108 protein-coding genes (1 of these 108 running past the window's edge) are annotated in these 115,343 nt (G+C 55.0%); 74 read left to right on the top strand and 34 right to left on the bottom strand.

Annotated elements, in window-relative coordinates; translation table 11 throughout:
• Window positions 1-779, top strand: the 3' portion of a protein-coding gene (locus F3J30_RS20785; RefSeq protein ID WP_166718414.1) for a 4-aminobutyrate--2-oxoglutarate transaminase. 487 nt of this gene lie to the left of the window's left edge; the window shows 779 of its 1,266 coding nt (coding positions 488-1,266); its start codon lies off the left edge, out of view; its stop codon occupies window positions 777-779.
• 229 nt (window positions 780-1,008) lie between these two features.
• Window positions 1,009-2,109 (top strand): branched chain amino acid ABC transporter substrate-binding protein LivJ, encoded by a 1,101-nt coding sequence (gene livJ, locus F3J30_RS20780; protein WP_074392736.1) that lies wholly within the window; start codon window positions 1,009-1,011, stop codon window positions 2,107-2,109.
• A 99-nt stretch (window positions 2,110-2,208) separates the two neighbouring features.
• Here the strand turns inward: livJ and panM are convergent, their stop codons facing one another.
• A complete protein-coding gene (panM, locus tag F3J30_RS20775; protein WP_014072162.1) occupies window positions 2,209-2,592 on the bottom strand; it encodes an aspartate 1-decarboxylase autocleavage activator PanM in 384 nt (127 codons plus the stop codon).
• Between the two features lie 423 nt (window positions 2,593-3,015).
• Between panM and livK the strand changes: the two genes are divergently transcribed.
• From livK to ugpQ, 10 genes are all read left to right on the top strand, one after another.
• Entirely contained in the window at window positions 3,016-4,125 is a 1,110-nt protein-coding gene (livK, locus tag F3J30_RS20770) for a high-affinity branched-chain amino acid ABC transporter substrate-binding protein LivK (protein WP_166718411.1), read from the top strand.
• 46 nt (window positions 4,126-4,171) lie between these two features.
• Complete coding sequence (gene livH / locus F3J30_RS20765) at window positions 4,172-5,098, top strand: high-affinity branched-chain amino acid ABC transporter permease LivH (RefSeq protein ID WP_014072160.1); 927 nt, start codon at window positions 4,172-4,174, stop codon at window positions 5,096-5,098.
• On the top strand, window positions 5,095-6,372 hold the full coding sequence (gene livM, locus F3J30_RS20760) for a branched chain amino acid ABC transporter permease LivM (RefSeq protein WP_166718409.1): 1,278 nt from the start codon (window positions 5,095-5,097) through the stop codon (window positions 6,370-6,372). The genes livH and livM overlap by 4 nt, the downstream gene beginning before the upstream one ends.
• Complete coding sequence (livG, locus tag F3J30_RS20755; protein ID WP_166718406.1) at window positions 6,369-7,136, top strand: high-affinity branched-chain amino acid ABC transporter ATP-binding protein LivG; 768 nt, start codon at window positions 6,369-6,371, stop codon at window positions 7,134-7,136. Before livM ends, livG begins: the two co-directional genes overlap by 4 nt.
• 1 nt (window position 7,137) lies before the next feature.
• The gene (gene livF / locus F3J30_RS20750; RefSeq protein WP_014072157.1) at window positions 7,138-7,851 is read left to right on the top strand and encodes a high-affinity branched-chain amino acid ABC transporter ATP-binding protein LivF; all 714 of its coding nucleotides are present in this window, start codon (window positions 7,138-7,140) and stop codon (window positions 7,849-7,851) included.
• 269 nt (window positions 7,852-8,120) lie between these two features.
• Complete coding sequence (gene ugpB, locus F3J30_RS20745; RefSeq protein ID WP_166718404.1) at window positions 8,121-9,437, top strand: sn-glycerol-3-phosphate ABC transporter substrate-binding protein UgpB; 1,317 nt, start codon at window positions 8,121-8,123, stop codon at window positions 9,435-9,437.
• A 116-nt stretch (window positions 9,438-9,553) separates the two neighbouring features.
• Window positions 9,554-10,441, top strand: coding sequence for a sn-glycerol-3-phosphate ABC transporter permease UgpA (ugpA, locus tag F3J30_RS20740; RefSeq protein WP_014072155.1), 888 nt, complete (start codon window positions 9,554-9,556; stop codon window positions 10,439-10,441).
• Window positions 10,438-11,283 (top strand): sn-glycerol-3-phosphate ABC transporter permease UgpE, encoded by an 846-nt coding sequence (gene ugpE / locus F3J30_RS20735; RefSeq protein ID WP_166718403.1) that lies wholly within the window; start codon window positions 10,438-10,440, stop codon window positions 11,281-11,283. Before ugpA ends, ugpE begins: the two co-directional genes overlap by 4 nt.
• 1 nt (window position 11,284) lies before the next feature.
• On the top strand, window positions 11,285-12,355 hold the full coding sequence (locus F3J30_RS20730) for a sn-glycerol-3-phosphate import ATP-binding protein UgpC (protein WP_014072153.1): 1,071 nt from the start codon (window positions 11,285-11,287) through the stop codon (window positions 12,353-12,355).
• A complete protein-coding gene (ugpQ, locus tag F3J30_RS20725; protein ID WP_014072152.1) occupies window positions 12,352-13,101 on the top strand; it encodes a glycerophosphodiester phosphodiesterase in 750 nt (249 codons plus the stop codon). The genes F3J30_RS20730 and ugpQ overlap by 4 nt, the downstream gene beginning before the upstream one ends.
• Here ugpQ and F3J30_RS20720 read toward each other — a convergent pair.
• Window positions 13,082-13,462: a DUF2756 family protein gene (locus tag F3J30_RS20720; RefSeq protein ID WP_014072151.1), complete on the bottom strand. Its 381-nt coding sequence runs from the start codon at window positions 13,460-13,462 to the stop codon at window positions 13,082-13,084. The two genes, ugpQ and F3J30_RS20720, sit on opposite strands and share 20 nt — an antisense overlap.
• A gap of 126 nt (window positions 13,463-13,588) precedes the next feature.
• On the opposite strand from F3J30_RS20720, the gene ggt reads away from it, so the two are divergent.
• Window positions 13,589-15,331 carry a gamma-glutamyltransferase gene (gene ggt, locus F3J30_RS20715; RefSeq protein ID WP_166718401.1) on the top strand — a complete coding sequence of 581 codons (1,743 nt, stop codon included), beginning with the start codon at window positions 13,589-13,591 and terminating at the stop codon, window positions 15,329-15,331.
• 108 nt (window positions 15,332-15,439) lie between these two features.
• On the opposite strand, the gene yhhY is transcribed toward ggt, so the two are convergent.
• Entirely contained in the window at window positions 15,440-15,928 is a 489-nt protein-coding gene (yhhY, locus tag F3J30_RS20710) for an N-acetyltransferase (RefSeq protein WP_166718399.1), read from the bottom strand.
• 427 nt (window positions 15,929-16,355) lie between these two features.
• Here yhhY and F3J30_RS20705 point away from each other — a divergent pair, with 427 nt between their 5' ends.
• The 5 genes from F3J30_RS20705 to gntU all read left to right on the top strand — a co-directional run bounded on the left by F3J30_RS20705 (window position 16,356) and on the right by gntU (window position 21,306).
• Window positions 16,356-17,393, top strand: a complete 1,038-nt coding sequence (locus F3J30_RS20705; protein WP_166718396.1) for an oxidoreductase — start codon at window positions 16,356-16,358, stop codon at window positions 17,391-17,393.
• Between the two features lie 123 nt (window positions 17,394-17,516).
• The gene (locus F3J30_RS20700) at window positions 17,517-18,212 is read left to right on the top strand and encodes a pirin family protein (RefSeq protein ID WP_014072147.1); all 696 of its coding nucleotides are present in this window, start codon (window positions 17,517-17,519) and stop codon (window positions 18,210-18,212) included.
• Window positions 18,213-18,312: 100 nt separating this feature from the next.
• Complete coding sequence (gntR, locus tag F3J30_RS20695; protein ID WP_014072146.1) at window positions 18,313-19,308, top strand: gluconate operon transcriptional repressor GntR; 996 nt, start codon at window positions 18,313-18,315, stop codon at window positions 19,306-19,308.
• 126 nt (window positions 19,309-19,434) lie between these two features.
• Window positions 19,435-19,962 carry a gluconokinase gene (gene gntK / locus F3J30_RS20690; protein WP_014072145.1) on the top strand — a complete coding sequence of 176 codons (528 nt, stop codon included), beginning with the start codon at window positions 19,435-19,437 and terminating at the stop codon, window positions 19,960-19,962.
• Window positions 19,963-19,965: 3 nt separating this feature from the next.
• Complete coding sequence (gene gntU / locus F3J30_RS20685) at window positions 19,966-21,306, top strand: gluconate transporter (protein ID WP_010436459.1); 1,341 nt, start codon at window positions 19,966-19,968, stop codon at window positions 21,304-21,306.
• 121 nt (window positions 21,307-21,427) lie between these two features.
• Here the strand turns inward: gntU and yhgN are convergent, their stop codons facing one another.
• A complete protein-coding gene (gene yhgN / locus F3J30_RS20680) occupies window positions 21,428-22,021 on the bottom strand; it encodes an NAAT family transporter YhgN (RefSeq protein ID WP_014833576.1) in 594 nt (197 codons plus the stop codon).
• Window positions 22,022-22,198: 177 nt separating this feature from the next.
• Here yhgN and asd point away from each other — a divergent pair, with 177 nt between their 5' ends.
• The 6 genes from asd to glgP all read left to right on the top strand — a co-directional run bounded on the left by asd (window position 22,199) and on the right by glgP (window position 32,905).
• Window positions 22,199-23,302, top strand: a complete 1,104-nt coding sequence (asd, locus tag F3J30_RS20675; RefSeq protein ID WP_014072142.1) for an aspartate-semialdehyde dehydrogenase — start codon at window positions 22,199-22,201, stop codon at window positions 23,300-23,302.
• Window positions 23,303-23,536: 234 nt separating this feature from the next.
• Window positions 23,537-25,723 (top strand): 1,4-alpha-glucan branching enzyme, encoded by a 2,187-nt coding sequence (gene glgB, locus F3J30_RS20670; RefSeq protein WP_166718394.1) that lies wholly within the window; start codon window positions 23,537-23,539, stop codon window positions 25,721-25,723.
• Window positions 25,720-27,693, top strand: coding sequence for a glycogen debranching protein GlgX (gene glgX / locus F3J30_RS20665; RefSeq protein WP_166718393.1), 1,974 nt, complete (start codon window positions 25,720-25,722; stop codon window positions 27,691-27,693). Before glgB ends, glgX begins: the two co-directional genes overlap by 4 nt.
• Window positions 27,694-27,710: 17 nt before the next feature.
• Window positions 27,711-29,006 carry a glucose-1-phosphate adenylyltransferase gene (gene glgC, locus F3J30_RS20660; protein ID WP_166718392.1) on the top strand — a complete coding sequence of 432 codons (1,296 nt, stop codon included), beginning with the start codon at window positions 27,711-27,713 and terminating at the stop codon, window positions 29,004-29,006.
• Entirely contained in the window at window positions 29,006-30,439 is a 1,434-nt protein-coding gene (glgA, locus tag F3J30_RS20655; RefSeq protein WP_014072138.1) for a glycogen synthase GlgA, read from the top strand. Before glgC ends, glgA begins: the two co-directional genes overlap by 1 nt.
• Window positions 30,440-30,457: 18 nt before the next feature.
• Window positions 30,458-32,905, top strand: coding sequence for a glycogen phosphorylase (gene glgP / locus F3J30_RS20650; RefSeq protein ID WP_166718391.1), 2,448 nt, complete (start codon window positions 30,458-30,460; stop codon window positions 32,903-32,905).
• A 91-nt stretch (window positions 32,906-32,996) separates the two neighbouring features.
• Here glgP and glpD read toward each other — a convergent pair whose 3' ends face one another.
• Entirely contained in the window at window positions 32,997-34,505 is a 1,509-nt protein-coding gene (gene glpD, locus F3J30_RS20645; RefSeq protein ID WP_014072136.1) for a glycerol-3-phosphate dehydrogenase, read from the bottom strand.
• 250 nt (window positions 34,506-34,755) lie between these two features.
• Between glpD and glpE the strand changes: the two genes are divergently transcribed.
• From glpE to F3J30_RS20630, 3 genes are read left to right on the top strand one after another with little or no spacing between them, the layout of a single operon-like run.
• Window positions 34,756-35,088, top strand: a complete 333-nt coding sequence (gene glpE / locus F3J30_RS20640; RefSeq protein ID WP_014072135.1) for a thiosulfate sulfurtransferase GlpE — start codon at window positions 34,756-34,758, stop codon at window positions 35,086-35,088.
• 52 nt (window positions 35,089-35,140) lie between these two features.
• The gene (glpG, locus tag F3J30_RS20635) at window positions 35,141-35,971 is read left to right on the top strand and encodes a rhomboid family intramembrane serine protease GlpG (RefSeq protein ID WP_166718390.1); all 831 of its coding nucleotides are present in this window, start codon (window positions 35,141-35,143) and stop codon (window positions 35,969-35,971) included.
• A gap of 16 nt (window positions 35,972-35,987) precedes the next feature.
• A complete protein-coding gene (locus tag F3J30_RS20630) occupies window positions 35,988-36,746 on the top strand; it encodes a DeoR/GlpR family transcriptional regulator (protein WP_008503060.1) in 759 nt (252 codons plus the stop codon).
• Window positions 36,747-36,898: 152 nt separating this feature from the next.
• Here F3J30_RS20630 and malT read toward each other — a convergent pair whose 3' ends face one another.
• Complete coding sequence (gene malT, locus F3J30_RS20625) at window positions 36,899-39,604, bottom strand: HTH-type transcriptional regulator MalT (RefSeq protein WP_166718389.1); 2,706 nt, start codon at window positions 39,602-39,604, stop codon at window positions 36,899-36,901.
• A 583-nt stretch (window positions 39,605-40,187) separates the two neighbouring features.
• On the opposite strand from malT, the gene malP reads away from it, so the two are divergent.
• Complete coding sequence (gene malP / locus F3J30_RS20620; protein WP_014072127.1) at window positions 40,188-42,581, top strand: maltodextrin phosphorylase; 2,394 nt, start codon at window positions 40,188-40,190, stop codon at window positions 42,579-42,581.
• 9 nt (window positions 42,582-42,590) lie between these two features.
• Window positions 42,591-44,675: a 4-alpha-glucanotransferase gene (gene malQ / locus F3J30_RS20615; RefSeq protein WP_166718388.1), complete on the top strand. Its 2,085-nt coding sequence runs from the start codon at window positions 42,591-42,593 to the stop codon at window positions 44,673-44,675.
• A gap of 80 nt (window positions 44,676-44,755) precedes the next feature.
• Here malQ and gntT read toward each other — a convergent pair whose 3' ends face one another.
• The 3 genes from gntT to gntX form a co-directional block, all read right to left on the bottom strand.
• On the bottom strand, window positions 44,756-46,072 hold the full coding sequence (gene gntT, locus F3J30_RS20610) for a gluconate transporter (protein ID WP_014072125.1): 1,317 nt from the start codon (window positions 46,070-46,072) through the stop codon (window positions 44,756-44,758).
• A 380-nt stretch (window positions 46,073-46,452) separates the two neighbouring features.
• Window positions 46,453-47,028, bottom strand: a complete 576-nt coding sequence (gene nfuA / locus F3J30_RS20605; protein ID WP_014072124.1) for a Fe-S biogenesis protein NfuA — start codon at window positions 47,026-47,028, stop codon at window positions 46,453-46,455.
• A gap of 61 nt (window positions 47,029-47,089) precedes the next feature.
• Entirely contained in the window at window positions 47,090-47,773 is a 684-nt protein-coding gene (gntX, locus tag F3J30_RS20600) for a DNA utilization protein GntX (protein WP_166718387.1), read from the bottom strand.
• A 36-nt stretch (window positions 47,774-47,809) separates the two neighbouring features.
• On the opposite strand from gntX, the gene bioH reads away from it, so the two are divergent.
• Both bioH and F3J30_RS20590 read left to right on the top strand, forming a co-directional pair.
• On the top strand, window positions 47,810-48,583 hold the full coding sequence (gene bioH, locus F3J30_RS20595) for a pimeloyl-ACP methyl ester esterase BioH (RefSeq protein ID WP_014072122.1): 774 nt from the start codon (window positions 47,810-47,812) through the stop codon (window positions 48,581-48,583).
• Window positions 48,584-48,695: 112 nt separating this feature from the next.
• Entirely contained in the window at window positions 48,696-48,965 is a 270-nt protein-coding gene (locus F3J30_RS20590; protein WP_014072121.1) for a YdgH/BhsA/McbA-like domain containing protein, read from the top strand.
• Between the two features lie 37 nt (window positions 48,966-49,002).
• Here the strand turns inward: F3J30_RS20590 and feoC are convergent, their stop codons facing one another.
• The 5 genes from feoC to greB all read right to left on the bottom strand — a co-directional run bounded on the left by feoC (window position 49,003) and on the right by greB (window position 55,020).
• Window positions 49,003-49,239 (bottom strand): [Fe-S]-dependent transcriptional repressor FeoC, encoded by a 237-nt coding sequence (gene feoC / locus F3J30_RS20585; protein WP_014072120.1) that lies wholly within the window; start codon window positions 49,237-49,239, stop codon window positions 49,003-49,005.
• 11 nt (window positions 49,240-49,250) lie between these two features.
• On the bottom strand, window positions 49,251-51,569 hold the full coding sequence (gene feoB / locus F3J30_RS20580; protein WP_166718386.1) for a Fe(2+) transporter permease subunit FeoB: 2,319 nt from the start codon (window positions 51,567-51,569) through the stop codon (window positions 49,251-49,253).
• Between the two features lie 30 nt (window positions 51,570-51,599).
• Window positions 51,600-51,827, bottom strand: coding sequence for a ferrous iron transporter A (feoA, locus tag F3J30_RS20575; protein WP_014072118.1), 228 nt, complete (start codon window positions 51,825-51,827; stop codon window positions 51,600-51,602).
• Window positions 51,828-52,128: 301 nt separating this feature from the next.
• Complete coding sequence (locus F3J30_RS20570; RefSeq protein ID WP_166718385.1) at window positions 52,129-54,459, bottom strand: Tex family protein; 2,331 nt, start codon at window positions 54,457-54,459, stop codon at window positions 52,129-52,131.
• Window positions 54,460-54,546: 87 nt separating this feature from the next.
• Window positions 54,547-55,020 carry a transcription elongation factor GreB gene (gene greB, locus F3J30_RS20565; RefSeq protein ID WP_014072116.1) on the bottom strand — a complete coding sequence of 158 codons (474 nt, stop codon included), beginning with the start codon at window positions 55,018-55,020 and terminating at the stop codon, window positions 54,547-54,549.
• A 233-nt stretch (window positions 55,021-55,253) separates the two neighbouring features.
• Here greB and ompR point away from each other — a divergent pair, with 233 nt between their 5' ends.
• Both ompR and envZ read left to right on the top strand, forming a co-directional pair.
• Complete coding sequence (gene ompR / locus F3J30_RS20560; RefSeq protein WP_001157751.1) at window positions 55,254-55,973, top strand: two-component system response regulator OmpR; 720 nt, start codon at window positions 55,254-55,256, stop codon at window positions 55,971-55,973.
• Entirely contained in the window at window positions 55,970-57,316 is a 1,347-nt protein-coding gene (gene envZ / locus F3J30_RS20555) for a two-component system sensor histidine kinase EnvZ (RefSeq protein WP_014072115.1), read from the top strand. The genes ompR and envZ overlap by 4 nt, the downstream gene beginning before the upstream one ends.
• 86 nt (window positions 57,317-57,402) lie before the next feature.
• On the opposite strand, the gene pckA is transcribed toward envZ, so the two are convergent.
• The 5 genes from pckA to F3J30_RS20530 all read right to left on the bottom strand — a co-directional run bounded on the left by pckA (window position 57,403) and on the right by F3J30_RS20530 (window position 63,603).
• Window positions 57,403-59,019 (bottom strand): phosphoenolpyruvate carboxykinase (ATP), encoded by a 1,617-nt coding sequence (pckA, locus tag F3J30_RS20550; protein ID WP_166718384.1) that lies wholly within the window; start codon window positions 59,017-59,019, stop codon window positions 57,403-57,405.
• A gap of 394 nt (window positions 59,020-59,413) precedes the next feature.
• Window positions 59,414-60,292 (bottom strand): Hsp33 family molecular chaperone HslO, encoded by an 879-nt coding sequence (gene hslO / locus F3J30_RS20545; protein WP_166718383.1) that lies wholly within the window; start codon window positions 60,290-60,292, stop codon window positions 59,414-59,416.
• A 25-nt stretch (window positions 60,293-60,317) separates the two neighbouring features.
• Entirely contained in the window at window positions 60,318-60,719 is a 402-nt protein-coding gene (hslR, locus tag F3J30_RS20540; protein ID WP_166718382.1) for a ribosome-associated heat shock protein Hsp15, read from the bottom strand.
• A complete protein-coding gene (yrfG, locus tag F3J30_RS20535; RefSeq protein ID WP_014072111.1) occupies window positions 60,716-61,399 on the bottom strand; it encodes a GMP/IMP nucleotidase in 684 nt (227 codons plus the stop codon). Before yrfG ends, hslR begins: the two co-directional genes overlap by 4 nt.
• 65 nt (window positions 61,400-61,464) lie before the next feature.
• Complete coding sequence (locus tag F3J30_RS20530) at window positions 61,465-63,603, bottom strand: intracellular growth attenuator family protein (RefSeq protein ID WP_166718381.1); 2,139 nt, start codon at window positions 63,601-63,603, stop codon at window positions 61,465-61,467.
• 325 nt (window positions 63,604-63,928) lie between these two features.
• Between F3J30_RS20530 and nudE the strand changes: the two genes are divergently transcribed.
• Window positions 63,929-64,489, top strand: coding sequence for an ADP compounds hydrolase NudE (gene nudE / locus F3J30_RS20525; RefSeq protein ID WP_014072109.1), 561 nt, complete (start codon window positions 63,929-63,931; stop codon window positions 64,487-64,489).
• Window positions 64,490-64,571: 82 nt separating this feature from the next.
• On the opposite strand, the gene mrcA is transcribed toward nudE, so the two are convergent.
• Window positions 64,572-67,124, bottom strand: coding sequence for a peptidoglycan glycosyltransferase/peptidoglycan DD-transpeptidase MrcA (gene mrcA, locus F3J30_RS20520; protein WP_166718380.1), 2,553 nt, complete (start codon window positions 67,122-67,124; stop codon window positions 64,572-64,574).
• A 120-nt stretch (window positions 67,125-67,244) separates the two neighbouring features.
• Between mrcA and pilM the strand changes: the two genes are divergently transcribed.
• From pilM to trpS, 12 genes are all read left to right on the top strand, one after another.
• On the top strand, window positions 67,245-68,024 hold the full coding sequence (gene pilM, locus F3J30_RS20515) for a pilus assembly protein PilM (protein ID WP_166718379.1): 780 nt from the start codon (window positions 67,245-67,247) through the stop codon (window positions 68,022-68,024).
• The gene (locus tag F3J30_RS20510) at window positions 68,021-68,518 is read left to right on the top strand and encodes a PilN domain-containing protein (RefSeq protein WP_166718378.1); all 498 of its coding nucleotides are present in this window, start codon (window positions 68,021-68,023) and stop codon (window positions 68,516-68,518) included. Before pilM ends, F3J30_RS20510 begins: the two co-directional genes overlap by 4 nt.
• A gap of 78 nt (window positions 68,519-68,596) precedes the next feature.
• Window positions 68,597-68,983, top strand: coding sequence for a hypothetical protein (locus F3J30_RS20505; protein WP_247650650.1), 387 nt, complete (start codon window positions 68,597-68,599; stop codon window positions 68,981-68,983).
• The gene (locus F3J30_RS20500; RefSeq protein WP_166718377.1) at window positions 68,973-69,377 is read left to right on the top strand and encodes a HofP DNA utilization family protein; all 405 of its coding nucleotides are present in this window, start codon (window positions 68,973-68,975) and stop codon (window positions 69,375-69,377) included. The genes F3J30_RS20505 and F3J30_RS20500 overlap by 11 nt, the downstream gene beginning before the upstream one ends.
• Window positions 69,289-70,527: a DNA uptake porin HofQ gene (gene hofQ, locus F3J30_RS20495; RefSeq protein ID WP_166718376.1), complete on the top strand. Its 1,239-nt coding sequence runs from the start codon at window positions 69,289-69,291 to the stop codon at window positions 70,525-70,527. Before F3J30_RS20500 ends, hofQ begins: the two co-directional genes overlap by 89 nt.
• A 286-nt stretch (window positions 70,528-70,813) precedes the next feature.
• On the top strand, window positions 70,814-71,335 hold the full coding sequence (aroK, locus tag F3J30_RS20490) for a shikimate kinase AroK (RefSeq protein ID WP_010436374.1): 522 nt from the start codon (window positions 70,814-70,816) through the stop codon (window positions 71,333-71,335).
• 57 nt (window positions 71,336-71,392) lie between these two features.
• Window positions 71,393-72,481 (top strand): 3-dehydroquinate synthase, encoded by a 1,089-nt coding sequence (gene aroB / locus F3J30_RS20485; RefSeq protein ID WP_014072102.1) that lies wholly within the window; start codon window positions 71,393-71,395, stop codon window positions 72,479-72,481.
• Between the two features lie 92 nt (window positions 72,482-72,573).
• Complete coding sequence (damX, locus tag F3J30_RS20480) at window positions 72,574-73,866, top strand: cell division protein DamX (protein WP_166718375.1); 1,293 nt, start codon at window positions 72,574-72,576, stop codon at window positions 73,864-73,866.
• Between the two features lie 67 nt (window positions 73,867-73,933).
• Window positions 73,934-74,746 carry an adenine-specific DNA-methyltransferase gene (dam, locus tag F3J30_RS20475; protein WP_166718374.1) on the top strand — a complete coding sequence of 271 codons (813 nt, stop codon included), beginning with the start codon at window positions 73,934-73,936 and terminating at the stop codon, window positions 74,744-74,746.
• Between the two features lie 41 nt (window positions 74,747-74,787).
• Window positions 74,788-75,465, top strand: coding sequence for a ribulose-phosphate 3-epimerase (gene rpe, locus F3J30_RS20470; RefSeq protein WP_014072099.1), 678 nt, complete (start codon window positions 74,788-74,790; stop codon window positions 75,463-75,465).
• A complete protein-coding gene (gene gph, locus F3J30_RS20465; RefSeq protein ID WP_014072098.1) occupies window positions 75,458-76,219 on the top strand; it encodes a phosphoglycolate phosphatase in 762 nt (253 codons plus the stop codon). Before rpe ends, gph begins: the two co-directional genes overlap by 8 nt.
• On the top strand, window positions 76,212-77,216 hold the full coding sequence (gene trpS / locus F3J30_RS20460; protein ID WP_014072097.1) for a tryptophan--tRNA ligase: 1,005 nt from the start codon (window positions 76,212-76,214) through the stop codon (window positions 77,214-77,216). Before gph ends, trpS begins: the two co-directional genes overlap by 8 nt.
• A gap of 144 nt (window positions 77,217-77,360) precedes the next feature.
• Here the strand turns inward: trpS and F3J30_RS20455 are convergent, their stop codons facing one another.
• The 5 genes from F3J30_RS20455 to nirB all read right to left on the bottom strand — a co-directional run bounded on the left by F3J30_RS20455 (window position 77,361) and on the right by nirB (window position 82,804).
• Window positions 77,361-77,531: a YhfL family protein gene (locus tag F3J30_RS20455; RefSeq protein ID WP_014072096.1), complete on the bottom strand. Its 171-nt coding sequence runs from the start codon at window positions 77,529-77,531 to the stop codon at window positions 77,361-77,363.
• Between the two features lie 143 nt (window positions 77,532-77,674).
• Window positions 77,675-79,048 (bottom strand): siroheme synthase CysG, encoded by a 1,374-nt coding sequence (gene cysG / locus F3J30_RS20450; protein WP_166718373.1) that lies wholly within the window; start codon window positions 79,046-79,048, stop codon window positions 77,675-77,677.
• An 11-nt stretch (window positions 79,049-79,059) separates the two neighbouring features.
• Window positions 79,060-79,869, bottom strand: a complete 810-nt coding sequence (nirC, locus tag F3J30_RS20445) for a nitrite transporter NirC (protein ID WP_166718372.1) — start codon at window positions 79,867-79,869, stop codon at window positions 79,060-79,062.
• Between the two features lie 68 nt (window positions 79,870-79,937).
• Window positions 79,938-80,264, bottom strand: coding sequence for a nitrite reductase small subunit NirD (nirD, locus tag F3J30_RS20440; RefSeq protein WP_014072093.1), 327 nt, complete (start codon window positions 80,262-80,264; stop codon window positions 79,938-79,940).
• The gene (nirB, locus tag F3J30_RS20435; RefSeq protein ID WP_014072092.1) at window positions 80,261-82,804 is read right to left on the bottom strand and encodes a nitrite reductase large subunit NirB; all 2,544 of its coding nucleotides are present in this window, start codon (window positions 82,802-82,804) and stop codon (window positions 80,261-80,263) included. Before nirB ends, nirD begins: the two co-directional genes overlap by 4 nt.
• Before the next feature lie 241 nt (window positions 82,805-83,045).
• On the opposite strand from nirB, the gene F3J30_RS20430 reads away from it, so the two are divergent.
• A complete protein-coding gene (locus F3J30_RS20430) occupies window positions 83,046-84,347 on the top strand; it encodes a cytosine deaminase (protein WP_166718371.1) in 1,302 nt (433 codons plus the stop codon).
• 18 nt (window positions 84,348-84,365) lie between these two features.
• Here the strand turns inward: F3J30_RS20430 and tsgA are convergent, their stop codons facing one another.
• Window positions 84,366-85,550 carry an MFS transporter TsgA gene (gene tsgA / locus F3J30_RS20425; protein WP_166718370.1) on the bottom strand — a complete coding sequence of 395 codons (1,185 nt, stop codon included), beginning with the start codon at window positions 85,548-85,550 and terminating at the stop codon, window positions 84,366-84,368.
• 278 nt (window positions 85,551-85,828) lie between these two features.
• Here tsgA and ppiA point away from each other — a divergent pair, with 278 nt between their 5' ends.
• From ppiA to F3J30_RS20400, 5 genes are all read left to right on the top strand, one after another.
• Window positions 85,829-86,401 (top strand): peptidylprolyl isomerase A, encoded by a 573-nt coding sequence (gene ppiA, locus F3J30_RS20420; RefSeq protein WP_166718369.1) that lies wholly within the window; start codon window positions 85,829-85,831, stop codon window positions 86,399-86,401.
• A 105-nt stretch (window positions 86,402-86,506) separates the two neighbouring features.
• Window positions 86,507-86,674 (top strand): YhfG family protein, encoded by a 168-nt coding sequence (locus F3J30_RS20415; RefSeq protein ID WP_014072088.1) that lies wholly within the window; start codon window positions 86,507-86,509, stop codon window positions 86,672-86,674.
• Window positions 86,664-87,266, top strand: a complete 603-nt coding sequence (locus F3J30_RS20410; RefSeq protein ID WP_166718368.1) for a putative adenosine monophosphate-protein transferase Fic — start codon at window positions 86,664-86,666, stop codon at window positions 87,264-87,266. Before F3J30_RS20415 ends, F3J30_RS20410 begins: the two co-directional genes overlap by 11 nt.
• A 30-nt stretch (window positions 87,267-87,296) precedes the next feature.
• Window positions 87,297-87,860: an aminodeoxychorismate synthase component 2 gene (gene pabA / locus F3J30_RS20405; RefSeq protein WP_166718367.1), complete on the top strand. Its 564-nt coding sequence runs from the start codon at window positions 87,297-87,299 to the stop codon at window positions 87,858-87,860.
• Between the two features lie 86 nt (window positions 87,861-87,946).
• Window positions 87,947-89,167 carry an aspartate aminotransferase family protein gene (locus F3J30_RS20400; RefSeq protein WP_211053337.1) on the top strand — a complete coding sequence of 407 codons (1,221 nt, stop codon included), beginning with the start codon at window positions 87,947-87,949 and terminating at the stop codon, window positions 89,165-89,167.
• A 78-nt stretch (window positions 89,168-89,245) separates the two neighbouring features.
• On the opposite strand, the gene F3J30_RS20395 is transcribed toward F3J30_RS20400, so the two are convergent.
• Together F3J30_RS20395 and crp are read right to left on the bottom strand one after the other, a co-directional pair.
• Window positions 89,246-91,333, bottom strand: a complete 2,088-nt coding sequence (locus F3J30_RS20395) for a YccS/YhfK family putative transporter (protein WP_166718481.1) — start codon at window positions 91,331-91,333, stop codon at window positions 89,246-89,248.
• A gap of 57 nt (window positions 91,334-91,390) precedes the next feature.
• The gene (crp, locus tag F3J30_RS20390) at window positions 91,391-92,023 is read right to left on the bottom strand and encodes a cAMP-activated global transcriptional regulator CRP (protein WP_000242758.1); all 633 of its coding nucleotides are present in this window, start codon (window positions 92,021-92,023) and stop codon (window positions 91,391-91,393) included.
• Between the two features lie 310 nt (window positions 92,024-92,333).
• On the opposite strand from crp, the gene F3J30_RS20385 reads away from it, so the two are divergent.
• The gene (locus F3J30_RS20385) at window positions 92,334-92,738 is read left to right on the top strand and encodes an OsmC family protein (protein ID WP_010436331.1); all 405 of its coding nucleotides are present in this window, start codon (window positions 92,334-92,336) and stop codon (window positions 92,736-92,738) included.
• Between the two features lie 66 nt (window positions 92,739-92,804).
• On the opposite strand, the gene F3J30_RS20380 is transcribed toward F3J30_RS20385, so the two are convergent.
• The 3 genes from F3J30_RS20380 to F3J30_RS20370 are packed head-to-tail and all read right to left on the bottom strand — an operon-like array spanning window position 92,805 to window position 94,942.
• Window positions 92,805-93,674: a phosphoribulokinase gene (locus F3J30_RS20380; RefSeq protein WP_014072082.1), complete on the bottom strand. Its 870-nt coding sequence runs from the start codon at window positions 93,672-93,674 to the stop codon at window positions 92,805-92,807.
• Window positions 93,675-93,704: 30 nt separating this feature from the next.
• On the bottom strand, window positions 93,705-93,923 hold the full coding sequence (locus F3J30_RS20375; RefSeq protein ID WP_014072081.1) for a YheU family protein: 219 nt from the start codon (window positions 93,921-93,923) through the stop codon (window positions 93,705-93,707).
• Window positions 93,920-94,942, bottom strand: a complete 1,023-nt coding sequence (locus tag F3J30_RS20370) for a hydrolase (protein ID WP_014072080.1) — start codon at window positions 94,940-94,942, stop codon at window positions 93,920-93,922. Before F3J30_RS20370 ends, F3J30_RS20375 begins: the two co-directional genes overlap by 4 nt.
• Window positions 94,943-95,170: 228 nt before the next feature.
• Between F3J30_RS20370 and mdcA the strand changes: the two genes are divergently transcribed.
• From mdcA to mdcH, 8 genes are all read left to right on the top strand, one after another.
• The gene (gene mdcA / locus F3J30_RS20365) at window positions 95,171-96,826 is read left to right on the top strand and encodes a malonate decarboxylase subunit alpha (protein WP_010436323.1); all 1,656 of its coding nucleotides are present in this window, start codon (window positions 95,171-95,173) and stop codon (window positions 96,824-96,826) included.
• A complete protein-coding gene (locus tag F3J30_RS20360; RefSeq protein WP_166718365.1) occupies window positions 96,826-97,683 on the top strand; it encodes a triphosphoribosyl-dephospho-CoA synthase in 858 nt (285 codons plus the stop codon). Before mdcA ends, F3J30_RS20360 begins: the two co-directional genes overlap by 1 nt.
• A 9-nt stretch (window positions 97,684-97,692) precedes the next feature.
• Window positions 97,693-97,992 carry a malonate decarboxylase acyl carrier protein gene (mdcC, locus tag F3J30_RS20355; protein WP_166718364.1) on the top strand — a complete coding sequence of 100 codons (300 nt, stop codon included), beginning with the start codon at window positions 97,693-97,695 and terminating at the stop codon, window positions 97,990-97,992.
• Entirely contained in the window at window positions 97,985-98,818 is an 834-nt protein-coding gene (locus F3J30_RS20350) for a biotin-independent malonate decarboxylase subunit beta (protein ID WP_166718363.1), read from the top strand. Before mdcC ends, F3J30_RS20350 begins: the two co-directional genes overlap by 8 nt.
• A complete protein-coding gene (gene mdcE / locus F3J30_RS20345; RefSeq protein WP_166718480.1) occupies window positions 98,818-99,618 on the top strand; it encodes a biotin-independent malonate decarboxylase subunit gamma in 801 nt (266 codons plus the stop codon). Before F3J30_RS20350 ends, mdcE begins: the two co-directional genes overlap by 1 nt.
• A 126-nt stretch (window positions 99,619-99,744) precedes the next feature.
• Complete coding sequence (locus F3J30_RS20340) at window positions 99,745-100,704, top strand: AEC family transporter (protein ID WP_014072075.1); 960 nt, start codon at window positions 99,745-99,747, stop codon at window positions 100,702-100,704.
• A gap of 2 nt (window positions 100,705-100,706) precedes the next feature.
• On the top strand, window positions 100,707-101,324 hold the full coding sequence (locus tag F3J30_RS20335; RefSeq protein WP_166718362.1) for a malonate decarboxylase holo-ACP synthase: 618 nt from the start codon (window positions 100,707-100,709) through the stop codon (window positions 101,322-101,324).
• Window positions 101,324-102,220: a malonate decarboxylase subunit epsilon gene (gene mdcH / locus F3J30_RS20330; RefSeq protein WP_166718361.1), complete on the top strand. Its 897-nt coding sequence runs from the start codon at window positions 101,324-101,326 to the stop codon at window positions 102,218-102,220. The genes F3J30_RS20335 and mdcH overlap by 1 nt, the downstream gene beginning before the upstream one ends.
• Before the next feature lie 42 nt (window positions 102,221-102,262).
• Here mdcH and F3J30_RS20325 read toward each other — a convergent pair whose 3' ends face one another.
• Complete coding sequence (locus tag F3J30_RS20325; protein ID WP_166718360.1) at window positions 102,263-103,195, bottom strand: LysR family transcriptional regulator; 933 nt, start codon at window positions 103,193-103,195, stop codon at window positions 102,263-102,265.
• Window positions 103,196-103,209: 14 nt separating this feature from the next.
• Window positions 103,210-105,114, bottom strand: a complete 1,905-nt coding sequence (locus F3J30_RS20320) for an ABC transporter ATP-binding protein (protein WP_166718359.1) — start codon at window positions 105,112-105,114, stop codon at window positions 103,210-103,212.
• Window positions 105,115-105,246: 132 nt separating this feature from the next.
• On the opposite strand from F3J30_RS20320, the gene kefG reads away from it, so the two are divergent.
• The 4 genes from kefG to slyD all read left to right on the top strand — a co-directional run bounded on the left by kefG (window position 105,247) and on the right by slyD (window position 108,501).
• On the top strand, window positions 105,247-105,798 hold the full coding sequence (gene kefG / locus F3J30_RS20315) for a glutathione-regulated potassium-efflux system ancillary protein KefG (protein ID WP_166718358.1): 552 nt from the start codon (window positions 105,247-105,249) through the stop codon (window positions 105,796-105,798).
• A complete protein-coding gene (gene kefB / locus F3J30_RS20310; RefSeq protein WP_014072069.1) occupies window positions 105,798-107,603 on the top strand; it encodes a glutathione-regulated potassium-efflux system protein KefB in 1,806 nt (601 codons plus the stop codon). The genes kefG and kefB overlap by 1 nt, the downstream gene beginning before the upstream one ends.
• 12 nt (window positions 107,604-107,615) lie before the next feature.
• On the top strand, window positions 107,616-107,816 hold the full coding sequence (locus F3J30_RS20305; protein WP_008503011.1) for a YheV family putative zinc ribbon protein: 201 nt from the start codon (window positions 107,616-107,618) through the stop codon (window positions 107,814-107,816).
• Window positions 107,817-107,910: 94 nt separating this feature from the next.
• Window positions 107,911-108,501, top strand: coding sequence for a peptidylprolyl isomerase (slyD, locus tag F3J30_RS20300; protein ID WP_014072068.1), 591 nt, complete (start codon window positions 107,911-107,913; stop codon window positions 108,499-108,501).
• A gap of 82 nt (window positions 108,502-108,583) precedes the next feature.
• On the opposite strand, the gene F3J30_RS20295 is transcribed toward slyD, so the two are convergent.
• Entirely contained in the window at window positions 108,584-108,802 is a 219-nt protein-coding gene (locus F3J30_RS20295; RefSeq protein ID WP_014072067.1) for a protein SlyX, read from the bottom strand.
• A 237-nt stretch (window positions 108,803-109,039) separates the two neighbouring features.
• Between F3J30_RS20295 and fkpA the strand changes: the two genes are divergently transcribed.
• From fkpA to F3J30_RS20250, 9 genes are all read left to right on the top strand, one after another.
• The gene (gene fkpA, locus F3J30_RS20290) at window positions 109,040-109,861 is read left to right on the top strand and encodes an FKBP-type peptidyl-prolyl cis-trans isomerase (RefSeq protein ID WP_166718357.1); all 822 of its coding nucleotides are present in this window, start codon (window positions 109,040-109,042) and stop codon (window positions 109,859-109,861) included.
• Window positions 109,862-110,027: 166 nt separating this feature from the next.
• Window positions 110,028-110,750 (top strand): transcriptional regulator, encoded by a 723-nt coding sequence (locus F3J30_RS20285; protein ID WP_014072065.1) that lies wholly within the window; start codon window positions 110,028-110,030, stop codon window positions 110,748-110,750.
• A complete protein-coding gene (gene tusD / locus F3J30_RS20280) occupies window positions 110,750-111,136 on the top strand; it encodes a sulfurtransferase complex subunit TusD (RefSeq protein ID WP_014072064.1) in 387 nt (128 codons plus the stop codon). Before F3J30_RS20285 ends, tusD begins: the two co-directional genes overlap by 1 nt.
• Window positions 111,136-111,495 (top strand): sulfurtransferase complex subunit TusC, encoded by a 360-nt coding sequence (gene tusC / locus F3J30_RS20275; protein WP_166718356.1) that lies wholly within the window; start codon window positions 111,136-111,138, stop codon window positions 111,493-111,495. Before tusD ends, tusC begins: the two co-directional genes overlap by 1 nt.
• A 7-nt stretch (window positions 111,496-111,502) precedes the next feature.
• Window positions 111,503-111,790, top strand: coding sequence for a sulfurtransferase complex subunit TusB (tusB, locus tag F3J30_RS20270; RefSeq protein ID WP_014072062.1), 288 nt, complete (start codon window positions 111,503-111,505; stop codon window positions 111,788-111,790).
• Window positions 111,791-111,914: 124 nt separating this feature from the next.
• Entirely contained in the window at window positions 111,915-112,289 is a 375-nt protein-coding gene (gene rpsL / locus F3J30_RS20265) for a 30S ribosomal protein S12 (RefSeq protein WP_000246815.1), read from the top strand.
• 96 nt (window positions 112,290-112,385) lie between these two features.
• Window positions 112,386-112,856 carry a 30S ribosomal protein S7 gene (rpsG, locus tag F3J30_RS20260; RefSeq protein ID WP_004106370.1) on the top strand — a complete coding sequence of 157 codons (471 nt, stop codon included), beginning with the start codon at window positions 112,386-112,388 and terminating at the stop codon, window positions 112,854-112,856.
• A gap of 95 nt (window positions 112,857-112,951) precedes the next feature.
• Complete coding sequence (gene fusA, locus F3J30_RS20255) at window positions 112,952-115,066, top strand: elongation factor G (protein ID WP_166718355.1); 2,115 nt, start codon at window positions 112,952-112,954, stop codon at window positions 115,064-115,066.
• Between the two features lie 69 nt (window positions 115,067-115,135).
• A partial coding sequence (locus F3J30_RS20250) for a GTP-binding protein (protein ID WP_021242225.1) occupies window positions 115,136-115,343 on the top strand: 208 nt, incomplete at its 3' end.

Below are 115,343 nucleotides of genomic sequence, written 5' to 3'. Positions count from 1 at the left end.
GCTCGATTTACCACGCTCAATATCCCAACGCACTTCACGGCGTGAGCAGCCAGGAAGCGTTAAAAAGCCTTGAGCGCATCTTCAAAGCGGATATTGCCCCAGACCAGGTTGCCGCCATTATTCTTGAGCCGGTGCAGGGAGAGGGTGGTTTTAACGTCGCGCCTGCCGATTTTATGCAGTCGCTGCGGGCATTGTGCGATACCCACGGTATTTTGCTGATCGCCGACGAAGTGCAAACCGGGTTTGCCCGTACCGGCAAACTCTTCTCAATGGAACACCACTGCGTGAAGCCTGACATGATCACCATGGCGAAAAGCCTGGCGGGCGGGATGCCGCTCTCGGCAGTGTCTGGCCGGGCAGAGGTTATGGATGCGCCAGCGCCGGGCGGGCTGGGCGGTACCTATGCGGGTAACCCGCTGGCGATAGCCGCGGCACATGCCGTGCTGGACGTGATTGACGAAGAAGATCTCTGCACGCGTGCGGCGCACCTTGGTCATCATCTGGTGGAAGTGCTCAACAAAGCGAAGGCGGATTGTCCGTTTATTGCTGATATCCGGGCGCAGGGGTCGATGGTAGCGGTGGAATTTAACGATCCGCAAACCGGGCAACCTTCGCCGGACTTTACCCGTCAGGTTCAGGAGCGTGCATTGCAGGAAGGCCTGTTACTGCTGAGTTGTGGTGTGTATGGCAACGTCATTCGCTTCCTTTACCCGCTTACCATCCCCGAAGTGCAGTTCCGTAAAGCGCTGGATATTATCTCTGCCTCGCTGACACGATAAAGCCACTGCCCGGCAGCGAAACGTTGCCGGGCTTAGCATATATACATTTCAAATTAGCTATTCCAAATTCATAAAAATGGGGTATGTTTTAGCAGAGTATGCTGCTTTGGTACGGGCAGTGACCGAAAACATAACTATCATATGCTTTTCTTATGCCTATAAGAAAAATAATGTACCGCACAACAACATCACAACAATTGCAAAAACCATAACAATGGGGATTCTCAGGATGAACAAGAAGGGTAAAGCGTTACTGGCAGGATGTATCGCGTTGGCATTCAGCACGATGGCTCATGCAGATATCAAAGTGGCTGTTGTCGGCGCAATGTCCGGTCCGGTAGCACAATACGGCGACCAGGAGTTTACTGGCGCAGAACAAGCGGTTGCAGACATTAATGCCAAGGGCGGTATCAAAGGCGAAAAACTGCAAATCGTAAAATATGACGATGCCTGTGATCCGAAACAAGCGGTAGCTGTTGCGAACAAAGTGGTAAACGACGGGATTAAATACGTTATCGGCCACCTGTGCTCCTCTTCCACTCAGCCAGCGTCCGATATCTACGAAGACGAAGGTATTCTGATGATCACCCCGGCGGCAACTGCACCGGAACTGACCGCGCGTGGCTATAAGCTGACGCTGCGTACCACCGGTCTGGACTCTGACCAGGGCCCAACCGCAGCGAAATACATTCTGGAAAAAGTGAAGCCGCAGCGTATCGCGATCGTTCACGATAAACAGCAATACGGTGAAGGCCTGGCGCGTGCCGTACAGGACAACCTGAAGAAAGCGAACGCTAACGTGGTGTTCTTCGACGGTATCACCGCCGGTGAGAAAGACTTCTCCACGCTGGTGGCGCGTCTGAAGAAAGAGAATATCGACTTCGTTTACTACGGTGGCTACCATCCGGAAATGGGCCAGATCCTGCGCCAGGCACGTGCTGCCGGCCTGAAAACTCAGTTCATGGGTCCAGAAGGTGTGGCGAACGTGTCTCTGTCTAACATCGCTGGTGAGTCTGCTGAAGGCCTGCTGGTGACCAAACCGAAGAACTACGACCAGGTTCCTGCGAACAAACCAATCGTAGACGCCATCAAAGCGAAGAAACAGGATCCAAGTGGTGCGTTCGTCTGGACCACCTACGCGGCACTGCAATCATTGCAGGCGGGCCTGAACCAGTCAGCCGATCCGGCTGAAATCGCGAAATACCTGAAAGCGAATACCGTAAATACCGTTATGGGACCGCTGTCATGGGATGAGAAGGGCGATCTGAAAGGCTTCGAGTTCGGCGTGTTTGACTGGCACGCAAACGGTACGGCGACCGACGCCAAATAAAAGCAAAAAGGCAACGTAAGTTGCCTTTTTTTATGTGTTCTCCCTCTCCCAGTGGGAGAGGGCCGGGGTGAGGGCATCAGGCCGCACATATCAGCTTTTTTAACGCTTCTCCCACCCATTTTCCTGCGCCGTAAACCCTAACGCCTGCATAAACGCGGCCATCACGCTGCGGTCTTCTACGCCCACGTCGGCCATCCACCAGGAGGTCACGCTCGGGTTTTCGCGGATCACTTCTTCAATTAAATACTGCCCCACACCGCGACGGCGGGTGACGTCACGCACGCGCAGGGAATCGAGCGCCCCTTCTGTCCCGCTCAGCGTCACGCGCACGGCCGCCAGCAGACGCTCGTTAAAGCGTGCGGCATAAATACGGTGCGTCTCGTCAACGGTCAGTGACGAAGGGGAATATTCCGGCCAGATCTTGCCCAGGTCGATATGATCCTGATCGCTAAAGGTCACCAGACGGATGATAGTCAGTTTCATTAGCTGCTTGTCCAAATCAAAAAGAGTACGGGCAGTGTACTCAATTTATTCAGCCAGCGGCTTCCTCTTTTTAAACCATTTACCAGGCGATTAGTTTTTCGGCGTCACAATGTGCAGTTCGAAAACGCATGGATCGAAAAACAAGCAGAATTTTAACCTAAATAGCAGTGTTTTATTCGGCGCTTTGTACCGTTATTTTATGCTGCAAACCGTACTTTTATTTGTTTATCTCTGCCTGATTTCAGAATATTATCTTTGCTTAATCGCCTGAAAAATAGAGATTTTAGTCTGGTTTTTGACAAAAAACTGCGCTAAACCATTAAAGGCACTGGTAAAAATAGCGTTGTTCATTAAAAGTACAGAATGCTTTTTAACCATAATAAAACAAAATATATACATAACATCACGAATGGGGATTCAGAGATGAAAAGGAACGCGAAGACGTTAATCGCGGGGATAGTTGCACTGGCGATTTCACATGCAGCTATGGCGGAAGATATTAAAGTTGCTGTGGTAGGCGCAATGTCCGGTCCGGTTGCCCAGTGGGGCGATATGGAGTTCAACGGCGCGCGCCAGGCGATTAAAGACATCAATGCCAATGGCGGTATCAAGGGCGACAAACTGGTCGGGGTGGAATATGACGATGCCTGCGATCCGAAACAAGCTGTCGCGGTCGCCAACAAAATCGTTAACGACGGCATTCAGTACGTCATCGGCCATCTTTGCTCCTCATCCACGCAGCCCGCGTCTGATATCTATGAAGACGAAGGCATTCTGATGATCACCCCTGGTGCGACGAATCCGGAACTGACTCAGCGCGGTTACCAGCACATCATGCGTACCGCCGGTCTGGACTCTTCTCAGGGGCCAACGGCCGCCAAATTTATCCTCGAAAACGTCAAGCCAAAGCGCATTGCCATTATTCATGACAAGCAGCAATACGGTGAAGGCCTGGCGCGCTCCGTACAGGATGGCCTGAAAAAAGGCGGCGCGAACATTGTGTTCTTTGATGGCATTACCGCAGGCGAGAAAGACTTCTCCGCGCTGATTGCCCGTCTGCAAAAAGAAAATATCGACTTCGTCTATTACGGTGGCTACTACCCGGAAATGGGCCAGATGTTACGCCAGGCGCGCGGCACCGGTCTGAAAACCCAGTTTATGGGCCCGGAAGGGGTAGGTAATGCGTCACTCTCTAACATCGCAGGTGATGCGGCGGAAGGGATGCTGGTGACGATGCCAAAACGCTATGACCAGGATCCGGCGAATAAGACTATCGTAGATGCGCTCAAAGCGCAGAAGAAAGATCCGAGCGGCCCGTATGTGTGGATCACCTATGCTGCCGTGCAGTCTCTGGCAACCGCACTGGAACGTACCGGCAGCAAAGAGCCGCTGGATTTAGTGAAAGATTTAAAAGCGCACGGGGCGAACACCGTGATTGGGCCGCTGAACTGGGATGAGAAAGGCGATCTGAAGGGATTTGAATTTGGTGTCTTTAAGTGGCACGCCGACGGTTCGTCTTCGGTCGCCAAATAATTATCCCACCGCCCGGGCGTCCGGGCGGGTTTAAAAAGGTTTGCATATGTCCGAGCAGTTTCTCTATTTCTTGCAGCAGATGTTTAACGGCGTCACGCTGGGAAGCACCTACGCGCTGATCGCCATCGGTTATACGATGGTTTACGGCATTATCGGCATGATCAACTTCGCCCACGGCGAGGTGTACATGATCGGTAGCTATGTCTCCTTTATGATTATCGCCGCGCTGATGATGATGGGTATCGACAGCAGCTGGCTGCTGGTCGCTGCCGGGTTCGTGGGGGCGATTGTGATTGCCAGCGCTTACGGCTGGAGCATTGAACGAGTGGCCTACCGGCCGGTGCGTAGCTCCAAGCGTCTGATTGCGCTGATCTCCGCCATCGGGATGTCCATCTTCCTGCAAAACTACGTCAGCCTGACCGAAGGTTCGCGTGATGTGGCGCTGCCAAGCCTGTTTAACGGCCAGTGGATTGTCGGGGCAAGCGACAACTTCTCTGCGTCGATTACCACCATGCAGCTGGTTATCTGGATTGTTACCTTTGTTGCGATGCTGGCACTGACCTTGTTCATTCGTTATTCCCGCATGGGGCGCGCCTGCCGTGCCTGCGCGGAAGACCTGAAAATGGCGAGCCTGCTTGGCATCAACACTGACCGCGTGATTGCACTGACCTTTGTGATTGGTGCGGCAATGGCGGCGGTGGCTGGTGTACTGCTCGGCCAGTTCTATGGTGTTATCAACCCGTACATCGGCTTTATGGCCGGGATGAAAGCCTTCACCGCAGCGGTACTGGGCGGTATCGGCAGTATTCCTGGTGCGATGATCGGCGGCCTGATCCTCGGCGTGGCTGAAGCACTCTCCTCGGCGTATCTGAGCACTGAATATAAAGATGTGGTGTCGTTTGCCCTGCTGATTCTGGTTCTGCTGGTAATGCCTACCGGTATTCTGGGTCGTCCGGAGGTAGAGAAAGTATGAAACCGATGCATTTTGCAATGGCGCTGCTCTCTGCCGCCATGTTCTTCGTGCTGGCGGGCGTCTTTATGGGCGTTCAGTTAGAGCTGGATGGCACTAAGCTGGTGGTGGATACCGCCGCCGACATCCGCTGGCAGTGGGTGTTTATCGGCACGGCGGTGGTGTTCCTGTTCCAGCTGCTGCGTCCGGTATTCCAGAAGACACTGAAAAACGTCTCTGGCCCGAAATTTGTTCTGCCGGCAATCGACGGCTCAACCGTTAAGCAGAAGCTGTTCCTCGTGGCGCTGCTGGTGGCGGCTGTTGCATGGCCGTTTGTGGTATCACGCGGTACGGTCGACATTGCCACCCTGACCATGATCTACGTGATTCTCGGCCTGGGTCTGAACGTGGTTGTAGGTTTGTCTGGCCTGCTGGTACTGGGTTACGGCGGTTTCTATGCCATCGGTGCCTACACCTTTGCGTTGCTGAACCACTATTACGGCCTGGGCTTCTGGACCTGTCTGCCACTGGCGGGGCTGGTCTCTGCTGCTGCGGGCTTCCTGCTGGGCTTCCCGGTGCTGCGCCTACGCGGTGACTACCTGGCGATTGTGACCTTAGGCTTCGGCGAAATCGTCCGTATCCTGCTGCTCAACAACACTGAAGTGACCGGTGGCCCGAACGGTATCAGCCAGATCCCGAAACCGACCTTCTTTGGTCTGGAATTCAGCCGTTCTGCCCGTGAAGGCGGCTGGGATACCTTCAGCAACTTCTTCGGTGTGAAATACGATCCGTCTGACCGTGTCATCTGGCTCTATCTGGTGGCGTTGCTGCTGGTGGTTATTACTCTGTTCGTGATTAACCGTCTGCTGCGGTTGCCGCTGGGCCGCGCATGGGAAGCGCTGCGTGAAGATGAGATTGCCTGTCGCTCTCTGGGCCTGAACCCGACCCGCATCAAGCTGACAGCATTTACCATCAGCGCCGCGTTTGCCGGTTTCGCCGGAACGCTGTTTGCTGCGCGTCAGGGCTTTGTCAGCCCGGAATCCTTCACCTTTGCCGAATCCGCCTTCGTGCTGGCGATTGTGGTGCTCGGCGGGATGGGCTCGCAGTTCGCCGTTATCCTTGCGGCCATCCTGCTGGTGGTGTCGCGTGAGCTGATGCGTGACTTTAACGAGTACAGCATGTTGATGCTGGGTGGTTTAATGGTGCTGATGATGATCTGGCGTCCGCAGGGCTTGCTGCCGATGACTCGTCCACAGTTGAAGCTGAAGAACGGGCAAGCGAAAGGAGAGCAGGCATGAGTCAGCCATTATTATCCGTTAACGGTCTGATGATGCGTTTTGGCGGCCTGCTGGCGGTCAACAACGTCTCCCTGGATCTGCACAAAAAAGAGATTGTCTCCCTGATTGGCCCGAACGGCGCGGGGAAAACCACGGTCTTCAACTGCCTGACCGGTTTCTACAAGCCGACGGGTGGCACCATCATGCTGCGTGACCAGCATCTTGAAGGGCTGCCGGGTCAGCAGATCGCCCGCATGGGCGTGGTGCGTACCTTCCAGCACGTGCGTCTGTTCCGCGAAATGACGGTGATTGAAAACCTGCTGGTGGCGCAACATCAGCAGCTGAAATCCGGTCTTTTCTCCGGTTTGCTGAAAACGCCAGCCTTCCGCCGCGCGCAGAGCGAAGCGCTCGACAGAGCGGCCACCTGGCTTGACCGTATCGGCCTGCTTCAGCACGCTAACCGTCAGGCGAGCAACCTGGCCTACGGTGACCAGCGTCGTCTTGAAATCGTTCGCTGCATGGTGACCCAGCCGGAAATCCTGATGCTTGATGAACCGGCGGCCGGTCTGAACCCGAAAGAGACCAAAGAGTTGGACGAGCTGATTGCCGAGCTGCGCGATCATCACGACACCACCATCCTGCTGATTGAGCATGATATGAAGCTGGTGATGGGCATTTCCGATCGTATCTACGTGGTAAACCAGGGCACGCCGCTGGCAAACGGGACGCCGGAAGAGATCCGCAACAACCCGGACGTGATCCGCGCATACCTTGGTGAGGCATAAGATGGAAAAAGCGATGTTAACGTTCGACAAGGTCAACGCGCATTACGGCAAGATTCAGGCGCTGCACGATGTCAGCCTGCATATCAATCAGGGCGAAATCGTTACCCTGATTGGTGCCAACGGCGCGGGTAAAACCACGCTGCTTGGCACCCTATGCGGCGATCCGCGTGCAACCAGCGGGCGGATTGTGTTTGATGGCAAAGATATTACCGACTGGCAGACCGCCAAAATCATGCGTGAAGCGGTGGCGATAGTCCCTGAAGGGCGTCGTGTGTTTTCGCGTATGACGGTGGAAGAGAACCTGGCGATGGGCGGCTTCTTTGCCGATCGTGACCAGTATCAGACCCGCATTAAGTGGGTGTACGAACTCTTCCCGCGCCTGTGGGAGCGTCGTATTCAGCGTGCGGGCACCATGTCCGGCGGTGAACAGCAGATGCTGGCAATTGGCCGTGCGCTGATGAGCCAGCCACGTTTGCTTCTGCTTGATGAACCGTCGCTCGGTCTTGCGCCGATCATCATCCAGCAAATTTTCGACACCATCGAACAGCTGCGTAAAGAAGGGATGACCATCTTCCTTGTTGAGCAGAACGCCAACCAGGCGCTGAAGCTCGCTGACCGCGGCTACGTGCTGGAGAACGGCCACGTCGTGCTATCCGATACCGGCGATGCGCTGCTGGCCAACGAAGCGGTGCGGAGTGCGTATTTAGGCGGCTAATCGCGTTTCCCCTCACCTTAACCCTCTCCCTCGGGGAGAGGGAACCGATCGCTGTTCTCCCTCTCCCCGTGGGAGAGGGCCGGGGTGAGGGCACCAGACCGCACCTAACCACGCACCCAATCCCCTTCACACAACCATCATCCCCCTGACGCTTTGTTGTCATCATTCTGTAAATAAACAGTTATTTTTCTGTCATTCGAGCATGTCATGTTACCTCGCGAGCATAAAACGCGTGATATCGCGCATCCGGCACAATAAGAGAGATGACAATGACATCGTTACGACACACAGCTTTGGGTCTGGCAATTGGTCTGGCTTTTGCGACGAACGCAATGGCTGTCACCACCATTCCGTTCTGGCATTCCATGGAAGGGGAGTTGGGTAAAGAAGTTGACTCCCTGGCGCAACGTTTCAACGACACCCACCCGGATTACAAAATTGTGCCGGTGTACAAAGGTAACTACGAGCAGAGCCTGAGCGCGGGTATCGCTGCCTTCCGTACCGGTAACGCACCTGCACTGTTACAGGTTTATGAAGTGGGCACCGCCACCATGATGGCCTCTAAAGCCATTAAACCGGTGTATGAAGTGTTCAAAGACGCGGGTATCAACTTCGACGAATCCCAGTTCGTGCCGACCGTTTCCGGTTACTACACCGATTCCAAAACCGGCCACCTGTTGTCTCAGCCGTTTAACAGCTCCACCCCTGTTCTGTACTACAACAAAGATGCCTTCAAGAAAGCCGGTTTAGATCCAGAGCAGCCACCAAAAACCTGGCAGGATCTGGCTGAGTACACCGCGAAGCTGAAAGCCGCAGGGATGAAGTGTGGTTATGCGAGCGGCTGGCAGGGCTGGATCCAGATTGAGAACTTCAGCGCCTGGCACGGCCTGCCGGTTGCTACCAAAAACAACGGTTTCGACGGCACTGACGCGGTACTGGAGTTCAACAAACCAGAGCAGGTGAAACACATCGCTCTGCTGGAAGAGCTGAACAAGAAAGGCGATTTCAGCTACTTCGGCCGTAAAGACGAATCCACCGAGAAGTTCTACAACGGTGACTGCGCCATTACCACTGCCTCTTCCGGCTCGCTGGCGGATATCCGTCATTACGCCAAATTCAACTACGGCGTGGGCATGATGCCATACGACGCTGACGTGAAAGGCGCGCCGCAGAACGCCATCATCGGCGGGGCAAGCCTGTGGGTGATGCAGGGTAAAGACAACGGGACTTACAAAGGCGTTGCCGAGTTCCTGGACTTCCTGGCGAAGCCAGAAAATGCCGCCGAATGGCACCAGAAGACCGGTTATCTGCCAATCACCAAAGCCGCGTATGAGCTGACCCGTCAGCAGGGCTTCTATGACAAGAACCCGGGTGCGGATATCGCCACGCGTCAGATGCTGAACAAGCCGCCATTGCCGTTCACCAAAGGTCTGCGTCTGGGCAACATGCCGCAGATCCGTACCATCGTCGATGAAGAGCTGGAAAGCGTGTGGACCGGTAAGAAAACGCCACAGCAGGCACTGGATTCAGCAGTAGAGCGTGGTAACCAGCTGCTGCGTCGCTTTGAGCAGTCGACTAAATCGTAATTAATACTAATCCCCCTCACCCTAACCCTCTCCCCATAGGGGAGAGGGGACGATTACACCCTCTCCCCTTTGGGGAGAGGGCCGGGGTGAGGGGTGAATACCTACAGAGCTAAACTATGTCCTCATCCCGTCCGGTGTTCCGTTCGCGCTGGCTGCCCTATCTGCTGGTCGCGCCGCAACTGGTCATCACCGTTATCTTCTTTATCTGGCCTGCGGGCGAAGCGCTGTGGTACTCGGTACAAAGCGTTGATCCATTTGGGCTTTCCAGCCAGTTCGTTGGCCTGGATAACTTCGCTACCCTGTGGCACGACAGCTACTACATCGACGCCTTCTGGACGACGATCAAATTCAGCACCCTGGTGACCGTGAGCGGCCTTGTCGCCTCGCTGTTCTTCGCCGCGCTGGTGGATTACGTGGTGCGCGGCAGCCGTATTTATCAGACGCTCATGCTGCTGCCATACGCCGTTGCACCCGCCGTGGCCGCCGTATTGTGGATCTTCCTGTTTAACCCAGGGCGCGGGCTGATTACCCATTTCCTGGCGGAATTTGGCTACGACTGGAACCATGCGCAGAACAGCGGCCAGGCGATGTTCCTGGTGGTGTTCGCCTCTGTGTGGAAGCAGATCAGCTATAACTTCCTGTTCTTCTTTGCCGCGCTGCAATCCATTCCGCGCTCGCTGGTTGAAGCGGCCGCGATTGATGGCGCAGGCCCGATCCGTCGCTTCTTTAAGCTGGCGCTGCCGCTGATCGCCCCGGTGAGTTTCTTCCTGCTGGTGGTCAACCTGGTTTACGCCTTCTTCGACACCTTCCCGGTGATCGATGCCGCCACTGCCGGTGGCCCGGTGCAGGCGACGACCACGCTTATCTATAAGATCTACCGCGAAGGTTTCGCTGGCCTGGATCTCTCGGCCTCCGCCGCGCAGTCCGTCGTGCTGATGTTCCTTGTCATCATCCTCACGGTGGTGCAGTTCCGTTATGTCGAAAGTAAGGTGCGCTACCAATGATTGAGAACCGTCGCGGGCTGACGATTTTCAGCCATACCATGCTGATTCTGGGCATCATCGTCATTCTGTTCCCGCTGTACGTGGCCTTTGTCGCCGCCACGCTCGATACCAAAGCGGTGTTCGACACCCCAATGACGCTGATCCCGGGCGGGCATCTGTTCGAGAACATGAAAACCATCTGGACCCAGGGCGTGGGCGCCAATAATGCGCCATTCTGGCTGATGATGCTCAACAGCTTCATCATGGCGTTCGGCATCACGGTGGGCAAAATTGTGGTGTCGATGCTCTCGGCCTTTGCCATCGTCTGGTTCCGCTTTCCACTGCGTAACCTGTTCTTCTGGATGATCTTCATCACCCTGATGTTGCCAGTGGAAGTGCGTATCTTCCCGACGGTGGAAGTGATCGCCAACCTGAAGATGCTGGACAGCTACGCGGGCTTAACCCTGCCGCTGATGGCCTCGGCGACCGCCACCTTCCTGTTCCGCCAGTTCTTTATGACCCTGCCGGACGAACTGATTGAAGCCGCGCGTATCGACGGTGCTTCGCCGATGCGCTTCTTCCGCGACATCGTGCTGCCGCTGTCGAAAACCAACCTCGCGGCGCTGTTTGTGATCACCTTTATCTACGGCTGGAACCAGTACCTGTGGCCGCTGCTGATTATCCAGGACGTCAACCTCGGCACCGCCGTGGCGGGCATCAAAGGCATGATCGCCACCGGCGAAGGCACCACCCTCTGGAACCAGGTGATGGCGGCAATGCTGCTCACCCTTATCCCCCCGGTCGTTATCGTTTTAGCCATGCAACGTGCGTTTGTGCGTGGTTTAGTGGACAGTGAGAAATAAGATGGCAGGCTTAAAATTACAGGCAGTAACCAAAAGCTGGGACGGCAAAACCCAGGTTATTCAGCCGTTAACGCTCGACGTGGCGGACGGAGAATTTATCGTGATGGTCGGCCCGTCCGGCTGCGGTAAATCGACGCTGCTGCGTATGGTAGCGGGGCTTGAGCGTGTGACATCCGGTGATATCTGGATTGACCGCCAGCGTGTTACCGAGATGGAGCCGAAAGACCGTGGCATCGCGATGGTGTTCCAGAACTACGCGCTCTATCCGCACATGAGCGTGGAAGAGAACATGGCCTGGGGGCTGAAAATCCGCGGTATGGGTAAAAGCCATATCGATGAGCGCGTCAAAGAAGCGGCCCGTATTCTGGAGCTGGATGGCCTTCTCAAACGCCGCCCGCGCGAGCTTTCCGGTGGCCAGCGTCAGCGCGTGGCAATGGGCCGTGCCATCGTGCGTGACCCCGCGGTTTTCCTGTTCGATGAACCGCTCTCAAACCTGGATGCCAAGCTGCGTGTGCAGATGCGCCTTGAGTTGCAACAGTTGCACCGTCGTCTGAAAACGACGTCCCTGTACGTGACCCACGACCAGGTTGAAGCGATGACGCTTGCCCAGCGCGTGATGGTGATGAACAAAGGTATTGCTGAACAGATTGGCACCCCGGTGGAAGTGTATGAAAAACCGGCCACCCGCTTTGTGGCGAGCTTTATCGGCAGCCCGGCAATGAACCTGCTGGAAGGGCGTATCAGCAGTGCGGGTACCCATTTTGAACTGGAAAGCGGTATGGCATTGCCCGTCAACTGGTACTATCGTGGCTACGCCGGGCGTAAAATGACGCTCGGGATCCGCCCGGAGCATATTGGCTTAACCTCTCAGGCGGAAGGCGGCGTGCCGCTGGTGATGGACACGCTGGAGATGCTGGGTGCAGATAACCTGGCGCACGGACGTTGGGGCGAGCAAAAACTGGTGGTGCGTCTGGCACATCAGGAACGCCCTAAAGCAGGCAGCACTCTGTGGCTGCATCTGCCGGAAAATCACCTGCACTTATTTGACGGTGAAACAGGACAACGTATATGAGTAACTGGCCTTATCCCCACATCGTCGCCCACCGTGGCGGCGGTAAACTTGCGCCGGAAAACACCCTGGCGGCCATCGACACCGGAGCGCGTTACGGTCACACGATGATCGAGTTCGACGCCAAGCTGTCGAAAGACGGTGAAATTTTCCTGTTGCACGATGATAACCTCGAGCGCACCAGCAACGGCTGGGGAGTGGCGGGTGAGCTGCCGTGGCGCGACCTGCTGAAAGTGGATGCCGGAAGCTGGTACAGCGGCGAGTTCAAAGGCGAACCGCTGCCGCTGCTGGCGGAGGTGGCTGACCGCTGTCGTCAACACGGGATGATGGCCAACATTGAGATCAAACCGACCACCGGCACCGGGCCGATAACCGGCAAGGTGATTGCCCTGGCCGCACGCGAACTGTGGGAAGGGATGACCGCGCCGTTGCTCTCGTCGTTTGAAATTGACGCGCTGGAAGCGGCTCAGGCAGCCGTACCGGAACTGCCGCGCGGGTTACTGCTGGATGAATGGCGTGATGACTGGCACGAGCTGACCACGCGTTTAGCCTGCGTGTCAATTCACCTGAAACACAGGCTGCTGAATGAGGCGCGGGTGAAGATGTTAAAAGCGGCGGGGCTGCATATTCTGGTCTACACCGTCAACAAACCCCAGCGTGCAGCCCAACTGCTGCGCTGGGGTGTGGATAGCATCTGTACCGATGCCATTGACCTGATTGGCCCGGATTTTAATTCTGCGGATTATTAAGCATACTGCCGTTCGACTGCGACGGCAGCATATGCTGCTGTCCGCTACTCTGCGTTGTTCCCCCGCCTAACATGCCGCCGTTTTGATTTGGTAGCGGTTGTTCACGAACCTGACCCTGCTGAATGCGCTGTGTATTGGCATTCATTTGATTTTGCAGGCTCTGCTGCTGGATCTGGGTTTGCGTTTTCAACTGCTGGTTGAGCATCCCCTTTTGTTGCTGCTGTTGGCCCATCATCTCGGTTTGCATACGCTGCTGGCTCGGAATGACATAGCCCGGTTGGTTCGGGTTATTCATAGTGTTGAGTGGCTGTGCAAGTGCGGCAAAAGGTAATAATGCGGCCAGGATCATTAATCGTTTCATGGTTGTTTCCTCCCTCTGAGGCTTTTCTTAAGTTTACCTCGGATCCAGCATAACAATGATTTTTTAGGAGTTGTGAACCAGGCTTAACCCGGGAATATGGATCCCATCACCTGGAGAACAATAAATATGAAACCAACGTATTTGCGCTGGATTGCAATCGCGGCGTTAATGGCAGGCGGCACATTTAGCGTGGCGGCAAACCCGCCAGCCGCTCCGCCAGTGTCCTACGGCGTGGAAGAAGATGTGTTTCATCCCGTGCGGGCGACGCATGGCATGGTGGCATCAGTTGATGCGATGGCCACGCGAGTCGGCGTGGATATTCTCAGGCAGGGTGGGAACGCGGTAGATGCCGCGGTGGCGGTGGGTTACGCGCTGGCGGTGACGCACCCGCAGGCCGGTAACCTGGGCGGCGGCGGCTTTATGATGCTGCGCACCAAAGACGGTAAAACCACGGCCATCGACTTCCGCGAAATGGCGCCGAATCAGGCTTCCCGCGATATGTTCCTTGATGACCAGGGCAACCCGGACAGCAAAAAATCGCTGACGTCGCACCTGGCATCCGGCACGCCGGGTACGGTGGCGGGCTTCTCCCTGGCGCTGGAAAAATATGGCTCGATGCCGCTCAATAAAGTGGTGCAGCCTGCCATTAAGCTAGCGCGAGACGGCTTTGTCGTGAACGATGCACTGGCTGACGACCTGAAAACTTACGGCAGCGAAGTGATCCCGAATCATGAAAACAGTAAGGCCATCTTCTGGAAGGACGGCGAGCCGCTGAAAAAGGGCGACAAGCTGGTGCAGAAAAATCTGGCGAAAAGCCTGGAGCTGATTGCCGAGCACGGGCCGGATGCCTTCTACAAAGGGGCAATCGCTGACCAGATTGCCGAAGAGATGCAAAAGAACGGCGGGCTAATCACCAAAGCGGATCTGGCTGAGTACAAGGCGGTTGAGCGTGAGCCGATTAGCGGAAACTATCGTGGTTATCAGGTGTTCTCTATGCCGCCGCCGTCTTCTGGCGGGATCCACATCGTGCAGATCCTCAACATTCTTGAAAACTTCGATATGCACAAGTTTGGCTTCGGTAGTGCGGATGCTATGCAGGTGATGGCGGAGGCGGAAAAACGCGCCTATGCCGACCGCTCGGAATATCTCGGTGACCCGGACTTTGTGAAGGTGCCGTGGCAGGCGCTGACCAACAAAACCTATGCCAAATCCATTGCTGATGAGATTGATATCAATAAAGCCAAACCGTCGAGCGAAATCCGCCCTGGCAAGCTGGCACCGTATGAAAGTAACCAGACCACCCACTTCTCGGTGGTGGATAAAGACGGCAACGCGGTGGCTGTGACCTATACGCTCAACACCACCTTCGGTACCGGGATTGTGGCGGGTAACAGCGGCATCCTTCTGAATAACGAGATGGATGACTTCTCCGCCAAACCGGGCGTGCCAAACGTCTACGGACTGGTGGGCGGCGATGCCAATGCCGTCGGGCCGAAGAAACGTCCGCTGTCGTCGATGTCGCCGACTATCGTGGTAAAAGACGGTAAAACCTGGCTGGTGACCGGCAGCCCTGGTGGTAGCCGCATTATCACGACCGTGCTGCAAATGGTGGTGAACAGTATCGACTTTGGGATGAACGTGGCGGAAGCCACTAATGCCCCGCGTTTCCACCATCAGTGGCTGCCGGATGAGCTGCGCGTCGAGAAAGGCTTTAGCCCGGACACCATCAAACTGCTTGAGCAGCGCGGACAGAAAGTGGCGGTGAAAGAGGCGATGGGCAGCACCCAGAGCATTATGGTTGGGCCGGACGGTGCGTTGTTTGGGGCATCGGATCCACGTTCGGTGGATGATTTAACGGCAGGGTATTGATGGTTCCCCTCACCCTAACCCTCTCCCCAAAGGGGAGAGGGGATTGCACGGTGCGATCTTTTCCCCCTCGCCCCTTTGGGGAGAGGGCCGGGGTGAGGGGGAGATGAGCTACTTCATTCTCGCCATATAATACGCATCCACAAACTCGCCGTTGCGTAGCGCGAATTTCTTGCCCGTACCCTCAATTTCGAAACCAAATTTCCGGTACAACGCCAGCGCTGGCGGGTTATCAGCAAACACCGTTAACTCAATACGGTCGATGCGCATCCAGTTGTCGCAAAGGTTGATCATCTCACGCATTAACGCACTGCCGACTCCGCGCCCCTGAGCCTGCGCGGCAACGCTGATACCAAAGGTTGCCACGTGGCTGCGGCGCGGGCTTGCTTCTACCTGAAGCGCCAGATCGCCGACAATCTTCTCATCGATACAGGCCACCAGACGTTTCTGGCCAGGCTTAGGACTAAGGCGTTCCTGCCAATGCTCAAGGGAAGGATGAGGTAGTTGTAGTGTGTCGTGATACACCTCCGGATGCATATAGTTCTGGCGCAGTGCTTCGGCATCTTTCGGTTCAGCGTGGCGTATCACTATCTCACTCATTCCTTCGTCCTCTGTGGGTTAATGTCTCTTTCAACATCTGTGACTTTAAAATTTGAGTCAACCGCTATTTTTTGCAAAAAAGTATTGGACAAGTGCGAATGAGAATGATTATTATTGCTCTGCATTCAGGAAGACCGCTACGGGAACCTGAAAGCACGACATTGCTCACATTGCTTCCAGTATTACTTTAGCCAGCTTCTAGCTGGCTTTTTTTTTGGAGTTTTGTTTCAGCCTGGCTTACTTGCCATTTTGCTCCCGGGAAGTGCTCGCAATCCTCACGTACTGTGTGTACGTTCCGGTTGCTGTGCGCTTGCCGTGAGCAAACTGCCTGCGACGCCGACGGCTGATGCGCGAGCATCTGAAAGCTAGGGGGAGGGCAAAACATGCGCTATGGTAAGACGCAGTAACCTTCCAAAAGGACTGAGCCATGACCCTACATTGCGCATTTATTGGATTTGGTAAAAGCACCACCCGGTATCACCTGCCGTATGTTCTCAACCGTAAAGACCGCTGGCACGTTGCCCACATCTACCGCCGTAGCGCGAAACCTGAAGAGCAATCCCCGCAGTATTCCCATATTCATTTCACCAGCGATCTTGATGAAGTCCTAAATGATCCGCAGGTCAAACTGGTGATCGTTTGTACCCATGCCGACAGCCATTTCGACTACGCGAAACGCGCGCTGGAAGCCGGGAAGAACGTGCTGGTGGAAAAACCGTTCACCCCAACGCTTGCCGAAGCGAAAACCCTGTTTGCGCTGGCGAAAAGCAAAGGGCTGACCGTCACGCCATACCAGAATCGCCGTTTTGACAGCTGCTTCCTGACGGCGAAAAAGGCCATTGAGAGCGGTAAGCTCGGCGATATCGTTGAGATTGAAAGCCATTTCGATTACTTCCGCCCGGTGGCGGAAACCAAACCCGGCCAGCCGCAGGATGGCGCGTTCTATGGCCTGGGCGTACACACCATGGACCAAATCATCTCTCTGTTTGGCCGCCCGGGTAACGTGGCCTACGATATCCGCAGCCTGCGTAACAAGGCCAACCCGGACGATACTTTTGAAGCACAGTTGTTTTACGGCGACCTGAAGGCCATCGTCAAAACCAGCCATCTGGTGAAAATCGACTATCCGAAATTCATCGTTCACGGCACGAAAGGGTCGTTTATCAAGTACGGCATTGACCAGCAGGAAACCAGCCTGAAAGCCAATATCATGCCGGGCGACCCCGGTTTTGCGGCGGATGATTCCGTGGGCGTGCTGGAGTATGTGAATGACGACGGCATAACGGTCAGGGAAGAACTGACGCCTGAAACGGGCGACTATGGCCGCGTGTACGATGCGTTGTTTGACACCCTCAGCAACGGTGCGCCGAATTACGTCAAGGAAACTGAAGTTCTGACCAATCTGGAAATCCTTGAGCGGGCCTTTGAACAGGCTTCTCCTGCCACGATAACCCTCGCCAGATAAGTAAATAAGGCTCCTCTGTGCTTGTTCATATTTTTTGAACAGAGGAGTCAATTTTCACCCTCTATGATCCCAGGCCGTTTGCGTCCACACTTACTCCATCGAAACGAACTGAGGGTGAAAACAATGATTTACTTACGCAAAGCAAACGAACGTGGTCACGCGAATCATGGCTGGCTGGACTCATGGCATTCATTCTCGTTTGCCGACTACTACGATCCGAATTTCATGGGTTTCTCGGCACTGCGCGTGATTAACGACGACGTGATCGACGCAGGCCAGGGCTTCGGTACTCACCCGCACAAAGACATGGAAATCCTGACTTATGTGCTGGAAGGGGCGGTTGAGCACCAGGACAGCATGGGCAACAAAGAGCAGGTTCCGGCGGGCGAGTTCCAGATTATGAGCGCGGGTACCGGGGTGCGTCACTCTGAGTACAACCCAAGCAAAACGGAAAAACTGCACCTGTATCAAATCTGGATCATTCCAGAAAAAACCGGCATCACGCCGCGTTATGAACAGCGTCGTTTCGACGCAGAGCAGGGCAAACAGCTGGTGCTGTCCCCGGATGCGCGTGAAGGTTCGCTGAAAGTGAACCAGGATATGGAACTGTATCGCTGGGCACTCGCGAAAAACGAACAGTCTGTGCATCAGATTGCCGCCAACCGCCGCGTGTGGATCCAGGTGGTGAAAGGTGAAGTGACCATTAACGGTACCAAAGCCACCACGGCTGATGGTCTGGCAATCTGGGATGAGCAGGCACTGTCCGTTCATGCCGACAGCGAAAGCGAAATTCTGCTGTTCGATCTGCCGCCGGTTTAATAATTCATAAATAATTGCCCATCCTTCCCTGTGAAAGGGGAAGGATGGGCTTTGTCCGTGATAAACTGAGAAAATCTATCACTTAAGATTTCTCAGGACGATGAAAAAGAAACGCCCCGTACTTCAGGATGTAGCCGATCGCGTCGGTGTGACCAAAATGACGGTCAGCCGTTTTTTACGTAACCCGGAACAGGTTTCTGTGGCGTTGCGTGGCAAGATTGCCGCTGCCCTCGATGAACTGGGTTATATCCCCAACCGCGCACCCGATATTCTCTCCAATGCAACCAGCCGCGCGGTAGGTGTCCTGCTTCCTTCCTTAACCAACCAGGTTTTCGCCGAAGTATTACGCGGCATCGAAAGTGTGACTGATGCGTTTGGTTATCAGACCATGCTGGCGCACTACGGATACAAGCCGGAACTGGAAGAAGAACGTCTTGAATCAATGCTTTCCTGGAACATCGACGGTCTGATTTTAACGGAACGTACTCACACCCCGCGCACGCTGAAAATGATTGAAGTGGCCGGCATCCCGGTGGTGGAGTTGATGGACAGCCAGTCTCCTTGCCTCGATATTGCCGTCGGGTTTGATAACTTCGAAGCGGCGCGTCAAATGACGGCGGCGATCATCGCCCGCGGTCATCGCCATGTGGCCTACCTGGGTGCGCGTCTTGATGAACGTACTATCATCAAACAGAAGGGATACGAGCAGGCGATGCTCGACGCAAACTTAATCCCGTACAGCGTGATGGTAGAGCAATCCTCTTCCTACACCTCGGGTATTGAGCTGATGCGCCAGGCACGACGCGAGTATCCGCAACTGGACGGTATTTTCTGCACCAACGATGACCTCGCGGTGGGGGCGGCGTTCGAATGTCAGCGTCTGGGTCTGAAAATCCCTGATGATATGGCGATTGCTGGCTTCCACGGCCATGACATTGGTCAGGTGATGGAGCCGCGTCTGGCGAGCGTCCTGACACCGCGTGAGCGCATGGGGCGTATTGGTGCAGAACGCCTGCTGGCGCGCATTCGTGGCGAGGTCGTGACCCCTAAAATGTTAGATTTAGGTTTCACCTTGTCACCGGGTGGATCTATTTAACCTGACAAATTTGAAGTAGCTCACACTTATTCACTTCGCGCACGTTTGGATATTGCTTCTGTTTTGCCCCGGCAGGACAATGTTACCGATAACAGTTACCCGTAACAATTGACTGAGGGACTCCCTTTGAGCACGACTAATCATGATCACCACGTTTACGTCCTGATGGGCGTTTCCGGTAGCGGTAAATCTGCCGTCGCCAGCGAAGTGGCGCATCAACTTCATGCCGCGTTTCTTGATGGCGACTTCCTCCATCCGCGCAGCAACATCACCAAAATGGCCGCAGGCGAGCCGCTGAATGACGACGACCGCAAACCGTGGTTGCAGGCGCTGAACGACGCCGCGTTCGCGATGCAGCGCACCAACAAAGTCTCTTTGATTGTGTGTTCCGCGCTGAAAAAAACCTACCGCGACCTGCTGCGTGACGGTAACCCGAACCTCTCTTTCATCTACCTGAAAGGTGATTTCGAGGTGATTGAAAGCCGCCTGAAGGCGCGCAAAGGTCACTTCTTCAAAACCCAGATGCTGGTGACGCAGTTTGAAGCGTTGCAGGAGCCGGGCGCGGATGAGAAAGATGTTTTAGTGGTTGATATCGATCAGTCACTGGAAGGTGTTGTTGCCAGCACCATCGAGGTTATTAATAAAAGGCAGTAAGTTGTGAGTACATTAACGCTTGTTTTAACAGCAGTAGGTTCTGTTTTGCTGCTGCTGTTTTTAGTGATGAAAGCGCGTATGCACGCTTTCGTTGCTTTGATGGTGGTTTCTATTGGTGCAGGTCTGTTTTCCGGGATGCCGCTCGACAAAATCGCAGCGACCATGGAAAAAGGGATGGGTGGCACGCTGGGCTTCCTGGCGATTGTCGTGGCACTGGGTGCGATGTTTGGCAAGATTTTGCATGAGACGGGCGCAGTCGATCAGATAGCCGTCAAAATGCTGAAATCCTTCGGGCACAGCCGCGCGCACTATGCAATTGGTCTGGCCGGTCTGATTTGCGCGCTGCCGCTGTTCTTCGAAGTGGCGGTGGTGCTGCTGATTAGCGTGGCATTCTCGATGGCGCGCCATACTGGCACCAACCTTGTGAAGCTGGTTATTCCGCTGTTTGCGGGCGTGGCAGCTGCCGCAGCGTTCCTGCTGCCGGGGCCTGCGCCAATGCTGCTGGCTTCCCAGATGCACGCTGACTTTGGCTGGATGATCCTTATTGGCCTGTGCGCGGCAATTCCGGGGATGATTATTGCCGGCCCGCTGTGGGGCAATTTCATCAGCCGTTACGTTGAGCTGCACATTCCTGATGACATCACCGAGCCGCACCTGGGCGAAGGCAAAATGCCGTCCTTCGGTTTCAGCTTGTCGCTGATCCTGCTGCCGCTGGTGCTGGTGGGCCTGAAAACCATCGCTGCGCGCTTTGTTCCGGTCGGATCTTCCGCCTACGAATGGTTTGAGTTTATCGGCCATCCGTTCACGGCGATCCTGGTGGCGTGTCTGGTGGCGATTTACGGCCTGGCGATGCGTCAGGGGATGCCGAAAGACCGCGTGATGGAGATCTGCGGCGCGGCGCTGCAACCGGCGGGTATCATTCTGCTGGTGATCGGTGCCGGTGGCGTGTTCAAGCAGGTGCTGGTAGATTCCGGCGTGGGCCCGGCTCTGGGCGAAGCGCTGACCGGTATGGGCTTGCCGATTGCGGTAACCTGCTTCGTGCTGGCGGCTGCGGTGCGTATCATTCAAGGCTCTGCGACTGTGGCGTGTTTAACCGCCGTGGGCCTGGTGATGCCGGTGATTGAACAGCTGAACTACTCCGGTGCGCAGATGGCAGCGCTGTCTATCTGTATCGCGGGTGGATCTATCGTGGTGTCTCACGTGAATGACGCAGGCTTCTGGCTGTTCGGTAAATTTACCGGTGCGACCGAAGCGCAAACCCTGAAAACCTGGACGCTGATGGAAACTATCCTCGGCACAACAGGTGCGATTGTCGGGATGATTGCGTTTACGTTGTTGAGCTAACTCCAGGGTAAAAGCAAAACGACAATCTTAGATTGTCGTTTTTAATGTTTGCTCCCTCTCCCACGGGGAGAGGGTGTAAACATCAAAAAGGCAACGTTCGTTGCCTTTTGCTTTTACCTTGCTACCCCTTCATCCACGCTCGGATCCCGTCCAGGAACATCTGGGTCGCCATCATCACCAGAATCAGCCCCATCAAGCGCTCCAGCGCGTTTACCCCTTTCTCGCCCAGCAGACGCAAAAAAAGCGACGATTGCAGCAAAATAATAAACGTCCCGCCCCAGGCAATCAGCAGGGCAATCACCAGGTGGCTCATCTGGTTCGGGTATTGATGCGACAGCAGCATCAGCGTCGCCAGAATCGTCGGCCCGGCGACCAGAGGGATCGCCAGCGGCACGATAAACGGCTCTTCACCCGCAGGCAGCCCGCTGCTGCCCCCTTCCGCGCTCGGGAAAATCATCTTAATGGCGATCAGGAACAGGATAATCCCGCCGGAAATAGAGACCGTTTCTGCGCGTAAATTCAGGAACGCGAGGATTTTTTCGCCCGCGAAAAGGAAGATAAACATCACCAGCAACGCAATCAGAAGCTCGCGGATCATAATTGCCCGGCGGCGCTTCGGTTCGGTGTGTTTAAGCACTGACATGAAGATAGGTAAGTTTCCGAGTGGATCCATAATCAGGATCAATAAAACCGCTGCGGAAATGATTTCACTCATCGTAAGTTATCCCTGATACTTTTTATGGTCATTCTGATAATTAGCTGCTTTTCTGATTGCCGGGCAATCATCGATTAATTTCGCTTGCGACTTTGGCAGCATTTTGTAATGTGAAGCATATCCCAGTTGAATACTGGTTTGCACAAACAGCACACACCTCTCCAGGAAAAAAATGCTATGAAAAACGTTGGTTTTATCGGTTGGCGCGGTATGGTCGGCTCTGTACTCATGCAACGCATGGTTGAAGAGCGCGATTTCGACGCTATCCGCCCGGTCTTCTTCTCCACTTCCCAGCTCGGCCAGGCTGCACCGTCCTTTGGTGGTACCACAGGCACGTTGCAGGATGCTTACGATCTGGAAGCACTGAAGGCACTCGACATTATTGTCACGTGCCAGGGCGGCGATTATACCAACGAAATCTATCCAAAGCTGCGTGAAAGCGGCTGGCAGGGCTACTGGATTGACGCGGCCTCTTCGCTGCGCATGAAAGACGATGCCATCATCATTCTCGACCCGGTTAACCAGGACGTGATCACCGACGGCCTGAACAACGGCGTGAAAACCTTTGTCGGCGGTAACTGCACCGTCAGCCTGATGCTGATGTCTCTGGGCGGCCTGTTCGCGCAGGATCTGGTTGAGTGGGTTTCTGTTGCTACCTATCAGGCGGCTTCCGGCGGCGGCGCGCGCCATATGCGCGAACTGCTGACCCAGATGGGCCAGCTGCACCAGAGCGTTGCCAGTGAACTGGCAAACCCGGCGTCTGCGATTCTCGATATCGAGCGTAAAGTGACTCAACTGACCCGCAGTGGCGAGCTGCCGGTGGATAACTTTGGCGTACCACTGGCCGGTGGTCTGATCCCATGGATCGACAAACAGCTGGATAACGGCCAGACCCGCGAAGAGTGGAAAGGCCAGGCCGAGACCAACAAAATCCTCGCGACCGCGAACACCATTCCGGTTGACGGTCTGTGCGTGCGTATCGGCGCGCTGCGCTGCCACAGCCAGGCCTTCACCATTAAACTGAAAAAAGATGTGTCTATTCCGACTGTGGAAGAACTGCTGGCTGCACACAACCCGTGGGCGAAAGTGGTGCCGAACGATCGTGATATCACCATGCGTGAACTGACCCCGGCGGCAGTCACCGGTACGCTGACCACTCCGGTTGGTCGTCTGCGTAAACTGAACATGGGGCCGGAATTCTTGTCCGCGTTCACCGTGGGTGACCAGCTGCTGTGGGGCGCCGCCGAGCCGCTGCGCAGAATGCTTCGCCAGCTGGCGTAATAATTTGTTAAATCTCAGGGGTGCATTGTCACCCCTTTTTTTGCGTACTACATGGAGTAAACGCGTATGTCTTATTTTTTATCAGGAGTCATTTAGAGCGTTGGCTATGCTTTAAGGGAGAGTCTTTCTTACCTGAGGGTAGGACGAAGCAGAGAGGAGCTTCGTTCAGGTCACATTAAAAATCGCACCCGGGCGCTTAAAAAGGGGCGATTACTAAAAAACAGGATGAATACCATGTCTGATCGTGTGGATAGAGACGTGATTAATGCGCTTATTGCGGGTCATTTTGCCGACCCTTTTTCCATTCTGGGAATGCACCGCACAGACGCCGGGCTGGAAGTCCGCGCACTGTTACCGGACGCCACAGAAGTGTGGGTCATTGAACCTAAAACCGGGCGTAAAGTGGGCAATCTGGAATGCCTTGATTCACGCGGCTTTTTTTCGGGTGTAATGCCTCGTCGTAAAAACCCTTTCCGTTATCAACTCGCCGTTATCTGGCACGGCCAGCAGAATCTTATTGATGATCCTTACAGCTTTGGTCCTCTTTTACAGGAGATGGACGCATGGCTGCTGTCTGAAGGGACCCATTTGCGCCCTTACGAAACGCTGGGGGCACATGCAGACACGATGGATGGCATCACGGGAACCCGTTTTTCCGTGTGGGCGCCGAACGCCCGGCGCGTGTCCGTCGTCGGCCAGTTCAACTACTGGGACGGCCGCCGTCATCCGATGCGTCTGCGCCGTGAAACCGGCATCTGGGAGCTGTTTATCCCCGGCGCGCACAACGGCCAGCTCTATAAATTCGAGATGATTGACGCGCACGGAAAGCTGCGCATTAAAGCCGACCCGTACGCCTTCGAAGCGCAGATGCGCCCGGACACGGCATCGCTGATTTGCGGTCTGCCGGAAAAAGTTACCCAGAGCGAGGAGCGCAAGCAGGCGAACCGCTTTGATGCGCCTATTTCCGTGTATGAAGTGCATCTTGGATCATGGCGTCGCCACACCGATAACAATTTCTGGCTTAGCTACCGCGAACTGGCCGATCAGCTGGTGCCGTACGCCAAATGGATGGGCTTTACCCATCTGGAGCTTTTGCCGGTTAACGAACATCCTTTCGACGGCAGTTGGGGTTATCAACCCACCGGGCTGTATGCGCCAACACGCCGCTTCGGCACACGCGATGACTTCCGCTATTTCATCAGCGCCGCACACGCGGCCGGGCTGAACGTCATTCTCGACTGGGTGCCTGGCCATTTCCCGTCGGATGATTTTGGTCTGGCTGAATTTGATGGCACCCCTCTGTATGAGCACAGCGACCCGCGCGAAGGGTATCACCAGGACTGGAACACGCTGATCTACAACTACGGCCGCCGTGAAGTCACGAACTATCTGGTGGGTAATGCCCTGTACTGGATCGAACGTTTTGGTATTGATGCCCTGCGTGTCGATGCGGTGGCATCGATGATCTATCGCGACTACAGCCGTAAAGAAGGGGAGTGGATCCCTAACGAATTTGGCGGACGCGAAAATCTGGAAGCCATTCAGTTCCTGCGCAGCACCAACCGCATTATTGGTGAGCAGGTTGAGGGCGCCGTCACGATGGCGGAAGAGTCGACCGACTTCGCGGGCGTATCTCGCCCTGCGTCAATGGGCGGCCTGGGCTTCTGGTACAAGTGGAACCTGGGCTGGATGCACGACACGCTCGACTACATGAAGCTCGATCCGGTTCATCGCCAGTATCACCACGATAAACTCACTTTCGGGATGCTCTACAACTACACCGAAAACTTCATGCTGCCGCTGTCGCACGACGAAGTGGTGCATGGCAAAAAATCCATCCTCGACCGGATGCCTGGCGACGCATGGCAGAAGTTTGCCAACCTGCGCGCCTACTACGGCTGGCTGTTTGCCTTCCCGGGCAAAAAACTGCTGTTTATGGGCAACGAGTTTGCTCAGGGGCGCGAGTGGAACCACGACGGGAGTCTTGACTGGCATCTGCTCGAAGGCGGCGACAACTGGCACCACGGCGTTCAGCGCCTGGTTCGCGACCTGAACCTGACCTATCGCCATCATAAAGCCCTGCACGAACTCGACTTCGAAGCATACGGTTTTGAGTGGCTGGTGGTGGACGATAACGAACGTTCGGTGCTGGCCTTTGTCCGTCGCGATAAAGCAGGTAACGAAATCATCGTCGTCAGCAACTTTACCCCTGTTCCTCGTCAACATTACCGCTTCGGCATTAATCAGGCCGGTAAATGGCGCGAAATACTGAACACTGATTCCATGCACTACCACGGCAGTAACGTGGGTAACGGCGGGCTGGTGCAAAGTGATGCGATGGAAAGCCACGGACGCCCGAATTCACTGAGCCTGACGTTGCCGCCGCTGAGCACAATCTGGCTGGTTCGGGAGGGTGAATGACGCAACTCACGGCAGGTAGACCCGAACCGCTCGGGGCGAGTTTTGACGGAAAGGGTGTGAACTTCACCCTCTTTTCCGCTCATGCGGAGCGGGTGGAACTGTGTGTGTTTGACGGAGAAGGCAACGAGCATCGCTATGACCTGCCCGTACGCACAGGGGATACCTGGCATGGCTACCTGGCCGGAGGACGGCCAGGAATGCACTATGGTTTTCGCGTTCATGGCCCGTGGGAGCCGGGGCAAGGCCACTGGTTTAACCCGGCGAAGCTGTTGCTCGACCCTTGCGCGCACCGCGTAGAAGGCGATCTGATTGACGACCCGGTTTTACACGTTGGCTACGGCGAACCCGACCACCGTGACAGCGCGCCCGTTGCGCCAAAAAGCGTGGTAGTCAACGAGCTCTACGACTGGGAAGGTGACGAACCGCCGCGCACGCCGTGGGGCAACACCGTGATTTACGAGGCGCACGTCAAGGGGCTGACGTATCTGCACCCGTCGATCCCCAAAGAGATCCGCGGCACCTATAAGGCGCTCGCGCATCCGGTGATGATTGCTTACCTGAAGCATCTGGGGATCACCGCGCTGGAGCTGTTGCCTGTAGCGCATTTCGCCAGCGAACCGCGTCTGCAACGGCTGGGGCTGAGCAACTACTGGGGTTACAACCCGCTGGCGATGTTTGCGCTTGAGCCGCGCTATGCGGTGCATCCGGATAAGGCGCGGGATGAATTCCGCGATGCGGTAAAGGCGCTGCATGAGGCGGGCATTGAGGTCATTCTGGATGTGGTGCTGAACCACACTGCTGAAAGCGATCTTGATGGCCCCACGCTCTCCCTGCGCGGAATTGATAACCGTAGCTATTATTGGATCAGGGAAGATGGCGATTACCACAACTGGACCGGTTGCGGTAACACGCTCAATCTCAGCCATCCGGCTGTGACCCACTATGCGTATGAATGCCTGAGGTATTGGGTTGAAACGTTCCATGTTGACGGCTTCCGTTTCGATTTGGCCTCAGTAATGGGGCGGACGCTGGCATTCAGCCAACAGGCGCCGCTGTTTGAGGCGATAAAAAACTGCCCGGTGCTCTCACAGGTCAAACTGATTGCGGAGCCGTGGGACATTGGCGAAGGCGGCTATCAGGTGGGGAATTTCCCGCCGTTATTTGCCGAGTGGAACGATCATTACCGTGATGCCACGCGCCGCTTCTGGCTGGAACGAAGCGTGTCGCTGGGCGAATTTGCCGGACGCTTTGCGGCGTCCAGCGATCTGTTTAAACGCGATGGAAAAAAACCTTCTGCCACCGTCAACCTGGTGACGGCGCATGACGGTTTCACTCTGCGCGACTGCGTTTGTTTCAATCAGAAACACAATGAGGCAAACGGCGAAGAGAATCGCGATGGCACTAACAATAACCATAGCTTTAATCATGGTATAGAAGGGTTAGGCGGCAGTCAGGACATCATTGAGCGACGTCGCGCCAGCATCCATGCGCTGCTGACAACGCTGTTGCTGTCGCAAGGCACGCCGATGCTGCTGGCCGGTGATGAACATGGTCACAGCCAGCATGGCAACAACAATGCCTATTGCCAGGATAACAACCTCACCTGGCTGGAATGGGAACAGGCGAACAGCGGGCTGGTGCACTTTACGGCGGCACTGATCCATCTTCGCCAGACCATCCCCGCGCTGACGGCAAATCAGTGGTGGGAAGAGGGCGATGGCAATGTTGTCTGGTTAAACAAAGAGGCACAGCCGCTGAGCGCGCAAGAGTGGCAAAGCGGTGCGCCATGCCTGCAAATCCTGCTTTCGGAGCGCTGGCTTATCACGTTAAACGCCACGCAAGACGTGGTTAATTTTGTATTACCTGATGGGGCGTGGCACGCCATTCCCCCTTTTGCCGGAGAGGATAATCCGGTCGTAATGGCAGTCTGGCATGGGCCTGCGCACGGAGTGTGCGTGTTCCAGAGATGATAAAAAAGGAGTTAGTCATGGTTAGATTAGAGAAGAACGATCCCTTAATGTTGGCACGCCAGCTACCATTAAAAACAGTTGCCCTGATACTGGCTGGTGGCCGCGGTACCCGTCTTAAAGATTTGACCATCAAACGCGCCAAACCGGCCGTTCACTTTGGTGGTAAGTTCCGTATCATCGACTTCGCATTGTCCAACTGCCTTAACTCCGGCATTCGCCGAATTGGCGTCATTACTCAGTACCAGTCGCACACTCTGGTTCAGCATATTCAGCGTGGCTGGTCATTCTTCAGTGAAGAGATGAACGAGTTTGTCGATTTGCTTCCTGCTCAGCAGCGCGTTCACGGTGAAAACTGGTATCGCGGCACGGCGGATGCGGTAACGCAAAACCTCGACATTATTCGTCGCTACAGCGCGGAATACATCGTGATCCTCGCTGGAGACCATATCTACAAACAAGACTACTCCCACATGCTGATCGACCACGTCGAAAAAGGGGCACGTTGCACCGTGGCGTGTCTGCCTGTGCCCGTTGCTGAGGCGACGGCGTTTGGCGTCATGGATGTGGATGAAGACGACAAGATTATCGACTTTGTCGAAAAACCGGCGAATCCGCCGACCATGCCGAACGACCCAACCAAATCGCTCGCCAGTATGGGGATCTATGTCTTTGATGCAGGTTATCTTTATGAGTTGCTCGAAGAGGACGATAAAGACGAAAACTCAAGCCATGACTTTGGTAAAGACATCATCCCGAAAATCACCAAAGCTGGCATGGCTTATGCACATCCATTCCCATTGTCCTGCGTCCAGTCTGACCCGAATTCGGAGCCGTACTGGCGCGATGTAGGAACGCTGGAAGCATACTGGAAAGCGAACCTGGATCTGGCATCGGTGACGCCTGAGCTGGATATGTACGACCAGAACTGGCCAATTCGTACCCATATGGAATCCCTGCCACCGGCGAAATTCGTTCAGGATCGCTCCGGCAGCCACGGCATGACGCTGAACTCGCTGGTTTCCGGCGGGTGCATTATCTCCGGCTCTGTGGTGGTGCAGTCCGTGTTGTTCCCGCGTGTGCGCGTGAACTCTTTCTGTAATATCGACTCGGCAGTATTACTGCCAGATGTCTGGGTAGGGCGCTCATGCCGTTTGCGCCGTTGCGTTATCGACCGCGCTTGCGTTATCCCTGAAGGCATGGTGATTGGCGAGAATGCGGAAGAAGATGCGCGTCGCTTCTACCGTTCAGAAGAAGGGATCGTGTTGGTAACACGGGAAATGCTGCGGAAATTGCACGTCAAACAGGAGCGCTAATGCAGGTCTTACATGTATGTTCAGAGATGTTCCCGTTATTAAAGACGGGCGGTCTGGCGGATGTTATTGGTGCTCTACCCGCGGCGCAAATTGCCGGTGGTGTGGATGCCCGGGTCCTGTTACCCGCTTTTCCTGACATCCGGCGAGGTATTCCTGATGCTCAGGTCGTGACCCGCCGTGAAACCTTCGCCGGGCGCATCACGCTACTGTTTGGACATTACAATGGTGTGGGAATTTACCTGATTGACGCACCGCATTTATACGACAGACCAGGGAGTCCGTACCACGACACCAATCTGTTTGCTTACCCGGACAACGTGCAGCGCTTTGCGCTGCTCGGCTGGGTGGGGGCGGAGATGGCGATCGGGTTAGATCCTTTCTGGCGCCCGGATGTGGTTCACGCGCACGACTGGCACGCGGGGCTTGCTCCCGCGTACCTCGCCGCGATGGGCCACCCGGCCAAATCGGTCTTTACGGTGCACAATCTGGCGTATCAGGGCATGTATTACGCCCATCATATGAATGACATCGGGCTGCCATGGTCGTTCTATAACATGCACGGGCTGGAATTTGGCGGACAAATTTCCTTCCTGAAAGCGGGGCTGTACTACGCCGATCATATTACGGCGGTCAGCCCAACCTATGCCCGCGAAATCACCGAGGCTGAGTTTGGCTATGGTCTGGAAGGGCTGTTGCGCCAGCGTCATCGTGAAGGACGTTTGTCGGGGATTTTGAACGGCGTTGACGAGAAAATCTGGAGCCCGGAAACCGACCTTCTACTGGCGTCTCGCTATGATCGCGATTCCGTAGAAGACAAAGCGGAAAACAAACGTCAGCTGCAAATCGCAATGGGGCTGAAGGTGAATGACAAAGTGCCGTTGTTCGCCGTGGTCAGCCGCCTGACCAGCCAGAAAGGGTTGGATCTGGTGCTGGAAGCGTTACCGGGATTACTGGAGCAAGGCGGCCAACTGGCGCTGCTGGGTGCAGGCGATCCGGTATTGCAGGAAGGTTTCCTCGCCGCGGCGGCGGAACACCCGGGCCAGGTAGGCGTGCAAATCGGTTATCACGAGGCGTTTTCGCACCGCATTATGGGCGGCGCGGACGTCATTCTGGTACCGAGCCGTTTCGAACCTTGCGGCCTGACTCAGCTCTACGGCCTGAAGTACGGCACCTTACCGCTGGTGCGACGCACGGGCGGGCTGGCCGATACGGTGTCCGATAGTTCTCTGGAAAACCTGGCGGACGGAATTGCCAGCGGGTTTGTTTTTGAAGACAGTAATGCCTGGTCGCTTTTAAGGGCGATTCGGCGTGCTTTCGTTTTGTGGTCCCGTCCTTCTTTATGGCGTTACGTTCAACGCCAGGCGATGGCCATGGATTTTAGTTGGCACGTTGCGGCGCAGTCATACCGCGATCTCTATCAACGCTTGATGTAACGAGGCGGAGTCACAGATATGAATGCACCTTTTAGCTACTCTTCACCGACACTCAGCGTCGAGGCGTTAAAGCACTCCATCGCCTATAAGCTGATGTTCACCATTGGGAAAGATCCGGTCATTGCCAACAAGCACGAGTGGCTGAACGCCACGCTGTTCGCGGTGCGTGACCGTCTGGTAGAACGCTGGCTGCGCTCCAACCGCGCCCAGCTCTCACAAGAAACGCGTCAGGTTTACTACCTGTCGATGGAGTTTTTGATTGGCCGCACCCTTTCCAACGCACTGTTGTCGCTCGGTATTTATGACGACGTCAAAAATGCACTGGAAGAGATGGGGCTGGATTTAGAAGAGCTGATTGACGAAGAAAACGACCCAGGGCTTGGTAACGGTGGCCTGGGGCGCCTGGCGGCGTGCTTCCTGGACTCGCTGGCAACGCTGGCGCTGCCGGGGCGAGGCTACGGCATTCGCTATGACTACGGCATGTTCAAACAGAACATCGTTGACGGACGGCAGAAAGAGTCCCCGGATTACTGGCTGGAATACGGCAACCCGTGGGAGTTCAAGCGTCACAACACCCGCTATAAAGTGCGCTTTGGCGGACGCATTCAGCAGGAAGGTAAAAAATCCCGCTGGGTTGAAACCGAAGAGATCCTGGCCGTGGCCTATGACCAGATTATTCCGGGCTACGACACCGACGCCACCAACACGCTGCGCCTGTGGAGCGCGCAGGCCAGTAGTGAAATCAACCTCGGTAAATTTAACCAGGGCGACTACTTTGCGGCGGTGGAGGATAAAAACCACTCCGAGAACGTGTCCCGTGTCCTTTACCCGGATGACTCAACCTACTCCGGGCGCGAGCTGCGTCTGCGTCAGGAGTATTTCCTGGTCTCCTCGACGGTTCAGGACATCCTGAGCCGTCACTACCAGCTGCACAAAACGTACAACAACCTGGCCGAAAAAACCGCCATCCACCTGAACGACACCCACCCGGTGCTGTCGATCCCTGAGCTGATGCGTCTGCTGATTGACGAACATAAGTTCAGCTGGGATGACGCGTTTGAAGTCACCTGTCAGGTGTTCTCTTACACCAACCACACGCTGATGAGCGAAGCGCTGGAAACCTGGCCGGTGGACATGCTGGGTAAGATCCTGCCGCGTCACTTGCAGATTATCTTTGAGATCAACGACTACTTCCTGAAAACCCTTCAGGAGCAGTACCCGAATGATACTGGCCTGCTGAGCCGTGCATCGATAATCGATGAGTCAAACGGTCGTCGCGTACGTATGGCCTGGCTGGCGGTGGTGATAAGCCATAAGGTGAACGGTGTGTCTGAGCTGCACTCGAACCTGATGGTGCAGTCGCTGTTTGCTGACTTTGCGAAAATCTTCCCGACACGTTTCTGCAACGTGACCAACGGCGTCACGCCGCGCCGCTGGCTGGCGCTGGCGAACCAGCCGTTGTCTGAGGTGCTGGACACGAATATCGGCCGCACATGGCGTACCGATTTGGGGCAGTTGAGCGAGCTTGAACAGCACATTGATTTCCCGACGGTGAACAAAGCCGTACGTGAAGCCAAGCTGTTGAACAAAAAACGCTTGTCGGTGTGGCTTGCGCTACACCTGAATGTGGTCGCCAACCCGAAAGCGCTGTTCGACGTGCAGATCAAACGTATCCACGAGTACAAGCGCCAACTGATGAACGTGCTGCATGTGATTACGCACTACAACCGCATCAAGGCCGACCCGACAGCTGAGTGGGTTCCGCGCGTGAAGATTTTTGCCGGTAAGGCGGCTTCCGCTTACTACATGGCGAAACACATTATTCACCTCATCAACGATGTGGCGAAGGTGGTGAACCACGACCCGGATATTGGCGATAAGCTGAAGGTGGTGTTCATCCCGAACTACAGCGTGAGCCTGGCCCAGCTGATTATTCCGGCGGCGGATCTCTCCGAGCAGATTTCCACGGCAGGGACGGAAGCCTCCGGGACCAGTAACATGAAGTTTGCCCTGAATGGCGCGTTGACCATCGGCACGCTGGACGGTGCAAACGTCGAAATGCTCGAACACGTGGGCGCGGATAACATCTTTATCTTCGGTAATACGACGGAAGAGGTGGAGGAGCTGCGTAAGAAGGGTTACAAACCGCGTGAATATTACGAGCAGGACGAAGAGTTACGCCAGGTTCTGACGCAAATCGCGACTGGTTTGTTTAACCCGGAAGAGCCGAGCCGCTACCGTGACCTTGTGGATTCGCTGATCAACTTTGGCGATCACTACCAGGTGCTGGCGGATTACCGCAGCTATGTGGATTGCCAGGACAGGGTGGATGAGCTGTATCGTCAGCAAGAGAAGTGGACCAGTGCCGCGATGTATAACATCGCCAATATGGGTTACTTCTCGTCAGACAGGACCATCAAAGAGTATGCCGATTCGATTTGGCATATTGATCCGGTGAGATTGTAAAAAGCAAAACGGCAACTTCGGTTGCCGTTTTTATTTTTTGCACCCTCTCCCTGTGGGAGAGGGCTGGGGTGAGGGCATCAGGCCGCACCTGTTACGACGCTAACGACAGCTCACGCTTTCCCGCATGTTGCAGCAGCCACTGCGCCACGCGAGACTGCTGCTCTGCATTCAGCCACATCCCTTCTTTGGTGCGACGCCAGATTGCATCGTCCAGACGGCGAACCCATTCGTGCTCAACCAGATAGCGTAGCTCGGCTTCGTACAGCTCGTGCCCGAAATGTTCGCCCAGATCTGCAAGCTCTTTCGCCTCGCCCAGGATCCACTCGGTGTTGCTGCCGTAAGTACGGGCAAAGTGACGCGCCATCGATTCGGTGATGAACGGGTAGCGACGACGCAGTTTCGCCGCAAAGTCATCGCGATTGCCGTCAATATCACCGCCAGGCAATACCGCGCCTTTCGTCCACGCCGGGCCAATGCCTTTGTAGTACGGCACCAGTTTTTCCAGCGCGTGCTCGGCCAGCTTGCGGTAGGTGGTGAGCTTGCCGCCGAACACCGACAGCAGCGGAGCCTGACCGTCTACATCATGGATATCGAGCGTATAGTCGCGGGTGATGGCCTGCGGAGAATCTGACTCGTCATCGCACAGCGGACGCACGCCGGAGTATGTCCAGACGATATCGTTGCGTGCCAGCTGTTTCTTAAAGTGCGCGTTATAGACCTTCAGCAGGTAGTTGATCTCGCTTTCGTCGATTTCGACATTTTTCGGATCGCCTTTGTACTCTACGTCGGTGGTGCCGATGATGGAGAACTCGTCCATCCACGGGATCACAAACACAATGCGTTTATCTTCGTTTTGCAGGATATAAGCCTGTTTCTGGGCATGAACGCGAGGCACGACGATATGGCTGCCTTTGATCAGGCGGATGCCGTACGGGGAACGTAAATGCATTCCTTCGTCGAAGAACTGTTTCACCCATGGGCCGGTAGCGTTAACCAGGCCGCGGGCTTTCCAGCTGAATTTTTCGCCGGTATCCACGTCTTCGGCTTCGACAATCCACAGGCCGTTTTCACGGCGGGCAGACGTCGCACGGGTGCGGGTTTTCACCTCGCCACCTTTTTTCACCACCATCTGTGCGTTCGCCAGCACAAGACGCGCATCATCCACCCAACAGTCAGAATATTCGAATCCGCGCACGATTTCTGGCTTAAGGACCGATTCTGAGCCAAAACGCAAACCGCTCGAACCTGGCAGGCTGGTGCGTTTCCCCAGGTGATCGTACATAAACAGACCAATTCGAATCATCCATGCCGGGCGAAGATGCGGACGATGAGGGAGACGGAAACGCATCGGGATAGCCAGGTGCGGAGCCATTTTCAGCAACACTTCGCGTTCGGCCAGTGCTTCACTGACCAGGCGGAATTCGTAGTGTTCCAGGTAGCGCAGGCCACCGTGGATCAGTTTGGAGCTGGCGGACGATGTTGCACACGCGAGATCGTTAGCTTCCAGCATCAGTACGGATAAACCGCGTCCTGCGGCATCGACCGCAATACCGGCACCGTTGATGCCACCGCCTATCACAATCAGATCTTTGGTTTCCATGTCACCCTCACACACTTTCGTTAAAGCTCAGAAATGTTCGATATCGCTCATAATAGCAAACGAACGCGCTTTTGGTAACATCAAAAAAACAATTTAGAGTGATATGGATAACATAATGGCGTTTACCCGCCGCCAGGACGTACACTACGGGGTAAAATAGTGCGACTGACCTTTCTCCCTCTCCCCGCGGGAGAAGGCCGGGGTGAGGGCATCAGCGCGCACCCAACCTGAACAACCGAAAGAGAGCACCATGGATCACTTTGAATGTATTAACGTAGAAGAAGCCCATCAGAAGATGCACCAGGGAACGGCGGTGCTGGTGGATATCCGTGATCCACAGAGTTTTGCAATGGGCCACACGCCAGGCGCGTTCCATCTGACCAATGACACGCTGGGTGCGTTTATGCGCGATAACGACTTTGAAACGCCAGTGATGGTCATGTGCTACCACGGCAACAGCAGCAAAGGTGCCGCGCAGTATCTGCTCCAGCAGGGTTACGACGCGGTGTATAGTGTTGATGGTGGTTTCGATGCCTGGCATCGCCATTTCCCGGCAGAAGTTGAGCACGCGTTTGGCGGCTAAAACCATTCGCTCTATACTGTCCCCTTTTGTGTGGAAATAAGCGACTGTTGCAATGCTGATGATTACCTCTTTTACCAACCCGCGCGTTGCCCAGGCGTTTGTCGATTACATGGCGACGCAGGGCGTTATCCTGACCATTCAGCAACATACGCAAACGGATGTCTGGCTGGCAGACGAAAGCCAGGCTGAACGCGTAAATGCCGAACTGGCGCGCTTTCTTGAGAACCCTGGCGATCCGCGCTACCTGGCCGCCAGCTGGCAATCCGGCCAGACCGGCAGCGGGTTGCACTATCGTCGCTTTCCTTTTCTGGCTACCGTGCGCGAGCGCGCAGGGCCATTTACCCTGCTGCTGATGGCCGCCTGTATTCTGGTGTTCATCATCATGAATGTGGTGGGCGACCAGAGTGTGATGATAGCCCTCGCATGGCCGTACGATCCCTCTCTGGAGTTTGACGTCTGGCGCTACTTCACCCATGCGCTGATGCACTTCTCCGTGATGCATATCCTCTTTAACCTGCTGTGGTGGTGGTATCTCGGCGGCGCAGTGGAGAAGCGGCTTGGCAGCGGAAAACTGATAGTCATCACCCTGATTAGCGCCTTGTTAAGCGGGTATGTGCAGCACAAATTTAGCGGCCCGTGGTTTGGCGGATTATCGGGCGTGGTTTATGCGCTGATGGGGTACGTCTGGCTCCGGGGTGAGCGTGACCCACAAAGCGGCATCTATCTGCAACGCGGTTTAATAACCTTTGCGTTAATATGGCTTATTGCCGGATGGTTTGATCTGTTTGGCATGTCTATCGCTAACGGCGCTCACGTTACCGGGCTGGCCGTTGGGCTGGCGATGGCTTTTGCCGACACGCTCCATGCGCGCAAACGAACATAATTTCCAGGGATATTTCATGAAACAAACACAACGTCATGACGCCATTATCGAACTGGTTAAAAAACAGGGATACGTTAGCACTGAGGAGCTGGTAGAGCAGTTTGCCGTCAGCCCCCAGACCATTCGCCGCGACCTGAACGACCTTGCCGATCAAAACCGTATTCTGCGCCACCACGGTGGGGCGGCGTTACCGTCCAGCTCCGTCAACACCTCGTGGCATGACCGTAAAGCGACGCAAACGGCAGAGAAAGAGCGTATTGCCCGTAAAGTCGCGAGCCAGATCCCGAATGGGGCTACGCTGTTTATTGATATTGGCACCACGCCTGAAGCGGTCGCGCACGCGCTGCTGGATCACGAAAACCTGCGCGTGGTGACCAACAACCTGAACGTGGCCAACACGCTGATGCAGAAAGACGATTTCCGCATTATCCTGGCAGGCGGTGAGCTGCGCAGCCGCGACGGTGGGATCATTGGTGAAGCGACGCTCGATTTTATCTCTCAGTTCCGCCTCGACTTCGGCATTCTGGGGATCAGCGGTATCGACAGCGACGGCTCGCTGCTGGAGTTTGATTACCACGAAGTGCGCACCAAGCGTGCGATCATTGAAAACTCCCGCCACGTGATGCTGGTGGTGGACCATTCTAAATTTGGCCGTAACGCGATGGTGAACATGGGCAGCATCAGCATGGTGGATGCGGTGTACACCGACGTTATGCCGCCGGCGGGTGTGATGCAGGTGATTAAGGATAATAATTTGCAGCTGGAACTGTGCTGAGAAGCTTCTCTCCCTCTCCCTGTGGGAGAGGGTCGGGGTGAGGGCATCAGGCCAAGGTAAATTCAAAAAGGCAGCGCAAGTTGCCTTTTTTAATGTTTTCTCCCTCTCCCTGTGGGAGAGGGCTGGGGTGAGGGCATCAGGTCGCACAAAACCTAAACACCATACCCCATCATCTTCAACAGCTGCTGCGCATGTTGCACCGCATCCTGACGATGCGCGACACCCAGCTTCTGATACAGATTTCGGATATGCGTTTTGATGGTGGTTGCCGCCACGGCCAGTTCACCGGCAATCTGCTCATTGCTGTAGCCTGAATAAATCAGCCCAAGCACCTGCCATTCACGCTGGGTGAGCGGGCTGGTGCGAATAAGCTCCGGCACTTCCGGATGATTCAGCAGACGTTCAACAAAGTTCTCATCAAAGTGCGCAAACTTGTGGCGATGGTGCTGGTTAATTTCACGCAGAATGCGCTGGGCGCGATGCTGATCCAGCTCCGGCAGCGTATTCAGCTGAATGAGCTGGCGCAACTGCTGCGCCATCACTTCACCTTCAATCACAAAGTGGCTGATAAAGCCGGTACGGTTGGCAAGCTGTAACGCTTCCAGCAGCACACGCTGCGCATCGTTTTTACGCCCTGCCTGCCAGTAAAGCTGGTTCAGCAACAGCAGGTTGCGGTTCAGGTCACTCATCAGACGCAGGCTGCGCGCGTTCTCGTTCAACTCTTCCAGGACTATCTCGGCAGGTTCAAACTCGCCGAGCAGGATCTGCACACGGGCAATATTGCGCCACTGGCTTTGCAGGAAGTGGTTATTGGCGAATTCCGGTTTTGGCGTCTGACGAAGCCAGTTGGCGGCGGATTTTTTGTCGCCGGTCATCTGCCAGTAAATCACCCGTACCTTATCGGCGTTCGATACCCAGTCGCTGTGATACTGACCGTTACCGAGCAGGTTCTCCAGGCGGTTAAGGTGGTTGCGGGCGTTATCCAGATCCCCGCGTGCCAGCGAGCACTGCACCAGCAACGCCAGACACTGCAATTGTTGTTGCGGCTGGAAGCTGGAGAGAACATCCACGCCCTGACGGGCAGAGCTTTCTGCCTCATCCAGGCGCGACCACGCCCACAGAAGCTGGGCGCGAATACGCAACAGGAACTCATGCATCGGCAGCTGTTCCAGATGCTGATCGCGAATGAGCTGGAAGGCTTTTTCCTGATTTTCCCAGGCAGCTTGCAGGAAACCCTGAGCAAACAGTATTTCGCTTTGCTGAATCAGGCTCCACAACGCGTAATGCCAGACATCGTGGCGACGCGCCATCTGTTCGGTTTGCTGCATCAGTGATAGCGAACGGGTGAGATCGCCTTTGCAGTGCAGCACTTCACCGTGTACCGATGTGGCCACGATACGGCTGTAGAAGTTTGCCAGCGGCAGCTCGTCGAGTGCCACCATTGCCAGGCGTTCAGCTTCGTCAGGATCGCCATCGTTGATCGCCACCTGTGCACGCAGCGCGTTGAACTCGCCGTGCAGGGTGGTATCCATGTCGCTTTCCATCTCCTGCTCGGCGCGTGCCAGCAGGGTGTTCACTTCGCTGTAGCGGTGCTGGCTCTGCATCAGCCAGGCTTGCAGTAACACCAGGCGCGGATTTTCCAGCAGGCTTTCCCACGGCAGCGCCTTCAGGGACTCTTCCAGCAGCGTCAGTTCGCTGTGGTTAAACAGCCCCCACGCATGATTGAGCAGAATATCGCGCAGCATACTGGCATCACCAGCGGCAAGCGCGTGATGGATGGCTTCGCTTGGGAAACCTTGTGCCATCCAGCTTTCAGCGGCGGCGCGGTGGATTTCCGGCAGTTCGACGGCAAGCTCCCACTGGCAACGCTGACGCAGGAAGCTGCCAAACAGCGGGTGATAGCTGAACCACTCGCCGGGGTCGTCCATGCGGGTCAGGAACAGGCCCTGGCGTTCAATCTCTTCAAGCTGAAGCTGGCCGTTCTCGCTGCCGGTGACGCGCACAATCAACGCGTCGTTCATGGAGCGGAGCAGGGAGCTTTTCAGCAGGAAATTACGGGTAGCGGGATCGACGCTATCCAGCACCTCATCCACCAGATAATCCGACAGATGGCTGGCGTTGATACCTGCCAGACGGCGTGCAGACTGATGTGTCGGGCTGTTGTTCTGGCGTGCTGATAAGGCGATCAGCTGTAGCGCGGTCGCCCAGCCAGCCACGTCATCACACAGGCGGCTGCTTTCAGACGCCTCAATCGGCGACGTCAGACGGCAGTCGAAGAATTGTTTGGCTTCCTGGTGGGTAAAGGCGAGCTGTTGGCTGCCAACTTCCAGTAATTGGTCACGCACGCGCAGGTTGGCAATGCCCAGCTGCGGCAGGTTGCGAGATAGTACCACCAGGGTCAGGTTTTCCGGCTGATGGCGCAGGAAGAAGCGCATCGACTCGTGAATAACCGGGTTGGTAATCAGATGGTAATCATCAATCACCACATACAGCGAACGATGCCATTCGGCCAGTTCGATAAATAGCTGTGAGAAAAGGGAGGACAGGCTGGCGTACTGGCGCTTTTGCACCATCACTTCGCTGGTGACGCAGTGCCCGTTGGTCGCCTGCTGAATAGCGGCAATCAAATAGCTGGCAAAACGCTCCTGCTGATTATCGCCCTCATCAAGGGAGTACCAGCCAAGATCGTTTTTTCCTGCGGCCCATTGCGAAATGAGCGTTGTTTTTCCATAGCCTGCCGGGCTCGTAACCAGCGCCAGTCGGAAATTATGCGCGCCGGAAAGTTTAGCCAACAGACGTTCGCGGACCACCGTATGGTCGAGACGAACCGGGCGACTTAATTTAGACGGAATCAACATAGTTTTCACTTCACTGTGGGAACGAGGAATTTTATTTTTTTTGCGCTTCGTAATTAATAGATATAAGGTCGGCCAGAAAGGGAATTATTGCAAGTTATGTCTGGGTTTTGTGCCTCTGAATTTGCACTCTGTCACAAAACATTCCAGTAATGAGGGAACTTTCTCAAAAAGGCTTACATGCCGCGTGGCTGCTGGATTTTATGCATTTAGTGCGAATAAACTGAAACTGGTTTCAGAAAGGTATAGTGACGTCAGAGTTAATAAAGTTTCGGTAAAGTTGAGCAAGCTAAATAGTGTTCTTAGATATTCCCTAATTGCAGAAATATTATTCTACGTAAGTAATCATTTCTGCGTGGATTAATTTCTTACGAAACTGCATTTCATTTTTTTGACACCCTTCCAGGTTATCTTTTCTCCATCCAGGCACACTGCGGCTATGCTCACTAAGTGGCCTTGATCACACTTTTATGCTCATCCCCACTACTCCTCCCTGTCTAATCCCCTACAGGATGAGGAAGAGGTGAAATGAGCCTGGCACACTAGCGCCAACATGTTTTTTCTCTCTACAGGATGCCGATTCCCTATGTCACAGCCTACCTTCAACAAAGCTCAATTCCAGGCTGCCCTGACGCGTCAGTGGCAGCGTTTTGGCCTTCATGCTGCAAACGACATGACGCCTCACCAGTGGTGGCAGGCAGTGAGCGGTGCGCTCGCAGAGCAACTGGATGCTCAACCGGTGGCGAAGCCCGTTAAAGGCCAGCGTCACGTGAACTACATTTCGATGGAATTCCTGATTGGCCGTCTGACCGGCAACAACCTGCTGAACCTTGGCTGGTATCAGGACGTGGGCGATGTCCTGAAAGAGCACGACATCAACCTCACCGACCTGCTGGAAGAAGAGATCGACCCTGCGCTGGGTAACGGTGGTCTTGGACGTCTGGCGGCCTGTTTCCTGGATTCCATGGCAACCGTGGGCCAGTCGGCGATTGGTTATGGCCTGAACTATCAATACGGTCTGTTCCGCCAGTCTTTTGCGGATGGTCATCAGATGGAAGCGCCGGACGACTGGCATCGCAACACTTACCCGTGGTTCCGCCACAATGCGCAGCTGGATGTACAGGTCGGCATTGGCGGCAAGGTGTCGAAACAAGGCCTCTGGGAGCCAGCGTTCACCATTACGGGTGAAGCCTGGGATCTGCCGGTGCTTGGCTACCGTAACGGCGTGGCGCAGCCACTGCGTTTGTGGCAGGCGAAGCACGCGCATCCATTTAACCTCACCAAATTCAACGATGGCGATTTCCTGCGGGCCGAGCAGCAGGGGATCGACGCCGAAAAACTGACAAAAGTTCTCTACCCGAACGACAATCATCTGGCGGGTAAAAAACTGCGTCTGATGCAGCAGTACTTCCAGTGCGCCTGCTCCGTGGCCGATATTCTGCGCCGTCACCATCTGGCGGGTCGCAAGCTGGCACAACTGCCAGACTTCGAAGTGATCCAGTTGAACGACACGCACCCGACGATTGCTATCCCGGAACTGCTGCGCGTGCTGATCGACGAGCATCAGCTGAGCTGGGATGACGCCTGGGCGATTACCAGCCGTACCTTCGCTTACACCAACCACACCCTGATGCCAGAAGCACTGGAGTGCTGGGATGAGAAGCTGGTGAAAGCACTGCTGCCGCGTCATATGCAGCTAATCAACAAGATTAACGACAACTTTAAAGTGCTGGTGAAAAAGACCTGGCCGGGTGACAAAGAGGTTTGGGCGAAGCTGGCAGTGGTTCACGACAAACAGGTCCGCATGGCAAACATGTGCGTGGTGAGCGGCTTTGCGGTAAACGGCGTTGCCGCGCTGCACTCCGATCTGGTGGTGAAAGATCTGTTCCCGGAATATCACCAGCTGTGGCCGACCAAGTTCCACAACGTGACGAACGGCATCACGCCGCGTCGCTGGATCAAACAGTGCAACCCGCTGCTGGCAGGGCTGCTGGATAAAACCCTGAAAAAAGAGTGGGCCAACGATCTGGACCAGCTCATCAATCTGGAAAAATACGCCGACGACGCGAAATTCCGCGAGCAGTACCGCGCCATCAAACAGGAGAACAAAGTTCGCCTGGCGGCGTTTGTGAAAATGCGCACCGGGATTGAGATCAACCCGAATGCTATTTTCGACATCCAGATTAAACGCCTTCACGAATACAAACGTCAGCACCTGAACCTGCTGCACATTCTGGCACTGTACAAAGAGATCCGTGAAAACCCGAAAGCCGATCGTGTTCCACGCGTGTTCTTGTTCGGCGCGAAAGCCGCGCCGGGCTACTACCTGGCGAAAAACATCATTCTGGCCATCAACAAGGTTGCTGAAGCCATCAACAACGATCCGAAAGTGGGCGACAAGCTGAAAGTGGTGTTCCTGCCGGATTACTGTGTCTCTGCGGCTGAAATGCTGATCCCGGCGGCGGATATCTCTGAGCAGATCTCCACAGCAGGTAAAGAAGCGTCCGGTACTGGCAACATGAAGCTGGCGCTCAATGGCGCGCTGACTGTCGGTACGCTGGACGGTGCAAACGTCGAAATTGCCGAAAAAGTGGGTGAAGAGAACATCTTTATCTTCGGCAACACCGTTGAGCAGGTGAAAGCCATTAAGGCCAAAGGCTACGATCCGGTGAAATGGCGTAAGAAAGACAAAGTGCTCGATGCGGTGTTGAAAGAGCTGGAGAGCGGTAAATACAGCGATGGCGACAAACATGCGTTTGACCAGATGCTGCACAGCATGGACAAACACGGTGGTGACCCGTATCTGGTGATGGCCGATTTCACGGCATATGTGGAAGCGCAAAAACAGGTCGACGTGCTGTATCGCGACCAGGAAGCCTGGACCCGTGCGTGCATTCTGAACACCGCCCGTTGTGGGATGTTCAGCTCTGACCGCTCAATCCGCGATTATCAGGCCCGTATCTGGCAGGCAAAACGTTAAGGAAGCGCAATGGATAGCAAACGTCTGGACAGTGCCGCGCAGGCGGCGGGGATCAGCCTCAGTTACATCAATGCTCACGGCAAACCGCAATCTATTGGTGCGGACACCAAAAGACGTCTGCTGGATGCCATGCACAAAACCAAAACCGACGCGAAAGCGTCGGTTGTCCCGGTGCCGAATGTAAAGGTCTTTACCGCAGGCAAAAAGATGCCGCTGGCGGTGGAAGGGCGCGGCGAGTTTAGCTGGCTGCTCACCACCGAAGAGGGGCATCAGCACAAAGGCCATGCCACTGGAGGCAAGGCTCTTAACCTTCCGGCGAAACTGCCGGAGGGCTACCACACATTAACGCTCACCCAGGACGACCAGCGTTTTCACTGTCGGGTGATCGTCGCGCCAAAACGCTGCTATGAGCCACAGGCGCTGCTGGAAGGCAAGAAACTGTGGGGAGCCTGCGTGCAGCTCTACACGCTGCGTTCCGACAGCAACTGGGGCATCGGTGATTTTGGCGATCTGAAAAAGATGCTGGCGGACGTGGGTGAACGTGGCGGCGCGTTTATCGGCCTCAACCCGATCCATGCCCTTTATCCGGCGAACCCGGAGAGCGCCAGCCCGTACAGCCCATCGTCTCGCCGCTGGCTGAACGTGATTTACATCGACGTTAACGCGCTGGATGATTTCAAAAATAGCAAAGAGGCGCAGGAGTGGTGGTCGCTGAGCACCACTCAGCAGGCACTGAAACAGGCGCGCAACGCTGACTGGGTGGATTACGCGACCGTCACCGCCCTGAAAATGGCGGCACTGCGTCTGGCGTGGAAAGGCTTTGCGAAGCGCGATGACGAACAAATGGCTGCTTTCCGTCAGTTTGTGACCCAGGAAGGTGAGAGCCTTTACTGGCAGGCGGCGTTTGATGCCTTACATGCTTATCAGGTAAAAGAAGACGAAATGCGCTGGGGCTGGCCGGTATGGCCGGAAGCGTACCAGACCGTCGACACGCCTGAAGTGAAAGCCTTTTGCAAAAAACAGGCTGATGAAGTGGATTTCTTCCTGTGGCTGCAATGGCTGGCGTACAGCCAGTTCGCGGCCTGCTGGCAGGTAAGCCAGGGCTACAAGATGCCTATCGGTCTCTACCGCGACCTGGCGGTAGGCGTGGCAGAGGGCGGGGCTGAAACCTGGTGTGACCGCGAACTTTACTGCCTGAAAGCCTCTGTGGGTGCACCACCGGATATTCTTGGCCCGCTTGGCCAGAACTGGGGATTGCCGCCGATGGATCCGCACGTGATGGCCGCGCGGGCTTACGAGCCGTTTATCGACCTGCTGCGCGCTAATATGCAGAACTGCGGTGCGCTGCGTATTGACCACGTGATGTCTGTGCTGCGTCTGTGGTGGATCCCGTATGGCGAAACGGCCGATCACGGGGCCTATGTTCAGTATCCGGTGGACGATCTGCTGTCGATCCTGGCGCTGGAGAGTAAACGTCATCAGTGCATGGTGATCGGCGAAGATCTGGGTACCGTGCCGGTTGAGATTGTCAGCAAGCTGCGTGATAGCGGCGTCTATTCCTACAAAGTGCTCTATTTTGAAAACGACCATGAGAAAACCTTCCGTGCGCCGAAAGCGTACCCGGAACAGTCAATGGCTGTCGCGACAACGCATGACCTTCCTACGCTGCGTGGTTATTGGGAAAGTGGTGATTTGACGCTCGGGAAAACGCTGGGTCTGTATCCGGATGAAGAGGTGTTACGCGGGCTGTATCAGGATCGTGAGCTGGCGAAACAGGGTCTGCTGGATGCATTGCACAAGCACGGTTGCCTGCCAAAACGGGCGGGGCATAAGGCTTCACTGATGGCGATGACGCCAACGCTTAACCGCGGGATGCAGCGTTATATTGCCGACAGCAACAGTGCTTTGCTGGGGTTGCAGCCGGAGGACTGGATAGACATGCCTGAGCCGGTGAACATTCCGGGCACCAGCTATCAGTACAAGAACTGGCGTCGTAAGTTGTCCGTATCGCTTGAGAAGATGTTTGCCGATGATGGGGTGAACAAGCTGATTAAGGATTTGGATAAGCGGCGAAAAACAGCTGCGAAGAAGTGAAAAAAACCCGCCAGTGGCGGGTTTTTTTACATTAGTCTGAGTAGGTCGGGTAAGGCGAAGCCGCCACCCGACTTATGGCATCAGACAACCATATTCAGCAGCAGAACCCCAACCAGGCCGCAGACGGAAATAATGGTTTCCAGCATTGACCAGGACTTGATGGTTTCACCGATAGTCAGGTTGAAGTACTCCTTGAACAGCCAGAAGCCTGGATCGTTTACGTGAGAGAAAATCACGCTACCGGAACCCACCGCAATCACCATCAGCTCCGGGCTGACGCCAGTGGTTGCAATCAGTGGAGCCACGATACCACCGGCAGTGATTGCCGCGACGGTTGCAGAGCCCAACGCGATACGCAGAACCGCAGCGATAGACCAGGCCATAAACAGCGGAGAGACGTTGGTTTCATGCATCATTGCTGCGATGTATTTATCCACGCCACTGTCGACCAGAACCTGCTTGAACGCACCGCCACCGCCGATGATCAGGAGCATCATGGCAATAATTTTGATGGAAGAGGTCAGCGTGTCGTTGATCTGATCCATTGAACGCCCACGGTTCAGACCGAAGGTGAACATCGCAATCAGTACCGCAATCAGCGTCGCCATAACCGGGTCACCCAGGAATTCGGCAACGGACAGGAACGCGTGACCTTTTGGCAGGATCATCTCTGCGACAGCACGCATCGCCATCAGAATCACCGGCACCAGAGAGGTCCAGACGCTGACGCCAAAGCCTGGCATCTCTTCTTCCGTGAAGGTTTTCGCGCTGTACAGACCTTCCGGGATTGGCTTATCAATGCCTTTCAGGAAGCGCGCAAATACCGGGCCTGCCAGAATCACGGTTGGGATCGCCAGAATCGTACCGAACAGCAGGGTTTTACCCATATCGGCATGGAAAATGGTCGCGATAGCGGTTGGGCCCGGGTGCGGCGGCAGGAAGCCGTGCGTTACGGACAGCGCCGCAGCCATTGGCACACCGACGAACAGCAGAGGAATGTTTGCCGCCGCGGCGATGGTGAACACCAGTGGCAGCATCAGCACGAAGCCGACTTCATAGAACAGCGCGAAACCGACGGTAAAACCGGTTAACACCACTGCCCACTGAATATTTTTCTTCCCGAATTTGGCGATAAGCGTGGTCGCAATGCGCTGCGCGCCACCACAATCCGCCAGCATTTTACCGAGCATGGCGCCGAAGCCCATGATCAGCGCCAGGCTGCCGAGCGTACCACCGACACCGGCTTTAATGGAGCTGATGACTTTCACCAGCGGCATCCCTTGCATCAGACCGACTGCAAGTGCCACCAGAACCAGAGCGATAAATCCGTTCATTTTGAAGCGGATCATCAAGAGCAGTAATAAGACTACACCGATAGCGACGATGACTAATGGCATGATTTACCTGGCCTTTGAATTGTTATGGGTAACGTCATTGTTTCAACGACAAGTTCCGATTGTCCCAACTGGGAACAGAGCGTTAACGGCACTAATACTGATGCCTGTGAAACTATTAAGTTTAGTCGGCTGTTATGAGGGTGCTTAGTGCCCACGAGAATGATACGGGTAACATGATATGATTGAGAATCACCCTGGAGGGCAAAATTTAAAATCTGGGACGCAGGTCAACATCTGGAGGTAAAAGCAAAACGGTAACCATGAGGTTACCGTTTTTAATGTTTTCACCCTCTCCCGTGGGAGAGGGCCGGGGTGAGGGCATCAGATCGCATTGTTTTTGTAGGCCCGGCAAGCGCAGCGCCACCGGGCAAGACGGGCACTTAGTAGTAAGAGTGCTCGCCGCGCTGGTGTTCGGTCAGGTCGCGCACGCCTTTCAGTTCAGGGAACTCGTTCAGCAACTGCTTCTCGATCCCTTCTTTCAGGGTCACATCGACCATGGAACAGCCGTTACAGCCGCCGCCAAACTGAAGGATCGCCAGACCATCTTCAGTGATTTCCATCAGCGAAACACGGCCGCCATGGCCTGCCAGCTGAGGGTTAATCTGGGATTGCAGCAGATACTCAACGCGCTCCATTAGTGGCGCATCGTCAGACACTTTACGCATTTTCGCGTTTGGTGCTTTCAGGGTCAGCTGAGAGCCCAGCTGGTCTGTGACGAAGTCGATTTCCGCATCATCAAGATACGGCGCGCTCAGCTCATCTACGTAGGCGGTGAGCTGTTCAAATTTAAGGGCAGTGTCAGTTGCTTCCACAGCGTCCGGCGGACAATAAGAGACACCACATTCTGCATTCGGAGTGCCTGGATTGATCACAAACACGCGGATCTGCGTCCCTTCTTCCTGATTTGCCAGCAGTTTGGCAAAGTGCGCTTGTGCAGAATCGGAAATACGGATCATAGCTTTGGCCTAATAGTTGACTAAATTACCTGGGTATAATAATACGCCCATTGAAGAAGGGCTACAAGGTACGGCACAGACACCATACCTGAACAGACGCGGCACCGCTTCGCAAAAGCAGTCGGGAAAGTTCAGCAACGGTACTGCCCGTAGTGACGACATCATCCACGATCGCGATATGGAGGCCTTTCACCGCCAATTCAAGGCGAAAGGCATTATTAAGGTTCTTTTTGCGCAGCCGCGCATTCAACTGGTGTTGTATTGCGGTGGCGTGGATGCGTTTAAGTGCAGACGCAGGGTAGCGGCAACCCAGCCAGTGAGCGAGCGGCCGGCAGAGCAGGTCACTCTGGTTGTAGCCGCGCCGCCAGTGGCGACGGGCGTGCAGGGGAACATTCACGATGCAGTCGACGCCAGGCAAGGTACGCGTGCGGCGCGCCTGTAAAATCGTAAGAAGTAACACCCGGGCGAGCGGGATGGCCAGGGTGCTCTGGCGGGAAAATTTAAACTGGTGAACCAGCCCACTCAGAGGTGGGACGTAATCCGTCACCGCCACTAATGCACTCCACGGCGGTGGCTTTTGCAGGCAACGCCCGCAAGGGATGTTCGGGTTTGTGGCAGGTAAACCGCACTGTGGACACCCGCAGGCAGGGCGCATCAGCGCGCGCGTACACACAGAGCAAATCCCCCATCGGCTCAGGGCAAGTGGCATTCGGCATAGCCAGCACAAGCCAGGCACTGTTAGCATGTGCAACCTCCTTGTGAAAAAAGAGAACAGTAACTGATGAAGACTCTGTGGTGGCAGACCGTAGGGACGGGAAATTGCCATCTTGTGCTGCTGCACGGATGGGGACTGAACGCCGAAGTATGGCATTGCGTAAGTGCGGAACTGGCCTCGCATTTTACGCTGCACCTGGTGGATCTTCCGGGGTTTGGCCGCAGCCACGGCTATCAAGCGATGTCGCTGGATGAGATGGCGCAGCACGTTCTGGATGCGGCGCCGCAAAACGCCATCTGGCTCGGCTGGAGTCTGGGTGGGCTGGTGGCAAGCCAGATTGCGCTGACCCACCCGGAACGCGTGCAGGCACTGGTGACGGTGGCCTCTTCGCCGTGCTTTAGCGCGCGCGACGCGTGGCCGGGCATTAAGCCTGACGTGCTGGCCGGGTTCCAGCAGCAGTTGAGCGAAGATTTTCAGCGGACGGTAGAACGCTTCCTGGCGCTGCAAACCATGGGCACCGAAACGGCCCGACAGGACGCCCGCACGCTGAAAAATACCGTGTTGTCACTGCCAATGCCGGACGTTGAGGTGCTGAACGGTGGGCTGGAAATTCTAAAAACGGTCGACCTGCGTGAGCCGCTGGCAACGCTTGCCCTGCCACATCTGCGGATCTACGGTTATCTGGATGGGCTGGTGCCACGTAAAGTGGTTCCGTTGCTGGATACGCTGTGGCCGCAAAGCGAATCACATGTGGTGGCGAAAGCCGCGCACGCGCCGTTTATCTCACACCCCGCTGAGTTTTGTTCCGCTCTCGTTGCGTTAAGTCAACGTTTAAACTGATTATTTTCTATCCATCCTGGCAAAAGTTACGCACCGCAACAATACTCATCATATCGTTGCGGTCGAACTGCCTACGATAATCAAAACAACAATCCTATGGAGAGTCATGGCTATGAAACTTGTTACAGGTATTGTCACTTCTCTGGTTATTGGGTCACTGTCATTTGGCGTTTTTGCAGCGAAAGAGCTGGAAAAAGATAAGCTTGCTGGGATGAATCTGACCAAAATTGGTGAGATCACAACCTCTGACACCACCGCGCCAATGGACGCGAGAAAAGAGTTGTCTAAAAAGGCAGATGAGCTGGGCGGGACGTACTACGTTGTGACCAGTGCAGAAAAACAAACCAAAAACGTGCGCGCCACCGCGGACGTGTATAAGTAATAAAAACGCCGGGAAGCGCTCTGCTTGCCCGGCATTATTAACGAAGCGTCCACCACTCCCTGAGACAGGCCTTGCCTTCCGGGCAGCTTTTGCAACTGCCGGATAAACACCCATCCGCATCTTCCTGAATACGTATGGCTTTCCCCATCGCTTCCAGTCTTTCAAGCATGGCATCGATCATCGGTTGCGGCGTATGCAGGCTGAGGCTCAACTGCTTTGCCTCCATACGCCCTTGCAGCGCCAGTAAATCGCGAACCTGAATCAACGATGCCATGACGATACTCCTTAGTGACAGTCGCCTGCCGGGCTGTTGCAGCAGTTAGCGGCAGTTTTGCGCGTAGCCAGCAGGTTGATGTCGACACGACTGCGCGCCCGGCGCAGCAGACCCAGAACGATCACGTTGAACAAAATAACCGCCAGGATACAGACCAGGCTGTAGCGTGGATGCTGGCTGAAGTTGACGGTCTGATAGAAAACCGTCGACAGCGAATAAGCGATGTTCAGCCCCCACAATACGGAGAAGCCCATCCAGCCACGGCTGGACTCGCGGGCAATGGCCCCCATCACCGAGATGCACGGAATGTAGAGCAGCACGAAGATCAGGTAGCTGTAGGCCGCTGATGCGCTGCCAAATTTCTCGCTCATCACACCCATCGCACCGGTCGCCATTTCGCCATCGCCTTTACTGGCTTCAATCGGGTTCGCCAGCACGCTCAGGCTGAAGGTGTCTTTCAGGCTCTGCCAGGTTTCTTCTGCGGCACCGAGCAGTTCGTTGCCCAGGCTAAATTCAGCAGGGTTGAACTCTTGCTCCTGAATGTTTTCTGCGGTGTAGAGCGTGTTCAGCGTACCGACCACCACCTCTTTCGCCATCGCGCCGGTGAACAGGCCAACGGTCGCCTGCCAGTTATCTTCATGCACACCAATCGGCTTGAAGACCGGCGTGATGACGCGGCTGACGGAGGCAAGGGCTGAGTCGTTGATGTTGTCCGCCGCCTGGCCGCTCAGGGTGAAGCTGTTCAGCGCGCTCAGGAAGATGCTGACGATGACAATCACTTTACCGGCGCGCAGTACAAAGCCTTTCAGACGTTGCCAGGTCTGAATAATCAGGCTTTTCAGATGAGGAACGTGATACACCGGCAGTTCCATCACAAACGGCGAGGCTTCACCACGCATGATGGTGTGTTTGAGCATCAGCCCTGTGAGGATAGCCATAACGATGCCCAGCACATACAGCGAGAACACCGCCAGCGCACCTTGCTGGCCAAAGAAGGCGGCGGCAAAGACCGCGAAAATAGCCAGACGTGCCCCGCAGGACATAAACGGTGCCATCATGATGGTCATCAGGCGTTCACGCGGCGCATCCAGGGTGCGAGCGCCCATGACCGACGGCACGTTACAGCCGAAACCGACAATCAGCGGCACAAAGGATTTCCCCGGCAGGCCGAGCGCCTGCATCAGGCGATCCATTACGAAAGCCGCGCGCGCCATATAACCGGAATCCTCAAGGAAGGAGAGGAACAGGTACATCATGCCGATTTGCGGAACCAGTGGCAGAACGGTGTTGATACCGCCGCCAAGGCCCTGGGCAAGGAAAATGGTCAGCCACTCCGGGAAATGCAGGGTGTAACCAATCCACTGAATACCATGGACAAATATCGCCACCGAGCCAGCATCAAAAATGGGCTGGAGCGCGCCCCCGATGTTGATAGCCAGCAGGAACATCAGGTACATCACCAGCAAGAACACCGGCAGGCCGAGGAAGCGGTTAATGACGATTTTGTCGACTGCGGCGGTGAATTTGCTTGGCTCTGCGGTCAGGGCGTTGCTCACGACATCACAAATGGCGGCAATGGCCTGATAGCGGGCGTCCGCAATGTGCAGCGCGGGATCGTCCAGCTCGTCGCTAAGACGCGCCAGTGAAACATCAAGTTTATCGGCGGCGTTGCCTGAGTAGGCGCGGCTATAGATATCCCCTTCCAGCATTTGCAGGCCGAGCCACATGCGCTGTTTGGCCGGCATGTGTTGTTCCATTTCCTGCGCCAGCAGGCTGGCTTCGCGAAGCAGCGGTTGGGCATAGTGAACCAGCTCAACGCTGGTGTTCCCCACATGGCGGTCGATCGCCAGTTTCAGGGCATCAATGCCGCGCGCGCGGGTGGAGACCAGCGGCACAACCGGGCAACCCAGACGGGCAGAGAGCGCATCGACATCAATGCGCAGGTGTTGCTTTTCTGCGATGTCGAGCATATTCAGCGCCACAATGCACGGAATACCCAGCTCAAGCAGTTGCAGCGTCAGATACAGGTTGCGCTCCAGATTGGAGGCATCCACCACGTTAATTAATAAATCTGCATCGCCGCTCAAAATATAGTGGCAGGCAATCTGCTCATCGAGCGAGGTTTGCGACGAGATAGTGGTTAATGAATAGGTTCCTGGCAGATCAACCAGCGTGACCTGATGGTCTGTTGTGGAAAACTGACCTTCTTTTCGTTCAACGGTGACACCCGCCCAATTTCCCACACGCTGACGAGCGCCCGTTAACTGGTTAAATAAGGTTGTCTTGCCGGAATTAGGATTGCCAATTAAGCCAATAGTTAATTTTTTCATTGCATTAGACTCACTGAAACCGCTGGCTTGTTATCGGGAAATAGCTTCGACTTCGATTAATGCGAGGTCTTTTTTACGCAGAACCAGGTTTACGCGTCGGGTTTCGATATGAACAGGATCACCCAGCGGTGCCACGCGCACGACCTGGAATGACGAGCCAGGTAACATGCCTAATGACAGCAGTTTTTGCCGATAAGCCGGGCTAATTTCACGGGTGAAGCCGGTAATTTTCCATGCACTGTCGGGAGTGAATTGCATAGTGCCTACTTAAAGAAGGAAAGATTAAATAATCAACAATACGATGGTAATGAGAATTGTTTTTATCATCAATACATAAAATGTGACGGGATGCTAACGCGAGTATTAATTTGAAGGGGAATTGACCTGGCGCAATATTTAATGCAATTGGGTGTCACGCAGAATTAACGTATTTGTTAATAAACTGATGATGGTTGGTTTAAATACGGATATGCAATCGGTTTCATATTAGCCATTATTTTGCAGGCTAATTAATTTACCCTCACGCTCTCAAAAAGAGAGGGTGAGGGAATTAACGACGTTACTTTTTCTTGCCCATTGCGGCTGCCAGCGCATCCATCATGGCGCTGTTACCCGCAGGCTGAGCATCACGGCCACGTGGTTTTGCGGCTTTGGCCGCAGGACGCTGCTGTTCGCGAGCGCCCCCGCCGTTGCCACGACGCGCATTGGTTTCACCCGGTTGCTCGTCCAGACGCATCGTCAGGGCAATACGCTTACGTTGCAGGTCAACTTCCAGCACTTTCACTTTCACGATATCGCCCGCTTTGACCACGGTGTGTGGGTCTTCAACGAACTTATCGGCCAGCGAAGAGATATGGACCAGGCCATCCTGATGCACGCCGATATCAACAAACGCACCAAAGTTGGTGACGTTAGTGACCGCACCTTCCAGTACCATGCCCGGCAGCAGGTCGTTCATGGTTTCGACGCCTTCAGCAAAGGTCGCGGTTTTAAACTCAGGACGCGGGTCGCGGCCAGGTTTTTCCAGCTCTTTGATGATGTCGGTCACCGTCGGTACACCGAACTGTTCGTCGGTGAAATCAGCCGCTTTCAGGTTGCGCAGGGCGCTGTTGTCACCCATCAACTCTTTCAGCGCCTGTTGAGTTGCAGCCAGAATGCGCTCGACCACCGGATAGGCTTCCGGGTGCACGGTTGAGGCGTCCAGCGGGTTATCGCCGTGGTTGATACGCAGGAAGCCCGCGCATTGCTCAAACGCTTTCGGCCCCAGACGGCTGACTTTCAGCAGCTGTTGACGGTTCTGGAACTGACCGTTCTCGTCACGCCAGGCGACGATGTTCTGCGCCATCATGCGGGTTAAGCCCGCCACGCGGGTCAGCAGGGGAACGGAGGCGGTATTCAGATCTACACCGACGGCGTTAACGCAGTCTTCCACGACCGCATCCAGCTTACGCGCCAGCTGCGTCTGGCTGACGTCGTGCTGGTACTGGCCCACACCGATGGATTTCGGATCGATCTTCACCAGCTCCGCCAGCGGGTCTTGCAGGCGGCGGGCAATAGACACCGCGCCGCGCAGGGAAACGTCCAGATCCGGGAATTCCTGAGCTGCCAGTTCAGATGCGGAGTAAACAGACGCACCCGCTTCACTGACGATCACCTTCTGGGCAGTGACTTTCGGGAACTGTTTCTGCACGTCGAGGTAGAAACGCTCGGTTTCACGGGATGCGGTCCCGTTACCGATAGCAACCAGTTCAACGTTGTATTTCTCGCACAGTGCCGCAACCGCGACAGCCGCTTTCGCAGCCTGGCCGGTGTGTGGGTAAATGGTGTCGGTCGCCACCAGTTTGCCGGTTCCATCAACCACCGCCACTTTCACGCCGGTACGCAGGCCAGGATCGAGGCCCATGGTGGCGCGCAGGCCCGCAGGTGCGGCCATCAGCAGGTCGTGCAGGTTACGGGCAAATACGTTAATCGCTTCGTCTTCGGCGCGCTCGCGCACGGTACCCATCAGCTCGGTTTCGAGGTGCATCAGCACCTTGATACGCCACGTCCAGCTCACCACGCCTTTACGCCAGCTATCCGCCGGGGCGTTGTTCAGACGCAGGCCGAGGTGATCGATAATGATCTGCTCGCAGTGGCTCTCTTTTGGCGGCTCATCGAACTGCGGATCGGCATTCAGGGAAAGCTGCAACACACCTTCGTTGCGGCCACGGAACATCGCCAGCGCACGGTGAGAAGGGGTGGTTGAAATAGGTTCGTGGTGATCGAAATAGTCACGGAACTTCGCGCCTTCTTCCTCTTTACCGCTCACCACGGTTGACACCAGGTGTGCGTTTTTCCACAGATAGTCACGCACTTTAGAGAGCAGCGCGGCGTCTTCGGCGAAGCGCTCCATCAGGATATAACGCGCGCCATCAAGAGCGGCTTTGGTGTCCGCCACGCCTTTGTCGGCGTCGATAAATTTGGCGGCTTCGGTTTCCGGGTCGTGGGATGGGGTGTTCCACAGCAGCTCGGCCAGCGGCTCCAGACCGGCTTCAATCGCAATCTGCCCGCGCGTGCGGCGCTTCGGTTTATACGGCAGATAGAGATCTTCTAATTCGGTTTTGCTCAGCGTGCCGTTAATGGCTTTTTCCAGGTCGCTGGTCAGCTTGCCCTGTTCGCCAATGGATTTGAGGATCGCCTGACGCCGGTCTTCCAGCTCGCGCAGATAACCCAGGCGGGTTTCCAGATTACGCAGCTGAGTATCATCCAGACCGCCAGTGACTTCCTTACGATAACGTGCAATAAACGGCACGGTGTTCCCTTCATCAAGCAGGCGAACGGCAGCTTCTACCTGTTCAGCTCTGGCCTGAATATCACCCGCAATAATGCGGCAGAGCGAATCATTCATCATGGCTTTATCATCTGTTGAGTCGAAAAATCAGGGGATAGTTATACGGGCTGACACGGCAAAATGCCAGCCGTGGAGGGCGCTCTCGGACTATTTAACGTACTCAATCTCATTCACGTACCAGCTGGCTTCGCCGGCAGGTGTCTGCACAACGGCCAAATCGCCCACTTCCTTTTTCAGCAGCGCGCGGGCCATTGGCGAGTCGATCGAGATGTAATCCTTACGACCAAAAATTTCATCGTAGCCGACAATGCGAAAACGCAGGGTATTGCCGTCATCATTTTCAATTTCAACCCATGCGCCGAAGAACACTTTGCCCTCCTGTTGCGGGGAGTAATCGACGATTTTGAGGTTCTCAAGGCATTTGGTCAGGTAACGTACCCGACGGTCTATCTCACGCAGGCGTTTTTTGTTGTACTGGTAGTCAGCATTTTCGCTGCGATCGCCAAGGCTTGCCGCCCAGGTGACTTTTTTGGTCACTTCCGGGCGCTCTTCTCGCCACAGGTAATCCATCTCTTTTTTGAGTTTTTCGTACCCTTCGCGGGTGATCAGGGGCGTTTTCATGGTGTGACCTTCAGACTCGACTTCATTGCAGACGTTGCGCACATTACGTATCAAATATATTAACAGACAGCGTTAATAATGATTTATGTGATGAAATGTGCAGATAAGCTGCTGTTAAATATGCTTTGTAACAATTTCGACTAGAATTTATACCAGAATTAGCTGGTCGAACACGTGCACTTTTTTAGAATACGCTGTTACAAAGACTATCCGAACCTTTGGGAGTACACATAATGCAAGAGAACTACAAAATTCTGGTCGTGGATGACGACATGCGCCTGCGCGCGCTGCTGGAACGTTATCTGACCGAGCAGGGCTTCCAGGTTCGTAGCGTCGCGAACGCTGAACAAATGGACCGTCTGCTGACCCGTGAATCTTTTCACCTGATGGTTCTCGACCTGATGCTGCCTGGCGAAGATGGGCTTTCCATCTGCCGCCGTCTGCGTAGCCAGAGCAACCCAATGCCGATCATTATGGTGACGGCAAAAGGTGAAGAAGTTGACCGTATCGTGGGCCTGGAAATCGGTGCTGACGACTACATTCCAAAACCGTTTAACCCGCGTGAACTGCTGGCGCGTATTCGCGCTGTGCTGCGCCGTCAGGCGAACGAACTGCCTGGTGCGCCGTCTCAGGAAGAAGCGGTTATCGCGTTCGGTAAGTTTAAACTGAATCTCGGTACGCGTGAGATGTTCCGTGAAGATGAGCCAATGCCTCTCACCAGCGGCGAGTTCGCGGTCCTGAAAGCGCTGGTCAGCCATCCGCGTGAGCCGCTGTCCCGTGACAAACTGATGAACCTGGCGCGTGGGCGTGAATACTCCGCGATGGAACGCTCTATCGACGTGCAGATTTCTCGTCTGCGCCGCATGGTGGAAGAAGATCCGGCGCATCCTCGTTATATTCAGACCGTCTGGGGTCTGGGCTACGTGTTCGTGCCGGACGGCTCTAAAGCATGAGGCGAATGCGCTTCTCGCCGCGAAGTTCATTTGCCCGCACGCTGTTACTGATCGTCACCTTGCTGTTCGTCAGCCTGGTGACGACCTACCTGGTGGTGCTGAACTTTGCGATCCTGCCCAGCCTCCAGCAGTTTAATAAGGTCCTGGCGTACGAAGTGCGTATGCTGATGACCGATAAACTGCAACTGGAGGATGGCACACAGCTGGTGGTTCCTCCGGCGTTTCGTCGTGAGATTTACCGCGAGCTGGGTATTTCGCTCTATTCCAATGAAGCGGCGGAAGATGCAGGCCTGCGCTGGGCGCAACACTACGAATTCCTGAGTCAACAGATGGCGCAGCAGCTGGGTGGCCCAACGGAAGTCCGCGTTGAGGTCAACAAAAGCTCGCCGGTTGTCTGGTTGAAAACCTGGCTCTCACCCAATATCTGGGTGCGAGTCCCGCTGACCGAAATCCATCAGGGCGATTTCTCGCCACTGTTCCGCTATACCCTGGCCATCATGCTGCTGGCGATAGGGGGCGCGTGGCTGTTCATCCGCATACAAAACCGACCACTGGTCGACCTGGAGCACGCGGCGCTTCAGGTCGGTAAAGGGATTATTCCACCGCCGCTGCGTGAATATGGCGCATCGGAAGTGCGTTCGGTTACGCGCGCCTTCAACCATATGGCGGCTGGCGTGAAACAGCTGGCGGATGATCGTACGCTGCTGATGGCGGGTGTCAGTCATGATCTGCGCACCCCGCTGACGCGTATTCGTCTGGCTACCGAGATGATGGGCGAAGAGGATGGTTATCTCGCGGAGTCTATTAACAAAGACATCGAAGAGTGTAATGCCATCATCGAGCAGTTCATTGATTACCTTCGCACCGGGCAGGAGATGCCGATGGAAATGGCGGATCTGAATGCGGTGCTGGGTGAAGTGGTGGCGGCGGAAAGCGGCTACGAGCGTGAAATTGATACCGACCTTCAGGTGGGTGAGATTCAGGTACGAATGCATCCGCTCTCCATCAAACGCGCTGTCGCCAATATGGTGGTCAATGCGGCGCGTTACGGGAATGGCTGGATCAAGGTCAGCAGTGGATCAGAGCTGAACCGCGCCTGGTTCCAGGTTGAGGATGACGGCCCGGGCATTAAGCCTGAGCAGCGTAAGCATCTGTTCCAGCCGTTTGTGCGAGGCGATAGTGCGCGCAGCACCAGCGGAACGGGCTTAGGTCTGGCGATTGTGCAGCGTATTATCGATAACCATAACGGTTTGCTGGAGATTGGAACCAGCGAGCGGGGCGGTTTGAGTATTCGTGCATGGTTGCCGGTACCGGTCACGCGGGGGCAGGTGAAAGAGGGTTAGTGCGGTCTGATGCCCTCACCCCGGCCCTCTCCCACGGGGAGAGGGAGAAAACATTAAAAAAGGCAACTTATGTTGCCTTTTTACTTTTACCTTGGTCCCGCACTCACCAGCGCAGCCCCTGCTGGGGTATCGGTATACTTCTCAAAGTTCTCAATAAACAGCTTCGCCAGCGATTCCGCTTTCTCACGCCATTGTTCTGGTGAACCGTAGGTGTTGCGTGGGTCGAGGATATGCGTATCCACGCCCGGCAGTTCCGTCGGGATTGCCAGATCAAACATCGGCAGGGTGAAGGTTTCAGCGTCATCCAGAGAGCCATCCAGAATGGCATCGATAATGGCGCGGGTGTCTTTGATAGAGATACGTTTGCCCGTGCCGTTCCAGCCAGTGTTAACCAGATACGCCTGCGCGCCGGATGCCTGCATACGTTTCACCAGCACTTCAGCGTATTGCGTTGGGTGCAGCGACAGGAATGCTGCGCCAAAGCAGGCGGAGAAGGTTGGCGTTGGCTCCGTCACACCGCGCTCAGTACCGGCCAGTTTAGCCGTAAAGCCTGAGAGGAAGTGGTACTGCGTCTGGCTGGCGGTCAGGCGAGACACTGGAGGGAGCACGCCGAACGCATCCGCCGTCAGGAAAATAACCTTCGTAGCATGACCCGCTTTCGACACCGGCTTCACAATGTTTTCGATGTGGTTGATAGGGTAGGAGACGCGGGTATTTTCGGTTTTGGATGCATCGTCGAAATCGATGGTGCCATCGGCACGCACGGTGACGTTTTCCAGCAACGCATCGCGACGGATGGCGTGGTAAATGTCCGGCTCGGCTTCCTCAGACAAACGAATCGTCTTGGCGTAGCAACCGCCTTCGAAGTTAAACACGCCATCGTCATCCCAGCCGTGTTCATCATCGCCAATCAGGCGACGTTTCGGATCGGTGGAAAGCGTGGTTTTCCCGGTACCTGACAGGCCAAAGAACACGGCCACATCACCTTTCTCGCCAACGTTCGCGGAACAGTGCATGGATGCAATGCCCTGCAATGGCAGAAGGTAGTTCATCACCGAGAACATCCCTTTCTTCATCTCACCGCCGTACCAGGTACCGCCAATCAGCTGGATACGCTCGGTCAGGTTGAAGGCAATGAAGTTCTCTGAATTCAGGCCTTGTTCTTTCCACTGCGGGTTAGTGCATTTCGCACCGTTCATCACGATGAAATCCGGGGTGAAATCCTGTAATTCTTCGTCGGTTGGACGAATAAACATGTTTTTTACGAAATGCGCCTGCCAGGCCACTTCAGTGATAAAACGAACGGAAAGACGGGTGTCGGCGTTAGCGCCACAGAAGGCATCGATAATGAACAGACGCTTGCCGGAGAGTTGATGGGTGACGAGCCCTTTCAGATGCTGCCAGGTTTCAGGGGAGAGCGGTTTGTTGTCGTTCTTCCCTTTGCCTTTATCTGCCCACCACAGCGTATCGCGGGTGGTTTCGTCGCGGACGATATACTTATCTTTCGGCGAACGACCGGTAAAAATACCGGTATCGACGGCGATAGCACCAAGGTTTGTCAACACACCTCGCTCGTATCCTTCCAGTGCTGGATTGAGCTCTTCCTGATACAGCGTATCGTAATCGGGGTTGTAGACGATTTCTTGGACGTCGTGAATACCATAAGCCTTGAGATCTTGCGGGGTTAAACCAGTAACACGCATATCACTGCTCCTTAGCCAATATGTACTGCCTGAAATTGTAGGGTTTTTCTGTGTTTGTTAACCGCGACGGGGCTCATAGATTTACGTATCTGGACAAAACCCTTGCTAACGGAAAACGCTGCGACTCCAGTCACAGGGCAGGCGGATTATCGCAGGAATCGGTTTTTTGTTGGGGAAAATGTTCTGAAAAGGTTAAACGCTGGTGATTTTAACGGAAGGAATGTGAATGTAATCGCATACATGTAGGAAAATTACGTAAGGGTTACATTGTTAAAAACGATTCAGCTTATGGGGGGATTTTAGCCCCTCACCCCAGCCCTCTCCCCAAAGGGGAGAGGGTGTTCAAGTTCCCTCTCCCCTTTGGGGAGAGGGTCAGGGTGAGGGGGTAAGAGGATCAGTGAACCTGCGGATCCGCCGGGGAGGCGTTGTTGCGGATCTCGGCGATATCCATTGAATTGAACACGTAGTGCGTACCGCAGTAGTCACAGTGCATATCAATTTCACCGTCTTCGGCCATGATGCTGTCGATCTCTTCATCCGGCAGGGTTTTCAGCGCGCCCGCGCAACGTTCACGGGAACAGGTGCACTTGAACTCCACAGCCTGCGGATCGTAAACCGTCACTTCTTCTTCGTGATACAGGCGCCACAACACATCGGTGGCAGACAGGTTGAACAGCTCTTCTGCCTTGACGGTTTCCGTCAGCGTTGCCAGGTGTTCGAAATCGTTAGTCTGTGCGTCCTGCGCAGGCAGAACCTGCAACAGCATTCCGCCCGCCGCAGGCTGGCCGTCTACTTCACCGGTGCGGATGAACAGACGGGTTGGCAGCTGTTCGGAGCGCATGAAGTAATCTTCCAGACATGCCGCCAGCGTGTCGCCTTCCAGGCCAACGACACCCTGATAACGCTCACCTTCTTCCGGGGAAATGGTGATAACCAGATAGCCATTGCCGACCAGTGTTTTCAGGTCAGCACCTTCCGGTACCTCGCCCTGAACGCGCGCAACACCGCGCATCTGCTGCTGGTTATTGCCGTTGATCACCGCCAGTGTCATCGGGCCATCGCCCTGCAACTGCACGGTAATATCACCAGCAAATTTCAGCGTCGCGGTCAGTAGGCTGGTGGCAACCAGCAGTTCGCCCAACAGGGTTTTTACCGGCAGCGGGTAGTTGTGGTTTTCCAGAATCTGTTTCCAGGTTTCGGATACGGTCACCAGCTCGCCGCGAACGGCAAATTGTTCAAACAGATAGCGGTGTAATTGGTCGTGTTGGGCCATAATAGTCTCTCGTGCAGGTGAGGGGTTACTCGTTCTCACCGTGTTTAAATTTCATCAGTTCACGGCGCTCTTTTTTGTCCGGACGCCGATCCGGGTGCGGCATAGTCAGCGCATTCATTTTGCGTGCCAGTGCCGTCTTTTCGCGTTTCTCGATACTGTCCACCGTTTCTTCATAGAGCAAAACGGCTTCGGTTGCAGGCCTGCGCTGTTCGGTAATGGCTTTGATCACTACCGTTCGCTCATCGTTGCCCTGACGCAGCGTTAAGGTGGCATTCAGCTCAACCAGCTTGCTCGGTTTTCCGCGCTGACCGTTGTAATGCACTTTGCCGCCGTCAATCATCTCTCGGGCAAGTGCGCGGGTTTTATAAAAACGGGCCGCCCACAGCCATTTATCCAGTCTCACCCCTTCAGAGGGTTTTTCTTTCATGGCGACTCCTTCACGGTCAGTGAGGGGATCATCCGGCGATAGTCGTTCAGCCCCGGATGGCGCAGATAGCTTTTTTCAGCCAGGCCAGAATCAGGATTGGTCACGCCCAGGCAGTAGCGAATGCCGAAGGTAGCGGCAGAATCCAGAATCGGTTCACTGTCATCAATGAACAGGGTTCTTTCAGGCTGTAAACCTGTCTCTTCTGCTACCGCGTGCCACAACCGTTGATCCTCTTTCGGATAACCAAATGTGTGGGTGGAAAGTAATAAATCAAGGTGTGAAGCAAGACCGGTATGTTCCAGCTTCACGGCCAGATTATGTGGGTGCGCATTAGTCAGCAAAATACGGCGCTTGCCGCTCGCTTTTAGCGCATCCAGGAAGGGCACGGTGTCTTCACGCAGCACAGCACGCGGGCCCTGGGCGGTGGTCATGGCACAAATATCCAGACCGAGGCGCTCGCTCCAGTAGTCCAGACAGTACCAGTTTAGCGTATGCTGCACGGCGCTATATTGCGAACGAATGAATTCCTGCGCTTCCGCCGGGGAGATGCCCTGCTGCTGACCATAGGTTTCCGGCACCAGTTTTTGCCAGAAATAGTTATCAAAGGCGAGATCGAGCAGCGTGCCGTCCATATCCAGCAGGACGGTATCAACGTCCTGCCAGGCGATATCAAGATGCATAAGGGGAACTCTCCAGCCAGAAGTTACGTGCGCGACAGGGTAGCACAACTTGTCGCGCAGTGACGTTATCCGATCAGGCTCTCAGGGGCAGGGATGAGTTTGGGATTGAGGCAATTTTCGTAGTATTGCTGGATTTCAGCCAGACGCGTGCGTGAACGCTGATAGCGGCGTACGGCCATAAAACCGTTCCAGAAAATACACACCAGCATCGCTATCATCAGCAGGGATGTTCCAACATAACGCCACAGACCGGCGCTGTCCGGCATCCTGTGCAGGTCGATATGGCGCGTGCCGTTGGCATCGGTAAAGATCCCCGTCACGATCCCCTCGGCGCTGAATGGCGTCTGCATCAGCATCTGTGCCAGGCGCTGAAATTCACCCCATTGCTCCTGGGCAGGATAGTCGTAGAGCGTGATTTGCGGGTACGGCTGATCGACCAGATCGCTGCCTTCGTCGCTGACAATCAGGAACCCCCCAGGTGCCGGGCTATTCAGTGACTGTGCGGCACGGGATGTTTCACGAATGACGAACGGCGCGGTCGAGGTTGCCACCAGGTTATCCAGTGATTCAGCACTAACCGGGCGCAGCAGAACGTTCACGCCGTCCAGTCGGCCCGCTTCGGCCCGTTTCACCAGCGATTCCCAGTCTTTACTGTTGCCGAGGTTCACGAGTGCATTTTTAAGGCGCACACAATCATCGGCTGCGGAGCATAAATCCTGTGTTTTCATCACGATTTCGCCAAAGTCATCCAGCAACACCATGCCGGATTTCTGAATGGCAGAACGCAGCGCAGGGCTGACGCGTGAATCATCATCTGCTTTCGGATGCAGCTGACGGCTTACCGTCTGGGTGAGCGCCGTTGCTTTGCCTACCACATCGGATTCCGGTAGCGGCAGCGGAGGGGCATCGTTCCAGATGATTTGCGAGCAATCAAACGGGGTAAACGGTGAGTTTTGCCTCGTATTCCAGGCGCCCGGGGTATGAATATTACACATCCCGGTTCCTTTCAGCCGCAGCGTATCGCCCACCCGCACACCGGCTTCTTCCAGTTGATTTACGCTGGTGGCTTCCACAGTTTGCGCCCCTTTAATCCACGACAGGGTAAATTTGATGGGCATATCGAGCGGTACGAAGAAAATTAGCATCATCAGCACCGCCGCGGCTCCGCCTGCGATAACGGTACTCCGCAGCCAGTGCTGGAGCGGGAAGTTCTTCACCTCGTCATGCAAGGACAAATACCGCCCCTGACGCACGACATGGCGATCGAGATAGATATCAATATCGGTTTTATGCCCTAAATCCTGGGCAATCCACGGCTGCCAGTGGCGCGGATAGATAAGGTCGATAATACCAAGCGAGATGTTGTTGAGGTGTTCCTGGTCATTCTCACCGAACAACCCCCAGCGTTTTGGCGTGCCGCGCAGGCAATGAATTTCGCGTAAGGTGGTTTTGGCCGGAGGCGCAAACAGCCCCCACAGACCCGCCGCCAGCAGTAGCACCGCACTGCCCGCCAGCCACGGAACGAACACGTCCGGCGTCAGCAGGCAGATGAAGAACAGCAGGAAAGAGGCAACGATAAGCACCGCTTCCCGGATGCCATCCGGGCGGCTCAGGGCGAACTCTTCATGCGTCTCCTGACGAATGTTGAGCAGCTCAATTTGCTCTGTCTCTTCACCGCGAATGGACGCCTGGGTTGAACTGGCGCGTTCCAGCGCAAAGCGCGGCGCTTCCTGAACGTATTCGCTAAGGGTATGGCCGTTAAGGGCGATGACCAGCGGCAAGGAGTCGGTATGGATAAGCTCAACGCTGTTTTCATCATTGATATATTGCTCCCAGAAAGGGGGCAGATGAACTTCAACGGAATCGAGATAGTAACGCCATTTGTTGGGATCGTCGGTGGTGATACCGTAGCGGGTGATTGAGCGCGTTACGCAGATAACGGTATCACTCTGTCCGTTAAGACTGAGCGATACGGGCGCTGCACTGGCCCCCGTTGGCCCGGGCGTCAGCTGCGAGCGATTAAGCGTTTCCAGATAGCTTTCAGCGGCGCTGCGTTCTTCCGGCGAGAGCTTACGCGTATTCGCACCGGCAAATGCGGTTAAAAATGGCAGCCGATATCGACGCTGGATGCGACGCCTGTATACCCACCCTGCAATCAAAGCGCCGGCCAGCATAGCAGCGATAAAAATCAAAATGGTGCTCATGCTTTCCCCATTTTACTTATCTTCTTACAGGTGTAGTCAGTAGCACCTTTAACAATGAATGAGAGTCTGTGGCTGGCTATCGGCAAGTATGGAGTCGAACTTGAGCATTTTGAAGCGCATCCCAGTGATCGATGATGATAGCAAAGCCTGCCATGGCGCGATATCAGCAAATTCCTGGACTTATTTCAACCTCTTGACTTTTGATTTGAAATAAGGATTGATTCTCGTTAGGTTGCATAAATGTAAATAAAGAACGATTGACATTGCCGAAACCGTGCGGCGTATCGCACAATAAACCCAGTTCTCACAGCAAAGACCCATCAAGATGAGCAAACCATTACAAAAACCCACCATTCTGAATGTTGAAACTGTCGCCAAATCGCGCCTGTTTAATGTCGAAAGCGTGGACCTGGAGTTCAGCAACGGTGTGCGTCGCGTTTATGAACGTATGCGCCCCTCTGCGCGCGAAGCGGTGATGATTATCCCCATCATCGACGATCATCTGATTTTAATCCGTGAATATGCAGTGGGAACAGAATCTTACGAACTTGGGTTCTCTAAAGGGCTGATTGACCCGGGCGAAACCGTGTTTGAAGCGGCAAACCGCGAGCTGAAAGAAGAGGTCGGTTTTGGCGCGAAGGAGCTGTCGTTCCTGAAAAAGCTCAGCATGGCGCCATCCTATTTCTCCAGCAAAATGAATATTGTGGTGGCAGAAGACCTGTACCCGGAATCACTGGAAGGTGACGAACCCGAGCCGCTGCCGCAGGTGCGTTGGCCGCTGGCACACCTTCTGGATTTACTCGAAGACCCTGATTTTACCGAAGCCCGCAACGTGAGCGCGCTGTTCCTGGTGCGTGAGTGGCTGAAAGGGCAGGGGCGGTTGTAGTTCATAAAAAAGGACATAAAAAAGGCCGGGTGGATACCCGGCCTTTTATTTTGTGCCCGATTTTCACCGGGCATTTGTATCGTTAAAACAGCTCGTGCGTTTCGCCGTTATCAATCATTTCTGTACCCACCTCATGCACCGCCTGTGTGGTTGGCTGCGTGCCTTCGATGAAATACTCTTCACGGCTGTTACCGCCATTGGCGAGCTGCCCGGTGCTTCGGTCGATATTCACCGTCACCACGCCAGGAGGCGGGCTTAACGGCTGTTCCGGCACGCCATCCAGCACGGATTTCATGTAAGCATCCCATGCCGGTTGCGCACTCTTCGCGCCACCTTCATAACCGGAGATTTGATCTTTAATGGCACCTGAAGCTGTAGTACGACCTAAATCGCGGCGGTGATCGTCAAAACCGATCCAGACCGATGTCACCACGCCCGGGCCATAGCCTGAGAACCAGGCATCTTTCGAGCTGTTGGTGGTCCCTGTTTTGCCGCCAATATCGTGACGCTGCAAATCACGTCCGGCACGCCAGCCCGTACCCTGCCAGCCTGGTTCACCAAAGATATTGGTATTCAGCGCGCTCTTAATCAGGAACGACAGCGGCGTGTTGATCACGTGTGGGGCGTACTCTTGCGCACCACTTTGCGCAACCAGCGCCTGATTCGCCTGCTCCAACTGAGGCTGTGGCACGGTGGAATTCTGCTGCTCCTGAGAAATCGCAACGTCTTCCATGTCCTTGTTCTCAAGCACATTGGATTTAGGCGTGTCGCCGTAAATCACCGGAATATCGCACTCGGCACAGGCAATTTTCGGCTTCGCTTCGAACAGCACGCCGCCCTGATCGTTCTCGATTTTACTGATGTAAAACGGATCGACCAGGAACCCACCGTTTGCCATGACTGAATAGCCGCGAGCCACCTGAAGCGGGGTAAAGGATGCAGAGCCTAACGCCAGCGATTCGGTATGCACGATGTTCTGCGCAGGGAAGCCGAAGCGTTGCAGGTATTCCGCTGCATAATCAACGCCCATCGCACGCATCGCACGGACCATTACCACGTTTTTCGACTGCCCCAGACCCTGACGAAGACGAATCGGTCCTGCATATTCCGCCGGAGAGTTCTTCGGCTGCCAGTCAGAGCCCGCGCCTGCATCCCAGCGAGAAATTGGCACATCGTTGAGGATACTGGCGAGCGTCAGCCCTTTGTCCATCGCTGCGGTATACAGGAATGGCTTGATGTTAGACCCCACCTGACGCAGCGCCTGGGTGGCGCGGTTAAATTTGCTCTGGTTGAAATCGAACCCACCGACCAGCGCCATTACTGCGCCGTTTTGCGGGTTGATGGATACCAGCGCGGAGTTCACGTCTGGCACCTGCGCGAGCCACCAGGCATCGCCAACCTTGCGAACCCAGATTTGCTCCCCGGTCTGAATGGCATCGGTCACTTTGCGTGGCGTTGCGCCTTGCAGAGTGTCAGAGCGGTATGGGCGCGCCCAGCGAACGCCGTCCATGCGCAGGGATACTGATGTACCGTCTGCCAGCATGACTACGGCTTCCTGTGGATCGGCCTGAGTGACTACGGCCGGCAGCAACGGACCATACGTTGGCAGTGCTTTCAGCGAATGGGTGATTTTTTTGCTGTCCCATGCGCTTTCGCCCACTTTCCACAGCACGTTTGACGGGCCGCGATAGCCGTGGCGCATGTCGTAGTCCATCACGTTATTGCGCACCGCGTCCTGTGCCGCCTGCTGCACTTTACGGGTGATCGTGGTGTAAACGCGATAGCCATCTTCATAAGCGTTCTCACCGTAGCGGCTCACCATATCCTGACGAACCATTTCCGTGAGATATGGCGCAGAGAACGCAATTTCCGGCGCGTGGTAGTTGGCGTCGATCACGTCGTTACGCGCCTGATCGTACTCGTTCTGGCTGATGTAGCCTTCGCTCAGCATACGTGACAGCACGACGTTACGGCGCGCAGTGGCACGGTCAAGAGAGTAGAGCGGGTTGAACGTGGACGGCGCTTTTGGCAGGCCAGCAATCGTGGCCATTTCGCTCAGCGTGAGCTGATCAACCGGTTTACCGAAGTACACCTGTGCAGCAGCACCCACGCCGTAAGCGCGGTAGCCCAGATAGATCTTGTTCAGGTAAAGCTCAAGGATCTCATCTTTGCTCAGCAGCTGCTCAATGCGGATCGCGAGGAACACCTCTTTGATCTTACGCATCAGCGTCTTTTCAGGGCTGAGGAAGAAGTTACGCGCCAGCTGCTGCGTAATGGTACTTGCCCCCTGAGACGCATGGCCTGAGAACAACGCAACGCTTGCCGCACGGAAAATCCCCACCGGATCGACACCGTGGTGCTCGTAAAAACGGCTGTCCTCGGTCGCAATGAAGGCTTTCACCATAACAGGTGGGATTTGTTTTAAGGTCAGCGGGATACGACGCTTTTCGCCGTATTGCGCCATCAACTCGCCATCGGCGCTATAGACCTGCATAGGGATCTGGAGTCGAACATCGCGAAGCGTGGCGACATCAGGTAGCTGCGGCTCAATGTACTTGTACAAACCATAAATCGAGCCTGCTCCCAGCAGAATGCAACAGACTGCAAGGATCAATAAATACTTTACGAACTTCACCGGAGATTTCCCATTTGGTTTCACTTGGGCAGTTTATAAACAATCGCGCGGTAGTATAAAGGCAAGCCTGATGCATTGATATAGCCGTCAACCTGATGGTCGATAAGGAGATCGTGAAATATGGCTTTCAAAACATGGCATACGGGCGTTCATATTCAACAAGATAAGGTGCGGATTGTTGCGCTGACGAAGGAGAAATCAACCTGGAGCTTGCGCCGTTGGTGGGCTATCCCGCTGGCGGAAGATATTATTCGGGACGGACAAATTATTAAGCCAGAACAACTGGTTGCGGCACTGCGCGTCTGGCGCAGAATGCTGCCGCTTTATCATCGGATCTATCTTGCTTTCCCTGCGGCACGGACCCTGCAAAAGACCCTTCCTCGACCGGCTATTGCGCTGCGAGACAGTGAGCAGGCCACCTGGGTGAGCTCTGCGCTGGCGCGTGAACTTGAGATGCCCCCGGATTCGTTATGCTTTGATTATGCACAGGATACTTTCAGCAGTACCTTCCAGGTGACTGCGGCACAAACCAAAGAGGTCGCAACCCTTCTGTCACTGGCGACCACCCTGCGCCTGCGAGTCGCCACCGTGACCCCTGATGCCGGGGCGCTGGTCAGCCTGCTTCCTTTGGCTGCACCTGCTCAGTGTGTTGCCTGGCGCGATGAGCATCAATGGCTGTGGGCCATGCGCCACCAGTGGGGACGACGTTTATGCCAGGAGGCAGCAAATGTGGCTGAACTGGCCGCATTGCTGGCGCTTTCCCCCGACGATATCGCCCTGTTTGATGCCCAGGCTCGTGACCCGTGGGAAGCCGTATCACGCTGCCAGCCTCCGCTGCCTGAATGTGGCGCTGAATTTACCGTAGCACTGGCGCTGGCCATGAATGAGATGCCCCTATGAACAGGGTGAATCTCCTGCCCTGGAGACAACAACGGCAGACGCGATGCATTCGGCTCTGGAGCATCCTGTTGGCGGGCTGGTTGCTGGTGGTATTGGCCGCCACGCTCTGGCTGCGGGCGTATCACCTTATCGGCATCCGCGCGCTACAGCAGGACATAGCCGGTATGTCTGCTGTGGAGCATGTGCTCGAAGCGCGTCAGAAGCAGGACTTACAAATGCCACTGGCGTCTGTGCAACCCTCTGCAAATCTGCCGTGGCAGCCGGTGCTGCTGTCACTGGCACAGGAGATCCCACCTCAGGCATGGCTAACCCAGCTACGTTATCAACCGCCTTCTCTGACGCTGACAGGCTATGCCGTATCGCTTCCGGCACTCAGCGCGATGGAGGAGGCGCTGAAGAAGGTCAAGGGGATGAGCCCGGGGGCCGCTGGTGAGTTGCAACAGGATAACCAGGGGCGGTGGATGTTCACTTTCAGGCTGGTCAGCCAGGGGTAGCCCGTGCACATCTTTTATGAACGCTGGTGTGCGTACCCTGTGTGGCTACGGGTGCTCCTGGGGTGTTCAGGGGCCGTAATGTTAGCGCTTGTCGCCTGGGGCGCTGGGGTGAAGCCGCTGCATTCCCGGCAGGTGGCACTGAATGCTCAGCTTGCCAATACTCTGCGAACCCGCGCAGCCCTCTGGACAACGGCCATGCGCTATTCACCTGTGGCAGAACAGAGTAGCGCGCAAATACGGCAGGGCTTGTCCCCCCTGGATTTTCAACACGATGGTACGAAGCTGGTTCACTGGAAGCCCACGCAGAATGGGGGCGAGTTGACGCTCGATGCTGACTGGGCGCAGATCCCTGACGTGTTTTCCCGGCTGGCGCTGCGGGATGTCAATGTGGCGGCCTTCGACATGACCCCACAAGGGGCGCAGCTTCGTCTGAACATCCAGCTGGAGCGACATCATGCGGAGTAACGTGCGTTTTCTGCTTCTGTGTTCCCTGCTGATGTTAACCGGGATGCGCGATCCTTTTCATCCGCCAGAAGATCGCTGCGCGGTGGGGCAGTTAGCGCAGTGGCGATATCAGGGGATAGTCAGCAGTATCAGCAGCATTGGCATTTTGCAGGATGGGCAAAAACGCTGGCATCGGGTCAGGGCAGATGATCGCCTGCCGGTGGGATGGCGGGTGATCGCCATAGACGAAAAGGAACTGGTCATTGCGCTGGGCGACGCGTGCGAGCCAAAGCAATGGCAGTGGCAACGAGAAGGAACGGGAAAAAATGAAAATCAGGATAATGCTCTTGCTGATGATACTCAGTCATCCGGTGTGGGCGGGCACCCCAAAGCCGGTCAATCTGGTCGTCGATGATGTTCCTGTGGTGCAGGTGCTACAAGCCCTGGCCGCGCAGGAGGAACGTAATCTTGTGGTGTCACCCGATGTGAGCGGTACGCTGTCGCTGAATCTGACGCGCGTTCCCTGGCGGCAAGCGCTTAACACCGTTGTCACCAGTGCCGGGCTTATCTTACGGGAAGAGCGGGGGATTTTTTACGTCCACACCGCGGCCTGGCAGCGCGAGCAAGAGGCGCGTAAGGAGCAGGAACTGATCAAGCGGCAGCTTGATGCCCCGCTGTTATCACGCAGTATTTCCCTTTCGTATGCAGATGCCGGGGAGCTGCAAAAGGCGGCTGAAAAACTCCTCAGCCCAAAGGGCAGTTTGTCAGTGGACAAACGCACCAACCGCCTACTGGCACGTGACAACCAGGCCGTGCTGGATTCGCTACAGCTCTGGGCTGAACAGATGGATATGCCCGTCGAACAGGTAGAGCTGGCTGCGCACATTGTGACAATCACCGAAAAAAGCCTGCGTGAGTTAGGGGTGAAATGGAATCTTGCAGAGTCCGCGGGGGCTGGCAGCATCGGGCAAGCGACCACGCTAAACGCCGATCTTTCCGTATCCCAGGCCACAACGCATGTGGGTTTTAACATCGGGCGGATCAACGGCAGGTTGCTGGATCTTGAACTGTCGGCGCTGGAGCAAAAGCAACAGGTCGAGATCATCGCCAGCCCGCGATTGCTTGCATCACATATGCAACCGGCCAGCATTAAGCAGGGCAGTGAAATCCCTTATCAGGTGTCCAGCGGAGAAAGCGGTGCCACCTCCGTGGAGTTCAAAGAGGCAGTATTAGGCATGGAAGTCACCCCCGTCGTGTTACCCGGTGGGCGAGTGCGGCTTAAATTGCACATCAGTGAAAACATGCCGGGGCAGGTATTGCAGCAGGAGAATGGCGAAACGCTGGCGATTGATAAGCAGGAGATTGAAACGCAGGTAGAGGTAAAAAGCGGAGAAACGCTGACGCTGGGCGGTATTTTCTCGCAAAAGAATAAAACGGGGAGTGATAGTGTGCCTGGTCTTGGAAAAATTCCCTGGTTTGGGCAGTTTTTTCGCCATGACGGTAAGGACAATGAACGACGTGAGTTAGTGGTGTTTATTACGCCACGTCTGGTAGGTATTCACTAATGGGAAACGATCCCCGCAATGATTTTGCATTCAGTTTGTTGCAGATGTTTGACGTGGGGCATGAATTAGCATACAAGGAGTACCGATTTGAGTTTGACTTGCGTCTTGTTGCCTTATGCGTCTGGTGCGGCGATTTAATCAGTTGCCAAACAAGCCGTAGTATTGAGATAATTTTTAGTCTGACTCTCGCTCTATTGCATATGAGGTTTCAGTTCATGTCCTGCTACGCTGGGTGTCTGCGAAGCGGGGATTACCATTAACGAATAGTCTTAGTAGTACCGAAAAAATGGCAGAGAAACGCAATATCTTTCTGGTTGGGCCTATGGGTGCCGGCAAAAGCACTATTGGGCGTCAGTTAGCTCAACAACTCAATATGGAATTTTACGATTCTGATCAAGAGATTGAGAAACGAACCGGAGCTGATGTGGGCTGGGTCTTCGACGTAGAAGGCGAAGAAGGTTTCCGTGACCGAGAAGAAAAAGTGATCAACGAACTCACGGAAAAACAGGGCATCGTTCTGGCGACAGGCGGCGGTTCTGTTAAATCTCGCGAAACCCGCAACCGTCTCTCCGCCCGTGGCGTTGTGGTCTATCTTGAGACGACCATTGAAAAACAGCTGGCACGTACGCAGCGCGATAAAAAGCGCCCGTTGCTGCAAGTTGAAACGCCGCCACGCGAAGTTCTGGAAGCCCTGGCCGGTGAACGCAATCCTCTGTACGAAGAGATTGCTGATGTGACCATTCGTACTGACGATCAGAGCGCTAAAGTGGTTGCAAACCAGATTATTCATATGCTGGAAAGCAACTGATTCTGGCTTTATATACACTCGCCTGCGGGTAAAAGCATTTAAGGTGGATGTCGCGTCATGGAGAGGATTACAGTTACTCTCGGGGAACGTAGTTACCCTATCACCATCGCGGCTGGTTTGTTTAACGACCCAGCTTCCTTCTTACCACTGAAAGCGGGTGATCAGGCGATGCTGGTCACCAATGAGACTCTGGCTCCGCTTTATCTCGACCGTGTACGCCACCTGCTTGAACAGGCGGGCGTGAAGGTCGACAGTGTGATTCTGCCCGATGGCGAGCAGTATAAGAGCCTGACGGTACTGGATACCGTCTTTACCGCATTACTGCAAAAACCTCATGGTCGCGATACGACACTGCTTGCTCTTGGCGGCGGTGTTGTTGGCGATCTGACAGGTTTTGCCGCCGCAAGTTACCAACGCGGCGTACGCTTTATTCAGATCCCAACCACGTTGTTGTCACAGGTCGACTCTTCTGTTGGCGGCAAAACGGCAGTTAACCATCCACTCGGCAAAAATATGATCGGCGCGTTCTATCAGCCGGCATCGGTCGTGGTGGATCTCGATTGCCTGTCAACACTGCCTAAACGTGAGCTGGCGTCTGGCCTTGCTGAAGTGATCAAATACGGCATCATTCTTGACGGCGAGTTCTTCACCTGGCTTGAAGAGAATATGGATGCCCTGCTGCGTCTGGATGGGGCTGCTCTGGCCTATTGCATCCGTCGTTGTTGTGAGCTGAAAGCGGAAGTTGTTGCCGCAGACGAGCGTGAAACCGGCTTACGTGCTTTACTGAATCTGGGGCATACGTTTGGTCACGCTATTGAAGCCGAAATGGGATATGGCAACTGGCTTCACGGCGAGGCGGTTGCAGCCGGTATGGTGATGGCTGCTCGCACCTCTGAACGTCTCGGTCAGTTCAAACCGGAAGAGACTCAGCGCATTATTACGCTGCTTGAGCGCGCCGGCTTGCCGGTAACCGGGCCGCAGGAAATGTCTGCACAAGCGTATTTACCCCACATGATGCGCGATAAAAAAGTATTGGCAGGTGAGATGCGTCTGGTACTCCCACTTGCAATAGGGAAGAGTGAAGTGCGCGGCGGAGTGCCGCACGATGTTGTTCTTGGCGCTATCGCTGATTGTCAGCAAGCGTAACAATTAGAAAGGTCAGGCCACTGTCAAAAGTGGTCGTTTAGTTTCAGGTGAAGTGCAAAGTCGTTGGCATAAGCCTTTGAGTGGGGTGTTAAATGGATGAATTCAAACCAGAAGACGAGCTGAAACCCGATCCCAGCGATCGTCGTACTGGTCGTTCTCGTCAATCTTCAGAACGTGATAACGAGCCGCAGATCAACTTTGACGATGTTGATCTGGATGCAGACGATCGTCGCCCTTCACGCAGCCGTAACGCGCGTGATGAGCGAGAAGAAGAGGATTATGAGCCCGAAGAAGATTCAATGGACGAAGAGCCGGTAGAGCGTCGCCCGCGTAAACGTAAAAAAGCAGCGGCAAGCAAACCGGCTTCCCGTCAGTACATCATGATGGGCCTGGGCGTTCTGGTTCTGTTGCTGCTGATTGTCGGCATCGGTTCCGCGCTAAAAGCGCCATCAACTGACTCAAATTCACAGACCGCGTCGACTGAGAAGAGCATCAACCTGTCTGATAATGATGCGTCAAATCAGGCGAATGGTGCGCAACCAGCGCCGGGCGCAACCTCTACAGAGCAGACCGCCGCAAACACAACGACCCCGCAGGATGTTTCTCTGCCACCAGTCTCTTCTACCCCGACTCAGGGTCAGGCACCTGCTACGCCAGAAGGCCAGCAGCGTGTAGAAGTTCAGGGCGATCTGAACAACGCACTGACACAGCCTCAGAATCAGGAACAGGTGAACAACGTAGTGGCGAACTCTACGCTGCCAACTGAACCTGCAACTGTTGCGCCGATTCGTGGTGGTAATGCACAGCCACAAACCGCTGCAACGGAAACGAAGTCGCGTCAGACGCAAACGGCAACGCATCAGGAACGTAAACAGGCTGTATTTGAGCCGAAGCGTGAAGTCAAACCGCAGGCTGTTGTAAAAGCGCCAGAATCAAAAGTTGTCACACAGCCAAAACGTACTGAAACAGCCGCTGTCAGCGAACCTGTAAAAGCACCTGTGGCCGCCACACCGAAAGCAACGGCGACCACAACCGCGCCAGCAGCGACTCCGGCACCAGCAACAGCGACGGCGTCCAGTGCAGCGACAGGCAAAACGGCAGGTAATGTTGGTTCCCTGAAGTCAGCACCTGCCAACAACTACACGCTGCAACTGAGCAGTTCGTCTAACTATGACAACCTCAGCGGTTGGGCGAAGAAGTCGAATCTGAAAAACTACGTGGTTTATCAGACGACCCGCAACGGGCAACCGTGGTACGTGCTGGTAAGCGGTGTTTACGCGTCTAAAGACGAAGCAAAACGCGCCGTAGCCTCACTGCCTGCTGATGTTCAGGCGAAAAACCCGTGGGCGAAGCCGATTCATCAGGTTCAGGCCGATCTTAAGTAATGTGTAAAGCGCAGGATGCTGTCGGAGCTTTCTCCACAGCCGGAGAAGGTGTAATCAGTTAGTCAGCATGAAAAAAAATCGCGCTTTTCTTAAATGGGCAGGGGGGAAATACCCCCTGCTCGACGATATTAAAAAACACCTGCCTAAAGGCGAGTGTCTTATCGAGCCCTTCGTGGGCGCCGGATCGGTATTCCTGAATACCGATTTTTCTCGTTATATTCTGGCGGATATTAACAGCGACCTCATCAGCCTCTACACCATCGTCAAACTGCGTACCGATGAGTACGTGGACGAGGCGCGTAAGCTGTTTACCCCAGAGCACAACAATCCAGACATTTACTACCAACTTCGCGCAGAGTTTAATCAAAGCCAGGATCCGTTCCGCCGCGCGTTGTTGTTCCTGTACCTCAACCGTCATGGCTACAATGGCCTGTGCCGGTATAACCTGCGCGGTGAATTTAACGTGCCGTTTGGCCGCTATAAGCGCCCTTATTTCCCGCAGGCTGAGCTGTACCACTTTGCTGAAAAAGCGCAGAACGCGGAGTTTTATTGCCTCTCCTATGAAGAGTGCATGGAGCAGGCTGACGCGAATTCGGTGGTCTATTGTGACCCGCCTTACGCGCCACTTTCTGCGACGGCGAATTTCACTGCTTATCACACCAACAGCTTCAGCCCTGCTGAGCAGGCGCGTCTGGCGGAGATGGCAGAAAAGCTGGTCAGTAAAAGAATTCCAGTGTTAATTTCGAATCACGATACGCCGGATACACGCGAATGGTACAAAGCCGCGAAGCAATTCCAGGTTAAGGTACGACGCAGTATTAGCAGCAACGGCGGCACACGTAAAAAGGTGGACGAACTGCTGGCTCTTTATCGACCCTGAGCCGTTTTGCCTGCCGGTAAACACATTTCAAGGAGATGCGGATGAAACAGTTTTTGATTGCCCCCTCAATTCTGTCGGCCGATTTTGCCCGCCTGGGTGAGGACACCGCCAAAGCGCTTGCTGCGGGTGCGGATGTCGTCCATTTCGACGTTATGGATAACCACTATGTTCCCAATCTGACCATCGGCCCGATGGTCCTGAAAGCGCTGCGTAATTATGGTATTACCGCGCCGATTGACGTGCATCTGATGGTTAAACCGGTCGATCGCCTTGTTCCCGATTTTGCCGCTGCGGGTGCCAGCATCATCACTTTCCACCCTGAAGCTTCCGAGCACGTCGACCGCACGCTGCAACTGATCAAAGAGAATGGCTGTAAAGCGGGCCTGGTCTTTAACCCGGCGACACCGCTGACGTATCTCGATTACGTCATGGATAAGCTGGACGTGATCTTACTGATGTCCGTTAACCCGGGCTTTGGTGGTCAGTCGTTTATTCCTCATACGCTGGATAAACTGCGCGAAGTGCGCCGCCGTATTGATGAGTCGGGCTATGACATTCGTCTGGAAGTGGACGGTGGTGTTAAGGTGAATAACATTGGTGAGATTGCGGCTGCGGGTGCAGATATGTTCGTCGCGGGTTCTGCAATCTTCGACCAACCGGATTACAAGAAAGTCATTGATGAAATGCGCCGTGAACTGGCAAAGGTAAGTCATGGATAAATTGCAGGCAACCCGGGGTGTAGCATTTGACCTCGACGGCACGCTGGTGGACAGCGCGCCGGGCTTAAGTAGCGCTGTCGATCAGGCGCTGTATGCGCTTGAACTGCCCGTTGCGGGCGAAGAGCGTGTGGTGACGTGGATTGGTAACGGCGCCGATGTGCTGATGGAACGCGCCCTGACCTGGGCGCGCCAGGAGCGCGCGGTACAGCGTGCTGCACAGGGGAAACCCGGTGTTGACCATGCGGACATCCCGCAGGAAGAGCAGCAGCGCATTCTGCGTAAACTGTTCGACCGCTTCTATGAAGAAACGGTTGAAGAAGGGAGCTTTCTGTTCCCGGATGTGGCTGAAACGCTGAGCACCCTCCACGCGCAGGGCATTCCGCTGGGGCTGGTGACAAACAAACCTACGCCGTTCGTTGCACCGCTGCTGGAAGCGCTGGATATCGCGAAGTATTTTTCCGTGATTGTGGGTGGCGATGATGTGCAGAACAAAAAGCCACATCCTGAACCGCTATTGTTGGTGGCAGGAAAATTATCCTTAACGCCTGACCAGCTGCTCTTTGTCGGTGATTCACGCAATGATATTCTGGCTGCCAGAGCGGCAGGCTGTCCTTCCGTGGGATTAACCTATGGCTACAACTACGGTGAAGCCATCACGCTAAGTGAGCCGGACGTGGTGTTCGATCACTTCAAAGATATATTGCCCGCACTCGGGCTCTCGCACAGTGAAAATCAGGAATTGAAAAATGACTAAGCCCATCGTTTTTAGTGGCGCACAGCCGTCAGGTGAATTGACCATTGGTAACTACATGGGTGCGCTGCGTCAGTGGGTCAACATGCAGGATGACTACCATTGCATCTATTGCATCGTGGATCTTCATGCCATTACCGCGCGTCAGGATCCTGAGAAGCTGCGTAAAGCCACCCTCGATACGCTGGCGCTCTATCTGGCATGTGGTATTGATCCAGAGAAAAGCACCATCTTCGTTCAGTCTCACGTGCCAGAGCACGCGCAGCTGGGCTGGGCGCTAAACTGCTACACCTATTTCGGTGAGCTGAGCCGTATGACCCAGTTCAAGGACAAATCCGCACGCTATTCTGAAAACATCAACGCCGGTCTGTTTGATTACCCGGTACTGATGGCGGCAGACATTCTGCTGTACCAGACCAACCAGGTTCCTGTTGGCGAAGACCAGAAGCAGCACCTGGAGCTGAGCCGCGATATCGCCCAGCGTTTCAACGCCATTTATGGCGATGTGTTCAAAGTGCCTGAGCCGTTTATTCCGAAATCCGGTGCGCGCGTGATGTCGCTGCTGGAGCCAACCAAGAAGATGTCCAAGTCTGACGATAACCGCAACAACGTTATCGGCCTGCTGGAAGACCCGAAATCAGTGGTCAAAAAGCTCAAGCGCGCGGTCACCGACTCTGATGAGCCGCCAGTAGTTCGTTACGACGTGCAGAACAAAGCGGGCGTTTCCAACCTGCTGGATATCCTCTCTGGCGTGACGGGTCGAACGATCCCTGAGCTGGAGCAGCACTTCGAAGGCAAAATGTATGGCCACCTGAAAGGCGAAGTGGCGGACGCAGTTTCCGGGATGCTGACCGAGTTGCAGGAGCGTTATAACCGCTACCGCAACGATGAAGCGTTCCTGCAAAAAGTGATGAAAGACGGCGCGGATAAAGCCAGCGCGCGCGCATCCGAAACCCTGAAAGCAGTATACGAAGCGATTGGGTTTGTGGGTAAGCCGTGAGTCTGCTTGCCGGGTGGCGCTAACGCTTACCCGGCCTACGAGATCGTGTAGGTCGGGTAAGGCGAAGCCGCCACCCGACTAAAAACTACACTCTCCAAAACTAAAAAACCGGGAAATCCCGGTTTTTTTATGCCTGAAAAACGCTTACTGCTGTGCCGCCGGGCCGCAACCACCGATGATCTTCGAAATGGAGATCGCCGGGTGCAGCAGGTAATCGTAGCTACAGTTATTTTTGGTGTTTTCAACATGACCCGTACAGGCTGTAAGAGTCGATAACACGGCGACCAGAACGGCTGCCTTTGCCAGTTTGAACATACGCATTCCTTGTCTAAAAACGAAAATTTTTATGTAACACGAGGGAATAAATGGAAAAGTTCCACTTCGGGGCGGTATGTTAGCGGCGGCGGCAAGATGCGAGTAGTCCGGTTAAGGACTACCCGAAAAAGGGATGTTATGCGTTAGTGGTTAGAGAACCAGTTCAGTTTTTCGCGCAGTTCAACCACGCGACCCACCACAATCAGCGCCGGGCTTTCTACCTGCTGCGCCAGCTCACCTAACTGCGTTAATACGCCGTTCACCACACGCTGTTTAATCGACGTACCATTTTCCACCAGGGCAACTGGCATATCGTCCTGCATTCCGTGCTCCAGCAATTTCGCCTGAATGGTTGCGGCCTGGTTCAGCCCCATATAAAACACCAGCGTCTGCTTTTCGGCTGCCAGGTTGTGCCAGTCCAGCTCGCTGCCGGTTTTCAGGTGGCCCGTCACCAGACGTACGCTTTGCGCGTAGTCGCGATGGGTCAACGGAATGCCGGAGTAGGCCGAACAGCCGGAGGCTGCGGTGATCCCGGGCACGACAGAGAACGGAATGCCCGCATTACACAGGGTTTCCAGCTCCTCGCCGCCGCGACCAAAGATAAACGGATCGCCGCCTTTCAGGCGCACCACGCGTTTGCCTTTTTGCGCTTCACGCAGCAGGATCTGGTTGATCTCTTCCTGTGGAACGCAGTGGTAACCCGCGCGTTTACCCACGAATACGCGGTCAGCATCGCGACGCACCAGGTTCATAATGTCATCGGAGACCAGACGGTCGTAAACCACGATGTCTGCCTGCTGGATCTGCTGCAAACCCTTAAGCGTCAACAACCCGGCATCGCCTGGCCCTGCGCCTACCAGCACCACTTCACCGCGATTATCCAGCGGTTCGCTGAGCAGCTTTCCGGTTATCTCTTCAACGGCTTTCTGATCCTGATTCGCCAGCGATTGCGCCAGCCTGTCATTCACAAAGAATTTTTCCCAGAAGCGACGGCGCTCGCCGACGGTGGCGAAGGTTTTCTTCACCAGTGAGCGCAACTGGCCCGCATAATGCGCCACCTGGCCGAGATGCTGAGGCAGGATCGATTCCAGCTTTTCTCGCAGCAGGCGAGCCAGTACCGGAGATGTCCCGCCGGACGATACCGCCACCATCAGCGGCGAACGGTCGATAATCGACGGCATGATAAAACTGGCTTCTTTCGGCGCATCCACCACGTTACAGAAAATACGACGCGTCTCGCAGGCATCGCTGACGCGCTGGTTAACGTCGTCGTTGTCGGTTGCGGCAATGGTCAGCCAGCAGGTATCGAGCAAGGATTCGTTGAACTCACCCTGCATCAGTGTGAGCATCCCTTCCTGCGCCCAGGCTTCAAACTGCGGAGCGAAGGAGAGGGCGTTGACGGTCAGTCGTGCACCTGCCTCTAACAGCAAGCGCGCTTTGCGTTCAGCCACATCGCCACCACCTACAAGCAGGCAGTCGCGATTGCGTAATTGACAGAAAATAGGCAGGTGATCCACGACATTACCTCTTAAGAATGGGCTTTCGCCTGAGCCGTTGCGATGTTTGCCGGAGTCGGACGCTCCGCTTTCGGGGTAGCATACCAGTAACCTAACCCCATAAACACTGCACCTGAAAGGGTATTACCCAGGGTTACCCACAACAGGTTATGGCCGATACCCGAAAGGGTGAAGGCTTCGTTGTGATGGCCGAACCAGGAGAGGGCGAATAACGTCATGTTGGCAATTGAGTGCTCATAGCCGGAAGCGATAAACGCCAGCAGACACCACCAGATAGCGATGAACTTCGCCGCACCTTCGGTACGAATTGCCATCCAGATTGCCAGGCAAACCAGCCAGTTACACAGCGCGCCTTTAAAGAACAGCACCATCGCCGGTTGTGTGGTTTTCGCCAGCGCTACGGTGTGCACGATGCTGGTATCCACCGGCAGCAGGCTACCGCCACCCCAGCTGTACAGCAGCGCCACGAACACGGAACCCAGCAGGTTGCCCACCCAGGTTTGCGGCAGAATGGCCCACATCTGGCCGTGGCTGATGGTGCCCGCTTTCACGCCCAGCGTCAGGAACATGGTGTGGCCGGTGAAGAGCTCAGAGCCGGCGATAATCACCAGCGTCAGGGCGATACCGAAGGTTGCGCCCATCACCAGCGGGCGTACTGACGGGTCGAGCAGATTACCGAGAGTGAAAATTAAAATAATCCCCAGACCCACATAGGCACCTGCCATAGCGGAACTGACCCAGAAGCCGAGTGGATTATTCTGGCTGAGCCGTGCGATGCGCGCAGCGTTAGCCGCACACTTATTAATAGTGTCTGTAAACATGGTTTGATTATCCTGAAAAATAAAAGAAAAAGTTTAAAAAGGGAGGCATTGCGCCTCCCCTGAAATCGTTAACCGCGTAACTGTACTTTGCCGTCCTTCACCCGGGCGTCGTAATGTTTCACTGAGTGGCCCTCATCTTCCATGCAGTGCCCGTCACTTAAGCGGAAACGCTGCTTTTTCAATGGGCTGGCAACCCACAGTTCACCCTGATGCTCCGCAATCAACCCACGGGACAACACGCTGGCCTCAAAGAACGGGTCGATATTGCTGATGGCAAAAACCTGTTCGTCGTGGCGAGGGCGGAAAATCGCGACCTGCTCTTTACCCAGCAGCGCGCAGACGCCGGTGGCTGGCAGGATGTCGTTAATGTTGCAGATGTTTACCCACTGGCTCATGCGTTTTCCTCCACCAGAGTCACCGGAATACGTTCATAAGGTGTCGCCGGACGATGCTGTTCGCGCTCTGCCACAACCTGCACGTTCGGGTCGCGCTGGGTGCTGTTGATAAAGTGTTTGAAGCGCGTCTGCGCCGCCGGGGTGTTCACGGTTTCAGTCCACTCGCAAATCACTGCGTCGCGCAGGCGAGCCATTTCGGCTTCAAGCTGCTCGTTCAGGCCCAGTTTGTCGTCGATGATGACTGACTTCAGGTAGTCGATGCCGCCTTCCAGGTTATCCAGCCAGGACGCGGTACGGGTCAGTTTGTCGGCGGTACGGATGTAGAACATCATGAAGCGGTCGAGATACTGAATCAGTGTATCGTGGTCGAGATCTGCCGCCAGCAAATCGGCGTGACGTGGTTTCATCCCGCCGTTACCGCACACGTACAGGTTCCAGCCTTTCTCGGTGGCGATAATGCCCACGTCTTTACCCTGTGCTTCGGCACATTCACGGGTACAGCCAGAGACACCAAACTTCATTTTGTGCGGGGTACGGATGCCTTTGTAGCGGTTTTCCAGCTCAACGCCGAAGCCTACGCTGTCGCCTACGCCGTAGCGGCACCAGGTGCTGCCCACGCAGGTTTTGGCCATACGCAGCGCTTTGGCATACGCGTGGCCGGTTTCAAAGCCCGCTTCAATCAGCTGACGCCAGATTTCTGGCAGGTCGTCTTTCTGCGCACCAAACAGGCCGATACGCTGGGAACCGGTGATTTTGGTATACAGGTTAAATTCCCGCGCGATACGGCCAACCGCTACCAGGCCTTCCGGGGTGATTTCGCCACCGGCAGAGCGTGGGATAACGGAATAGGTCCCGTCTTTCTGGATGTTTGCCAGGAAGTTGTCGTTGGTGTCCTGAAGCGGCGTATGTTCTGGTTTGAGTACGTACTCATTCCAGCAGGAGGCCAGCAGAGAACCAACGGTAGGTTTACACACTTCGCAGCCATAACCTTGGCCGTGTTTCTCAAGCAGTTCGTCGAAGGACTTGATGCCTTCCACGCGGATCAGGTGGTACAGCTCCTGGCGAGAATAAGAGAAGTGTTCGCACAGGTTGTTGTTCACTTCGATGCCCTGTTTCGCCAGTTCGGCGTTCAGCACCTGAGTCACCAGTGGAATACAACCGCCGCAGCCCGTACCGGCTTTGGTTTCGGCTTTCAGCGCTGCAACGGTGTGGCAGCCTTTGTTGATAGCGGAAATCAACATGCCTTTCGTGACGTCGAAGCAGGAGCAAATCTGCGCGCTGTCAGGCAGTTTATCGACGCCGATAGACGGTTTGCCGCTCGAGGCGTGAGCAGGCAGGATCAGGGCGTCCGGGTTTTCCGGCAGTTCGATGGCATTCAGCACCAGTTGCAGCAGGTTGCCGTAGTCGCTGGTGTCGCCCACCAGAACCGCGCCGAGCAGGGTTTTGTTGTCCTGGCTCACGATCAGGCGTTTATAGACTTCTTTGCTTTCGTCGAGATAAACGTAGCTGCGGGAGTTCGGGGTGCGGCCGTGGGCATCACCGATACCGCCAACGTCCACGCCGAGCAGTTTCAGCTTGGCGCTCATGTCTGCGCCTTCGAAGGCGTTTTCACTGCCAAGAATATGGTCAACGGCAACCTGCGCCATTTTATAGCCAGGCGCAACCAACCCGTACACGCGGTTATTCCAGCTGGCACATTCGCCGATAGCGTAGATATCCGGGTCAGAGGTCTGGCAGGCGTCGTTAATCATGATCCCGCCGCGCTGCGCCACGGCCAGGCCGCACTGGTTAGCCAGTTTGTCGCGTGGGCGAATACCGGTGGAGAAGACGATAAAGTCCACTTCCAGCTCGCTGCCGTCAGCAAAGCGCATAGTTTTGCGTGCTTCACTGCCTTCCTGGACGATCTCTTTGGTGTTCTTGCTGGTGTGAACTTTCACGCCCATGCTTTCGATTTTACGACGCAGCTGGTCACCACCCATGTGGTCAAGCTGCTCTGCCATCAGCATCGGGGCAAATTCGATAACGTGGGTTTCAACGCCGAGGTTTTTCAGTGCGCCTGCGGCTTCAAGGCCCAGCAGGCCGCCACCGACGACCGCACCGCGTTTGCTGCGACGTGCACAGTTTTCAATGGCTTTGAGGTCTTCAATGGTACGGTAAACGAAGCAATCCTGAGTTTCAGAGCCTTTGATTGGCGGGATCCACGGATATGAGCCAGTCGCCATGATCAGCTTGTCGTAAAAAACTGTACGTCCGGCGCTGGAGTGGATCACTTTTTCCTGACGGTTGATGGTGATAGCGCGTTCGCCCACCAGCACTTTTACGCCATGCTTCTCGTAGAATCCTTCACGTACCAGAGAAAGTTCTTCGGCGGTGTGGTGGGAGAAGTAGGAAGAAAGGTGCACACGGTCGTACGCCTTGCGGGGTTCTTCACAGAACACGGTAATATCGAACTGGGCAGCGTCAGCTTTATCGAGAAGATCCTCAATAAAGCGGTGGCCGACCATGCCGTTACCGATGATAGCGAGTCTGACTTTGCTCATTTTTGCCTCGATTTCTTTTCTATTACTGCCTACCTTAACGATTCAGCAAAGGGGCTTATTGATGCAAATCAAATACGCCTTCAACTACTCCTTAGTGGGTAGATTACTGATTTGTCAGGATTTTTATAAGTTGTGGAAATCGTTCGCTTTTCGTCTGAGACGATTTTGTGTACAAATTAGGTGGCTAATTTTAATAAACGCGTACTCCTGAATTTCAGCCGCGTTTTCCGGGGGGATAGGTATGTCTACAGCACCACTTTGGCTGGTCCAGAATGTTCGGTTACCAGGTCGGGAAGGGTTATGGCAGGTCGCCATTGAGAACGGTCGTTTTGGTGAAATCACGCCAATGGACGATACCCATGTTGAAAGCTACGAAATACTCAATGCCCGCGGAGGTCTCGCAATCCCGCCGTTTATTGAGCCGCATATTCACCTTGATACCACCCAGACGGCAGGTGAGCCGAACTGGAACCAGTCCGGCACGTTGTTTGAAGGTATCGAGCGCTGGGCGGAGCGCAAGGCGCTGCTCAGCCACGAAGATGTGAAGACACGGGCCTGGAAAACGCTGAAATGGCAAATCGCCAACGGTATTCAGTTTGTCCGCACCCATGTGGATGTGTCCGACCCGACGCTCACGGCGCTAAAAGCGATGCTGGAAGTCAAACAGGAGGTCGCTCCGTGGATAACGCTGCAAATCGTGGCCTTCCCGCAGGAGGGGATCCTGTCTTACCCGAACGGTGCGGCATTGCTGGAAGAGGCTTTAAAGCTGGGAGCCGATGTGGTGGGCGCGATCCCTCACTTCGAGTTCACCCGCGAATACGGCGTGCAATCACTGCATATCGCCTTTGAACTGGCGAAGAAATACGACCGTCTGCTGGATATCCACTGTGATGAAATCGACGACGAGCAGTCACGGTTTGTCGAGACGGTAGCAACCCTGGCGTATGAGGCCGGTATTGGCGCGCGCGTAACCGCCAGCCACACCACGGCCATGCACTCCTATAATGGCGCATACACCTCGCGGCTGTTCCGCCTGTTGAAGATGTCGGGGATTAACTTCGTCGCCAACCCGCTGGTGAATATCCATCTTCAGGGGCGCTTTGATGACTACCCGAAACGCCGGGGGATCACGCGGGTGAAGGAGCTACAGGAGGCGGGCATCAACGTCTGCTTTGGTCACGATGATGTCTTTGACCCGTGGTACCCGCTCGGCACCGGCAATATGTTGCAGGTGCTGCATATGGGACTGCATGTGTGTCAGATGATGGGGTATCCGCAGATTGACAGTGGGCTGAACCTGATTACGCACAACAGCGCCCGAACCTTTGGTTTGAGCGATTACGGCATTGCGACGGGGAACCCGGCAAACCTGATCATTCTGCCAGCAGAAAGCGGATTTGAAGCGGTGCGCTGTCAGGTGCCGGTGCGCTGGTCGATTCGTCAGGGGCGGATTATTGCCACCACGCAACTGGCGCAGACGTGGATCCAGATGGACAGCGGTGGGGAAGAGGTGAGTTTTGCCAGAAACGGCCCCTCTGCATAACGCAAAGGGGCAGGGAGATTAGTGAGAAGCCGCCGCCACGTTATGCTGGCGGTGGCGGGTCACGAAGCCCAGGATGAAGCACATGATGAACACCACGGCATACAGCGCGTTAGCCGTGTGCAGCGCAGCCAGTGGGCCGCTGTGTGCCACAATCGGGCCTGTTACCACGAAGGTCAGCATGGTGCCGATGGTGCCGCAGGTCAGAACGAAGTTCACCAGTTTCGGGGACGCCACTTTGGTTTGCAGTGAGCCCAGGGTGATGATTGAGGTGTAAATCGCGCTGGAGAAGAAGCCCAGAGTCAGAATGAACCACGGTAAATGTTCTGGTGAACCGTTGATGAACAGATACATCAGGACGGTCGCCATACCTGCCAGGACGGTCAGAATGCGTTGCAGGTCGAAGAAGCGCAGGATGAAGCTAAACGCCCACATGCCGAACATGTAAGACATCCAGAAATCGCTCACCAGTTTGCCTGCGTCGTTCAGGCTCATGCCCAGACCTTTGGCGTATTCCGGCACCCAGGAGATAAAGCCCAACTGGCCCAGGATGTAGCACAGTGCGGCGATGGAGAGGAACAGCACACCGATGCCCCATTTCTCTTTCGCGACAGGCTCTGCCGCGGTTTGCGCTTTTTTACCCAGCGTTGGGAATTCACAGCCGAAGGTCAGAATAAAGATAGCCACGTACACCAGGCCAATGCAGGCATAAACCCAGTACCACTCGATGCTGCGTGCCAGCAGAACGGCAGCCACCATCGGGAAGATCATTCCGGCCATGCTGAAGAAGGAGTCGGTAAACAGCAGGCGTGCGCCGCGCTGACGCCCTTCATACATATGGGTAATCAGGAACGTACCAATAGACATCGTAATACCGCTCACCAGGCCCAGTACGAACATGGCCGCAGAGAACAGGGCGATGCTGTGGCTCAGCATCAGGCCCGCCACGGCGGCGACCATCAGCACAAAACCAAAACGCAGCTGCGTTTTCAGCGGGACGATTTCCATCAGCCAGGCATTCAGGAAGATAGAGATCAAAATACCTGCGTTCAGGAAGGTGAAGGTGTTACTCATACTGGAAACGGGCAGCTGGAAGTAGTCTGCGATGTTCCCCATCACCATCCCGGTGACGATCACCAACGCACCGGTCAGGGCGTAGGAGAAGAAGCTGATCCATGTGAGCTTGATGCGATTGCTGTTAGTCATGTCTGGCCTGTTCAAAGTAAAGTAAAACGCATTGACTGCGTTTGAGCGGGCAGATTTTAGTCGCGAAAGTGATCTATTTAAATCTTTTAGGAAACATTTGATCTAATTTGCAGGGTTTAGTGTGATCATGATCACGTTAATTGGCGCTATAACCAATCGTTTGCGCAGTAACAACTGTTTCAATTTCGTAAAATTAGGTAAAAGGCTGGTCTCAGTTCATACTGCTCTTTAGAATCAAGCCATTCGCTTTTTATACTGCGCTTTGTTAAGGAATTCTCATGCTCAAATCAACACTGGCGGCTGTCGCAGCTGTGTTTGCTCTTTCTGCCGTTTCCCCTGCTGCGCTGGCAGCAAAAGGAGACCCTCACGTCCTGCTGACCACCTCCGCCGGGAACATTGAGCTGGAACTGAATAGTCAGAAAGCCCCTGTTTCTGTGAAAAACTTCCTCGATTATGTGAACAGTGGTTTTTATAACAACACCACGTTCCACCGCGTGATCCCGGGCTTTATGGTGCAGGGCGGCGGTTTTACAGAGCAGATGCAGCAAAAGCAACCTAACCCGCCAATCAAAAACGAAGCGGACAACGGCCTGCTCAACACCCGTGGCACCATCTCTATGGCCCGTACTGCGGATAAAGACAGCGCAACCAGCCAGTTCTTCCTCAACGTTGCGGATAACGCCTTCCTCGACCACGGTCAGCGTGATTTTGGGTATGCGGTATTTGGTAAAATTGTGAAAGGGATGGACGTGGCGGACAAAATTTCTCAGGTGCCAACCCACGACGTAGGTCCATATCAGAATGTGCCGTCCAAACCGGTCGTGATCCTTTCTGCAAAAGTTCTGCCGTAATCTTCCCTGTGCGGGCATTCTTTGCCCGCGTTTCTGACCCTCCCTGCGAAAGCGCGTTTTGCTGCTTATACTTGTGGCAAGCGGACACATTCAGGGAGGCGTTAAGTGAAAAAACTCACCGATAAGCAAAAATCCCGCCTTTGGGAGCAGCAGCGAAATGCGAATTTCCAGGCCAGCCGCCGCCTGGAGGGTGTCGACAGCCCGCTCGTCACGCTGAATGCTCAGGATGCACAGCGCCGCCTTGAAGAACTGAGGAGGCACTATGAGCGATAAATACGGCGACGACCGCGATCCTTACCTCTATCCGGGCCTGAATGTGATGCGTAATCTGCTGAACATCCATCAGGCAGACCGGCTTGCCCATGCTTCTTATGAACTCACCGCCCTGCGAGCGGCTACGCTCGGTTTAGGGCAGCCCGCGCGCGGGTTACCGCATCTGTGTGCTATCCACCGTCATCTCTATCAGGACATTTTCGACTGGGCAGGGGATATTCGCGAAGTGGATATTTATCAGGGTGATACCAGGTTTTGTCATTTCGCCTACATCGAGAAAGAGGGCAACAGCCTGATGCAGGATCTCGAAGAAGAAGGCTATCTGGCCGGACTTGAGAAAAGCGAGTTTGTTGCCCGCCTGAGCCACTACTACTGTGAAATCAACGTACTGCATCCGTTTCGCATCGGTAACGGGATTGCCCAGCGAGTCTTCTTTGAGCAGCTCGCGCTCCACGCAGGCTATCAGCTGAGCTGGCAGAATATCGACTCGCAGGCCTGGGCTGCGGCAAACCAGAGTGGTGCGATGGGCGATTTAAGCGCGTTGACGGCCATCTTTAGTAAAGTGGTGAGCGAAGCACGCGAAACTGAGTAGAATAGGGCGCCTTTTTATTGTGGAGCCGCCATGATCCTGCTGATTGATAACTACGATTCCTTTACCTGGAACCTGTACCAGTATTTCTGCGAACTGGGTGCTGAGGTGGTTGTCCGCCGCAATGACGAGATCACGCTTGCCGATATTGATGCGCTTGCCCCGCAGAAAATCGTTATCTCGCCGGGGCCATGTACCCCGTCAGAATCCGGTATCTCTCTGGACGTGATAAAACAGTATGCCGGTAAGCTGCCGATTCTGGGCGTTTGCCTGGGGCATCAGGCGATTGGTCAGGTATTTGGGGCGACAATCGTGCGTGCGGCCAAAGTGATGCACGGTAAAACGTCACCTATTACCCACGACGGCACAGGCGTATTCAGCGGATTAAATAACCCGTTAACCGTAACGCGTTATCACTCTCTGGTGATTGATCCGCCCACGCTGCCAGCGTGCTTTGACGTCACCGCCTGGAGCGACACCCACGAAATCATGGGTATTCGCCATAAGGAATGGGATCTCGAAGGCGTGCAATTCCATCCTGAAAGCATCCTGAGCGAGCAGGGACATCAGCTGCTGGCGAATTTCCTCAATCGCTGAATTTTTATTGCCTTGTTGTGATTTTTTATGCATATTTTGTGATTATATTTTCACAATCAATGTGACATAAAATGGATGGGCATGACATGGCAACTGAACAATCAGCAATTACCCGCGCGACATTCGATGAAGTGATCCTGCCGATTTATGCACCGGCTGAATTTATTCCGGTTAAAGGGAAGGGCAGCCGCGTCTGGGATCAGCAGGGTAAAGAGTATGTTGATTTCGCGGGGGGAATTGCGGTGACGGCGCTCGGGCATTGCCATCCGGCGCTGGTAGAGGCGTTAAAAACCCAGGGTGAAACCCTCTGGCACACCAGTAACGTCTTTACCAACGAACCCGCGCTACGCCTGGGGCGCAAAATCATCGACGCGACCTTTGCTGAGCGTGTGCTGTTCATGAACTCCGGTACGGAAGCCAACGAAACGGCTTTCAAGCTGGCACGCTTCTATGCTTCAACCCGTCATAGTCCGTACAAAACCAAAATCATTGCCTTCCATAACGCCTTCCACGGCCGTTCGCTGTTTACCGTATCCGTTGGCGGGCAGCCGAAGTATTCCGATGGCTTTGGCCCGAAACCGGCAGATATCATCCACGTACCGTTTAACGACCTTCATGCGGTAAAAGCGGTGATGGACGACCACACCTGCGCGGTAGTGGTCGAGCCGATTCAGGGCGAAGGCGGCGTAACGGCGGCAACGCCTGAATTCCTCAAAGGCCTGCGCGAACTGTGCGATGCGCACCAGGCGCTGTTGGTATTTGATGAAGTCCAGAGCGGCATGGGGCGTACCGGCGATCTCTTTGCCTACATGCACTACGGCGTAACGCCGGATATCCTGACCAGCGCCAAAGCGCTCGGCGGCGGTTTCCCGGTCAGTGCGGTGCTGACCACGCAGGATATCGCTTCCGCTTTCCACGTAGGCTCTCACGGTTCGACCTACGGCGGTAACCCGCTGGCCTGTGCCATTGCCGGTGCGGCGTTCGATATCATCAACACCCCTGAGGTGCTGAACGGCGTTAATGCGAAGCGCGAATTGTTCGTGAAACACCTTCAGCAGATTGATGAGCAGTACGACGTGTTCAGCGAGATCCGCGGAATGGGGCTGTTAGTGGGCGCTGAGCTGAAGCCGCAGTATAAAGGTCGTGCGCGTGATTTCCTGCACGCAGCTGCCCATGAAGGGGTGATGGTGCTAAATGCCGGGCCGGACGTGATGCGTTTCGCGCCGTCGCTGGTGATTGAAGACAAAGATATCGAAGACGGGTTAAACCGCTTTGCCGCTGCGGTCAGTAAGATAGTCCGGGGATAACCTCATTGCCCGGCGGCGCTGCGCTTGCACGGGCCTACAAAACCGTAGGTCGGGTAAGCGTAGCGCCACCCGACATAATCAGTACGGCGTGCGTTTCAGTATGCGCGTTAACCAGATCCCGTGATGCGGACGCTGGCGCCATGCCACTGACGAAATGGTGTGCATGGTGCTCAGATGCCCCAGGATGCGCTGCAAATGTTGCTCCAGGGTGCTCATCGGGCCATGGGTCAGTGTTTCCGGCGCTTCAAGAATGTTCGAGTCTCCGGCCTCTCCCGGCGCGTCGTACTCCAGGCGCTGCTGACATCGCTGCAAGGCAATTTCACAGGACTGCAAATAGCGCTGCGCCAGATCGGGTGTCAGCATGGTGTGCTCGCGCGCCAGCGTGGTCATGGCGTTAATGTGCTCGACGATAAACTGGCTGTGCGTCACCCACAGTTTCATGTCTGCCAGATAGTGGGAATTAAAGCCCGGCTCCTGCATCGCCTGGTTGAGTGAGTTAAACAGGGCGTTATGCGCCTGGTTGACCTTCATGCGCTGATACGCCAGTGGCGAAGGCTGCGGATCGTCGCTCAGGATCAGGCGTATCGCTTGTTGATCCGCTTCCAGCGAATCATGGGCGTTCTGGCGCAACAGCCCGCTTTGCCACTGCGGCCAGAGCCAGACCAGGCCGCCAAAGGCAATCAGGCAGCCAATCAGGGTGTCGACCAGGCGGGCGATAATAAACTGTTCGCCATTGAGCGTGAGCAGTTGCAGGGTGTATACCGCAGTGACCGTAAAGCCCACCATCGCCCAGCCATAGTTCTTGCGAATAATCAGGTAACTCACCATGGTGACCGCCAGCATCCCCAGCAGCGTATAGCCTTCCGGTACGTGGAAGTGCAGCGTCACGCCGGCAATGATTAGCCCCGCGATTGTACCGCCTGCCCGGTGCAGAATGCGCACCCGCGTGGCGCCGTAGCCGTTCTGCGTGACAAACAGCACGGTCATTAAGATCCAGTACGGTTTCGGCAAGTGCAGCGCGACGCCCATCAGGCTGGCAGTGCTGAGCATTACGCTGATGCGCGCGGCATTACGCAGCGCGGCAGATTTCAGTGACAGATAGCTTTTCAGGGCAGGTAGTAGCGGCAGACGCTTTTGTTTGTCGGCCATCAGGTCACGCGGGTAAAGCGGGCGCTGAGTCCGCAAGACGCGGGCGATACGGCTGAAGTGCCACGCGGCAAACTGGCCCACCGGGTTATCCGCGTGCTGATGGGCGATTTTCTCCAGCGCCCCGAGCTGTTTGTCCATGTTAAAACGGGTGGGATAGCGGTGATACAGGATATCGTCAGCCAGGATGCGCAGGCGCGCTGCCACGGTTTGGGCGTTCCAGCGGATCACCGCTTCGGCGTGGCTGCGTTCGACCAGCTTTTGCACCTCCTGCGGATGATGCAGGCTCACAGAGATATGTTCCTGCAAATCCAGCCCCACCTGGAAGATACGCAGCAGCCGCTTATAGTCATGATTTTTATTGGCGGCGAGCATGTGCAGCTGCTGATAACACTGACTAATCAGATCGACGACTTTTTGCTGGCGCACCAGCAGCGGCGGCAGCGATTTTTCAGGGTCCGTATGCTGAGTAAGCAGGGTGTACTTGGCTTCGCAGTAGTCGGCAAGCTGCACGTAGAGCAGGCTGAGCGATTCACGCAGCGGTTGTTCGCGCCACAGGCGGAACCAGATCCAGTTAAACACGCCGTACCACAGGGTTCCCAGCGCGTAGATTAATAGCGGCTCCCACACCGGCATATTCCCCGCGAGGCTCAGCGTGAAGATGGCGGCAATCAACGATGCGGGCAGCAACCGGGCATGTAGTGCGCTGATTTCAGCGGTGACGCCAAGCGTCATGGCCAGTACGGTCAGGATCAGGGGGAGCGGAATATCACGGGCAAGCAGCAGCTGCACGGCGAGACTACAGCCCGCAAACAGACAGCCACCAATAATCAGGCGTTTGAAGAAACGTTTATGCGGTGTGTCCAGACCCGCAATGTTGCAGCACGCAGGAACCAGTGAAAACAACAGACCCTGTTGCAAATGGCCCAGCAGCAAACCCACGGCCACAGGAAGGCACAACACCAGCGTTTGTCGCAGTGCGTAGTTAACTTCCGGGTGATAAATTAGCCTGCGCCACATGGGGAGTAGAGACAAAAACGGCGTGACACCTTGCGATGGCACGCCGTTTGACCGGAATTAACGCGTTCCGTAAACCACGATGGTTTTGCCGTGGGCGGAGATCAGGTTCTGGTCTTCGAGCATTTTCAGAATACGGCCCACTGTTTCACGGGAGCAACCCACGATCTGACCAATTTCCTGACGGGTAATTTTAATTTGCATTCCGTCCGGGTGGGTCATTGCGTCTGGTTGTTTCGCCAGGTTCAGCAGGGTCTGAGCGATACGGCCTGTTACGTCCAGGAACGCGAGGTTACCCACTTTCTCAGACGTGACTTGCAGGCGGCGAGCCATCTGCGAAGAAAGACGCATCAGGATGTCAGGGTTGACCTGAATCAGCTGACGGAATTTCTTGTAGGAGATTTCTGCCACTTCACACGCGGTTTTTGCACGAACCCAGGCGCTACGTTCCTGGCCTTCTTCAAACAGGCCCAGTTCACCGATGAAATCGCCCTGGTTCAGATAAGAAAGGATCATTTCTTTCCCTTCCTCATCTTTGATCAGCACTGCCACCGAGCCTTTGACGATGTAATACAACGTTTCCGCTTTTTCACCCTGGTGAATCAGCGTGCTCTTCGATGGGTACTTATGAATGTGGCAATGAGACAAGAACCATTCGAGAGTCGGGTCTGTTTGCGGTTTGCCAAGCACCATGCGCTGTTATCCTCTGTTATAAGCTGTCACCAGAGTCATAAGATGCATCCAGACTCTGGGGTTGCAATCGAATTCTTACCCATACCCTGGGAAGTCGGCTGTCGTAATATTCGCAGCCAGTAAAGTTTGATGTCCTCTGCATACATGTGTAACGTCAATGTATTACTGTAGCATCCAGAGTGTTTTAGCATAGCTTTTGTCGCGTGTCTCCTGGTGTCTCGCTTCAGCATGATGCAGGTCGCCTTCCGTTGCGAGAAATGTAACGTACGCGTAATCTGTCACCAAAAATGCAACGTTGGAGTTAATGAATATGCAAGCGCGTGTGAAATGGGTTGAAGGTTTAACGTTCCTGGGCGAATCCGCTTCCGGACACCAGATTTTGATGGATGGGAACTCCGGCGATAAAGCACCAAGTCCAATGGAGATGGTGCTGATGGCGGCGGGGGGTTGCAGCGCAATTGACGTAGTGTCGATTTTGCAAAAAGGCCGCCATGACGTGACGGATTGCGAAGTTAAGCTCACTTCAGAACGCCGTGAAGAAGCACCACGCCTGTTTACGCACATCAATTTGCATTTTATTGTGACCGGCAAAGAGCTGAAAGACGCTGCGGTATCACGCGCGGTGGATCTTTCTGCTGAGAAATACTGCTCTGTGGCGTTAATGCTGGAGAAAGCGGTAAAAATCACGCATTCGTATGAAGTGATCGAGGCGTAATGCAAGGGGCATCATGCGCGTTGATGCCCTCACCCTAACCCTCTCCCACGGGGAGAGGGAAAAGGATCACGCGATCTGCTTCCCTTCCATTAACCGCTGCACCAGCGGTGTCATAATCAATTCCATTGCCAGCCCCATTTTCCCGCCCGGAACGACCAATGTATTCATGTGAGAAATGAACGAACCTTGCAGCATGGCCAGCAGCCAGGGGTAATCAATGCCTTCGAGATTGCGGAAATGGATCACCACAAAGCTCTCATCCAGTGACGGGATACTTTTGGCCGCAAACGGGTTGGAGGTATCTACCGTCGGCACGCGCTGGAAGTTGATGTGGGTGCGCGAGAACTGCGGCGTCAGGAAGTTGATGTAATCTTCCATCGAACGCACAACCGAATCCATCACCGCTTCACGTGAATGACCGCGCTCGCTGATATCGCGCGTCAGCTTCTGGATCCACTCCAGGTTTACAATCGGCACAACGCCAACCAGCAGGTCCACGTGGCGCGCCACGTCATGCTGCGTGGTCACCACGCCGCCGTGCAATCCTTCATAAAACAGCACGTCGGTAGGTTCAGGAAGCGGCTGCCAGGGAGTGAAAGTGCCTGGCACCTGGTTCCAGGGAACGGCTTCGTCATAGGTGTGCAGATACTTGCGTGACTGTCCTTTGCCGCTCAGCCCGTATTCTTTGAAGGTCTGCTCCAGCAGACCGAAATCGTTGGCATCTGGCCCAAAATAGCTGATGTGTTTGCCGAGATCGCGAGCTTTGCGGATCGCCATATCCATTTCAGGGCGGGTGTAGCGGTGAAAGCTATCGCCTTCTACCTCTGCGGAGCGTAAATTCAGTTGCGCGAAAATCTTGCGAAAGGCGAGGCTGGTGGTGGTGGTACCCGCACCACTTGAGCCTGTAACGGCAATAACCGGATGTCTGGCAGACATAGCAACTCCCTGACTGGAATAGTTTAAAGGTCAGTCGTGAAAGGCATTGCGGGGCATGATATTGACCGTTTCGTGCAGCTCAGACCATACCAGCACCACCTCGCCACTTTTGAGCTGGCGCTTTACATCGTTGACCTTTTGTTCAAGCGAACGTTCTTGTTCACCATAATCTGTGCCTTCGCGTAATACAAAGCTTTCAATAAGATTATCGAGCGTTTCGGGTGCCAGATCCTGCCAGGGGATAATCATTTTTTACCGTCCAGAAATGCGGTGAGCCAGGCTGGAATGCGTGTTTCCAGCCACATCTGCGGGCGTCTGAGCGTGCCGCCGACAAAGCCAACGTGGCCGCCATGTTCGGTCAGCTGGTACTGCACGTTGGCGGGCAGAAATTCCTGCGCGGGGATGGAGTGATGATCCATGAACGGATCATCTTTCGCATGGATGATCAGCGTCGGTTTGGTGATTTTGCTCAACAGCGGCATGGCGCTGCACTGGCGATAGTAATCTATCGCATCGGCAAAACCGTGAATTTTGGCGGTGATCAAGTCGTCGAACTCGCGAATACGGCGCACCTTCTTCAGCTGACGCAGGCTCACCGGCAGGGTGTCCGGGTAGGCTTTGAGCTTACGCGCGGCATTGGCCTTCAGCAGGTTGAGCAGATAACGCTGATACACCCGGGAAAAGCCTTTTTCCATATGGTAGCTGCACTGTTCCAGCATAAACGGGGCAGAGACAATCACCGCAGCATCCAGAGGAACCGTGTCGCCCTCTTTTGCCAGCAGGCAGGCCAGCATGTTTCCGCCCAGCGAATAGCCCACGGCCGCCGTGGGCACCGTACCAAAATTGTCACTTAGCCAGTGTAAAAACCAGGTGCCGTCTTCGGTTTCGCCTGAATGGTAGATGCGCTTCTGGCGATTTGGCTCGCCGCTGCACCCGCGAAAATGCATCACCACGCCGAGCCAGCCATGCTCTTTCGCCGCCTGGATCAGGCCATGTGCGTATGGGCTGTACAGACTGCCTTCCAGACCATGAAACACCACCAGACGGGGTTTATGTTTAGCCTGCTCCGGCTCTTCGCTCCAGGCGAGATCCAAAAAGTCCCCGTCCGGCAAGTCCAGGCGTTGCCAGTGTGGGGTGAACTGCACCTTGCGGCGGATAAGGCGCGGCAACATGGTCTGCAAATGGCGATTGGCTACGCCACGCATGGGCACAAATTCTGCGCTCTCTTCGGCTGCAATGTCGAAGTCTGATGGGATGATTTGGGTCATAACGGCGATGCTGATTCTTGTCAGTTATTTACTATACCTTCCGAATTGTACCCCGTTTAGCCTGTTTTTCCGAAACATGAACTGATCCCGATCACAAATCTTTACGCTGATTATTACTCTCAGGCTAATGATTAGTCTCTACGCTTAATTGATGCGTTTCTCACCAGCGTGCACACTTTATTCAGCGTTAAGCAAATCAAAATGATGTGCTGAATCAGGAGGTTAATAATGTTATCTGGGCAAACACCCACCCGGCAATGGAACACCCGACGCAGTGAAAAAGCGCGTCGTCTGGCATCCGTACCGGTGCAGGGCAAGGTACTGCCAACCGGCGATCTTGTCGCCATGCTGGAAAAACTGATCGCCCCTGGCGACAAAGTCGTCCTGGAAGGCAACAACCAGAAGCAGGCGGATTTCCTTTCCCGCTCACTTGCTGAAGTGAACCCGCAAATCGTCCACGACCTGCATATGATCATGCCAAGCGTCGGCCGTAGCGAACATCTGGATATCTTCGAGAAAGGTATCGCCCGCAAGCTGGACTTCTCCTTCTCCGGGACGCAGAGCCTGCGTATCTCGCAGCTGCTCGAAGACGGGCAACTCGAAATTGGTGCCATCCATACGTACATCGAGCTTTATTCCCGCCTGTACGTCGACCTCTCGCCCAACGTGGCGTTGATTGCCGGTTTCAAAGCCGACCGCAAAGGTAATCTCTACACCGGTGCCAGCACCGAAGATACGCCAGCCCTGGTAGAAGCCGCAGCCTTCCATGATGGTATCGTCATCGCGCAGGTGAACGAGCTGGTGGATGACGAGTGCGACCTGCCGCGCGTTGATATTCCGGGCTCCTGGATTGATTACGTGGTGGTGGCGGACAAGCCATTCTTTATCGAACCGTTGTTTACCCGCGACCCGCGTCTGATTAAGCAGGAACACATCCTGATGGCGATGATGGCGATTAAAGGCATCTACGCGGAACACCAGGTACAGTCCCTGAACCACGGGATCGGCTTTAACACCGCCGCTATCGAACTGCTGCTGCCCACCTACGGCGAACAGCTCGGTCTGAAGGGCAAAATCTGTAAACACTGGACGCTGAACCCGCATCCGACGCTTATTCCGGCGATTGAAAGCGGCTGGGTAGAGAGCGTGCACTGCTTCGGCGGCGAACTGGGGATGGAAGAGTACATTCGCGCCCGTCCGGACGTCTTCTTTACCGGTGCCGACGGCTCCATGCGTTCCAACCGTGCCTTCTGCCAGCTGGCAGGTCAGTACGCGGTGGATATGTTTATCGGTTCTACCTTGCAGGTAGATGGTTACGCCAACTCCTCAACGGTGACTCGCGGTCGCCTTTCCGGCTTCGGCGGCGCGCCAAATATGGGGCATGACCCACACGGTCGTCGCCACGCCACTCCAGCCTGGCTGAACATGATCACCGAGCCTGATCCAATGCAGCGCGGTAAAAAACTGGTCGTGCAGATGGTCGAAACCTTCCAGGCGGGCGTGAAGCCAACCTTCGTGGAAAAACTCGATGCCGTCGACGTGGCGAAAGCCTCCGGGATGCCGCTTGCACCGGTGATGATCTACGGCGATGACGTCACCCACGTACTGACGGAAGAGGGGATTGCATACCTCTATCGCGCGAAAGACCTCGAAGAGCGTCGTGCCATGGTGGCCGCTGTTGCCGGTATCACCGATATCGGTCTGGGCGTTGACGCCAAACGCGTGGCGGAACTTCGCCAGAGCGGCAAAGTGGTTTACCCGGAAGATATGGGGATTCGCCGCACCGACGCCACCCGATCTCTGCTGGCGGCAGGTAGCGTGTCTGACCTGGTTGAATGGTCTGGCGGTCTTTACAACCCACCTGCGAAATTCCGGAGCTGGTAATGAAACTTCTGCCCCAGATTCAGGTTGAAGGCGGTGCCGAATGGCTGGCGCGAACCGCCACGCAGTGTCTGATTGACGAAGCACGTTTAAGCCCGAAACCCGGTCTGGTGGACAGTCGGGGGAACGGCGCGCACCACGATTTATCGCTTGCGCTGATGGAACGTTCTGCACACAGCCTGACCTCCACGTTTCAGGCGCTGGCGCAGCAAAGCTGGCAGCGTCCGGCCGATATTGCGCTGCGGCAAACCGTCGGGCGGCTTGGCCGCGAGGGCGAGCAACAGATGATGGCCGCAACCGGTGGCGTTAACACCCATCGTGGCGCGATTTGGGCACTGGGATTGCTGGTGAGCGCGGTGGCGATGCTGGGCGGCAGTGCAAAGGCAAATGCCGTCGCTAATACCGCCGCGCAGCTGGCAAAACTGCCGGACGATGCCGCACCGAAGGTGTTCAGTAAAGGCCTGCGTGCGACCCACCGCTACCGTGTGCCAGGTGCACGCGAAGAGGCCCAGCAGGCATTTCCGCACATTATGCAGCGTGCGCTGCCACAGCTTCGTCTCAGCCGTCTCAATGGCAGCAGTGAGGCTCAGGCCAGGCTCGACGCACTGATGGCTATCATGACGTCGCTCACCGATACCTGCGTGCTGTCGCGCGCCGGGATGGAGGGGTTGGACGCCATGCAGGACGGTGCCCGTGCGGTGCTGAACGCCGGTGGGTGCGCAACGTTATCAGGCCAACAGGCGCTGGCGAGCCTAGACCGTCAAATGCTGGCACTGAATGCCTCACCGGGTGGAGCGGCCGACCTGCTTGCCGCCACGCTGTTTCTCGACCGCGTCGAAACGCCAAATTCAAAGCATTAAGAGGATGTTATGGAAAAAATCACATTGACCATGCCAGCCAGCCGCGCGTTACGCGGTAGGGCGCTGGCAGGGGTTGTCGGTTCCGGGGATATGGAGGTGCTTTTCACCGCCGAGCCGGGCCAGACGTTAACCATTGATATCACCACTTCCGTTGACAACAGCCGTGGTCGCTGGGAAGCCTTGTTCAGCCGTCTGCAAACCGTCAGCAGCCTGCCTGCCGGGAAACTGACCATCCACGATTTCGGCGCGACGCCGGGCGTGGCGCGCATTCGTATCGAACAGGTTTTTGAGGGGGTGAGTCATGCGTGATGACAGCAGCTTTATCGAATTAAAAGCACGTCAGCGTGCGCAGGCACTGCTGGACGACGGCAGCTATCGCGAGCTGCTGGACCCGTTTGAAGGCATTATCTCGCCGTGGCTGGGGCCACAGGGGATTGTTCCGCAGGCCGATGACGGCATGGTGGTGGCGAAGGGCACTATCAACGGCCAGCCTGCGGTAGTGGTTGCCATTGAAGGCGCATTCCAGGGTGGCAGCATGGGCGAAGTGTCCGGTGCCAAAATGGCGGCTGCGCTGGAGCTGGCAGCGGAAGATAACCGCAACGGCATTCCGACTCAGGCGGTGCTGTGCCTCGAAACCGGCGGCGTACGCTTACAGGAAGCCAACCTTGGTCTGGCGGCGATCGCGGATATTCACGCAGCGATTGTTGACCTCCGTCGCTACACCCCGGTCGTCGGGATTGTCGCCGGAACCGTGGGCTGCTTCGGCGGGATGTCCATCGCGGCGGCGCTCTGTAGTTATCTGATTGTGACCCGTGAAGCGCGTCTTGGTCTGAACGGCCCGCAGGTTATCGAGCAGGAAGCGGGGATTGAAGAGTACGACTCCCGCGACCGTCCGTTTATCTGGAGCATGACCGGGGGCGAAGTGCGCTACCAAAGCGGGCTGGTGGATGCGCTGGTCGGTGACGGGGTTAACGCGGTGAAAGGTGCGATGAACGACGCGATTGCCAAAGGTGTGCCAGCCAAACATCGTACCGATAACTATGACGATTACCTGAACCGTCTGACGCATTTCGACACCCGCAAACAGGCTGATACCGAACAGATTAACGCGCTTTTTGCCCGGGAGGTGAAATGATGAGTACTTCAATAAGCCGTGGCGAACTCTGGCTGGAAAACCTCGCTCCGAACGCTAAACGTCTGGAAGGGTTATGCCCGTCCGTGCAGGCGGCAGACGGTGAACTTAACGGCGAAGCGGTGCGTTTTGTGGCCGTGGTGCCAGACGCCAACAACCACTTCCCGCGTGCAGCGAAAGGTGAGGTGGGCCTGCTGGAAGGCTGGACTCTGGCGAAAGTGGTGAGCGAAACCGTAGCCGCCGATGCGAACAACGCCGTGAAACGCCCGATTGTGGCGGTGATCGACGTCCCGAGCCAGGCCTATGGCCGCCGTGAAGAGGCATTTGGTATTCATCAGGCGCTGGCCGGTGCGGCTGCCGCTTATGCCAATGCGCGTCTGGCCGGTCACCCGGTGATTGGGCTTATCGTCGGTAAAGCGATGTCCGGTGCGTTTCTGGCGCACGGCTACCAGGCTAACCGCCTGATCGCGTTCAACGATAAAGGCGTGCTCATCCACGCGATGGGTAAAGAGTCTGCCGCACGTATCACGCTGCGTACCGTCGAGGCGCTGGAAAAACTGGCGGCAACAATCCCGCCAATGGCCTACGACATCAGCAACTACGCCACGCTGGGGCTGCTTTCAAACCTGCTGGACATCAGCAACCCGGATGCACCGTCCGATACCGATCTGGCGCAGGTGAAAACCACGCTGCAACAGGCCATCAATGATGCTCGTCAGGACACCACGTTAAAAAATCGTCTGGGTGCTGATAACCGTCGTAGCTCTGCTCTGGTACGCGAACGTATGCGAGCAAGCTGGTAAGTAAATTAAGACCTGCCAGAGAGGCATAACCCCGCGGGCGCATCCCTTGCGCCCGCGTGGGAACCTGCATCCTGAAAAATAATAAACATCGCACCAGTGCTAAAACTTTTTTAATACAGGTGATTTATGACTTACGTAATTGTTCATGCTCTTGCACCGATTTTCGTCATCATGCTGCTGGGATTCTGGGCCGGTAAGGCAAAGATGGTCGATAACAAAAATGTTTCCCTGCTTAATATCTTCGTGATGGATTTTGCGTTACCTGCCGCGCTGTTCAGCGCCACCGTACAAACGCCGTGGACCGGTATTGTGGCGCAGTCGCCGCTGATCCTGGTCTTGACCCTGGCGATGTGGATAACCTATGCGGCCATTTACTTCCTGGCGACCAGCGTCTTTAAAAAATCGCCGCAGGATGCCGCGGTACTGACGCTCACCGTTGCCTTGCCGAACTACGCCGCGCTTGGCCTGCCAATTCTGGGCAGCGTGCTGGGTGAGGGGTCTTCGACATCGCTCTCCGTGGCGGTTTCCATCGCCTGTGGTTCAGTGCTGATGACGCCGTTCTGCCTGCTGATCCTGGAGCGTGAAAAAGCGCGTGCCGAAGGGAATAACTCAGGTTCAACGCTCTCTATGCTGCCGGTGCTGATGTGGCGCTCGATTAAAAAACCGATTGTGATGGGCCCGCTGCTGGGGGTGATTTTATCTGCCATCGGCATCAAAATGCCGGAGCTGGTGCTGGCGGCCATCAAACCACTCGGACTGTCCGCAACCGCTGCCGCGCTGTTCCTGACCGGGGTGATCCTCTCGGCGCGTAAGCTGCAGATCAATACCATGGTCATTACCTCAACCATCGCCAAGCTGCTGATCCAGCCTGCCATTGCCTGGGGTATTGTCTTGATCTTCGGTCTGCACGGCTCCGTGGCAATCACTGCGATCCTGATGATTGCACTGTCTGCGGGTTTCTTCGGCGTGGTGTTCGGTAACCGCTTTGGCGTGCAGTCGCCGGATGCTGAAGCCGTGCTGCTGTTAAGCTCTGTACTGTGTATCCTGTCGCTGCCACTGTTTATCTCGCTGACTTCAGGAATGTAATCATGACCACAACATTACGCCCACACGACCTCATCTGGCTTACCGCGCGTGACGCGCTGGAAGGTATCACCGATGGCTGGGTGGATGCGGCCTGGCATATCGGCCTGCCGGTCGTGGTGCGGCGTGATGTTGATAACGACGGCCGTATTCCTGTTGGCGTGCGCGGCCTGCGTCGCGACCAGCGTGCGGCCGGGTGGGTGAAGGCCGAAAACGTTCTTCGCGTCGTTACGCCTGAGGCATTGAGTGCGACGGCCGATCTGCTGCGCTCGCCGTTTGTGACTCAGCCACCGGTTCAGGTGGCGTTACAGCTTTCTCAGCAGGCGTGGCCGTGGACGTGGGGCATTACCGGAAGCACCGGCTATGCGCTGGCGACCGGCATTCCGGTGATACATGCTGACAGCGATCTTGATCTGCTGATCCGCGCCCCTGAGCCGATTTCCCCTGATGCTTTTACCGCATGGCAGTCGCAGCTTAGCCACGCATTGTGCCGGGCGGATACGCAGGTTGATACGCCGGAAGGGGGCTTTGCGCTGGCAGAGTGGCTACGTGACGGAAAAACACTGCTGAAAACCTGCCGTGGACCGCGCCTGGCGGTGGATCCGTGGCACAGGGAGGAGTGATGAAAATACTGTTTACCTTTCCGGGACAGGGCACGCAGCATGAAGGGATGCTGCAAAACCTGCCGGGAACGACGCTGGCTCAGGCCCGCGAGGTACTGGGGGCCGAAATCGATACGCTGGACAGTGCAGCCTCTTTAACTCACACCCGCGCGGTGCAGCTTTCGCTGCTGATTGCCGGTGTCGCCTGGGCGCGCGAGCTGGAACGTCGTGGGGTTTCCCCGGACATCGTCAGCGGGTTGTCCATTGGCGCTTACCCGGCAGCGGTTATCGCTGGCGCGCTGGAATTTACTGACGCACTGAAGCTGGTGGCACTGCGCGGTGATGTGATGGAGCAGGCTTACCCGCACGGTTATGGCCTGACGGCCATTCTGGGATTAACCCTGCCGCAGGTTGAAACGCTGATTGAAGGCACCGGAACCTATATTGCGAACCTGAACGCCGAAACGCAGATTGTGATTGCCGGAACGGATGAAGGGATGGCGCAGGTCGCAGCGCGTGCCCTGGCGCATGGGGCAACGAAAGCACATCGGCTGGCGGTGAGCGTGCCGTCGCACTGTGAACTGCTGGCAAAACCGGCGCAAAAGCTGGTGGCGGCGTTTCAATCTGTCACGCTTTCACGCCCACGCTGCGCGTACCTGAGCGGCAGCACCGGACGTGTGCTCTGGCAGCCGGAGAAGATTGCGGATGATTTGGCGATGAACATGGCACGAACCGTGCGCTGGCAGGAGGCGGTGATTTCCGCGAACGAGCGTGAAGCCTGGCTGGCGATCGAGATGCCGCCCGGCGGCGTACTGACCTGTCTGACGCGTCAGGCTGCCTGGGAAGGGGAGTCTATTTCACTGGAACGCAGCGGCATGGACGTGGCGGTACATCTGGCGGGTAGGCTTCAGCGTTGAATGTAATGCCCGGTGGCGGCCGCGCCTTACCGGGCAATAACATCAGGCGCTATCCTGCAAACTACGCGCGTACATCCGCCCCTCGGCGGCCAATGCGCGCAGGCTTGGGTCTTGTTCGCGGTTGCGGGCAAACACAATGGCGATAAGCTGCTGCATCTGGTACGGCTGCGCCAGTTTCAGCAACTGCACCGAATTCTCATACACTTTCTTCATCCTGCCCGGCATCAGCGTAAAGCCAACACCCGCCTGAACCAGACTCAGCATTGAGAAAATGTCATTCACGCGCGTCACAATCTCCGGCTCAAAACCGGCAATATGAAAGGCTTCCTGAAAGCCAGCATAGGTCGCAAACCCTTCCGCCAGCGCGACAAACTTCTGATCTTTATAATCACGGAGATCCGCCAGCCCACTGGTGTTCAGCGAGGCTGACGCCGGAGCGGCGAGGAAAATATCGTCACGGAACAGGGGAAGGACTTCAAGACTGTTACGGTCGATATCGCTTTCGGAAATCGAAATTAACACGGCGTCCAGCGTGCCTTCGTCCAGTAAATGCAGCAGGGTTTCGTTAGAGCCCATCGTCAGATCCATCTCCAGATCCGGACGACGTAGCTTCATGCCCATGATCAGGCGCGGCACCGTTTCCAGCGTAAGCGAGTAGAGTGTGCCCACCCGCAGCCTGCCCTGGCCGATCCCGGCAATTTTGCGCGACTCTTCCACTCCGCGCGCCATCACCTGCATCACTTCCTGGCAATACTCGAGCAACGTCCAGGCGGATGGCAGTGCAATCAGGTTACGCCCCTTGTGGGTAAACAGCGGGCAGCGCACGTTTTCTTCCAGCGTATGCAACGCGCGGTGCACGCTGACGCCGCTGAGGCCCAGAGTTTCGGCGGTACGCGCGATATTGCCCTTCTCCATGAACGTCATGAAGATGCTGAGTTTACGGAATGTAATATCGCTCGTGGTATCGAAACTCATAACTCTCCTGGCGGTTAGTCAGCCTGTAGCATCGCTTCCAGCTGCTCTTGTGCGTCCAGCCAGGCCATTTCACACTCTTCGAGGCTGGATTTGGTCCTCGCCTGAGTTTGCAGGCAGTCGGTCAGCTCGGCTTTGCGGCTCTGATCGTACAGCCCGCTGTCGCCCAGCTTCTCTTCAACGGTGGCAAGCGTGGCGTTGAGTTTCTCCATCTCTTTTTCCAGACGGGTGATCTCTTTACGCAGCGGCTGCGTCTGGGTGCGCAGCTCTGCTTCGCGGCGCTTCTGATCTTTACGCGACTGCGCGCTGTTGGCGTTGTCCTTCGCTGACTCTTCCGGCTGGTTTTCCTGCTTTTGCACGTCCGTCAGCCACTGCTGATAGTCTTCCAGGTCGCCGTCGAACGGTTCGACTTTACCGCCGTGCACCAGGTAGAGATCGTCAGTGGTGGAGCGGATCAGGTGACGGTCGTGCGAAACCACAACCAGCGCGCCTTCGAACTCAATCAGCGCTTCGGTCAATGCCTGACGCATGTCGAGATCCAGGTGGTTGGTCGGTTCATCGAGCAGCAGCAGGTTAGGGCGCTGCCAGACGATCAACGCCAGCACCAGACGGGCTTTCTCGCCGCCGGAGAAACGTTCGGTGTTTTCCGTGACCTTATCGCCCTGGAAGCCAAAGCCGCCAAGGTAGTCGCGCAGCTTCTGCTCCATTTCCTGCGGGGCCAGACGTGCCAGGTGCTGAATTGGCGACTCATCGGCGCGTAAAAATTCCAGCTGATGCTGAGCGAAGTAACCAAGCTTGATGCCCTTAGCCAGACCAATATCGCCGCTTACCGGGTTCAGTTCACCCGCCAGCAGCTTAATCAGGGTCGATTTACCCGCACCGTTACGCCCTAACAGGCCGATACGTGAACCCGGCACCAGGTTGAGCTTAATGGAGTCCAGAATAATGCGCTCACCGTAGCCCGCGCTGACTTTCTCCATTTTCAGCAATGGATTCGGCAGGCTTTCGGGTTCGCGGAAGCTAAAGTGGAACGGGTTATCCACATGCGCCGGGGCAATCATCTCCATGCGCTCCAGCATTTTGATGCGGCTTTGCGCCTGCTTGGCCTTCGAAGCTTTGGCTTTAAAGCGATCGACGAAGCTTTGCAGATGCGCCACGCGCTGTTGCTGGCTTTCGTACATCGATTGCTGCTGGGCAAGACGGGTGGCACGCTGGCGCTCGAAGGAGCTGTAGTTGCCGGTGTACTCGAACATGGTTTGCTGTTCGATATGAATGATTTTATCTACCACCGGGTCGAGGAAATCGCGGTCGTGGGAGATCAAAATCAGCGTACCCTGATAGCTTTTCAGCCATTTTTCCAGCCAGATAACCGCATCGAGATCGAGGTGGTTCGTCGGTTCGTCGAGCAGCAGGAGGTCAGAACGGCAGATCAGCGCCTGCGCCAGGTTAAGGCGCATACGCCAGCCGCCGGAGAAGTCGCTCACCGGGCGTTCAAGTTGTTCGTTGCTGAAACCCAGACCGTGCAGCAGGCTGGAGGCGCGTGAACGAATCGTCCAGGCGTCGATGGCATCCAGCTTGCCGTGAACGGTGGCAATGGCGTGGCCGTCGTTGCGTTCATTGGCATCGTGAAGCTCGCGCTCCAGCTTGCGGTATTCACGATCGCCGTCAATCACATAGTCGAGTGCGGGTTCGCTCAGCGCGGGGGTTTCCTGATTTACCCACGCAAGCTGCCAGTTACCCGGGAAGGTAAAATTCCCGCCATCGGCGCTTATCTCGTTTTTCAGCAGCGACAGCAGGGTGGATTTGCCACAGCCGTTTTTGCCGACCAGACCGACTTTTTGACCTGGATTGATGGTGGCCGTTGCGTTGTCCAGCAGGACACGCACGCCGCGACGAATTTGTAACGAGGAGAAAACAATCATAGAAGCGCCGTATGTTCCGACTATGTTAATTTGTCATTATGATAATGTAAGGTGTGGGCCATATTCCCCACCGGGCCGCCATGGTAGCCCAAAACGACAACAATACACAAAAACAGAACCGGGAGGGGAGTGATGTCTCAGACAGCAAAAGTGCTGCTGCTGTATGCCCATCCGGAATCTCAGGACTCGGTGGCGAACCGGGTTCTGCTTAAGCCGGCTTCACAGCTCAGTAACGTGACGGTGCACGATCTCTACGCGCACTACCCTGATTTCTTTATCGATATTCCATACGAGCAGGAACTGCTGCGTCAGCATGACGTGATTGTGTTCCAGCATCCGCTTTATACCTACAGTTGTCCGGCGCTGCTCAAAGAGTGGCTGGATCGCGTTCTGAGCCGGGGCTTCTCCAGCGGGGTAGGAGGCAACCAACTGGCGGGAAAGTACTGGCGTAGCGTCATCACCACGGGCGAGCCAGAGAGCGCTTACCGCTATGATGGTCTGAATCGTTATCCCATGAGCGATATTTTGCGACCGTTCGAACTTACGGCTGCCATGTGCCGTATGCACTGGATGAGCCCAATCATTGTTTACTGGGCGCGCCGCCAGGAGCCGCAGGAGCTGGCGAGTCATGCCAAAGCCTACGGTGAATGGCTGGCCTCGCCGATCCCGGCTGGAGGTCGCTGATGGAAGGATCGAATTTACTGCTGGCTGGCGTGCTCTTCTTATTTGCCGCCGTGGTTGCCGTGCCACTGGCATCGCGGATTGGTATTGGCGCAGTGCTGGGGTATTTGCTGGCGGGGATTGCCATCGGCCCGTGGGGGCTTGGGTTTATCAGCGATGTTGATGAAATCCTGCACTTCTCTGAGCTGGGCGTGGTGTTCCTGATGTTTATCATCGGCCTTGAGCTGAACCCGTCTAAGCTGTGGCAATTACGCCGCTCTATTTTTGGTGTCGGGACGGCGCAAGTCGTGTTCAGTGCTGCCATTCTGGGCGGGTTGTTAATGCTGACGCATTTCTCCTGGCAAGCGGCAGTGATTGGCGGTATTGGCCTGGCCATGTCTTCCACGGCAATGGCGTTACAGCTGATGCGCGACAAGGGCATGAACCGCAGCGAAGCGGGTCAGCTGGGCTTTTCGGTGCTGCTGTTTCAGGATCTGGCGGTGATCCCAGCCCTGGCGCTGGTGCCGCTGCTGGCAGGCTCTGGCGACGATCACTTTGACTGGGCGAAAGTCTCGATGAAGGTGCTGGCCTTCGCGGGGATGCTGATTGGTGGGCGCTTCTTACTGCGCCCGGTGTTCCGCTTTATTGCCGCATCTGGTGTGCGCGAAGTGTTTACGGCGGCAACGCTGCTGCTGGTGCTCGGGTCAGCGTTATTTATGGATGCGCTGGGGCTTTCTATGGCGCTCGGGACGTTTATCGCCGGGGTGCTGCTTGCCGAAAGCGAATACCGTCACGAGCTGGAAATTGCCATCGATCCGTTTAAAGGGCTGCTGTTAGGGCTGTTCTTTATTTCGGTGGGCATGGCGCTCAATCTGGGCGTGCTTTATACCCATCTGCTGTGGGTGGTGGTCTGCGTTGCCGTGCTGGTGTCGGTCAAAACGCTGGTGCTTTACGCGCTGGCGCGGATTTATGGGCTGCGCAGCTCTGAGCGAATGCAGTTTGCCAGTGTGTTAAGTCAGGGGGGAGAGTTCGCATTTGTGCTCTTCTCCATGGCATCGTCGCAGAAATTGTTCAAAGATGACCAGATGGCGTTGCTGCTGGTGACGGTGACGTTGTCGATGATGACCACGCCGCTGCTGATGAAGCTGGTGGATAAGTTCCTGTCCCGTCGCTTTAACCTGACAGAAGATGAAGACGAAACCCCGTGGGTGGAAGATGATAAACCGCAGGTGATCGTCGTGGGATTTGGCCGTTTTGGTCAGGTTATCGGGCGTTTGCTGATGGCGAACAAAATGCGTATCACGGTGCTGGAGCGTGATATCAGCGCGGTGAACCTGATGCGGAAATATGGCTATAAGGTTTACTACGGTGATGCCACTCAGCTTGAGCTGTTACGCTCTGCCGGGGCAGAAGCTGCTGAATCCATCGTCATTACCTGTAACGAGCCGGAAGATACCATGAAGCTGGTGGAGCTGTGCCAGCAGCACTTCCCGCATTTACATATCCTGGCGCGTGCCCGTGGGCGTGTTGAGGCGCATGAACTGTTGCAGGCGGGGGTAAAACATTTCTCGCGTGAGACATTCTCATCCGCGCTAGAGCTTGGGCGTAAAGCGCTTGTTTCATTGGGTATGCATCCTCATCAGGCCCAGCGCGCCCAGATGCATTTCCGCAGGCTGGACATGCGCATGTTGCGCGAGCTTATGCCTGTTCATACCGATACGGTGCAGATTTCCCGTGTGCGGGAAGCGCGACGCGAGCTGGAAGAGATCTTCCAGAGAGAGATGCAGCAAGAACGACGCCAGCTGGATGGCTGGGATGAATTTGAATAAAAGGTAAATAACATGGCGGTACGTAAACGCTTTATCGCGGGTGCAAAGTGTCCGACCTGCCAGGCGCAAGATACGCTGGCAATGTGGCGCGAGAATAATATTGATGTTGTTGAGTGTGTTAAGTGCGGTCATCAGATGCGTGAGGCTGACAAAGAAGCGCGCGAGCATGTTCGCAAAGAAGAGCAAGTCATCGGCATTTTTCATCCGGACTAGCGATATGCCCTGAGTTTTTTTAAGCTAAAGGGTACACGGGTGCAGATTTCGGCTACAATCTGCGCCAGCAATTTTCCCACGCTCAGGAGATATCATGAAAGTAGCAAAAGACCTGGTGGTCAGCCTGGCCTATCAGGTACGTACAGAAGACGGTGTGTTGGTTGATGAGTCTCCGGTGAGTGCGCCGCTGGACTACCTGCATGGTCACGGTTCCCTGATTTCCGGCCTGGAAAACGCGCTGGAAGGTCATGAAGTTGGCGACAAATTTGACGTTGCTGTAGGCGCAAACGACGCTTACGGTCAGTACGACGACAACCTGGTTCAGCGCGTTCCTAAAGACGTGTTCATGGGCGTTGACGAACTTCAGGTTGGTATGCGTTTCCTGGCTGAAACCGACCAGGGCCCGGTTCCTGTAGAAATCACTGAAGTTGAAGACGACCACGTTGTGGTTGATGGCAACCACATGCTGGCTGGCCAGAACCTGAAATTCAACGTAGAAGTTGTTGCTGTTCGTGAAGCAACCGAAGAAGAACTGGCTCACGGCCATGTTCACGGTGCACATGGTCACGACCATGACCACGATCACGGCCACGACGGTTGCTGCGGTGGTCACGGCCACGATCACGACCATGGTCACGACCACGGTAAAGGTGGTTGCGGTAACGGCGGTTGCGGCTGCCACTAATACCTGTCGTTTGACATGTAGGCCCGGTAAGCTTCGCGCCACCGGGCACAAAAAAGCGGGATTATCCCGCTTTTTTTACTCCTCAATAATGAGGTGGTGGCGTCTCTTCAGATTGAGAGGCGATGTGCGATGACTGTGTGGCTTTCACTTTTTCAGTGAGCAGGCGCAGCAGATCCCGCAGTTTTGCCATTTCTAGCTCGTGGGCTGTCACCGTTTGGTTAAGCTCTTCGATGGTGATGTCCTGAAAGGCCAGGCGGCTTTCCAGCTCAGCCAGTCTCTCTTCTATCATTGTGTCTTTCATGATTCACCTCGTTCATTTCTCTTTCGCCATACCGGGCGAGGGCGGCGAATTTTAACCGAGTTTATCCCTAAGTGCAGTATCCATCCCATTGGCAAGAAACTTATTTAAACAAAAATAGTCTGAAAAGTGGCGAGAATCGGGAGAGTCTGTCTGTAGATTTCTTCCACAACGTTTTATAGTACGCTACTCATTTACGTTTAACTCTGGGGTGAGAGTCCCCAGGCCCTGGAGATATGGATGAAATCACTGTTTAAAGTAACGCTGCTGGCAACCACGATGGCGGTTGCACTGAATGCGCCGCTGTCTTTCGCTGCTGATACTGCTGCGAAACCTGCTGCGACGACAGACAGCAAAGCGGCGTTCAAAAATGACGACCAGAAATCCGCCTACGCACTTGGCGCATCTCTGGGTCGTTACATGGAAAACTCTCTGAAAGAGCAAGAGAAACTGGGCATCAAACTGGATAAAGCTCAGCTGATCGCCGGTGTTCAGGATGCTTTTGCAGACAAGAGCAAACTGTCTGACCAGGAAATCGAACAGACTCTTCAGGCGTTTGAAGCTCGCGTGAAAGGCGCAGCTCAGACCAAGATGGATGCTGACGCAAAAGACAACGAAGCAAAAGGCAAAGCCTACCGCGATACTTTTGCTAAAGAGAAAGGCGCCAAAACCTCTTCTACTGGCCTGGTCTATAAAGTAGAGAAAGAAGGTACTGGTGATGCGCCAAAAGACAGCGACACTGTAGTGGTTAACTACAAAGGTACGCTGATCGACGGTAAAGAGTTCGATAACTCTTACACCCGTGGCGAACCTCTCTCCTTCCGTCTGGATGGTGTGATCCCTGGCTGGACTGAAGGCCTGAAAAACATCAAGAAAGGCGGTAAAATCCAGCTGGTCATCCCACCAGATCTGGCATACGGCAAAACTGGCGTTCCAGGCATCCCTGCGAACTCTACGCTGGTCTTCGAAGTAGAGCTGCTGGACATCAAACCAGCACCGAAAGCCGATGCGAAAACTGACGCACCGGCAGACGAGAAAGCCGCGGCAGACGCCAAGAAGTAATGTTATGAAAACCGCCGCCTTTAAGGCGGCGGTTTTTTTTATTGTGGGGCAGATATAATTAACACTGGAAAGCGTTATACACGCTGTATTAATTTAGTTGTCCGTGTAGATAATGAGCCTGCCCTGAAAACATAACGACAGGCTCCTGAAAAGGAGTGTTTTTTTCATGTCCAGGTCGCTTTTAACCAACGAAACCAGTGAGCTCGATTTGCTGGATCAACGTCCTTTCGATCAGACCGATTTCGATATTCTGAAATCCTACGAAGCGGTGGTGGACGGGTTAGCGATGCTCATTGGGTCCCACTGCGAAATCGTATTGCACTCCTTGCAAGATCTGAAGTGTTCCGCCATCCGCATTGCTAATGGTGAACATACTGGCCGTAAAATTGGCTCACCTATCACCGACCTTGCATTGCGTATGCTGCACGACATGACCGGCGCGGACAGCAGCGTCTCCAAATGTTATTTCACCCGTGCCAAAAGTGGCGTGCTGATGAAATCAGAAACCATCGCCATTCGAAATCGCGAGCATCGGGTGATTGGACTGCTGTGCATCAACATGAACCTTGATGTGCCATTCTCGCAAATCATGAGCACCTTTATTCCGCCAGAAACCCCGGAAGTAGGCTCATCCGTTAACTTTGCTTCTTCCGTTGAAGACCTTGTCACGCAAACGCTCGAGTTCACCATCGAAGAAGTTAATGCCGATCGCAATGTTTCTAACAACGCCAAGAATCGTCAGATCGTGCTGAACCTCTACGAGAAAGGGATTTTTGATATTAAAGATGCCATTAACCAGGTGGCCGACCGTCTGAACATCTCCAAGCACACGGTTTATCTCTATATCCGTCAATTCAAAAGCGGCGATTTCCTGGGGCAAGATAAGTAATGCGCTTTGCCCTGATGGTGACTGGCCCGGCTTATGGCACACAGCAAGCCAGCAGCGCGCTGCAATTTGCACATGCGTTACTGGAAGCCAGGCATGAACTGGTGAGCGTTTTCTTTTATCGCGAAGGCGTCTATAACGCTAATCAGTTTACTTCACCGGCGTCTGATGAATTTGACCTGGTGCGTGCCTGGCAAGCGCTAAACGAAAAGCAGGGTGTTGAATTACATATCTGCGTGGCCGCTGCGCTGCGTCGTGGTGTGACCGATGCAACTGAAGCCGCGCGGCTGGGATTCCCGGCAGCAAATCTTCAGGCCGGTTTTTCTTTGAGTGGTTTAGGCGCCCTGGCTCAGGCCGCACTGACCTGTGATCGCATGGTACAGTTCTGATGAATCGCGTGGCTTTTGTATTTTCCTCTGCGCCGCATGGTAGCGCATCGGGTCGTGAAGGGCTTGATGCACTGCTGGCGACATCAGCCTTAACGGAAGACATTGGTGTTTTCTTTTTGGGTGATGGCGTGTTCCAGCTTCTTGCCGGACAACACCCCCAGGCGGTACTGGCCCGCGATTACATCGCGACGTTTAAAGTTCTGCCGCTTTACGATATTGAAACGTTCTATGTTTGCGCTGATTCTCTGACATCGCGCGGGTTAAATGAAAAGAGCGCGTTTGTCCTCGACGTAACGGTTCTTGCGGCTGACGCGCTGCGCGAACAACTCTCTCACTACAATACCATTCTGACTTTCTGAGGCTGTCATGCTCCATACCCTGAGTCATTCACCGTGGCAATGCGACATTGAAGCATTAGTAAGAATGCTGCGCGAAGGTGATGACCTGTTGCTCATTCAGGATGGCGTGCTGGCGGCAATTGAAGGCAGCCGCTTCGTTGAAATTCTTACCAATGCCCCCATCTCTGTATCTGCGCTGAAAGAAGACATTGACGCGCGGGGTCTTTCTGGTCAAATTTCAGCCAAAATTGACGTCGTTGGCTATACTGATTTCGTCAATCTTGCTGTGACGCACTCCAGTCAAATGAACTGGTGATTTGAGATCGCTGTATATTTCTTGACACCTTTTCGACGTAGCCCTAAAATTTCGCGTCCTCATATTGTATGAGGTCGTTTTATTACGTGTTTACGAAGCAAAAGCTAAAACCAGGAGCTATTTAATGGCAACAGTTAACCAGCTGGTACGCAAACCACGTGCACGCAAAGTTGCGAAAAGCAACGTGCCTGCACTGGAAGCCTGCCCGCAGAAACGTGGCGTATGTACTCGTGTATATACCACCACTCCTAAAAAACCAAACTCCGCACTGCGTAAAGTATGCCGTGTGCGTTTGACTAACGGTTTCGAAGTGACTTCCTACATCGGTGGTGAAGGTCACAACCTGCAGGAGCACTCCGTGATCCTGATCCGTGGCGGTCGTGTTAAAGACCTTCCGGGTGTTCGTTACCACACCGTTCGTGGTGCGCTCGACTGCTCAGGTGTTAAAGACCGTAAGCAGGCTCGCTCCAAGTACGGCGTGAAGCGTCCTAAGGCTTAATGGTTCTCCGTTAAGTAAGGCCAAACTGATTTATCTTAATGTCACACTAAACTCTTTGAGTTTTGGACAATCCTGAATTAACAACGGAGTATTCCCATGCCACGTCGTCGCGTCATTGGTCAGCGTAAAATCCTTCCAGATCCGAAATTCGGATCAGAACTGCTGGCAAAATTTGTAAATATCCTGATGGTAGATGGTAAAAAATCTACTGCAGAAGCAATCGTATACAGCGCGCTTGAGACCCTGGCTCAGCGTTCTGGTAAAAATGAACTGGAAGCTTTCGAAGTCGCTCTCGACAACGTTCGCCCAACTGTAGAAGTTAAGTCCCGCCGCGTTGGTGGTTCTACTTATCAGGTTCCAGTTGAAGTTCGTCCGGTTCGTCGTAATGCCCTGGCAATGCGTTGGATCGTTGAAGCTGCTCGTAAACGCGGTGATAAATCCATGGCTCTGCGTCTGGCGAACGAACTTTCTGACGCTGCGGACAACAAAGGTACCGCAGTTAAGAAACGTGAAGACGTTCACCGTATGGCAGAAGCCAACAAGGCGTTCGCACACTACCGTTGGTAATCCCTTCGGAGTCATAGTCACCAGACGGGCGCTTCAGCGAAGCTGCCCGCTCTGGGTTACTTAACTGAACGCCAAAGAATCAAACGAGGAATCAAATGGCTCGTACAACACCCATCGCACGCTATCGTAACATCGGTATCAGTGCGCACATCGACGCCGGTAAAACCACTACTACCGAACGTATTCTGTTCTACACCGGTGTAAACCATAAAATCGGTGAAGTTCATGACGGCGCAGCCACCATGGACTGGATGGAACAGGAGCAGGAGCGTGGTATTACTATCACCTCCGCAGCGACTACTGCATTCTGGTCAGGTATGGCTAAGCAGTACGAACCGCATCGCGTAAACATCATCGACACCCCGGGCCACGTTGACTTCACCATCGAAGTAGAACGTTCCATGCGTGTTCTTGACGGCGCGGTAATGGTTTATTGCGCAGTTGGTGGTGTTCAGCCACAGTCTGAAACCGTATGGCGTCAGGCAAACAAATATAAAGTTCCACGCATCGCGTTCGTTAACAAAATGGACCGTATGGGTGCTAACTTCCTGAAAGTTGTTGGTCAGATCAAAACCCGTCTGGGCGCGAACCCTGTTCCGCTGCAGCTGGCAATTGGTGCTGAAGAAGGCTTCACCGGCGTTATCGACCTGGTGAAAATGAAAGCCATCAACTGGAACGATGCAGACCAGGGCGTTACCTTCGAATACGAAGATATCCCAGCTGCAATGCAGGACCTGGCTGACGAATGGCACCAGAACCTGATCGAATCCGCAGCTGAAGCTTCTGAAGAGCTGATGGAAAAATACCTGGGTGGTGAAGAACTGACTGAAGAAGAGATCAAAAAAGCTCTGCGTCAGCGTGTTCTGAACAACGAAATCATCCTGGTAACCTGTGGTTCTGCGTTCAAGAACAAAGGTGTTCAGGCGATGCTGGATGCGGTAGTTGACTACCTGCCATCCCCAGTTGACGTTCCTGCGATCAACGGTATCCTGGACGACGGTAAAGACACTCCGGCTGAACGTCACGCAAGTGATGATGAGCCGTTTGCTGCACTGGCGTTCAAAATCGCTACCGACCCATTCGTGGGTAACCTGACCTTCTTCCGCGTGTACTCTGGTGTGGTTAACTCCGGTGACACCATCCTGAACTCCGTGAAAGCGGCACGTGAGCGTTTCGGTCGTATCGTACAGATGCACGCGAACAAACGTGAAGAGATCAAAGAAGTTCGTGCGGGCGACATCGCAGCAGCTATCGGTCTGAAAGACGTGACCACTGGTGACACCCTGTGTGACCAGGACCACCCGATCATTCTGGAGCGTATGGAATTCCCTGAGCCGGTAATCTCCATCGCTGTTGAGCCAAAAACCAAAGCTGACCAGGAAAAAATGGGTCTGGCTCTGGGCCGTCTGGCGAAAGAAGACCCATCATTCCGCGTATGGACTGATGAAGAATCTAACCAGACCATCATCGCTGGTATGGGTGAACTTCACCTCGACATCATCGTTGACCGTATGAAGCGTGAATTCAACGTTGAAGCTAACGTTGGTAAACCTCAGGTAGCTTACCGTGAAGCGATTCGCTCTAAAGTTACTGATGTTGAAGGTAAACACGCTAAGCAGTCCGGTGGTCGTGGTCAGTACGGTCACGTTGTGATCGACATGTACCCACTGGAGCCGGGCTCTAACCCTAAAGGTTACGAGTTCATCAACGACATCAAAGGTGGTGTAATTCCTGGCGAATACATCCCTGCCGTTGATAAAGGCATCCAGGAGCAGCTGAAGTCTGGTCCTCTGGCTGGCTACCCTGTTGTTGACATGGGTGTTCGTCTGCACTTCGGTTCTTACCATGACGTTGACTCCTCTGAGCTGGCGTTTAAACTGGCTGCTTCTATCGCCTTTAAAGAAGGCTTTAAGAAAGCAAAACCAGTTCTGCTTGAGCCAATCATGAAGGTTGAAGTAGAAACTCCTGAAGAGAACACCGGTGACGTTATCGGTGACTTGAGCCGTCGTCGCGGTATGCTGCGTGGTCAGGAATCTGAAGTAACTGGCGTTAAGATCCACGCTGAAGTTCCGCTGTCTGAAATGTTCGGATATGCAACTCAGCTGCGTTCTCTGACCAAAGGTCGTGCATCATACACCATGGAATTCCTGAAGTATGATGACGCTCCTAACAACGTTGCTCAGGCCGTTATTGAAGCCCGTGGTAAGTAATCCACAGGATTAAAACCTAAGTCCCGTGCTCTCTCCGAAGGGGAGAGCACTATAGTAAGGAATATAGCCGTGTCTAAAGAAAAATTTGAACGTACAAAACCGCACGTTAACGTTGGTACTATCGGCCACGTTGACCATGGTAAAACTACCCTGACCGCTGCAATCACTACCGTTCTGGCAAAAACCTACGGTGGTTCTGCTCGTGCATTCGACCAGATCGATAACGCACCAGAAGAAAAAGCTCGTGGTATCACCATCAACACTTCCCACGTTGAAT

The organism is Enterobacter sp. Tr-810 (genome assembly GCF_011752765.1).
GTDB lineage: Bacteria > Pseudomonadota > Gammaproteobacteria > Enterobacterales > Enterobacteriaceae > Enterobacter > Enterobacter soli.
The sequence above is the reverse complement of the archived record's forward strand: the minus strand, read 5'-3'. Positions and strand labels throughout refer to the sequence as shown.

Coding starts and splice junctions, on each gene's coding strand:
- livJ (WP_074392736.1), top strand. CDS start 1,009: ATGAACAAGAAGGGTAAAGCGTTACTGGCAGGATGTATCGCGTTGGCA.
- panM (WP_014072162.1), bottom strand. CDS start 2,592: ATGAAACTGACTATCATCCGTCTGGTGACCTTTAGCGATCAGGATCAT.
- livK (WP_166718411.1), top strand. CDS start 3,016: ATGAAAAGGAACGCGAAGACGTTAATCGCGGGGATAGTTGCACTGGCG.
- livH (WP_014072160.1), top strand. CDS start 4,172: ATGTCCGAGCAGTTTCTCTATTTCTTGCAGCAGATGTTTAACGGCGTC.
- livM (WP_166718409.1), top strand. CDS start 5,095: ATGAAACCGATGCATTTTGCAATGGCGCTGCTCTCTGCCGCCATGTTC.
- livG (WP_166718406.1), top strand. CDS start 6,369: ATGAGTCAGCCATTATTATCCGTTAACGGTCTGATGATGCGTTTTGGC.
- livF (WP_014072157.1), top strand. CDS start 7,138: ATGGAAAAAGCGATGTTAACGTTCGACAAGGTCAACGCGCATTACGGC.
- ugpB (WP_166718404.1), top strand. CDS start 8,121: ATGACATCGTTACGACACACAGCTTTGGGTCTGGCAATTGGTCTGGCT.
- ugpA (WP_014072155.1), top strand. CDS start 9,554: ATGTCCTCATCCCGTCCGGTGTTCCGTTCGCGCTGGCTGCCCTATCTG.
- ugpE (WP_166718403.1), top strand. CDS start 10,438: ATGATTGAGAACCGTCGCGGGCTGACGATTTTCAGCCATACCATGCTG.
- F3J30_RS20730 (WP_014072153.1), top strand. CDS start 11,285: ATGGCAGGCTTAAAATTACAGGCAGTAACCAAAAGCTGGGACGGCAAA.
- ugpQ (WP_014072152.1), top strand. CDS start 12,352: ATGAGTAACTGGCCTTATCCCCACATCGTCGCCCACCGTGGCGGCGGT.
- F3J30_RS20720 (WP_014072151.1), bottom strand. CDS start 13,462: ATGAAACGATTAATGATCCTGGCCGCATTATTACCTTTTGCCGCACTT.
- ggt (WP_166718401.1), top strand. CDS start 13,589: ATGAAACCAACGTATTTGCGCTGGATTGCAATCGCGGCGTTAATGGCA.
- yhhY (WP_166718399.1), bottom strand. CDS start 15,928: ATGAGTGAGATAGTGATACGCCACGCTGAACCGAAAGATGCCGAAGCA.
- F3J30_RS20705 (WP_166718396.1), top strand. CDS start 16,356: ATGACCCTACATTGCGCATTTATTGGATTTGGTAAAAGCACCACCCGG.
- F3J30_RS20700 (WP_014072147.1), top strand. CDS start 17,517: ATGATTTACTTACGCAAAGCAAACGAACGTGGTCACGCGAATCATGGC.
- gntR (WP_014072146.1), top strand. CDS start 18,313: ATGAAAAAGAAACGCCCCGTACTTCAGGATGTAGCCGATCGCGTCGGT.
- yhgN (WP_014833576.1), bottom strand. CDS start 22,021: ATGAGTGAAATCATTTCCGCAGCGGTTTTATTGATCCTGATTATGGAT.
- asd (WP_014072142.1), top strand. CDS start 22,199: ATGAAAAACGTTGGTTTTATCGGTTGGCGCGGTATGGTCGGCTCTGTA.
- glgB (WP_166718394.1), top strand. CDS start 23,537: ATGTCTGATCGTGTGGATAGAGACGTGATTAATGCGCTTATTGCGGGT.
- glgX (WP_166718393.1), top strand. CDS start 25,720: ATGACGCAACTCACGGCAGGTAGACCCGAACCGCTCGGGGCGAGTTTT.
- glgC (WP_166718392.1), top strand. CDS start 27,711: ATGGTTAGATTAGAGAAGAACGATCCCTTAATGTTGGCACGCCAGCTA.
- glgA (WP_014072138.1), top strand. CDS start 29,006: ATGCAGGTCTTACATGTATGTTCAGAGATGTTCCCGTTATTAAAGACG.
- glgP (WP_166718391.1), top strand. CDS start 30,458: ATGAATGCACCTTTTAGCTACTCTTCACCGACACTCAGCGTCGAGGCG.
- glpD (WP_014072136.1), bottom strand. CDS start 34,505: ATGGAAACCAAAGATCTGATTGTGATAGGCGGTGGCATCAACGGTGCC.
- glpE (WP_014072135.1), top strand. CDS start 34,756: ATGGATCACTTTGAATGTATTAACGTAGAAGAAGCCCATCAGAAGATG.
- glpG (WP_166718390.1), top strand. CDS start 35,141: ATGCTGATGATTACCTCTTTTACCAACCCGCGCGTTGCCCAGGCGTTT.
- F3J30_RS20630 (WP_008503060.1), top strand. CDS start 35,988: ATGAAACAAACACAACGTCATGACGCCATTATCGAACTGGTTAAAAAA.
- malT (WP_166718389.1), bottom strand. CDS start 39,604: ATGTTGATTCCGTCTAAATTAAGTCGCCCGGTTCGTCTCGACCATACG.
- malP (WP_014072127.1), top strand. CDS start 40,188: ATGTCACAGCCTACCTTCAACAAAGCTCAATTCCAGGCTGCCCTGACG.
- malQ (WP_166718388.1), top strand. CDS start 42,591: ATGGATAGCAAACGTCTGGACAGTGCCGCGCAGGCGGCGGGGATCAGC.
- gntT (WP_014072125.1), bottom strand. CDS start 46,072: ATGCCATTAGTCATCGTCGCTATCGGTGTAGTCTTATTACTGCTCTTG.
- nfuA (WP_014072124.1), bottom strand. CDS start 47,028: ATGATCCGTATTTCCGATTCTGCACAAGCGCACTTTGCCAAACTGCTG.
- gntX (WP_166718387.1), bottom strand. CDS start 47,773: ATGCTAACAGTGCCTGGCTTGTGCTGGCTATGCCGAATGCCACTTGCC.
- bioH (WP_014072122.1), top strand. CDS start 47,810: ATGAAGACTCTGTGGTGGCAGACCGTAGGGACGGGAAATTGCCATCTT.
- F3J30_RS20590 (WP_014072121.1), top strand. CDS start 48,696: ATGAAACTTGTTACAGGTATTGTCACTTCTCTGGTTATTGGGTCACTG.
- feoC (WP_014072120.1), bottom strand. CDS start 49,239: ATGGCATCGTTGATTCAGGTTCGCGATTTACTGGCGCTGCAAGGGCGT.
- feoB (WP_166718386.1), bottom strand. CDS start 51,569: ATGAAAAAATTAACTATTGGCTTAATTGGCAATCCTAATTCCGGCAAG.
- feoA (WP_014072118.1), bottom strand. CDS start 51,827: ATGCAATTCACTCCCGACAGTGCATGGAAAATTACCGGCTTCACCCGT.
- F3J30_RS20570 (WP_166718385.1), bottom strand. CDS start 54,459: ATGATGAATGATTCGCTCTGCCGCATTATTGCGGGTGATATTCAGGCC.
- greB (WP_014072116.1), bottom strand. CDS start 55,020: ATGAAAACGCCCCTGATCACCCGCGAAGGGTACGAAAAACTCAAAAAA.
- ompR (WP_001157751.1), top strand. CDS start 55,254: ATGCAAGAGAACTACAAAATTCTGGTCGTGGATGACGACATGCGCCTG.
- envZ (WP_014072115.1), top strand. CDS start 55,970: ATGAGGCGAATGCGCTTCTCGCCGCGAAGTTCATTTGCCCGCACGCTG.
- pckA (WP_166718384.1), bottom strand. CDS start 59,019: ATGCGTGTTACTGGTTTAACCCCGCAAGATCTCAAGGCTTATGGTATT.
- hslO (WP_166718383.1), bottom strand. CDS start 60,292: ATGGCCCAACACGACCAATTACACCGCTATCTGTTTGAACAATTTGCC.
- hslR (WP_166718382.1), bottom strand. CDS start 60,719: ATGAAAGAAAAACCCTCTGAAGGGGTGAGACTGGATAAATGGCTGTGG.
- yrfG (WP_014072111.1), bottom strand. CDS start 61,399: ATGCATCTTGATATCGCCTGGCAGGACGTTGATACCGTCCTGCTGGAT.
- F3J30_RS20530 (WP_166718381.1), bottom strand. CDS start 63,603: ATGAGCACCATTTTGATTTTTATCGCTGCTATGCTGGCCGGCGCTTTG.
- nudE (WP_014072109.1), top strand. CDS start 63,929: ATGAGCAAACCATTACAAAAACCCACCATTCTGAATGTTGAAACTGTC.
- pilM (WP_166718379.1), top strand. CDS start 67,245: ATGGCTTTCAAAACATGGCATACGGGCGTTCATATTCAACAAGATAAG.
- F3J30_RS20510 (WP_166718378.1), top strand. CDS start 68,021: ATGAACAGGGTGAATCTCCTGCCCTGGAGACAACAACGGCAGACGCGA.
- F3J30_RS20505 (WP_247650650.1), top strand. CDS start 68,597: ATGTTAGCGCTTGTCGCCTGGGGCGCTGGGGTGAAGCCGCTGCATTCC.
- F3J30_RS20500 (WP_166718377.1), top strand. CDS start 68,973: ATGCGGAGTAACGTGCGTTTTCTGCTTCTGTGTTCCCTGCTGATGTTA.
- hofQ (WP_166718376.1), top strand. CDS start 69,289: ATGAAAATCAGGATAATGCTCTTGCTGATGATACTCAGTCATCCGGTG.
- aroK (WP_010436374.1), top strand. CDS start 70,814: ATGGCAGAGAAACGCAATATCTTTCTGGTTGGGCCTATGGGTGCCGGC.
- aroB (WP_014072102.1), top strand. CDS start 71,393: ATGGAGAGGATTACAGTTACTCTCGGGGAACGTAGTTACCCTATCACC.
- damX (WP_166718375.1), top strand. CDS start 72,574: ATGGATGAATTCAAACCAGAAGACGAGCTGAAACCCGATCCCAGCGAT.
- dam (WP_166718374.1), top strand. CDS start 73,934: ATGAAAAAAAATCGCGCTTTTCTTAAATGGGCAGGGGGGAAATACCCC.
- rpe (WP_014072099.1), top strand. CDS start 74,788: ATGAAACAGTTTTTGATTGCCCCCTCAATTCTGTCGGCCGATTTTGCC.
- gph (WP_014072098.1), top strand. CDS start 75,458: ATGGATAAATTGCAGGCAACCCGGGGTGTAGCATTTGACCTCGACGGC.
- trpS (WP_014072097.1), top strand. CDS start 76,212: ATGACTAAGCCCATCGTTTTTAGTGGCGCACAGCCGTCAGGTGAATTG.
- F3J30_RS20455 (WP_014072096.1), bottom strand. CDS start 77,531: ATGTTCAAACTGGCAAAGGCAGCCGTTCTGGTCGCCGTGTTATCGACT.
- nirC (WP_166718372.1), bottom strand. CDS start 79,869: ATGTTTACAGACACTATTAATAAGTGTGCGGCTAACGCTGCGCGCATC.
- nirD (WP_014072093.1), bottom strand. CDS start 80,264: ATGAGCCAGTGGGTAAACATCTGCAACATTAACGACATCCTGCCAGCC.
- nirB (WP_014072092.1), bottom strand. CDS start 82,804: ATGAGCAAAGTCAGACTCGCTATCATCGGTAACGGCATGGTCGGCCAC.
- F3J30_RS20430 (WP_166718371.1), top strand. CDS start 83,046: ATGTCTACAGCACCACTTTGGCTGGTCCAGAATGTTCGGTTACCAGGT.
- tsgA (WP_166718370.1), bottom strand. CDS start 85,550: ATGACTAACAGCAATCGCATCAAGCTCACATGGATCAGCTTCTTCTCC.
- ppiA (WP_166718369.1), top strand. CDS start 85,829: ATGCTCAAATCAACACTGGCGGCTGTCGCAGCTGTGTTTGCTCTTTCT.
- F3J30_RS20410 (WP_166718368.1), top strand. CDS start 86,664: ATGAGCGATAAATACGGCGACGACCGCGATCCTTACCTCTATCCGGGC.
- pabA (WP_166718367.1), top strand. CDS start 87,297: ATGATCCTGCTGATTGATAACTACGATTCCTTTACCTGGAACCTGTAC.
- F3J30_RS20400 (WP_211053337.1), top strand. CDS start 87,947: ATGGCAACTGAACAATCAGCAATTACCCGCGCGACATTCGATGAAGTG.
- F3J30_RS20395 (WP_166718481.1), bottom strand. CDS start 91,333: ATGTGGCGCAGGCTAATTTATCACCCGGAAGTTAACTACGCACTGCGA.
- crp (WP_000242758.1), bottom strand. CDS start 92,023: ATGGTGCTTGGCAAACCGCAAACAGACCCGACTCTCGAATGGTTCTTG.
- F3J30_RS20385 (WP_010436331.1), top strand. CDS start 92,334: ATGCAAGCGCGTGTGAAATGGGTTGAAGGTTTAACGTTCCTGGGCGAA.
- F3J30_RS20380 (WP_014072082.1), bottom strand. CDS start 93,674: ATGTCTGCCAGACATCCGGTTATTGCCGTTACAGGCTCAAGTGGTGCG.
- F3J30_RS20375 (WP_014072081.1), bottom strand. CDS start 93,923: ATGATTATCCCCTGGCAGGATCTGGCACCCGAAACGCTCGATAATCTT.
- F3J30_RS20370 (WP_014072080.1), bottom strand. CDS start 94,942: ATGACCCAAATCATCCCATCAGACTTCGACATTGCAGCCGAAGAGAGC.
- mdcA (WP_010436323.1), top strand. CDS start 95,171: ATGTTATCTGGGCAAACACCCACCCGGCAATGGAACACCCGACGCAGT.
- F3J30_RS20360 (WP_166718365.1), top strand. CDS start 96,826: ATGAAACTTCTGCCCCAGATTCAGGTTGAAGGCGGTGCCGAATGGCTG.
- mdcC (WP_166718364.1), top strand. CDS start 97,693: ATGGAAAAAATCACATTGACCATGCCAGCCAGCCGCGCGTTACGCGGT.
- F3J30_RS20350 (WP_166718363.1), top strand. CDS start 97,985: ATGCGTGATGACAGCAGCTTTATCGAATTAAAAGCACGTCAGCGTGCG.
- mdcE (WP_166718480.1), top strand. CDS start 98,818: ATGAGTACTTCAATAAGCCGTGGCGAACTCTGGCTGGAAAACCTCGCT.
- F3J30_RS20340 (WP_014072075.1), top strand. CDS start 99,745: ATGACTTACGTAATTGTTCATGCTCTTGCACCGATTTTCGTCATCATG.
- F3J30_RS20335 (WP_166718362.1), top strand. CDS start 100,707: ATGACCACAACATTACGCCCACACGACCTCATCTGGCTTACCGCGCGT.
- mdcH (WP_166718361.1), top strand. CDS start 101,324: ATGAAAATACTGTTTACCTTTCCGGGACAGGGCACGCAGCATGAAGGG.
- F3J30_RS20325 (WP_166718360.1), bottom strand. CDS start 103,195: ATGAGTTTCGATACCACGAGCGATATTACATTCCGTAAACTCAGCATC.
- F3J30_RS20320 (WP_166718359.1), bottom strand. CDS start 105,114: ATGATTGTTTTCTCCTCGTTACAAATTCGTCGCGGCGTGCGTGTCCTG.
- kefG (WP_166718358.1), top strand. CDS start 105,247: ATGTCTCAGACAGCAAAAGTGCTGCTGCTGTATGCCCATCCGGAATCT.
- kefB (WP_014072069.1), top strand. CDS start 105,798: ATGGAAGGATCGAATTTACTGCTGGCTGGCGTGCTCTTCTTATTTGCC.
- F3J30_RS20305 (WP_008503011.1), top strand. CDS start 107,616: ATGGCGGTACGTAAACGCTTTATCGCGGGTGCAAAGTGTCCGACCTGC.
- slyD (WP_014072068.1), top strand. CDS start 107,911: ATGAAAGTAGCAAAAGACCTGGTGGTCAGCCTGGCCTATCAGGTACGT.
- F3J30_RS20295 (WP_014072067.1), bottom strand. CDS start 108,802: ATGAAAGACACAATGATAGAAGAGAGACTGGCTGAGCTGGAAAGCCGC.
- fkpA (WP_166718357.1), top strand. CDS start 109,040: ATGAAATCACTGTTTAAAGTAACGCTGCTGGCAACCACGATGGCGGTT.
- F3J30_RS20285 (WP_014072065.1), top strand. CDS start 110,028: ATGTCCAGGTCGCTTTTAACCAACGAAACCAGTGAGCTCGATTTGCTG.
- tusD (WP_014072064.1), top strand. CDS start 110,750: ATGCGCTTTGCCCTGATGGTGACTGGCCCGGCTTATGGCACACAGCAA.
- tusC (WP_166718356.1), top strand. CDS start 111,136: ATGAATCGCGTGGCTTTTGTATTTTCCTCTGCGCCGCATGGTAGCGCA.
- tusB (WP_014072062.1), top strand. CDS start 111,503: ATGCTCCATACCCTGAGTCATTCACCGTGGCAATGCGACATTGAAGCA.
- rpsL (WP_000246815.1), top strand. CDS start 111,915: ATGGCAACAGTTAACCAGCTGGTACGCAAACCACGTGCACGCAAAGTT.
- rpsG (WP_004106370.1), top strand. CDS start 112,386: ATGCCACGTCGTCGCGTCATTGGTCAGCGTAAAATCCTTCCAGATCCG.
- fusA (WP_166718355.1), top strand. CDS start 112,952: ATGGCTCGTACAACACCCATCGCACGCTATCGTAACATCGGTATCAGT.